Source organism: Enterobacter sp. Y17 (genome assembly GCF_019730495.1).
Lineage (GTDB): Bacteria > Pseudomonadota > Gammaproteobacteria > Enterobacterales > Enterobacteriaceae > Enterobacter > Enterobacter asburiae_B.
Genome location: NZ_JAASKP010000009.1, coordinates 1 through 100,592 on the forward strand (window position 1 = coordinate 1; position 100,592 = coordinate 100,592).

The 100,592-nt window shown below is 56.6% G+C and carries 96 protein-coding genes, 1 pseudogene and 1 other annotated feature; of the genes and pseudogenes, 39 read left to right on the forward strand and 58 right to left on the reverse strand.

The genetic code is table 11. The features are described from left to right. From HCH49_RS21045 to HCH49_RS21065, 5 genes and pseudogenes are all read right to left on the reverse strand, one after another. Window positions 1-245, reverse strand: a pseudogene (locus HCH49_RS21045) (ShlB/FhaC/HecB family hemolysin secretion/activation protein); the annotation flags it as partial. A gap of 285 nt (window positions 246-530) precedes the next feature. After that, complete coding sequence (locus tag HCH49_RS21050; RefSeq protein WP_087822875.1) at window positions 531-1,484, reverse strand: GlxA family transcriptional regulator; 954 nt, start codon at window positions 1,482-1,484, stop codon at window positions 531-533. 26 nt (window positions 1,485-1,510) lie between these two features. After that, on the reverse strand, window positions 1,511-2,290 hold the full coding sequence (locus HCH49_RS21055; protein ID WP_221703310.1) for an MBL fold metallo-hydrolase: 780 nt from the start codon (window positions 2,288-2,290) through the stop codon (window positions 1,511-1,513). 122 nt (window positions 2,291-2,412) lie between these two features. After that, entirely contained in the window at window positions 2,413-3,213 is an 801-nt protein-coding gene (gene nlpA / locus HCH49_RS21060; protein ID WP_048981417.1) for a lipoprotein NlpA, read from the reverse strand. Window positions 3,214-3,360: 147 nt separating this feature from the next. After that, a complete protein-coding gene (locus HCH49_RS21065) occupies window positions 3,361-3,780 on the reverse strand; it encodes a GNAT family N-acetyltransferase (protein WP_143346333.1) in 420 nt (139 codons plus the stop codon). Between the two features lie 186 nt (window positions 3,781-3,966). Between HCH49_RS21065 and HCH49_RS21070 the strand changes: the two genes are divergently transcribed. The 5 genes from HCH49_RS21070 to HCH49_RS21090 all read left to right on the forward strand — a co-directional run bounded on the left by HCH49_RS21070 (window position 3,967) and on the right by HCH49_RS21090 (window position 10,698). After that, on the forward strand, window positions 3,967-4,536 hold the full coding sequence (locus HCH49_RS21070; RefSeq protein ID WP_033144322.1) for a TetR/AcrR family transcriptional regulator: 570 nt from the start codon (window positions 3,967-3,969) through the stop codon (window positions 4,534-4,536). A gap of 148 nt (window positions 4,537-4,684) precedes the next feature. After that, on the forward strand, window positions 4,685-5,806 hold the full coding sequence (locus tag HCH49_RS21075) for an efflux RND transporter periplasmic adaptor subunit (RefSeq protein ID WP_221703311.1): 1,122 nt from the start codon (window positions 4,685-4,687) through the stop codon (window positions 5,804-5,806). After that, window positions 5,806-8,916, forward strand: coding sequence for an efflux RND transporter permease subunit (locus HCH49_RS21080; RefSeq protein WP_221703312.1), 3,111 nt, complete (start codon window positions 5,806-5,808; stop codon window positions 8,914-8,916). The genes HCH49_RS21075 and HCH49_RS21080 overlap by 1 nt, the downstream gene beginning before the upstream one ends. Continuing rightward, the gene (locus HCH49_RS21085; RefSeq protein ID WP_221703313.1) at window positions 8,916-10,280 is read left to right on the forward strand and encodes an efflux transporter outer membrane subunit; all 1,365 of its coding nucleotides are present in this window, start codon (window positions 8,916-8,918) and stop codon (window positions 10,278-10,280) included. The genes HCH49_RS21080 and HCH49_RS21085 overlap by 1 nt, the downstream gene beginning before the upstream one ends. A gap of 121 nt (window positions 10,281-10,401) precedes the next feature. Further along, a complete protein-coding gene (locus HCH49_RS21090; RefSeq protein WP_221703314.1) occupies window positions 10,402-10,698 on the forward strand; it encodes a YicS family protein in 297 nt (98 codons plus the stop codon). A 61-nt stretch (window positions 10,699-10,759) separates the two neighbouring features. On the opposite strand, the gene HCH49_RS21095 is transcribed toward HCH49_RS21090, so the two are convergent. Then, window positions 10,760-11,710 carry a LacI family DNA-binding transcriptional regulator gene (locus tag HCH49_RS21095; RefSeq protein WP_094935456.1) on the reverse strand — a complete coding sequence of 317 codons (951 nt, stop codon included), beginning with the start codon at window positions 11,708-11,710 and terminating at the stop codon, window positions 10,760-10,762. 293 nt (window positions 11,711-12,003) lie between these two features. Between HCH49_RS21095 and HCH49_RS21100 the strand changes: the two genes are divergently transcribed. The 6 genes from HCH49_RS21100 (at window position 12,004) to HCH49_RS21125 (ending at window position 17,929) form a co-directional block, all read left to right on the forward strand. Then, entirely contained in the window at window positions 12,004-12,318 is a 315-nt protein-coding gene (locus HCH49_RS21100; protein WP_023333974.1) for a PTS sugar transporter subunit IIB, read from the forward strand. 11 nt (window positions 12,319-12,329) lie between these two features. Further along, window positions 12,330-13,655: a PTS sugar transporter subunit IIC gene (locus HCH49_RS21105; RefSeq protein WP_023309840.1), complete on the forward strand. Its 1,326-nt coding sequence runs from the start codon at window positions 12,330-12,332 to the stop codon at window positions 13,653-13,655. Window positions 13,656-13,672: 17 nt separating this feature from the next. Beyond that, window positions 13,673-15,049: a glycoside hydrolase family 1 protein gene (locus HCH49_RS21110; RefSeq protein WP_033144327.1), complete on the forward strand. Its 1,377-nt coding sequence runs from the start codon at window positions 13,673-13,675 to the stop codon at window positions 15,047-15,049. Between the two features lie 5 nt (window positions 15,050-15,054). Next, window positions 15,055-15,357 carry a PTS lactose/cellobiose transporter subunit IIA gene (locus tag HCH49_RS21115; RefSeq protein ID WP_029741865.1) on the forward strand — a complete coding sequence of 101 codons (303 nt, stop codon included), beginning with the start codon at window positions 15,055-15,057 and terminating at the stop codon, window positions 15,355-15,357. 136 nt (window positions 15,358-15,493) lie between these two features. Beyond that, window positions 15,494-16,873, forward strand: a complete 1,380-nt coding sequence (locus HCH49_RS21120) for a carbohydrate porin (protein ID WP_221703315.1) — start codon at window positions 15,494-15,496, stop codon at window positions 16,871-16,873. 150 nt (window positions 16,874-17,023) lie between these two features. Next, on the forward strand, window positions 17,024-17,929 hold the full coding sequence (locus HCH49_RS21125; RefSeq protein WP_048981411.1) for a DMT family transporter: 906 nt from the start codon (window positions 17,024-17,026) through the stop codon (window positions 17,927-17,929). Between the two features lie 48 nt (window positions 17,930-17,977). On the opposite strand, the gene nepI is transcribed toward HCH49_RS21125, so the two are convergent. The 11 genes from nepI to HCH49_RS21180 all read right to left on the reverse strand — a co-directional run bounded on the left by nepI (window position 17,978) and on the right by HCH49_RS21180 (window position 28,553). Beyond that, window positions 17,978-19,168, reverse strand: coding sequence for a purine ribonucleoside efflux pump NepI (gene nepI, locus HCH49_RS21130; protein ID WP_039260374.1), 1,191 nt, complete (start codon window positions 19,166-19,168; stop codon window positions 17,978-17,980). A gap of 102 nt (window positions 19,169-19,270) precedes the next feature. Then, entirely contained in the window at window positions 19,271-19,723 is a 453-nt protein-coding gene (locus tag HCH49_RS21135; RefSeq protein WP_021242696.1) for a DUF1198 domain-containing protein, read from the reverse strand. A gap of 110 nt (window positions 19,724-19,833) precedes the next feature. Further along, a complete protein-coding gene (gene uhpT / locus HCH49_RS21140; RefSeq protein WP_023333957.1) occupies window positions 19,834-21,225 on the reverse strand; it encodes a hexose-6-phosphate:phosphate antiporter in 1,392 nt (463 codons plus the stop codon). Window positions 21,226-21,365: 140 nt separating this feature from the next. After that, window positions 21,366-22,685, reverse strand: coding sequence for an MFS transporter (locus tag HCH49_RS21145; protein ID WP_217071977.1), 1,320 nt, complete (start codon window positions 22,683-22,685; stop codon window positions 21,366-21,368). Further along, a complete protein-coding gene (uhpB, locus tag HCH49_RS21150; RefSeq protein WP_221703316.1) occupies window positions 22,678-24,183 on the reverse strand; it encodes a signal transduction histidine-protein kinase/phosphatase UhpB in 1,506 nt (501 codons plus the stop codon). The genes HCH49_RS21145 and uhpB overlap by 8 nt, the downstream gene beginning before the upstream one ends. Next, a complete protein-coding gene (uhpA, locus tag HCH49_RS21155) occupies window positions 24,180-24,773 on the reverse strand; it encodes a transcriptional regulator UhpA (RefSeq protein WP_032626676.1) in 594 nt (197 codons plus the stop codon). Before uhpA ends, uhpB begins: the two co-directional genes overlap by 4 nt. A gap of 98 nt (window positions 24,774-24,871) precedes the next feature. After that, window positions 24,872-25,159: an acetolactate synthase small subunit gene (gene ilvN / locus HCH49_RS21160; protein WP_033144334.1), complete on the reverse strand. Its 288-nt coding sequence runs from the start codon at window positions 25,157-25,159 to the stop codon at window positions 24,872-24,874. Between the two features lie 3 nt (window positions 25,160-25,162). After that, window positions 25,163-26,851: an acetolactate synthase large subunit gene (ilvB, locus tag HCH49_RS21165; protein ID WP_221703317.1), complete on the reverse strand. Its 1,689-nt coding sequence runs from the start codon at window positions 26,849-26,851 to the stop codon at window positions 25,163-25,165. 106 nt (window positions 26,852-26,957) lie between these two features. Beyond that, window positions 26,958-27,056 (reverse strand): ilvB operon leader peptide IvbL, encoded by a 99-nt coding sequence (gene ivbL, locus HCH49_RS21170; RefSeq protein ID WP_057979964.1) that lies wholly within the window; start codon window positions 27,054-27,056, stop codon window positions 26,958-26,960. Between the two features lie 107 nt (window positions 27,057-27,163). Continuing rightward, window positions 27,164-27,643 carry an Hcp family type VI secretion system effector gene (locus HCH49_RS21175; protein ID WP_064673034.1) on the reverse strand — a complete coding sequence of 160 codons (480 nt, stop codon included), beginning with the start codon at window positions 27,641-27,643 and terminating at the stop codon, window positions 27,164-27,166. A gap of 196 nt (window positions 27,644-27,839) precedes the next feature. Continuing rightward, on the reverse strand, window positions 27,840-28,553 hold the full coding sequence (locus HCH49_RS21180) for a hypothetical protein (RefSeq protein ID WP_221703318.1): 714 nt from the start codon (window positions 28,551-28,553) through the stop codon (window positions 27,840-27,842). A gap of 308 nt (window positions 28,554-28,861) precedes the next feature. Between HCH49_RS21180 and HCH49_RS21185 the strand changes: the two genes are divergently transcribed. From HCH49_RS21185 to emrD, 5 genes are all read left to right on the forward strand, one after another. After that, a complete protein-coding gene (locus HCH49_RS21185) occupies window positions 28,862-29,170 on the forward strand; it encodes a hypothetical protein (RefSeq protein WP_166670494.1) in 309 nt (102 codons plus the stop codon). Window positions 29,171-29,272: 102 nt separating this feature from the next. Beyond that, window positions 29,273-29,362, forward strand: coding sequence for a type I toxin-antitoxin system toxin TisB (gene tisB / locus HCH49_RS21190; RefSeq protein WP_023309830.1), 90 nt, complete (start codon window positions 29,273-29,275; stop codon window positions 29,360-29,362). Between the two features lie 64 nt (window positions 29,363-29,426). Beyond that, entirely contained in the window at window positions 29,427-29,873 is a 447-nt protein-coding gene (locus tag HCH49_RS21195) for a GNAT family N-acetyltransferase (RefSeq protein ID WP_214539129.1), read from the forward strand. A 62-nt stretch (window positions 29,874-29,935) separates the two neighbouring features. After that, window positions 29,936-30,769, forward strand: a complete 834-nt coding sequence (locus HCH49_RS21200) for an EamA family transporter (protein WP_221703319.1) — start codon at window positions 29,936-29,938, stop codon at window positions 30,767-30,769. Window positions 30,770-30,944: 175 nt separating this feature from the next. Continuing rightward, complete coding sequence (gene emrD, locus HCH49_RS21205; protein ID WP_033146466.1) at window positions 30,945-32,129, forward strand: multidrug efflux MFS transporter EmrD; 1,185 nt, start codon at window positions 30,945-30,947, stop codon at window positions 32,127-32,129. Here the strand turns inward: emrD and HCH49_RS21210 are convergent. Both HCH49_RS21210 and dsdC read right to left on the reverse strand, forming a co-directional pair. Beyond that, window positions 32,032-33,120: a cellulase family glycosylhydrolase gene (locus HCH49_RS21210; protein ID WP_033144341.1), complete on the reverse strand. Its 1,089-nt coding sequence runs from the start codon at window positions 33,118-33,120 to the stop codon at window positions 32,032-32,034. The two genes, emrD and HCH49_RS21210, sit on opposite strands and share 98 nt — an antisense overlap. A gap of 84 nt (window positions 33,121-33,204) precedes the next feature. Then, complete coding sequence (dsdC, locus tag HCH49_RS21215) at window positions 33,205-34,131, reverse strand: DNA-binding transcriptional regulator DsdC (protein ID WP_221703320.1); 927 nt, start codon at window positions 34,129-34,131, stop codon at window positions 33,205-33,207. A 204-nt stretch (window positions 34,132-34,335) separates the two neighbouring features. Here dsdC and dsdX point away from each other — a divergent pair, with 204 nt between their 5' ends. Together dsdX and dsdA are read left to right on the forward strand one after the other, a co-directional pair. Further along, on the forward strand, window positions 34,336-35,673 hold the full coding sequence (gene dsdX, locus HCH49_RS21220) for a D-serine transporter DsdX (protein ID WP_023309824.1): 1,338 nt from the start codon (window positions 34,336-34,338) through the stop codon (window positions 35,671-35,673). Window positions 35,674-35,690: 17 nt separating this feature from the next. Next, the gene (gene dsdA / locus HCH49_RS21225) at window positions 35,691-36,977 is read left to right on the forward strand and encodes a D-serine ammonia-lyase (RefSeq protein WP_064673029.1); all 1,287 of its coding nucleotides are present in this window, start codon (window positions 35,691-35,693) and stop codon (window positions 36,975-36,977) included. Window positions 36,978-37,011: 34 nt separating this feature from the next. Here dsdA and HCH49_RS21230 read toward each other — a convergent pair whose 3' ends face one another. The 4 genes from HCH49_RS21230 to HCH49_RS21245 all read right to left on the reverse strand — a co-directional run bounded on the left by HCH49_RS21230 (window position 37,012) and on the right by HCH49_RS21245 (window position 40,730). Then, window positions 37,012-37,359, reverse strand: coding sequence for a DUF202 domain-containing protein (locus tag HCH49_RS21230; protein WP_047059222.1), 348 nt, complete (start codon window positions 37,357-37,359; stop codon window positions 37,012-37,014). Continuing rightward, on the reverse strand, window positions 37,349-37,696 hold the full coding sequence (locus tag HCH49_RS21235) for a YidH family protein (RefSeq protein WP_023309821.1): 348 nt from the start codon (window positions 37,694-37,696) through the stop codon (window positions 37,349-37,351). Before HCH49_RS21235 ends, HCH49_RS21230 begins: the two co-directional genes overlap by 11 nt. Before the next feature lie 92 nt (window positions 37,697-37,788). Next, window positions 37,789-39,111, reverse strand: a complete 1,323-nt coding sequence (locus HCH49_RS21240) for a 6-phospho-alpha-glucosidase (protein ID WP_221703321.1) — start codon at window positions 39,109-39,111, stop codon at window positions 37,789-37,791. Next, complete coding sequence (locus tag HCH49_RS21245; RefSeq protein ID WP_033144347.1) at window positions 39,108-40,730, reverse strand: alpha-glucoside-specific PTS transporter subunit IIBC; 1,623 nt, start codon at window positions 40,728-40,730, stop codon at window positions 39,108-39,110. Before HCH49_RS21245 ends, HCH49_RS21240 begins: the two co-directional genes overlap by 4 nt. Before the next feature lie 221 nt (window positions 40,731-40,951). On the opposite strand from HCH49_RS21245, the gene HCH49_RS21250 reads away from it, so the two are divergent. Then, window positions 40,952-41,698 carry a GntR family transcriptional regulator gene (locus tag HCH49_RS21250; RefSeq protein WP_024907387.1) on the forward strand — a complete coding sequence of 249 codons (747 nt, stop codon included), beginning with the start codon at window positions 40,952-40,954 and terminating at the stop codon, window positions 41,696-41,698. On the opposite strand, the gene HCH49_RS21255 is transcribed toward HCH49_RS21250, so the two are convergent. The 3 genes from HCH49_RS21255 to ibpA all read right to left on the reverse strand — a co-directional run bounded on the left by HCH49_RS21255 (window position 41,666) and on the right by ibpA (window position 44,468). After that, entirely contained in the window at window positions 41,666-43,327 is a 1,662-nt protein-coding gene (locus tag HCH49_RS21255; protein WP_039260365.1) for a putative transporter, read from the reverse strand. The two genes, HCH49_RS21250 and HCH49_RS21255, sit on opposite strands and share 33 nt — an antisense overlap. 165 nt (window positions 43,328-43,492) lie before the next feature. Continuing rightward, entirely contained in the window at window positions 43,493-43,921 is a 429-nt protein-coding gene (ibpB, locus tag HCH49_RS21260; RefSeq protein WP_023309816.1) for a small heat shock chaperone IbpB, read from the reverse strand. Between the two features lie 136 nt (window positions 43,922-44,057). Beyond that, window positions 44,058-44,468, reverse strand: coding sequence for a small heat shock chaperone IbpA (ibpA, locus tag HCH49_RS21265; protein WP_008500162.1), 411 nt, complete (start codon window positions 44,466-44,468; stop codon window positions 44,058-44,060). Next, window positions 44,462-44,533 (reverse strand) — a sequence feature (ROSE (Repression Of Heat Shock gene Expression) occurs in the 5'-region of heat shock genes and acts as an RNA thermometer to modulate expression.). Its footprint overlaps the gene before it by 7 nt. Window positions 44,534-44,781: 248 nt before the next feature. Between ibpA and HCH49_RS21270 the strand changes: the two genes are divergently transcribed. Continuing rightward, a complete protein-coding gene (locus tag HCH49_RS21270) occupies window positions 44,782-45,114 on the forward strand; it encodes a YceK/YidQ family lipoprotein (protein WP_039260364.1) in 333 nt (110 codons plus the stop codon). Here HCH49_RS21270 and HCH49_RS21275 read toward each other — a convergent pair. The 3 genes from HCH49_RS21275 to HCH49_RS21285 all read right to left on the reverse strand — a co-directional run bounded on the left by HCH49_RS21275 (window position 45,111) and on the right by HCH49_RS21285 (window position 48,344). Continuing rightward, window positions 45,111-46,340, reverse strand: coding sequence for a DUF3748 domain-containing protein (locus tag HCH49_RS21275; RefSeq protein WP_221703322.1), 1,230 nt, complete (start codon window positions 46,338-46,340; stop codon window positions 45,111-45,113). The two genes, HCH49_RS21270 and HCH49_RS21275, sit on opposite strands and share 4 nt — an antisense overlap. Window positions 46,341-46,390: 50 nt before the next feature. Continuing rightward, window positions 46,391-47,203, reverse strand: coding sequence for a sugar-phosphatase (yidA, locus tag HCH49_RS21280; protein WP_033144353.1), 813 nt, complete (start codon window positions 47,201-47,203; stop codon window positions 46,391-46,393). A gap of 115 nt (window positions 47,204-47,318) precedes the next feature. Next, window positions 47,319-48,344 carry an NAD(P)-dependent alcohol dehydrogenase gene (locus tag HCH49_RS21285; RefSeq protein ID WP_058842023.1) on the reverse strand — a complete coding sequence of 342 codons (1,026 nt, stop codon included), beginning with the start codon at window positions 48,342-48,344 and terminating at the stop codon, window positions 47,319-47,321. 110 nt (window positions 48,345-48,454) lie between these two features. On the opposite strand from HCH49_RS21285, the gene HCH49_RS21290 reads away from it, so the two are divergent. Further along, entirely contained in the window at window positions 48,455-49,390 is a 936-nt protein-coding gene (locus HCH49_RS21290; protein WP_033144355.1) for a LysR family transcriptional regulator, read from the forward strand. A gap of 34 nt (window positions 49,391-49,424) precedes the next feature. On the opposite strand, the gene gyrB is transcribed toward HCH49_RS21290, so the two are convergent. Genes gyrB through dnaA form a run of 4 tightly spaced genes read right to left on the reverse strand, consistent with a single transcriptional unit; the run spans window position 49,425 to window position 55,437 of the window. Further along, entirely contained in the window at window positions 49,425-51,836 is a 2,412-nt protein-coding gene (gyrB, locus tag HCH49_RS21295) for a DNA topoisomerase (ATP-hydrolyzing) subunit B (protein WP_167819527.1), read from the reverse strand. Between the two features lie 28 nt (window positions 51,837-51,864). Next, on the reverse strand, window positions 51,865-52,938 hold the full coding sequence (recF, locus tag HCH49_RS21300; RefSeq protein WP_023309805.1) for a DNA replication/repair protein RecF: 1,074 nt from the start codon (window positions 52,936-52,938) through the stop codon (window positions 51,865-51,867). Further along, entirely contained in the window at window positions 52,938-54,038 is a 1,101-nt protein-coding gene (dnaN, locus tag HCH49_RS21305) for a DNA polymerase III subunit beta (protein WP_023309804.1), read from the reverse strand. The genes recF and dnaN overlap by 1 nt, the downstream gene beginning before the upstream one ends. A 4-nt stretch (window positions 54,039-54,042) precedes the next feature. Continuing rightward, window positions 54,043-55,437, reverse strand: a complete 1,395-nt coding sequence (gene dnaA / locus HCH49_RS21310; protein WP_010426558.1) for a chromosomal replication initiator protein DnaA — start codon at window positions 55,435-55,437, stop codon at window positions 54,043-54,045. A gap of 724 nt (window positions 55,438-56,161) precedes the next feature. Between dnaA and rpmH the strand changes: the two genes are divergently transcribed. The 9 genes from rpmH (at window position 56,162) to HCH49_RS21355 (ending at window position 63,679) form a co-directional block, all read left to right on the forward strand. Continuing rightward, window positions 56,162-56,302 (forward strand): 50S ribosomal protein L34, encoded by a 141-nt coding sequence (gene rpmH / locus HCH49_RS21315; RefSeq protein WP_000831330.1) that lies wholly within the window; start codon window positions 56,162-56,164, stop codon window positions 56,300-56,302. Window positions 56,303-56,318: 16 nt separating this feature from the next. Further along, on the forward strand, window positions 56,319-56,678 hold the full coding sequence (gene rnpA / locus HCH49_RS21320; protein ID WP_032640303.1) for a ribonuclease P protein component: 360 nt from the start codon (window positions 56,319-56,321) through the stop codon (window positions 56,676-56,678). Then, the gene (gene yidD / locus HCH49_RS21325) at window positions 56,642-56,899 is read left to right on the forward strand and encodes a membrane protein insertion efficiency factor YidD (RefSeq protein ID WP_001307474.1); all 258 of its coding nucleotides are present in this window, start codon (window positions 56,642-56,644) and stop codon (window positions 56,897-56,899) included. Before rnpA ends, yidD begins: the two co-directional genes overlap by 37 nt. A gap of 2 nt (window positions 56,900-56,901) precedes the next feature. After that, window positions 56,902-58,545, forward strand: coding sequence for a membrane protein insertase YidC (gene yidC / locus HCH49_RS21330; RefSeq protein WP_033144356.1), 1,644 nt, complete (start codon window positions 56,902-56,904; stop codon window positions 58,543-58,545). A 72-nt stretch (window positions 58,546-58,617) separates the two neighbouring features. Next, window positions 58,618-59,982: a tRNA uridine-5-carboxymethylaminomethyl(34) synthesis GTPase MnmE gene (gene mnmE, locus HCH49_RS21335; RefSeq protein ID WP_182931361.1), complete on the forward strand. Its 1,365-nt coding sequence runs from the start codon at window positions 58,618-58,620 to the stop codon at window positions 59,980-59,982. A gap of 109 nt (window positions 59,983-60,091) precedes the next feature. Then, window positions 60,092-61,267, forward strand: coding sequence for an MFS transporter (locus tag HCH49_RS21340; protein WP_221703323.1), 1,176 nt, complete (start codon window positions 60,092-60,094; stop codon window positions 61,265-61,267). Next, window positions 61,236-62,207 carry an HTH-type transcriptional regulator YidZ gene (gene yidZ / locus HCH49_RS21345; protein WP_029741480.1) on the forward strand — a complete coding sequence of 324 codons (972 nt, stop codon included), beginning with the start codon at window positions 61,236-61,238 and terminating at the stop codon, window positions 62,205-62,207. Before HCH49_RS21340 ends, yidZ begins: the two co-directional genes overlap by 32 nt. Before the next feature lie 122 nt (window positions 62,208-62,329). Next, complete coding sequence (locus HCH49_RS21350; protein WP_045888257.1) at window positions 62,330-63,076, forward strand: 4'-phosphopantetheinyl transferase family protein; 747 nt, start codon at window positions 62,330-62,332, stop codon at window positions 63,074-63,076. A 36-nt stretch (window positions 63,077-63,112) separates the two neighbouring features. Continuing rightward, window positions 63,113-63,679 carry an NADPH-dependent FMN reductase gene (locus HCH49_RS21355; protein ID WP_049015527.1) on the forward strand — a complete coding sequence of 189 codons (567 nt, stop codon included), beginning with the start codon at window positions 63,113-63,115 and terminating at the stop codon, window positions 63,677-63,679. 103 nt (window positions 63,680-63,782) lie between these two features. Here HCH49_RS21355 and adeP read toward each other — a convergent pair whose 3' ends face one another. Then, window positions 63,783-65,120, reverse strand: a complete 1,338-nt coding sequence (gene adeP / locus HCH49_RS21360; RefSeq protein ID WP_147429993.1) for an adenine permease AdeP — start codon at window positions 65,118-65,120, stop codon at window positions 63,783-63,785. Window positions 65,121-65,284: 164 nt separating this feature from the next. Here adeP and yieH point away from each other — a divergent pair, with 164 nt between their 5' ends. Then, window positions 65,285-65,950, forward strand: coding sequence for a 6-phosphogluconate phosphatase (gene yieH, locus HCH49_RS21365; RefSeq protein ID WP_211438807.1), 666 nt, complete (start codon window positions 65,285-65,287; stop codon window positions 65,948-65,950). 99 nt (window positions 65,951-66,049) lie between these two features. Here yieH and phoU read toward each other — a convergent pair whose 3' ends face one another. From phoU to asnC, 20 genes are all read right to left on the reverse strand, one after another. Beyond that, window positions 66,050-66,775 (reverse strand): phosphate signaling complex protein PhoU, encoded by a 726-nt coding sequence (phoU, locus tag HCH49_RS21370; protein ID WP_008500182.1) that lies wholly within the window; start codon window positions 66,773-66,775, stop codon window positions 66,050-66,052. A gap of 26 nt (window positions 66,776-66,801) precedes the next feature. Continuing rightward, complete coding sequence (gene pstB / locus HCH49_RS21375) at window positions 66,802-67,575, reverse strand: phosphate ABC transporter ATP-binding protein PstB (protein ID WP_010426574.1); 774 nt, start codon at window positions 67,573-67,575, stop codon at window positions 66,802-66,804. Window positions 67,576-67,622: 47 nt separating this feature from the next. Beyond that, window positions 67,623-68,513, reverse strand: a complete 891-nt coding sequence (gene pstA / locus HCH49_RS21380) for a phosphate ABC transporter permease PstA (RefSeq protein WP_023309794.1) — start codon at window positions 68,511-68,513, stop codon at window positions 67,623-67,625. Next, window positions 68,513-69,472, reverse strand: a complete 960-nt coding sequence (pstC, locus tag HCH49_RS21385) for a phosphate ABC transporter permease PstC (RefSeq protein ID WP_023309793.1) — start codon at window positions 69,470-69,472, stop codon at window positions 68,513-68,515. Before pstC ends, pstA begins: the two co-directional genes overlap by 1 nt. A 128-nt stretch (window positions 69,473-69,600) precedes the next feature. Further along, a complete protein-coding gene (gene pstS / locus HCH49_RS21390; protein WP_008500186.1) occupies window positions 69,601-70,641 on the reverse strand; it encodes a phosphate ABC transporter substrate-binding protein PstS in 1,041 nt (346 codons plus the stop codon). Between the two features lie 321 nt (window positions 70,642-70,962). Then, window positions 70,963-72,792: a glutamine--fructose-6-phosphate transaminase (isomerizing) gene (glmS, locus tag HCH49_RS21395; RefSeq protein WP_023309792.1), complete on the reverse strand. Its 1,830-nt coding sequence runs from the start codon at window positions 72,790-72,792 to the stop codon at window positions 70,963-70,965. Between the two features lie 225 nt (window positions 72,793-73,017). Continuing rightward, window positions 73,018-74,388, reverse strand: coding sequence for a bifunctional UDP-N-acetylglucosamine diphosphorylase/glucosamine-1-phosphate N-acetyltransferase GlmU (gene glmU, locus HCH49_RS21400; protein WP_048976513.1), 1,371 nt, complete (start codon window positions 74,386-74,388; stop codon window positions 73,018-73,020). 138 nt (window positions 74,389-74,526) lie between these two features. After that, window positions 74,527-74,946 carry a F0F1 ATP synthase subunit epsilon gene (locus HCH49_RS21405; RefSeq protein ID WP_006177560.1) on the reverse strand — a complete coding sequence of 140 codons (420 nt, stop codon included), beginning with the start codon at window positions 74,944-74,946 and terminating at the stop codon, window positions 74,527-74,529. Window positions 74,947-74,966: 20 nt separating this feature from the next. Further along, entirely contained in the window at window positions 74,967-76,349 is a 1,383-nt protein-coding gene (atpD, locus tag HCH49_RS21410) for a F0F1 ATP synthase subunit beta (RefSeq protein ID WP_006177559.1), read from the reverse strand. 31 nt (window positions 76,350-76,380) lie between these two features. Continuing rightward, entirely contained in the window at window positions 76,381-77,244 is an 864-nt protein-coding gene (gene atpG, locus HCH49_RS21415) for a F0F1 ATP synthase subunit gamma (protein WP_008500191.1), read from the reverse strand. A gap of 51 nt (window positions 77,245-77,295) precedes the next feature. Continuing rightward, entirely contained in the window at window positions 77,296-78,837 is a 1,542-nt protein-coding gene (gene atpA, locus HCH49_RS21420) for a F0F1 ATP synthase subunit alpha (RefSeq protein ID WP_006808751.1), read from the reverse strand. Between the two features lie 12 nt (window positions 78,838-78,849). Beyond that, entirely contained in the window at window positions 78,850-79,383 is a 534-nt protein-coding gene (atpH, locus tag HCH49_RS21425) for a F0F1 ATP synthase subunit delta (protein ID WP_023309790.1), read from the reverse strand. A gap of 14 nt (window positions 79,384-79,397) precedes the next feature. Beyond that, a complete protein-coding gene (atpF, locus tag HCH49_RS21430; protein WP_014072436.1) occupies window positions 79,398-79,868 on the reverse strand; it encodes a F0F1 ATP synthase subunit B in 471 nt (156 codons plus the stop codon). Between the two features lie 48 nt (window positions 79,869-79,916). Next, the gene (gene atpE, locus HCH49_RS21435; RefSeq protein WP_000429386.1) at window positions 79,917-80,156 is read right to left on the reverse strand and encodes a F0F1 ATP synthase subunit C; all 240 of its coding nucleotides are present in this window, start codon (window positions 80,154-80,156) and stop codon (window positions 79,917-79,919) included. Window positions 80,157-80,205: 49 nt separating this feature from the next. After that, the gene (gene atpB / locus HCH49_RS21440; RefSeq protein WP_023309789.1) at window positions 80,206-81,021 is read right to left on the reverse strand and encodes a F0F1 ATP synthase subunit A; all 816 of its coding nucleotides are present in this window, start codon (window positions 81,019-81,021) and stop codon (window positions 80,206-80,208) included. A gap of 8 nt (window positions 81,022-81,029) precedes the next feature. After that, window positions 81,030-81,410: a F0F1 ATP synthase subunit I gene (atpI, locus tag HCH49_RS21445; RefSeq protein ID WP_008500194.1), complete on the reverse strand. Its 381-nt coding sequence runs from the start codon at window positions 81,408-81,410 to the stop codon at window positions 81,030-81,032. 616 nt (window positions 81,411-82,026) lie between these two features. Next, entirely contained in the window at window positions 82,027-82,650 is a 624-nt protein-coding gene (rsmG, locus tag HCH49_RS21450) for a 16S rRNA (guanine(527)-N(7))-methyltransferase RsmG (RefSeq protein WP_023309787.1), read from the reverse strand. A 107-nt stretch (window positions 82,651-82,757) separates the two neighbouring features. After that, window positions 82,758-84,647: a tRNA uridine-5-carboxymethylaminomethyl(34) synthesis enzyme MnmG gene (gene mnmG, locus HCH49_RS21455; protein ID WP_014072433.1), complete on the reverse strand. Its 1,890-nt coding sequence runs from the start codon at window positions 84,645-84,647 to the stop codon at window positions 82,758-82,760. Window positions 84,648-85,021: 374 nt separating this feature from the next. After that, entirely contained in the window at window positions 85,022-85,471 is a 450-nt protein-coding gene (mioC, locus tag HCH49_RS21460) for an FMN-binding protein MioC (protein ID WP_069303442.1), read from the reverse strand. A gap of 90 nt (window positions 85,472-85,561) precedes the next feature. Continuing rightward, window positions 85,562-86,020, reverse strand: coding sequence for a transcriptional regulator AsnC (asnC, locus tag HCH49_RS21465; protein ID WP_023333916.1), 459 nt, complete (start codon window positions 86,018-86,020; stop codon window positions 85,562-85,564). 151 nt (window positions 86,021-86,171) lie between these two features. Here asnC and asnA point away from each other — a divergent pair, with 151 nt between their 5' ends. Then, the gene (asnA, locus tag HCH49_RS21470; RefSeq protein ID WP_033144365.1) at window positions 86,172-87,164 is read left to right on the forward strand and encodes an aspartate--ammonia ligase; all 993 of its coding nucleotides are present in this window, start codon (window positions 86,172-86,174) and stop codon (window positions 87,162-87,164) included. Here asnA and viaA read toward each other — a convergent pair whose 3' ends face one another. Together viaA and ravA are read right to left on the reverse strand one after the other, a co-directional pair. Next, window positions 87,165-88,616, reverse strand: a complete 1,452-nt coding sequence (gene viaA, locus HCH49_RS21475) for an ATPase RavA stimulator ViaA (RefSeq protein WP_064673014.1) — start codon at window positions 88,614-88,616, stop codon at window positions 87,165-87,167. It lies immediately after the preceding gene. Further along, window positions 88,610-90,106 (reverse strand): ATPase RavA, encoded by a 1,497-nt coding sequence (gene ravA, locus HCH49_RS21480; RefSeq protein WP_023309782.1) that lies wholly within the window; start codon window positions 90,104-90,106, stop codon window positions 88,610-88,612. The genes viaA and ravA overlap by 7 nt, the downstream gene beginning before the upstream one ends. A gap of 222 nt (window positions 90,107-90,328) precedes the next feature. On the opposite strand from ravA, the gene kup reads away from it, so the two are divergent. The 7 genes from kup to rbsR all read left to right on the forward strand — a co-directional run bounded on the left by kup (window position 90,329) and on the right by rbsR (window position 98,247). Further along, window positions 90,329-92,197, forward strand: a complete 1,869-nt coding sequence (gene kup, locus HCH49_RS21485; RefSeq protein WP_221703324.1) for a low affinity potassium transporter Kup — start codon at window positions 90,329-90,331, stop codon at window positions 92,195-92,197. Window positions 92,198-92,394: 197 nt separating this feature from the next. Next, window positions 92,395-92,814 carry a D-ribose pyranase gene (rbsD, locus tag HCH49_RS21490; RefSeq protein ID WP_003862392.1) on the forward strand — a complete coding sequence of 140 codons (420 nt, stop codon included), beginning with the start codon at window positions 92,395-92,397 and terminating at the stop codon, window positions 92,812-92,814. 7 nt (window positions 92,815-92,821) lie between these two features. Continuing rightward, window positions 92,822-94,327 (forward strand): ribose ABC transporter ATP-binding protein RbsA, encoded by a 1,506-nt coding sequence (rbsA, locus tag HCH49_RS21495; protein WP_023309779.1) that lies wholly within the window; start codon window positions 92,822-92,824, stop codon window positions 94,325-94,327. A gap of 4 nt (window positions 94,328-94,331) precedes the next feature. Continuing rightward, complete coding sequence (rbsC, locus tag HCH49_RS21500; RefSeq protein ID WP_006808742.1) at window positions 94,332-95,297, forward strand: ribose ABC transporter permease; 966 nt, start codon at window positions 94,332-94,334, stop codon at window positions 95,295-95,297. A gap of 27 nt (window positions 95,298-95,324) precedes the next feature. After that, the gene (gene rbsB / locus HCH49_RS21505; protein ID WP_010426610.1) at window positions 95,325-96,215 is read left to right on the forward strand and encodes a ribose ABC transporter substrate-binding protein RbsB; all 891 of its coding nucleotides are present in this window, start codon (window positions 95,325-95,327) and stop codon (window positions 96,213-96,215) included. Window positions 96,216-96,321: 106 nt separating this feature from the next. Then, window positions 96,322-97,251 (forward strand): ribokinase, encoded by a 930-nt coding sequence (rbsK, locus tag HCH49_RS21510; protein WP_045888276.1) that lies wholly within the window; start codon window positions 96,322-96,324, stop codon window positions 97,249-97,251. A gap of 3 nt (window positions 97,252-97,254) precedes the next feature. After that, complete coding sequence (gene rbsR, locus HCH49_RS21515; protein WP_214539125.1) at window positions 97,255-98,247, forward strand: ribose operon transcriptional repressor RbsR; 993 nt, start codon at window positions 97,255-97,257, stop codon at window positions 98,245-98,247. Here rbsR and mdtD read toward each other — a convergent pair. Both mdtD and HCH49_RS21525 read right to left on the reverse strand, forming a co-directional pair. Continuing rightward, the gene (gene mdtD / locus HCH49_RS21520) at window positions 98,213-99,646 is read right to left on the reverse strand and encodes a multidrug transporter subunit MdtD (RefSeq protein ID WP_221703325.1); all 1,434 of its coding nucleotides are present in this window, start codon (window positions 99,644-99,646) and stop codon (window positions 98,213-98,215) included. The genes rbsR and mdtD overlap by 35 nt on opposite strands. Further along, a complete protein-coding gene (locus tag HCH49_RS21525) occupies window positions 99,643-100,350 on the reverse strand; it encodes a FadR/GntR family transcriptional regulator (protein WP_023309775.1) in 708 nt (235 codons plus the stop codon). The genes mdtD and HCH49_RS21525 overlap by 4 nt, the downstream gene beginning before the upstream one ends. Window positions 100,351-100,592 lie beyond the last annotated feature (242 nt).

Here is a 100,592-nt window from a genome sequence, read left to right on the forward strand (position 1 = left end):
GCCATATCCAGACAGCGGCCCTGCCACGGCGCAACCAGGGCCTGCTGCGTTTTCGGGGAAATGAGGGTCGTGCCGGAAAGGGTAATGGTATCAATGGTGAAGCAGGGCCCGGCGCCGGCTGCAGGCAGAGGTCTGGCAGGCGCGGGACGAGGAATACTCCGCTCCAGCTCTTCACGCTGTTGCTGGTTCTGTAATAAAAGCTGCTGCTGTTGCTGCTGAATAGTATCGCGATCGGCTGGCGACAAGGGCGCAGCGTTAATGCTTGCTGAAAAAAGCGCACCCGATAAGATAAAAATAATATAATTTGCTAATGAAATTATTCTTCTTTCTATTTTATTGCTATTCATCCATGCCACAAAATTTATTCGCAATTAATATTTTCGAAATATAAGAGCATTCTTAATGCGAGTATATCTAATTTGCGTTAAGGCGAAGCAAATAAAATATTTTTTCAGAAAAATGAGAGGTGAATTAAGAAAAAATAAGAAGTGATTTAACTATCACTTAAATCTTGAGTTAGCCGTAATACACTAGCTGTGAAGACGGAATGTTTTTCTCCATTCCGCAGGGCTCACCCCAAAACGCGCCTTAAACTGCTGTCGCCAGGTGACGGCGGAATTAAATCCCACCAGTTCGGCCACACGCTCAATCGGCATATTTCCGGCTTCAAGCAGGAGCTGGCTGCGCCGCAGGCGTTCGGCGGTAAGCCAGTCGGCGACGCTCATCCCCGTGGCTTGAATAAAATGACGGGTCAGGGTGCGGCGGCTCATCGAAACCACCTCCGCCAGTGAGTCCAGGCTATGCGGTTCGGTGATGTGCCGCTGCAGGTAGTCGATCAGGCAGTTAATGCGTCCGTCGCGGGTATCTTTGGGTACCGGCTGGGCGATGAACTGCGCCTGACCGCCCTCGCGGTGGGGCGGAACAATCATCCGACGGGCAATCTGGTTGGCGACCACGCTGCCAAAGCGCTGACGAATGATATACAGGCAGCAGTCCAGCGCCGCCGCGGTTCCGGCGGAGGTGATGATATTGCCGTCATCCACGTAGAGCGCATTGATATCCAGCTGAACGTGCGGGAAAAGGGACTGGAACTGATGCTCGAACTCCCAGTGGGTGGCCGCACGTTTGCCGTCGAGGAGCCCCGCCCAGGCCAGCACAAACGACCCCAGACACAGCCCGACGATTTCCGCGCCGTTGTCTCTCGCCTGCACCAGGCTGTCGAGCAGCGTCTGGGGCGGTCGTTCAAGGACGTGCTGCCAGTAGGGAACGACGACAATATCGGCCTGACCAATGGCGGTGTAGTCCTGCGTGGCGTTGAGGGCAAATCCGTCTTTTGAGGTGAGAAAACCCGGCATTTCGGCGCAGATCGTCACGCTAAAGCGCTTTTCGCCGGAGACCGAATCGCCAAACAGAATGCAGGGAACGGAGTAGTGGAACGGGCTGAACCCGTCTACCGCGACAATCGCGACGTTGATTAGCGACATCAGTTCCTCCTTTCCCTTTAACGCACTCAGAATATAACGGTTTCGCCATCCTGGGGAATGCTCACTGCGTCACTCACCTGATTGGCTTCAACGTACTCACGCAGCGCGCTGCGGGTCAACAGGCAGTGGTTAATCGCCTCCATATGGATCGCCACAATGCTGGCCTGCGGCAGCAGGAAATGAACGTTGAGCACGTCCTCCTGCCCCATAATAATGGGCCCAAAACCAATGACGTGGGCATAGCCAGCGTTCAGTACCACCACGTCCGGCTGGTGCTTTTGCAGATCGGCCGCCACCTCGTCACGCCAGACGGTATCCCCGGCAAGATAAAGTGTCTTCTCATCGGGATGACGCAGCACCACGCCGCAGGCCTCCCCCAGACGCTCCGCCAGCTCGGGCACGGCGTAAGCGCGATCGGTGCCGTGCTGCCCGCCGTGGGTTTTCGTAATCTGAATATCGCCGAAGAAGGTCGCGTCGGTCATGACCGTCAGGTTGCTGAATCCCTGGCTGCGCAGCAGCGCGGCGTCACGATCGTTTTGCACGTAGATCGGTTTGTCTTTGGCGATCAGCTCCACCGCGGTGCGATCCCAGTGATCGTCATGGGTATGGGTGACGATCACCGCGTCGGCGTCCAGCAGCGTGTTGACGTCAACGGGGAGTTCGACCGTCGGGTTACGGCGTTCGGCATACGCCGTGCCGGGAAAGCCCGGATAAGCCCCCTTCGGGACCAGCATCGGGTCGATTAAAAGACGTTTTCCGGCGTAGGAAATCAGCTGGGTGGCGTTGCGAATGTGGGTAATGTTCATGGGCTATCCTCCGGTGGGTGTGATAAGGAGGATAGCCAGCCGTCGCACTTGCCGCAGTGGGTTAAAGGGCGATTACCGATGGAATCGGGCCAATTTAAGCAACCCGTTTTCCGTCAGATCGTTTACCAGCCCGGCACCGCCCCGCCGTTAAAGATCGTCTCCGCCGCTTTCGCTACCTCAGGCGACTGATACGACTGGATAAATTCCTTCACGTTCTCCGCGTCTTTGTTGTCTTCGCGCGTCACCACGATGTTCACGTACGGCGAGTTTTTGTCTTCAATAAAGACGCTGTCATGCACCGGCGACAGCCCGGTTTGCTGAATATAGGTAGTGCTGATGATGGCGACATCCACTTTCGGGTCGTCCAGCACGCGCGGCAGCTGCGCCCCTTCTAGCTCCATAATTTTCAGCTGTTTAGGGTTGGCGGTAATATCCAGCGCCGTCGGCAGCAGCCCGGTGCCCGGCTTCAGGGTAATGAGCTTCTCCTTTTGCAGCAGCAACAGCGCGCGGCCAAGATTGGTCGGGTCGTTTGGAATGGCAATCGTCGCCCCGTCCTTCAGGTCAGAGACGGATTTAATTTTGCGGGAATAGCCGGCCATCGGAAAAACAAAAGTGTTCGCCACGGCCACCAGCTTGTAGTTATGCGCCTTGTTATCCTCAGCGAGGAACGGGCGATGCTGGAAGACGTTGGCATCCAGTTCCCCCTGGTTGGTGGCATCGTTGGGCAACAGCGAGCCGCTGAAGCCGACCAGCTCCACGTCCAGGCCATATTTCTCTTTTGCCACCTTTTTGGCGACTTCCGCCACGTCCTGTTCAGCGCCGTTGATGACGCCCACTTTAATGTGTTTGGCATCGCTGCCACTTTGATCGCACCCTGCCAGCAGCAGGCCAGCAAGTACCAGAGCACCCAATCGACGTTTCACAAGACAGTTCCTTTTGCTAAATGTTGTAGTGACTATATCGACAACGAGGCGGTGAAATAAAAACCGAAAAAGAATCAATAAGAAGGATAAGTTATATGCGGGTTTTGCCGGGTGGCGCTGCGCTTACCCGGCCTACAGATCCGGGGCTTAAAGCGCTTTCGCGAGATAATGCCGCTGCATGCCCTCATACGGGTAATCCTGTAGCGACATCTGCAGCTGGTACCCCTGTTTTTCATAGAACGGGCGCGCCTGGAAGCTGGCGGTATCGACCAGCGCGTGCTTGCAGCCTTTGCGTCTGGCTTCCTCTTCGGCCGTTTTGATGAGCTGGCTGCCCACGCCGGATCCGCGCACGGTCTCGCTGACCCAGAGATAGTCGATATTCAGCCAGTCGCCTTTACGCACCCCAATTAGCCCGCCGAGCATGACGCCTTTATCGTCTCGTACGTAAACGCCAATGTCGCCGCTAAAGGTCGCCATATCCAAAAATTGCCCGTTATAGGCTCTTAACCCCACAAATAACTCTTCTTTTTCAGCGGGCGTTACATTATTTGTTATGCTCAGGTGCATTTTTCTCTCCTTATTTTCTATGCAATCTGAATATCTCATAGCTTAACCTCCACAAAAACTCCTCATTCCCTCCATTTTTTAAATACGGAAACATTCCCTCAATATCTAAATAAAAAAGGCCTTTCCAATACGCACCCAAAACGTATACTGAGAACGATCATTCTCACTTTTACACGGTAGCCGACGATGAGTACGAAACTGGAAGAACGACAAAAACAACGTCAGGACGAAATCATCACCGCCGCGCGTCGCTGCTTTCGCGCCAGCGGATTTCACGCCGCCAGCATGTCGCAGATAGCCAGCGAGGCGAAGCTCAGCGTCGGGCAAATTTACCGTTATTTCAGCAACAAAGACGCGATTATCGAAGAGATGATCCGCCGAATCATCGACTCGCGCATTGAGGAGATGCAGGGTAAAACCCTGGTGGAAGGGATGCCGCAGGCGCTCGCCTGGCGACAGACCCTCAACGAAGATGACGATGCGCTGATGCTGGAAATGTCCGCTGAGGCCACGCGTAATCCGCAGGTGGCGACGATGCTGATCGAAGCCGAATCGCGCATGTTCGCCAACGCCTGCGCGCACCTGAAAAAGCAGTTTCCCCACCTGAGCGACGAGCATATTCGCTGCTGCGTGGAGATTACCGCCGTGATGATTGAGGGGACGATTTATCGTCGATTAACCCCCTTAAAAGTCCCGTCAGAACAATTAGAACCCCTTTATCAGGATATTTTAAATATGCTTTTCTCTGCGAAGTAATCGCATATGAATAATTAGCGGGAATAAGTAATTCCCCTTTTTTACATTTCTGGCTCAGCCAGAGATGCGGTATCGCTGTGCCTTTAAATAGCCCTCCTCCCCGTTAAGCCATTAACGGGGCTGGTGTCGTTCACCCTGGAAAAAGATTATGAAAAACATAACAACCTCCATCGCGGCATTATTTCTCCTGACCGGGTGCGATAATGCGCAAACATCTGCTCCCCAGCGTCCTCTTCCGGATGTGGGGATTGTCACCCTCTTGAGCCAGCCGGTGTCCGTCGTCAGCGAGCTGACCGGCCGCACCGCCGCCGCCATGAGCGCCGAAGTGCGCCCGCAGGTGGGCGGCATTATCCAGAAGCGGCTGTTCACCGAAGGCGATACCGTGAAAGCCGGGCAGGCGCTGTATCAAATTGACCCTTCCAGCTACCGCGCGGCGTTTGATGAAGCCGCCGCGGCGCTGAAGCAGGCTCAGGCGCTGGTAGCGGCCGACTGCCAGAAGGCCCGGCGCTATGCGCAGCTGGTGAAAGACGACGGCGTGTCGCGCCAGGACGCAGAGGACGCACAGTCCACCTGCGCGCAGGACAAGGCCAGCGTCGAGTCAAAGAAGGCCGCGCAGGAGAGCGCGCGCATTAACCTCAACTGGACCACCGTTACCGCGCCGATTGCCGGACGCATCGGCATCTCCTCCGTCACGCCCGGCGCGCTGGTGACCGCGCAGCAGGATACCGCGCTCGCCACCGTTCGCGGACTGGACAGCATGTACGTCGATCTCACGCGTTCCAGCGCCGATCTGCTGCGTTTACGCAGGCAAACCCTCGCCACCAATAGCGATACGCTAAGCGTGTCGCTAATCCTTGAAGACGGCAGCACCTACGGCGAGAAAGGCCGTCTGGCGTTAACCGAAGTGGCGGTGGATGAATCAACCGGCTCGGTCACGCTGCGCGCCGTCTTCCCGAATTCGCAGCACCAGCTCCTGCCGGGGATGTTCGTTCGCGCCAGGGTAGATGAAGGCATCATGAACGACGCGATCCTCGCCCCGCAGCAGGGCATCACCCGCGACGCCAAAGGCACCGCCACCGCGCTGGTGGTGAATGCCAGCAATAAGGTCGAGCAGCGTCAGCTGGAGACGGGCGATACCTACGGCGACAAATGGCTGGTGCTGAGCGGCCTGAAGGCGGGCGACAGGCTGATTGTGGAAGGTACCGACAAAGTGACTCCCGGGCAGGAAGTGAAGGCCGAAGAGATGAAAGCTGCGGGAGGAAAAGCCTGATGTTTTCCCGCTTCTTCGTGCGTCGCCCGGTCTTTGCCTGGGTTATCGCCATTCTCATCATGCTCGCCGGGATGCTGGCGATCCGCACGCTGCCGGTCGCGCAGTACCCGGACGTCGCCCCGCCGTCGATCAAAATCTCTGCCACCTACACCGGTGCCTCCGCGCAGACGCTGGAAAACAGCGTGACGCAGGTGATCGAGCAGCAGCTGACCGGCCTGGATAACCTGCTCTACTTCACCTCCACCAGCAGCTCGGACGGGTCGGTGAGCATTACCGTCACCTTCGAGCAGGGAACCGACCCGGACACCGCCCAGGTGCAAGTGCAGAACAAAGTTCAGCAGGCGGAATCGCGCCTGCCGACCGAGGTGCAGCAGTCCGGCATTACCGTCGAGAAATCGCAGAGCAACTTCCTGCTGATCATGGGCGTGTACGACAAAACCGACGCCGCCAGCAGCTCGGATATCGCCGACTGGCTGGTCAGTAACATGCAGGACCCGCTGGCGCGCGTGGAGGGCGTCGGCAGCCTGCAGGTGTTTGGGGCGGAATACGCCATGCGCATCTGGCTTGACCCGGCGAAGCTGGCGTCCTACTCGCTGATGCCGTCCGATGTGCAGAGCGCGATTGAAGCGCAGAACGTGCAGGTTTCCGCCGGTAAAATCGGCGCGCTGCCCTCGTCGAACGCCCAGCAACTCACCGCCACCGTCCGCGCCCAGTCGCGCCTGCAAACGGTCGATCAGTTTAAAAACATCATCGTGAAGAGCCAGTCCAGCGGCGCTATCGTGCGCATCAGCGACGTCGCCCGCGTGGAGATGGGCAGCGAAGATTACACCGCCACCGCGAAGCTCAACGGCCACCCGGCGGCGGGTATGGCGGTCATGCTCTCACCGGGTGCGAACGCGCTCAACACGGCGACGGCGGTAAAAGACAAAATTGCCGAGTTCAAAAAGTCGATGCCGGAAGGCTACGACGTGGCCTACCCGAAAGACAGCACCGAGTTCATCAAGATCTCCGTTGAGGACGTGATTCAGACCCTGTTCGAAGCCATTATCCTCGTGGTGGTGGTGATGTACCTGTTCCTGCAAAACATCCGCGCGACGCTGATCCCGGCGCTGGCGGTACCCGTCGTTCTGCTGGGCACGTTTGGCGTGCTGGCGCTGTTCGGCTACTCCATCAATACCCTGACGCTGTTTGCGATGGTGCTGGCGATAGGGCTTTTGGTGGATGACGCCATCGTGGTGGTGGAAAACGTCGAGCGTATTATGCGCGACGAAGGCCTGCCCGCGCGGGAAGCCACCGAAAAATCGATGGGCGAAATCTCCGGCGCGCTGGTGGCCATTGCGCTGGTGCTCTCTGCCGTATTCCTGCCAATGGCCTTCTTCGGCGGCTCCACCGGTGTGATTTACCGTCAGTTCTCGGTCACCATCATTTCGGCGATGTTCCTCTCCGTGGTGGTGGCGTTGACCCTGACGCCCGCGCTCTGCGGCTCAATTCTGAGCCACACGGCGCCGCACAAAAAGGGCTTCCTCGGCGCGTTTAACCGCTTCTACAGCAGGACCGAGCGCGGCTATCAGAACAAGGTGCTGCGCGCCCTGCGCCGTTCCGGCGGCATGCTGGTTATCTATGCCCTGCTCTGCGGCGCGATGGGCTTCGCCATGCTTAAGCTGCCGGGCAGCTTCCTGCCAACGGAAGATCAGGGCGAAATCATGGTGCAGTACACCCTGCCCGCCGGCGCGACGACGGTACGTACCGCCGAAGTCAGCCGCCAGGTGCGCGAGTGGTTCCTCACGAAAGAAAAAGCCAATACCAACGTGATCTTCACCATTGAAGGCTTCAGCTTTAGCGGCAGCGGCCAGAACGCCGGGATGGCGTTTGTCTCCCTGAAAAACTGGTCCGAACGTAAAGGCGATGAGAATACCGCGCAGGCCATCGCCCTGCGCGCCACGCAGGAGCTGAGCACCATCCGCGATGCGACCATCTTTGCCATGACGCCGCCCGCGGTGGACGGCCTGGGCCAGAGCAACGGCTTTACCTTTGAGCTGATGGCAAGCGGCGGCACCGACCGCGACGCGCTGCTGAAGCTGCGTAACCAGCTGATTGGCGAGGCCAATCAGGACAGCTCGCTGCACGCCGTGCGCGCCAACGATCTGCCGCAGATGCCGCAGCTTCAGGTGGATATCGATAACAACAAGGCCGTGTCGCTGGGGCTGTCCCTGAGCGATGTTACCGACACCCTCTCCAGCGCCTGGGGCGGGACCTACGTGAACGATTTTATCGATCGCGGCCGCGTGAAAAAGGTCTACATCCAGGGCGACAGCGACACCCGCGCCGTGCCGTCGGATCTCAACAAATGGTTTGTGCGCGGCAGCGACAGCACCATGACCCCGTTCTCCGCCTTTGCCACCACCCGCTGGGAGTACGGCCCGGAAAGCCTGGTGCGCTACAACGGCTCGGCGGCGTATGAGATTCAGGGTGAAAACGCCAGCGGCGCCAGCTCCGGCACGGCGATGGGCAAAATGGAGCAGCTGGCAAACAGCCTACCGTCCGGCAGCACCTGGGCGTGGAGCGGTTTGTCGTTGCAGGAAAAACTGGCGAGCGGTCAGGCGATGAGCCTGTATGCCCTCTCCATCCTGGTGGTGTTCCTGTGCCTGGCAGCGCTGTATGAGAGCTGGTCGGTGCCGATTTCGGTCATCCTGGTGATCCCGCTTGGCGTGCTGGGCGCGGCCATGGCCGCCTCGCTGCGCGGGCTGAACAACGACGTCTATTTCCAGGTGGCGCTGCTCACCACCATCGGCCTGTCGTCGAAGAACGCGATCCTGATTGTCGAGTTTGCCGAAGCCAAAGTCGCTGAAGGGTACTCTCTGACGCGCGCCGCACTTCGTGCCGCCCAGACGCGTCTGCGGCCGATCATCATGACCTCGCTGGCGTTTATCGCAGGGGTTACGCCGTTGGCCGTGGCAACCGGTGCAGGCGCCAACAGCCGCGTGGCGATCGGTACCGGCATTATCGGCGGGACGCTGGCCGCGACGCTGCTGGCGATCTTCTTCGTCCCCTTATTCTTTGTACTGGTGAAACGACTGTTCTCCGGTAAACACGCGAACCGGAGGTCATAATGTTTCGTGTATCTATTTTAGCGTTAGCCCTGCTGAGCGCGGGCTGTGTGTCGTTAGATCCAACGTATCAACGCCCGGACGCGCCCGTCCCGGCAACCTTGCCCGGCGCGCACGGCGAAGCCACCGCCGTGGTGAGCCAGTGGCAGCAGGTAATGAACGATGCGCGGCTGAAAAGCGTGGTGACGATGGCGCTTAACAGCAACCGCGACGTGCAAAAAGCGATTGCGGATATCGACGCCGCCCGCGCCCAGTACGGTGAAACGCGCTCGTCCTTGTTCCCGACGGTGGACGCCGAGCTGAGCCACACCCGCAGCCGCACGCTGGCAAGCGGCGTCGCGACAAGCGATGAAGCCAACGGCGCGGTCTCCAGCTTCGAGCTGGATCTGTTTGGCCGCAACCAGAGCCTCTCCCGCGCCGCGCGTGAAACCTGGCTTGCCAGCGAGTTCACCGCGCAGAACACGCGCCTGACGATGGTCAGCGAGCTGACCACGGCCTGGGTGACGCTGGCGGCGGATAACAGCAACCTGGCGCTGGCAAAATCCACCATGGAGAGCGCGGCAAACTCGCTGAAGATTGTGAAGCGCCAGCAGGAAGTGGGCGTGGCGGCGGCGACGGACGTCAGCTCGGCAATAGCGGTGTACCAGCAGGCGCGCGCCAGCGTCGCAAGCTACCGGACGCTGGTGATGCAGGACAAAAATGCCCTTAATCTGCTGGCGGGCGATACGGTGCCGGACAACCTGCTTCCCGGCACGCTGGAGAGCCTGAGCGACAACGCCATCACGCTGATCCCGGCGGGCGTCAGCTCCAGCGCGCTGCTGCGCCGCCCGGATATTCAGGAGGCGGAACATAACCTGCTGAGCGCCAACGCCAACATCGGCGCGGCTCGCGCCAACTTCTTCCCGACGATTTCGCTGACCGCCAGCGCCGGCGTCGGCAGCGATTCGCTCTCCTCCCTGTTCAGCCACGGGATGAAGGTTTGGTCGTTCGCGCCGTCCATCACCCTGCCGCTGTTCAGCGGCGGGAACAATCTGGCGCAGCTGCGCTACGCGGAAGCGGAGAAGAAGGGGCTGATCGCCACCTATGAGAAAGCCATCCAGAGCGCGTTTAAGGACGTGGCCGACGCGCTGGCGCGGCGTGAAACCCTGAGCGAGCAGCTCGACGCCCAGCGCGAATACGTCGCGGCGGAGCAAAAAACGCTGGATGTGGCAACGCGCAGCTATAAGGCGGGCGCGGGAGATTATCTGACGGTACTGACCGCGCAGCGGTCGCTGTGGTCGGCGCAGGAATCGCTGATCGCGCTGCAGCAAACCGACCTGGAAAACCGCATCACGCTGTGGCAGTCGCTGGGGGGCGGTATTCAGTAGCGCTTGCCGGGAAGTTCATGACAGGCGGTGAAGAGAAAATTCATACTTTCGGCTGGCGTCGCTACACTGAATGTAACGATATATTTCATGGGAAGCATGTGACTTCTAAAGGGGGTTGTTGATGAAAGCTGCGCACCTGGTCTGCCTGCTGGTTTGTCTGCTCTTCGCCGCGTTTGTCCATGCTCAGGAAAAGGATGACCCCGCGAAAGAGGCGCAAATAAAGCAGCAGGTCCTTAAAGATATTAAGAAAACCTGTACGCCACAGAAAAAGCAGAGCGATAAAACCTGGCAGGAGATGATTTTGTCGTCCGAGGCCAATCAGCTGCTGATTAAAAATGCCATCACCGCCGTGAAGCGCGACAACCTGGATGCCTACTGGGGGGCGATTGGTCAGGTGGATTGTATGGAAGATTATTGAGAGCTGGAAACGTGCTTCTCGCCGGGTGGCGGCTGCGCCTTACCCGGCCTACACAACATGTTTAACGCTTACGCACGTCTGGAATGATCAAATCCCCGCGCAGAACATAGGACCCGAGCATCTGCGTTTTCTCCGTCAGCCAGCTCACAATGCGCGCCGCCATCGCGTCCATGGAATATTCAATCGCCGGGATCACCGGAATACCCGGCAGGTGCAGCGATCCGGCAAGGCTGAAGACCATAATGTCGTCCGGCACCGATTTATTAAACGCCTGCAGCTGCGGGATCACCCGCTGGGCTTCCTGCTCGTCCGCCACCAGCAGCGCGTTGAAGTTCAGGGTGCTGGCGTTGTTAAGCAGCTCCTGCAGCGCAACGGACGAAGAAGTCGCGTCCATAAAGACCAGGTTGCGATTAAAGGGCAGGAAATTTTTCTCCAGCGCGTGCTTGTAGCCAAGCAGCACCTGGTCGGCAAAACCGCTGCCGTGGGGGTGGATCAGCGCAATCTGGCGACGCCCCTGGCTGGTGAGGTAGTTACAGGCGGTTTCGGCGGCAAAGGCGTGATCGAACTGAATGCTGTTGGAATTATCAGACTCCATGCAGTCCACCAGAATGACGTTGTCCATCTCCACGTCCAGCGGGAAACGGGCGCCAATCACCAGGATATCATCGCAGAGCCCGCAGGAGAGTTCTTCAAGGGCGTGCATCACTTCCGCTTTGCTGTGCGCGAAGCGCAGCAGGAGGTGTTTTTGATGCTGGCTGAGCTGTTTTTCCAGTGCGTAGAGATAGCCGGTGGTCTGGTTAATGTTTTCCTGCGCGCAAATGACTCCAATGCAGCCCGTCGACTGGCTCAGCAGCGACTGGGCAATCACGTTGGGACGATAGTTCAGCTCATCCACCGCTTTCAGTACGGCCTGACGGCTGGCTTCCTTTACGCCACGCGACCCGCTCAACACTCGCGATACCGTGGCTTTAGACACCCCGGCAAGACGTGATACATCATTGATTGTCGACATCTCTTTCCCCTGGCAGGCTTACCTCGCGCCTGCAAATTCCATCACCGCTTCGGCTCACATTATAGCCAGAACGGAGTATATCCGTTTCCGTTTTCCATGGAAACCGATTTTCCGTTTCCACTCAAAATGATGTCAAAACAGCCAAATTATGTGACCCACATCCGGTTAATTAGCCTCATAAGTAAGGGATCTTGATGGTTGTCACACTTCTGTCTTTTATGAATGGAAACCGGTTTCCGTATAATGTCCAATCATCCTCGCAATAACTTTTTACATTTAGAGGATGGTTGTCGATGTTCAAGATTATGCTGTGCTGCTCTGCCGGGATGTCCACCAGCCTGTTGGTCAGCAAAATGGTCGATGTCGCGAAAGAACGTGGTTTGCCGGTGAAGATTGATGCGTACGGTGTTTCCGAATTTGATACGCAGTTTCCGCAATACCAGGTTGTCCTTCTCGGACCGCAAGTGAAATACATGTTACAGACACTCTCAGACAAGGCGGCGACGCAAGGCATTCCGGTGCAGCCCATCGATATGATGGACTACGGCATGCAGCGTGGCGATAAAGTACTGGACTATGCTCTGTCGCTCATCGAAGCGGCACACTAAAAGGTGTTCACATGAGTTCGTTATATCAATCCATGGTCGCGGTGATTGAGCAGTCAATTACCCCGCTGGCCGCCAAGCTGGGCCAGCAAAAGTATGTGATTGCCATCCGCGACGGCTTTACCGCCGCGCTGCCGTTTATGATCATCGGCTCGTTTATGCTGGTGTTCATCTTCCCGCCGTTCTCGGCGGATACCACTAACAGCTTCGCCCGCGGCTGGCTGGATTTCTCCCAGACCTATCGCGAACAGCTGATGCTGCCGTTTAACCTCAGCATGGGCGTGATGACCTTCTTCATTTCGGTGGGGATTGGGGCAAGCCTGGGGCGTCAGTTCAACCTCGACCCGGTGATGTCCGGCCTGCTGGCCTTTATGGCCTTCCTGCTGGTCGCCGCCCCCTATGCCGACGGCAAAATTTCGACCCAGTATCTCTCCGGCCAGGGCATCTTCACCGCCCTGATCACCGCCATTTACGCCACCCGCGTTTACGCGTGGCTGAAGCAGAACAACGTGACCATTCGCCTGCCGAAGGAAGTGCCAACCGGCGTGGCGCGCTCGTTTGAAATCCTGATCCCGGTGATGGTGGTGATCGGCACGCTGCACCCGCTAAACCTTTTCATCGAAGCGCAGACCGGGATGATTATCCCGCAGGCGATCATGCACCTGCTTGAGCCGCTGGTGTCCGCCTCTGACTCCCTGCCCGCCATTCTGCTCTCCGTGCTGCTGTGCCAGATCTTCTGGTTCGCCGGTATTCACGGCTCGCTGATCGTCACCGGCATCATGAACCCGTTCTGGATGGCAAACCTCTCCGCAAACCAGGCGGCGCTGGCGGCCGGCGCGGCGCTGCCGCACGTTTACCTCCAGGGCTTCTGGGATCACTACCTGCTGATTGGCGGCGTAGGCTCCACGCTGCCGCTGGCGTTCCTGCTGCTGCGCAGCCGCGTTACCCACCTGCGCACCATCGGCAAAATGGGCGTGGTGCCAAGCTTCTTCAACATCAACGAACCGATTCTGTTCGGCGCGCCGATCATCATGAACCCGATGCTGTTTATCCCGTTCGTGTTCGTTCCGCTGGTCAACGCCTGCCTGGCGTACGCGGCAACCAAACTCGGCTGGCTGGCGCAGGTCGTCTCGTTGACCCCGTGGACCACCCCTGCACCGATTGGCGCCTCGTGGGCGGCAAACTGGGCGCTGAGCCCGGTGGTGATGTGCCTGGTCTGTATGGTGATGTCCGCGCTGATGTACCTGCCGTTCCTGCGCGCCTATGAGCGTACGCTCATCAAAAACGAAGAGCAGAAGGCCCAGGCAACCGTCGGCGCCGCCGAGACCGCCAGCAATTAAGTCAAAGAGGAAGAGTCATGAAATACGCATTTCCCGATAACTTCTGGTGGGGCAGCGCAAGCTCCGCTCTCCAGACGGAAGGGGCAAGAGAGGGGGAAACCACGTGGGATTACTGGTTTGCCCGCGAGCCAAACCGTTTTCACAACGGCGTGGGGCCGCAGCAGACCTCCACGTTTTATCAGCACTGGAAAACGGATATTCAGCTGTTAAAGCAGCTGAACCACAACAGCTTTCGCACCTCGATTAGCTGGGCGCGCCTGATCCCTGACGGTATCGGTGAAGTGAACCCGGAAGCGGTCGATTTTTACAATCAGGTCATTGATGAGCTGAATGAACAGGGCATCACGCCGTTTATGACCCTGTTCCATTTCGACATGCCGATGGCGATGCAGGAGATCGGCGGCTGGGAAAACCGCGACGTGGTGGACGCCTACGCCCGCTATGCGCAGATTTGCTTTGAGCTGTTCGGCGATCGCGTGCTGCACTGGTTTACCTTCAACGAGCCGATCGTGCCGGTGGAAGGCGGTTATCTCTACGATTTCCACTACCCGAACGTGGTGGATTTTCGTCGGGCAGCCACCGTGGCGTATCACACCGTGCTGGCCCATGCGAAGGCGGTTCAGGCCTACCGCGCCGGGCATTACGCGGGGGAGATTGGCATCGTGCTGAACCTGACGCCGTCGTACCCGCGTTCGCAGAACCCGGCAGACGTGAAGGCGGCGCACATCGCGGATCTGATGTTTAACCGCAGCTTCCTTGACCCGGTCCTGCGCGGCGAATACCCGGCAGATCTCGTAGCGCTGCTGAAATCCTGCGATCAATTACCCGCCTGTAAACCGGAAGACGGCTTCCTGATTGCGGAAGGGAAAATCGACCTGCTCGGCGTGAATTACTATCAGCCGCGTCGCGTGAAGTGTCGCGACAGCGCGGTGAACCCGCAGGCGCCGTTTATGCCGGAGTGGTTCTTCGATAATTACGAGATGCCGGGCCGCAAGATGAACCCGTACCGCGGCTGGGAAATCTACGAGCCGGGTATTTACGATATTCTGGTTAACCTGCGCGACAATTACGGCAACCCACGCTGCTTTATTTCTGAAAACGGCATGGGCGTCGAAAACGAGCAGCGTTTTATTGAAAATGGCCAGATTAACGATCAATACCGCATCGAGTTTATTTCCGAACATTTAGCCTGGCTGCATAAGGGTATTAGCGAAGGGTGCAATTGTCTCGGCTACCATATGTGGACGTTTATTGATAACTGGTCGTGGTGCAACGCGTATAAAAATCGCTACGGATTTATCCAGCTCGATTTAGAGACGCAGAAACGCACCATTAAGAAAAGCGGAGAGTGGTTTGCCGCTACCGCGTTAAATAATAGTTTTGAAAAAGAGTAATGATGATGATCGCATTAGAAGAAGCCGTAATGGAAATTATCGTCAATGCCGGACAGTCCCGCAGCCTGTGCTTTGAAGCGCTGCACGCGGCGCGTCAGGGCAACATTGACGAAGCCAAAAGCCTGCTGCGCGAAGCCGACGGCTACGCGCGCCAGGCGCACAAGATGCAGACCAAACTGATCGAGCAGGATGCGGGCGAAGGCCGTCAGCCGATGACGTTAATTATGGTGCACGCGCAGGATCATTTAATGAACTCCTTATTAGCGCGTGAACTGTCCGAAGAAATTATTCATTTATATCAGAGATAGTCTATGGCGAAATAATTATTGTAATACCTCTGTACCCTAAATAGAGATCCACTTGTTCTGATGATAGCGACATACTCTGTCAGATCGGAGCGGGATGGTTATTGTCTGAATAAAATTAAACTATATTGAGATAACCATGAATACGATTAAAAAACTTCCATTAACCATGGCGGTTATCGCCGCGCTTTGCCCAATTTCCGTGCTCGCGCAGGAATTCACGCAGGAGCAAATCGACGCCATTGTGGCGAAAGCGGTGGATAAAGCCCTGGCCGAACGTCAGGCTAAAATGGATGCGGCGGTCGCGAAAAAAGCGGACGTGGTGACCGAGCCGCAAAGCGCGGCGCAATCTCCGGATATGGCGATCCCGTTCGGAATTAAATTTACCGGCTACGCCCGCTACGGCGCGCACTTCCAGGCCGCCGATCAGAAATACGTCGCGGTGGACGGTTCATACAACGGCGCGTCCGCCATTGGTCGTCTGGGCAACGAAGGCAACGGCGGGGAATTCCAGCTCTCCAAGGCCTTCAAGGGTGAAAACGGCGCCATCTGGGACGTTAACGTGATGATCGACCACTGGGGCGACGAAGTTAACCTGAAAAAAGCCTACGCGGGGGTGACCAACATTATGACCTCCAACCCGAACGCCTATTTCTGGGCAGGCCGTGACTTCCACCAGCGTCCGCAGCAGGGCATCAACGACTACTTCTGGATGAACCACGACGGCCAGGGCGCCGGGGTGAAGAACTTCGACATCGGCGGCGTGCAGTTCGACGTGGCCGCCGTGGCGGCGGTGGAATCCTGTAGCCCGGAAGTGATGGAAGATGAAGCCAACCCGTCGCGCATCACCTGTACCGGCGGTTCCGGCACGGGCGACAAAGGCAACTACGCCGCGACCTCAAAAATCCACGGCATGAAGCTTGGCCCGATCGACATGGAGCTGTACGCCAACTACGGCTTTGACTCCAAAGCGGTGGAGAGCGACGAGCGTCTGAACGCGTGGCAGGGCGGCGTGGTGTTGAGCCACACCAACGACAGCGGCGTGAACAAGGTGATCGCCCGCTACTCCGATAACGCGGACAACAGCGTGTTCAACAAAACCGAGGATCTGACCACGGTCTACGCCAGCTTCGAAGGGCTGTATAAATTCACCCAGGCCACGCAGGTGGAGTACATCCTCGCCTTCCACGACTACGACAACAGCCGCGATAAGACCGACAACCGCAAAAACTACAACGCCATCGTGCGACCGATGCACTGGTGGAACGACGTTCACTCCACCTGGCTGGAAGCGGGCTGGCAGCACGTGGATTACGACAACGGTGGCGACAACAAGGGCTGGAAGCTGACCCTGTCGCAGAACATGTCTATCGCCATGGGGCCGGAGTTCCGCCCGATGCTGCGCTTCTACGTGACCGGCGGCAAAGTGGATAACGAACGCACCGCGCGCGTGAACAACACCAAAGACGAAACGCTCGACGACTTCAACGTCGGCGCGATGTGGGAGGCGTGGTTCTAGGCAAGGTAGAAGCAAAACGGCAACGCAAGTTGCCGTTTTTAGTGTTTGCTCCCTCTCCCCGTGGGTGTACGGTCCGGGGTGAGGGCATCAGGCCGCACGCAACCATGCTATGCTGTTGACCGAATTAACGACAACATCGCAGGGGAGAACATGGGTTCCACACGTAAAGGGATGCTAAACGTCCTGATCGCCGCCGTTTTATGGGGCAGTTCCGGCGTTTGCGCGCAGTACATCATGGAGAAAAGCCACATTTCTTCGCCTTACCTGACCATGGTTCGCCTGCTGTTTACCGGCGTGATCCTGCTGACGCTCTCCTTCGTGCACGGCGATAAGATTTTCTCGGTCATCAAACATCGCAAAGACGCCCTCAGCCTGCTGATTTTCTCACTCGTCGGCGCGCTCACCGTGCAGCTCACCTTCCTGCTGACGATTGAGAAATCCAACGCAGCCACCGCTACCGTGCTGCAGTTCCTCTCGCCGACTATCATTGTGGCGTGGTTCGCCCTGGCGCGGAAAAAGCGTCCCGGCGTGTTTGTGCTGTCGGCCATCATGACGTCGCTTGTCGGTACGTTTCTGCTGGTCACCCACGGCGACCCAACCTCGCTCTCCATCTCGCCTGCCGCGCTGTTCTTCGGCATCGCATCGGCGTTTGCCGCCGCGTTTTACACGACGTATCCGTCAACGCTGATCGCCCGCTACGGCACGCTGCCGATTGTCGGCTGGAGCATGTTGATCGCCGGGCTAATGCTGACGCCGTTCTACGCCGGACGCGGGACCACCTTTGTGATTGACGGCAGCCTGCTGCTGGCGTTTTTCTATCTGGTGGTGATTGGCACGGCGCTAACGTTCAGCCTGTATCTGAAAGGTGCACAGATGATCGGCGGGCCGAAGGCGAGCATTCTGAGCTGCGCCGAGCCGCTGAGCAGCGCGCTGCTGTCGGTGGTGTTGCTGGGGGTGGCGTTTACCCTGCCGGACTGGCTGGGCACGCTATTGATCGTGTCGTCGGTGGTGTTGATTTCGATGGATTCGAGAAGACGGGTTCAGACATCGGCGTAGCCTGATGCCCTCACCCCAACCCTCTCCCACGGGAGAGGGAGAAAAACGCTACTTCGCCTTAACCTTCCCCGCCACCAGCAGCGCGGTCAGCAGCATCAGCGTGCCGGAGATCACCAGAGGTGACGTCAGCCCCAAATGGTCGAGCGCCACGCCGCCAATGGCCGCGCCGCAGGTGTTCGCCAGCTGGATCACCGCCACCTGAATCGACCCGGCTTTTTCCGCCTGATCGGCAAGCGAGCGGGTGATCCACGTCGACCAGCCCACCGGTACCAGCGCAAAGGCCAACCCCCAGATAATCGCGATGGCAGACGCCACCCACTTATCGCTGCCCCACAGCACCAGCACCGCCGCGCTCGCTGCCAGCACCAGCGGCGCACCCGCCAGCGCCACCTTCAGGGAGCGTTTCAGGAACTGGGAAGACAGCGAGGTGCCGACAAAGCTGGCGATACCAAAGCTCAGCAGCACCAGCGTCAGGCCGTCCACGTCAAAGCCCGCCATGGTCATAAACACCGGGCGGATATAGGTAAAGAAGGCAAACTGCCCGGCAAAGGACATAAAGATAGCGGTCATCCCCGCCAGCACGCCGGGGCGCTTCAGCAGCGCGAACATGTTCTGTTTGTGGTGCGCCGCTTCGCCCGGTAGCGACGGTAGCGCTTTCCACACCCAAATGATGCAGAGCAGGCCCATCACCGCCGCGGCGTTGAAGACGTTACGCCAGCCGATAATCCCGCCGAGGAAGCTGCCGAGCGGCGCGGCAATCACCAGCGCGATAGAGACCGCACCGAAGATAACGGAAAGCGCTTTTGGCACCGTCCGCGCGGGCACCAGTCGCATCGTGAGCGAGGCCGACATCGCCCAGAAACCGCCTAATCCCAGCCCCAGGCAGGCGCGCCCCAGCAGCAGCAGGGTGAAGCTTTCCGCGAAGGAGACCAGCAGGCAGGAGAGCGTCAGCAGCACGCTGAACAGAATGACCACCTTGCGGCGGTCGATGGTGCCAATCACCTGGGTGATAAACAGGCTGGCGAACATCGCCACGAAGGCGGTAACGGTGACGGACTGCCCCGCCACGCCCTCAGAAATGCCCAAATCCTGCGCCATCGGCGTCAGCAGGCTCACCGGCAGAAACTCAACGGTAATCAGGCAGGCGACGCAGAACGCCACGGCGAAAACGGCCGACCAGTTGGGGCGAGAAACCTCTTTGGTCTGCGGTCTGGTCGTGGGCTGGATATGTTCTGTCATGGCGTCACCTGAAGATAAAAACGTGCGGAAAAGTCGCGCAGTTTATCATCAAAAGTGTGACGGATTTAACGATTTGACAACTTTTGTCGTTTTTACAGGGGATCAGTGCAGGTAAAACACGCCCTCTTCCGGCAGGAAGAGCTGGTTATAGCGAAGCTGGAAAGCGTTTAGCTCCTGCGGATCGGGCTCCATCTCGCGCATGAAGCCAAGCGCCAGACGAATTTGCGCATCGGTAATCGGCGCGGCAAGGCGGGCTTTACGCAGCATGCGGTGCCAGGCGTGCAGGTTCTCCTCGCTGCCGTCGACAATGCAAACCTGCCAGATCAGCAGCACCTGCGCCGCGTTTTGCAGATGCGCCTCGTCGGGTCGCTCAAGGTAGCGGATAAACTCATTGCCGGGCGTTTTACCGAACTGGTCGATCATCGACTCGACCGGCATTGGGGTGATCCCCAGACGCTCGCTCAAACGTTTGATGGCGCGGCGGGAATCTGAGGTCAGGACGCGAAACCCAACCACAAACACCACGGCAAGCGTTGCCAGCATTATCCAGACCATGCGTTCTCCTATGAATTGCCGCTCATCATAGCGGGAAACACACGGCGTCGACAGCGACAGGCATAAAAAAGCCCGGCATCACACACCGGGCAAAGAAGTTACCTGCATACTCAGGCTGTTTTTAATTTCTGCGCGCGATTCTCACGGCGAATTTTACGTTCTTCCAGCACCGCTACCATCGCCATCAGGACGATACAGCCGATGGCCGCCGCATCCAGCGCCGCGAAGGTGCCCGCCCAGCCGGTGAGGCCGAAAATTGGCGTGCCGTCGGCGATCATCCCCAGACCCAGCTTGGCGAAGCTGTCGCCGATCAGGTAGGCGAAGGTGCCTTTAATCCCATCGGCGGCGCCGATCGCTTTTTTCGGTACGAAGCCGACTGCCGCCACGCCGATCAGCAGCTGTGGACCAAACACCAGGAAGCCGAGCGCGAACAGGGACGCCAGGTAAACGTACTGGTTGCTGGCATGCTGGTAGACGCCGAGCGTGGCGATAATCAACGCCAGCGCGACGCAGGCCACCAGCGCACGACGGCCGTTGGCGAGATCCGAGAGCCAGCCCCACAGCAGGGTGCCGACCAGGGCGCCCACTTCGAACAGAGTGAAGCCCTGAATCGCCACTTCTTTAGAGAGCTTCAGCTCCTGGAAGGCATATACGGTCGACCACTGGTCGATGCCAATACGCACCACGTAGAGGAAGATGTTTGAGAAGCACAGCAGCCAGATCACTTTGTTTTTCAGCACGTACTCAACAAAGATCTGCCATTTGGACATCTCGTTTTCTTCGGTCTCTTTGTCCTCTTCGCTGATCTCCTCGCCGAACAGCTCTTCGGCTTTGCCGAGGCCGTAAGATTCCGGGGAGTCGCTGCCGTAGCGCAGGCCGATAAAGCCGACAATCAGGGCGATAATCGACGGGAAGATAAACATGCCGATCACGTGGCCGTCGAACAGGTAGTTTGCGCCAAACAGCGCTACGCCAGCCGCCCCCGCCCCGCCGAGGTTGTGGGAGATGTTCCACATGCCGAGGTACGAACCACGCTTGCGGCGCGGGGTCCATTTGGTGATGGTGGAGTAGCTGCACGACCCGCCGGTACTCTGGAAGAAGCCGCTCAGGGCGTAGAAGGCGATCATCATGAACAGGCTGACGGAGCCCGCGCCCATGCTGGCGCTGAAGCCGAGCATACAGATGGCGGAGAGGATCAGCATAAACGGCAGGAACTGCTTGGTGTTTTTGCCGTCCGCATAGTAGGAAACGACGGTTTTACCCACGCCGTAGGTGATGGAGAAGCCCAGGCCAATCATCCCCAGCTGCGTCATGCTCAGCCCGTAGGTTGAGATCATGTCGTTCTGCGCGATGTTAAAGTTTTTGCGGATCAGGTACATGGTCAGGTAGCCGATGAAGACCACCAGATAGGACTGCATGAACGGTTTGAACCACATCTTGCGCCGCACGTCGAGCGGCAGATCCAGGGTCGGCTTGCGCACCTGGTTGAGGAAGGCCAGCATGGTTTGCTCCTGAGCTGATTTTTACCTGCGAATGGCAGGCATTGTAAAAATCAGCCGGGAGAGATGCCTGAGACAGCGTCCAGGTAAAACCGAGAAAATTTCCTGGTTTTGCGCCACTCGGGGCGAAAAGGTGAGACGCATCACGCTTCGCTCACCTCGCGCGGCGCCTGCGCATGCAGGAAGGGCAGCAGCAGCAGCGCGGAAATCCCCGCCGCGATGGCGATCACCGCAAAGAATCCGCTCCAGTGCCAGACGTCGATCACCCGCGCCAGCGGCCAGCCGGAGAGCGATGCGCCGAGGTAGGCAAACAGCCCGACAAAACCCGTCGCCGCGCCTGCCGCCTCTTTGTGGGAACACTCTGCCGCCGCCATGCCGATCAGCATCTGCGGGCCAAACACGAAGAAGCCGATGGTGAAGAAGCACGCCGCCTGCATCACGTAGCTGGCGAACGGCATCAGCCACAGCGAGCCGACGGAGAGCAAAATCCCGGCGGCGAAAATCAGGTTCATCGGACCACGGTTGCCGTTGAACAGCTTGTCCGAACCCCAGCCCGCCACCAGCGCGCCGATAAACCCGCCCAGTTCGAACATCGTCACCGCCGAGTTGGCGGTCACCAGATCCACGCCGAGCGTCTCGGACATGTACAGGTTGCCCCAGTCGTTGATCGCCGCGCGCACCACGTAGACCAGCACGTAGCAGAGCGACAGCAGCCAGATGTACGGGTTTTTCAGTACGTATTTGGTGAGGATCTCCCTGCGGGTCAGCCCCGCACCCTCCTGCTGCTGGGCAATCTCCATTTCGTCGTGCCGCCAGTCGCCCACCGCAGGCAGGCCGACGGTTTGCGGCCGGTCGCGCAGGCGCCAGCAGAGAAACAGCCCGGCAATTATCGCCAGGCCACCGGCAATCATCATCCCCGCGCGCCAGCCGTAGTGCAGCGCCGCCGCGCCCACCACCATCGGGATCAGCGCCCCGCCGACGTTATGCGCGGTGTTCCAGATTGCCCACCAGCCGCCGCGCTCGTTGCGCGAATACCAGGCGGTGAGCAGGCGGGCGCAGACCGGCGCGCCCCAGCCCTGGAAAAAGGCGTTCAGCGCCCACAGCAGGGCAAAGGCCCAAAGCGACGTCGAGAAGCCAAACAGGATATTCACCACCCCGGTGGCGATCAGCCCAACGCCCATGAAATAGCGCGCGTTGGAGCGGTCGCTGACGATGCCGGAGAAGAACTTCGACAGGCCGTAGGTGATGTAAAACAGCGTCGCCAGCAGGCCGATATCGGTGCGCGTCATCACGCCGCTGGCGAGGATTTCCGGCGCGGCGGCGTTGAAGCTTTTGCGGGTGAAGTAGAACAGCGCGTAGCCGAGCCAGATGGTCATCAGGATATGGCGACGCCAGTAGCGGTAGCGGGCGTCGATTTCCGCTTTATCGCCAATCGGCGCGGCGCTGGCAGGGGTTTTAAACATGGTAACTCCGTAGCGGCAGGCTGACGCTGACGCGCGTCCCGTGGGTGCAGGAGAGGTTCAGCGTGCCGCCCAGCGCCTTCACGCGCTCGCGCATGCCCGCCAGGCCAAAGCCCTGCTGGCCGGAACCCGGCGGCAGGCCGCAGCCGTCGTCTTCAATTATCAACTTCAGGCTGTCGTCCTGCTGCCAGCCCTGGATCGTGACCGCGCTGGCGCTGGCGTGCTTGACGATATTGTTCAGCCCTTCCTGACAGACGCGGAACAGCGTCACGCGCTGGCCTTCGCTGAGCGTAGATTCGTTAATGCGCCAGTCGAGATGGCTGACTATTCCGCGGCTTTCCAGCTCCATCTCGCGCATCAGGGAACGCACCGCCTGCTCAAGCGTAAGGTCGTCAAGCTGGCGCGGGCGCAGCCGTCCTAACAGGCGACGAACGGAGTCATAGACGCCAAGGGAAAGCTGTTCGATATGCGCCCCGCCCTGCTTCACGCTCGCGTTTTCTGCCGCCAGGCGCTGGACAATGCCCGCCTGGGTGCGGATAGCGGTGATGGTCTGGCCGATATCGTCGTGCAGCTCGCGGGCGACCTCCTGCCGCACGCTCTCTTCGGTTTCCAGCAGGCGCTCCGCCAGACGACGGTTGCGCGCCAGCTCGTTTTGCAGGGACTGGTTCAGCTCGCGCAGGCGCTGAATGCCCGCGCCGAGCAGCAGCCCGGTCAGGCTCTGGGCCAGCAGGGAGAGCAGTAAATCAACAGGATGATCGTGCCAGGTCTGGCTGGCGATCAGCGCGATGGCGTTCATCAGCGTGGCGATCAGCGCCCCCTGCCAGCCGTAGTGCCAGGCCAGGGCGATAATCGGCAGCGCCAGACAAAACGGCGTGAAGCGAGAAAGCTCGGCGGGCAGGCCAAGCTGTAGCCACAGGCTCACCACAAACAGCAGCAGATACCAGATGAGGTGCCGGGCGCGCCAGTTCACCGGCTGGGAAACCAGCGCCGGGCCGAGCGGCTGCCAGACGGTGCTGGTGAGGTAGTGCCAGATCACCAGACAGGTTGGCGCGAGCGTCAGGCCGCCGGTCAGGGTCAGCAGCAGGGCGTTGAGCATCTCCTTCTCGCCGATCCACGGAAGCGACTGCAGCAGCGCGGCGGCCATCAGCGCCGCCCCCTGCCGCAGCAGCGTGCGCCAGTCGCGCTGGTGGCGGTAGCGGGAAATGAGGGCAACCGGGAGAAGCGTGAGCAGGCTTCCGGTCATCAATAAGGGCAGGTGCGCGAGGGCAACCTCCTGCGCCAGCCAGACCAGCATCAGCCATTCAGCACCGAGCAAAACGGGCCAGTAGGCGCGCGGACACTGGAGCATTAACCCCAGACGCAGGCCGAAGGGAAACAGCAGCACCGCCAGCTCCGGGCGTTCCACCAGGTGCAGGCTGATGCTCCACAGGCAAAACCAGGCGGCGGAGAAGATAAAAAAGCTGGCGACAACGGCGATCAGCCGTGAAAAAGCGGAACTCATTGCCAGCTGTCAAACATGCGGCGCGCCAGCTCGACGTCGTTGCTGACGTTGAGTTTTTCCATCAGGTTGGCGCGGTGGACGTGCACGGTTTTCGGGGACAGTTCCAGCTCGGCGGCAATCTCTTTCACCGACATCCCCTGCGCGAGCTTCTCAGCCACCTGGCGCTCGCGCCGGGTGAGCGGATCCTGACGTCCGGCCGCCAGCTTGATGGCGATATCCGGCGTTAAATAGCAGCCGCCGGTGGAGACGGTGCGTACCGCGGCGATCAGTTCGTCGGGGCTACAGCGCTTGGAGAGAAAACCGCGCGCGCCCGCGTTGAGGGCCTGCTCGACCAGCGCCGGGCTGTCGTGGACCGACAGCATGATCGTCGCCATCCCTTTCGGCAGCTGGCTTAGCAGCTCCAGCCCGGAGAGATCCGGCATCGAGATGTCGCAGATACAGACCTGCACTCCGCGCCCCGGCAGGCCCGCCAGCGCCTCGCGACCGGAGCCAAACTCGGCCACGACCTGAAAATCCGGTTCGAGGTTTAAAAGCTGGGCAAAGCCGGAGCGGACGATAAGGTGGTCGTCGATGAGAGCGATGGTGGTCATGTGTCTTCCTGCGGTCTGAAAGCGCCGGATGGCGCTGCGCTTATCCGGCCTGCAAGCGCGACGCCTGCAGGCCGACCAGGGCGCTTACCTTAAGCGATTTATTCGAAAAACACCGCAATTTTGTTAAACATGGTGGGATCGGACTGGTTGCGCGCCACTCTGGTGACGTCTTCCAGCTTGTCGATCTGCGCCATCATCTGCTCCAGACGCTGGTCGTCGTTGACCAGCAGCCAGATGCGGCTGTGCTCGCTGCCCTGAATCGGCAGACAGAGAATGCCTTCCACGTTAAACGCCCGGCGGGCAAAGAGCCCGCAGACGTGGGTCATGACGCCAGGGTGGTTGCGGACGGTGAGTTCCAGAATGACGTTATCATGTTGTTTCTGCATGGCTTATTCTCCCACCATCTCAGTATTTGCCGCTCCCGGCGGCACCATCGGATACACTTTTTGTTCAGGGTCGATACGCACGTGGATCAGCGCCGGGCCGGGGCGAGAAATCGCCGCCTGCAGCGCCGCGTGGGCATCCTCTTCGGCGTTCAGATCGCAGGTGTGCAGGCCAAAGCCGGCGGCAATCTGCATAAAGTTAATCATCCCCGGGTAGGTCGCGGCAAACACGCCCTGCTTGTAGAACAGGCTCTGCTGCTGATGCACCAGCCCCAGCGCCTCGTTGTTCATCAGGATGATTTTCACGTCTAACTGATTTTCGGCCGCGGTCGCCATTTCCTGAATGTTCATCATCAGGCTACCGTCGCCGGAGAAGCAGATGACCTTGCGGTCCGGGTTGGCGAGCGCCGCACCCACGGCTGCGGGCAGGCCGAAGCCCATGGTTCCCAGACCGCCGGAGGTCAGCCACTGGCGCGGACGGTTCAGCGGGTAGGCCTGGGCGGTCCACATCTGATGCTGGCCCACGTCGGTGGTGATGATTGCGCTGTCGTCCACGCAGGCTGCCACGGCGTTGATCAGTCCGTAGTGGCTCAGCGGGTCGCCTTCGGTTGGGATGGCGCCCGGGAACTCGCGCTGCAGATCGGCCACCAGCTGGCGCCAGTCGGCGCGGTCGGCTGCGTCCGTCTGCGGGATCAGCTGCGCCAGAACCTCGGCCACGTCGCCCTGAATCGCCACGTGCGGCTGCTTGATTTTACCCAGCTCGGCGCGGTCAATATCCACGTGGATGATTTTGGCGTTCGGGCAGAACTGCTCGGTTTTGCCGATCGCCCGGTCATCAAAACGCGCGCCCATAACAATCAGCAAATCAGCCTCTTGCAGGATGTAGTTGGTGCTGCGCGCGCCGTGCATGCCCAGCATGCCGAGAGAGAGCGGGTGCGCTTTAGGCAGCATGCCCAGCGCCATCAGAGTCATGGTGGTCGGCAGGTTGGCTTTCTCTGCAAACTGGCGGATTTCATCCGCAGCGTTAATCGCTCCGCCGCCCAGATAGAGCACCGGGCGTTTGGCGGCGTTAATCATGTCGGCGGCATCGCGCACGCTCTCAGCGCTGAATTCCGGCGCGGGGGCACGCTCGCCCGGCTCCGGCAGGACGTCGATCTCGATCTCAGCGGTCTGGACATCCTTAGGAATGTCTATCCACACCGGGCCCGGGCGGCCAGACTGCGCAATGCGGAACGCATCGCTGATAACCTGAGGCAGCTCGCTGATGTCGCGAACTAAATAGTTATGTTTGGTGATGGGGATAGAGATGCCGTAGGTGTCCACTTCCTGGAACGCATCGGTGCCGATCATCGAGGACGGTACCTGGCCGGTAATGCAGATCAGCGGAATGGAGTCGAGACGCGCGTCGGCGATGGCGGTCACCAGGTTGGTTGCGCCCGGGCCGCTGCAGGCCATACAGACCGCCGGTTTGCCCTGCGTACGCGCCATGCCCTGAGCAATAAAGCCTGCCCCCTGCTCGTGGCGCGCCAGCACGTGGCGGATCTGCGTGCTTTGGCTTAACGCATCGTACAGCGGCAGCACCGTGCCGCCCGGGATACCCGCAACCGTGGTGATGCCCTGCCGTTCCAGCAGATGAACGATCAGCTGCGCGCCAGTAAAACGCGTCGTGGTGGATGTTGTGCCCGAACTTGCCATGCTCCAGTCCTTTTCTTCTGGGCCGACGTTCCGGGGAGGGTCCTAAACGAAAAACCCCGCCCGGTTTGCGCCGGCGGGGTTTTGGATTCGTGTGTTGATCCAGTCCCTACGGCGCATTGCCGACGACCACCACCACACGCACGACGACCACTGCGGCTGGTTGCGCAGTTTTTAGTAGGGTCGAAGTGAAGATGGATGAAGTCATTGGGGACCTGTGTTTGGAATCATTGATGGAATTTATACAAACACAGGTTTTCGGGTGTGACAATGGAAATATTTTCATCTGCGCAAAAATGCGTCAGGGATCACGTTTCAGTAAGTTGCTCGCTCATTCCAGGAGTCACTATAGATGACATTGCCGTCGCAATGCTTCCAGGTGATTTTCTCGTAGCGGATGAGAACCGTCTCAAGGTGTGTTCCGGTGTTTGCGCCTGGGTACAGGTCTGGTGTGATTGAGGTGATTTTCACATTCTCGAGGAGGATATTAAAATATTCCTGTTCTAAACCCGCCTCATTAATCTGGTACATCTTAATGGTGGCTGACTGGAGCGTTCTTCCTGTACTCAGCGCCCGAAATAAAATCGGGGTTACCCGATCAAATTCCTTCTGAAACATGACGGGCATGTGTATGCGCGTCCCCGTCAATTTTCCGGTATTCCCGTCGACTGGAATGTTAACATTATGAGTGAACGATTTGAGTTCAATTGCACCTTCACGCCCTGACACAAGGCAAGGTCCAACCATGGGAGAACCTTGTTCATCTGTTAGAAACAAATAAGCTGGGTTTGACATATAAAATCCTTTTTATAAAATTTAATCGTACTTATCAAAGCGGCCGAAAATTATCGGATGCACAATAATAAATACAACAATAGAAATGAATGTTAGTAATATCCAGTGGTCAGGCATCAACCACAGGAACAAAGAGGCGCACGCAAAAATATAAACGGGGAATAAAACATCCGAAAACAGAATTGATAGCAGACTCTTAAACATGCTCCTTGTCCTTTAAGTCGTCATAAATTGCATCGAAATCCTTATAGAATCCCATTTGCACCTTCTTAATGAGTTCAGACAGGAAAGGCTCAAAAAAGTAGTAAAGCATCTCCAGTTGTGCGGCATACAGGGTCGCGTAATACCTGGAGTCCAACGTTTTCAGGCGACGGGCAGCAAAAGCGCACTTCTGTTCCGTTCCAATCAATTGAAGCGCCATGACAACGTTAGGTACGCGGCGTGCAAGCCGTTCGACGACGATTTCAGAGAGCAGGCCAGATTCGGAAAGGGATTTGGCCAGCCCCAATGCTATCGCTAAACGCGCGGCCTTGTTTGTTGGTATGTTTTTAACAAGCCCGGTGACTTTTGAATCCATCTTACGAACGCGATTTTGTTCATTTCCATTTTCAGAATCGGTAATAACACGTTCAAAATAAAGATAGAGCATGTGTTCTATTACATCGCGATAACGGTAAAGCGAGAGAATTGAGAGATACATCCTCTTTTCTTCTGAGAGAAGCTCATCACACACATCGTGATAGCTGGGGATTAAGCATGATGAGTACCAGCTTACACGCTCGATTCCTGAGTAAATATCAGAACCGATCCCCTTTAATGCTCTCCATGTCCCTGCAACGCCTTGCTGTCCATAAATAGCCAACTGCCTGTCACTCTGGAACTTCATCTTTAAATAATCAGATGCTTGCATAATGTATCCATACAATATTTGCGACTCTGGAAATATACATTGGAAAGCGCTGAGTTTCAAATAAGTGAAATTATTTCAACTAAACATTCACGTAAAAAATAAATTGACTCACTTTTATTTATTATTGTTATACGCGAAGTAATTAAATTACTTGAGAGGTATTAGTAAGTTATATTAGTTTACACATTAAGTGGTGTTATCTTACAAAATGAATCTAATACCTCTCCATTAAACAGAGCGGCTTAAGCGATCCGGCTAGCCCACATCGAAGCCAAACAGCAGAACCCTCGCTCATCCAGCAGTTTTTTATGAGGCACATCAGAAAACAAAAAACCCCGCCGGAGCGAGGTTTTTATCAGGGTTTTGCGGTTGGTCGCCGCAGAACACACTGTGTTACGTCAACGCAAAAAGTATACGCGATCGAAGACGAACGCGCAATTCCGGCACGGATTTTGACGCTTTTGAGTATGGATCGCCTTCCTGATTTTGTCCAAAAAATACTGTTCATGCATACAGTATTTATCTATACTGAGGGTGTTCGCAGTGAGCGAGGGGGCCGCAGTTTTACCGGCGCAACGAAGTCCTGGCTGAAACGGGTGGTGCCGTCAGTGCCTTAACCCCTGAAGTGAGCACACTGTGTTACGTCAATCCAGGTGCTGGCAACAGGCGGCGGAAAGGTACGCCAGCATCGTGCTCCTTTTAACCAAAAGGAGACGCGTATGAGCGTAGTGGATATGGTGATACTTATCCTCAAACTCATTGTTGCTGTACTGCAACTGCTTGATGCTGTCCTGAAATTCCTTCGGTAATTCAGGTTCAAGTCGCACCTGAGAGGGGCGGGAAACCGCCCCTCTTTAATAACGAGGGAATGCTATGTCGCGTCTGTTAATTGAGCCCGTCACACCGGATGAACCGGGGTATATCGCCCTGAAGGCTGAAAGTATCGCACTGAATTTCAACATGCTCCGCAGGCTCGAAGAGAACTGGCAGCGCGGCGAGAACCGCTTTAACGCGCCAGGAGAAAAGCTGCTGGGCGCGTTTCTCAACGGCAGGCTGGTCGGCGTGTGCGGCCTCAACCGCGATCCGTTCAGCCAGCAGCCGCGCGCCGGACGTATTCGCCATCTCTACGTCAGCGAGAAGTGCCGCGGGCTGGGCATTGGCAAACAGCTTTTAACCGTGGTGATGGCCGATGCCAGCATATGGTTTGATTTTCTGAATACCCACGCGCCGGACACCGCGTATGGCTTCTATCGCCAGGCGGGTTTTACGCTGGTCTCGGACGAGCCGCGGGTGACGCACCGTCTTTTTTGTGCCCTGTAACCGGCTGGCAGCATCAGGGTGTGAATGTTACAGTTGAGTGACAATTCATCACCCGATACGCCATGACCACCACCGTTTTCTGCATTTTGCTCTTCGCCGCGCTGCTGCATGCCAGCTGGAACGCCATCGTTAAGGCCGGAACGGACAAGCTCTATTCCGCGATAAGCGTCAGCGGATCCGCCACGCTTATCGCTCTGGTCTTACTGCCGTTTTCCCCACAGCCATCTGCTGCAAGCTGGCCGTTTTTGATCGTCTCCTGCGCCTTACAGGTGGTGTACACCGTGCTGGTAGCGAAGACCTATCAGGTCTCCGATATGAGCCAGACCTATCCCCTGATGCGCGGCACCGCCCCGCTGCTGGTGGTGCTGATCGGCGTGCTGGCGCTCGGCGATCGTCTCTCCTGGCTCGCCTGGTCCGGCATCGGGGTAATTTGCCTTTCGATTCTGGCGATGGCGATGCATGGCCGCATGCAGTCACGCAAAGGGATCTGGCTGGCGCTGCTGAACGCCTGCTTCATTGCCGGGTATACGCTGGTGGACGGCACCGGCGTGCGGCTGTCGGACACCGCGCTGGGCTACACGCTGTGGACCTTCTTTATGAACGGCTTCTGCCTGCTGAGCTGGGCGATGGTGGCGCGTCGGCGCGAAGCGTCCGGCTACCTGCGCCTGCACTGGAAAAAGGGGTTACTCGGCGGGGTGGGAACCATGGGCTCTTACGGTCTGGCGCTTTGGGCCATGACGCAGGCACCGCTGGCGGTGGTCGCGGCGCTGCGTGAAACCTCGATTCTTTTCGGGGCGCTGATCGCGTTTGTCCTTTTAAAAGAGAAGGTTGCGGGACTGCGCATCGCGGCGGCGCTGGGTATTGCTGGCGGCGCCATTCTGCTGCGCCTGGCGTAAATCACTGGCAACATTAGTTGCCGTCCTTGTTTACAAATCCTGCCTTTCCCGGTTTTTTCATTCACCACGACAATGCTTAAATTGTCATCTCTCTGTGGTAGATTCCTCGCGCATTTATGGGAATGCGCAGTCACTTATTCTTCATTTTTCTCTTTTGGCAAAAGTATTCAGCGACATGAAAAAACAAAGGAACGTTAACTTATTGTTGATGCTGGTGTTACTGGTGGCCGTCGGTCAGATGGCGCAAACCATCTACATTCCGGCGATTGCCGACATGGCAAAGGAATTGAACGTCCGCGAGGGCGCGGTGCAGAGCGTGATGGCAGCCTACCTGCTGACCTATGGCGTTTCGCAGCTCTTCTACGGCCCGCTGTCTGACCGAATCGGGCGTCGCCCGGTGATCCTGGTGGGCATGAGCATTTTCATGGTGGCGACGGTGATTGCCATTACCACGCACAGCCTGACCGTACTGATTGCCGCCAGCGCCCTGCAGGGCGTCGGGACCGGCGTCGGTGGGGTGATGGCGCGAACCTTACCGCGCGATATGTATCAGGGCACCCAGCTCCGTCATGCCAACAGCTTGTTGAATATGGGTATTCTGGTCAGCCCCCTTCTCGCCCCGCTGATTGGCGGCCTGCTGGACACGATGTGGTCCTGGCGCGCCTGCTACGCCTTCTTGCTGGTGCTGTGCGTCATTGTCACCTTCAGCATGGCGCGCTGGATGCCGGAAACGCGCCCGCAGGACGCGCCGCGCACGAAGCTTATCACCAGCTATAAAACGCTGTTCGGCAACGGGTCGTTTACCTGCTACCTGCTGATGCTGATCGGCGGCCTGGCGGGCATTGCGGTGTTTGAAGCCTGTTCCGGCGTGCTGCTGGGCGCGGGTCTGGGCCTGAGCAGCATGGTAGTGAGTATTCTGTTTATTCTGCCGATCCCGGCGGCGTTCTTCGGCGCGTGGTTTGCCGGACGCCCGAACAAACGCTTCTCCACCCTGATGTGGCAGTCGGTGATCAGCTGTCTGCTGGCGGGTCTGATGATGTGGATACCGGGGCTGTTTGGCGTGATGACGGTCTGGACGCTGCTCATCCCGGCAGCGCTGTTCTTCTTCGGCGCGGGGATGCTGTTCCCGCTGGCGACCAGCGGCGCGATGGAGCCGTTCCCGTTCCTCGCTGGCACGGCTGGCGCGCTGGTAGGCGGTTTGCAGAATATCGGCTCCGGCGCGCTGGCCTGGCTCTCGGCCATGATGCCGCAGACCGGGCAGGCTAGTTTGGGCCTGCTGATGACGCTGATGGGGCTGCTGATTTTACTGTGCTGGCTGCCGCTGGCGTCGCGTGTTCCGCATCACGAGCAGCCGGTTTAACCGCATGATGGCCCGGCTTCTCGCCGGGCTTTTCACAAACGGGCGCAATCATCGCCTGCAACAACGGCTCCGGCGCGGGCCGCCAGGCCCCCTCTTCCCCGTCGTAAAACTGGAAATCCGCGTTCAGCGCATACGGGATTTTCGCCTTTTGCAGCTCGCAGGCCATAAAGGTGGAGAACGCCATTTGCGAAGCGGTTGGCGTAAGGTGGTTTGACTCTCCCACGCCCCAGCCCCCGACCCAGCTCACGTGTCCGGTTTTTTGCTGCCAGCGCAGCGCGGTATTGATGCGATTATGGATAGCCGCTTTCTCCGCCGCCGTGCCGGACGTCCACGGATATTTACCGCTATTTTTCAGCGGCCCCCACGGGAAAATATGCCACTCCGCCAGCAGGTAGTTTTGGCTGTGCGCGGGCAGCTTCAGGCTGGATAAATCCTCCGGCGCGGCGCGCAGGCGTGGCGCAATAAAGATCATCCGCTGCGGGTCCATGTCGTGGATCGCTTTAATGGTTTTTTCATATACCCGGTTTAGCGACGCGAGGTTGTGGTTAAGCTTGTCGGCCGGCTCATAAATGAGATCAAAACCCAGCAGCGGATAGCTCTGACCGAAATAGTGCGCCACGGCAATCCACCAGTTAATCGTCTCTTTCTCGTTATCGGCTTTCGGGTCGTTTTTATACTCATCAGCCTGATAAGCGATAATCGGGATCACGCCATACTGCTCGCAGGCTTCCACCAGCTTGCGCAGGTGAATTAGCCGCGCTTCCGTCGGCTCATCGGCGACGCGAATGCGCACGTGGGTAATGCCTTTTGCACGAAAATCGCGTACTACCAGCGGGTCGAATTCGCGTATGCCGCGCTCGGTGCGCGCCCAGTCCACATCCATCCCGACGCCCAGCTGCTGCGCATAACGGGCAGCCGTCAGCGGCGGCTCAGCGGCAATCGCCCAGCCGGAAGAGATCAGTAATGCACAGGCAATAAAAGGCTTTAACACGGTTTACCCTGGATAAATCGAAAGCATTACCTGTATTTAGCACGCTTTTTCACATTTCGTGTAGAGCGAAAGCGTAATAATTCTTCAACCTGCCAGTTCTCTCAGCCAGCCGATAAAGGCGTCTATTTTCGGCCACTGTCGGCCAGAGAGCGTCGAGATATAGTAGTGCTGATGGCATTTCAGGGTCTTTTCACCAAACGGGGCGATAAGCTCGCCCCGTTCGAGCCGTTTCTGCACCAGCCGCTTTCTGCCCATCGCGACGCCGACGTGGTTGATGGCCGCAATAATCGCTAAATCGGAACGATCGAAACCAATACCCGACGATGGCGGCATATTCACCGCAAAATGTTGCGCCCAGCTCAGCCACTCATCCGTACCGGAATCGTAGCTCCAGGCCTGACGGTCGTGCAGCAGCGTGCAGTGGCTGAGGTTATCGGGGTTTTTCAGCAGCTCATGCTCGCGGGCATACTTCGGCGAGCAGACGGGCAAAATCTCCTCGTCCATCAGGAAGTGATGAGAGAGGTGGTTTGGCGGCGTATCGTCGAAATAGAGCGCCAGATCGACGCCCGTTCGCTGCATATTGACGTAATCATTGCCGGTCAGGATGGTGAGTGAAATCGACGGATAGCGGCGGGTAAAGTCCCCCAGCATGGGCACCAGCCAGCACTGAGCGATCGACGGCCGGGAGTAGACCGTCAGCGTGCCGGACAGCGCCTGGTTTTTGATGTCCAGGATCTCCTGATTCAGGGTGTCGAGGGACGACTTAAGCGTCCAGTAAACACGCTTTCCCTCCTGCGTCAGCTCAACTTTACGGTGCGAGCGGACGAACAGCTGAATGCCCAGCTCCTCTTCCAGCAGGTTGATGCGGTGGCTCACCGCGCTTGGGCTGAGCGACAGTTCCTCCGCCGCCAGGGCGAAGGACTCATGCCGGGCGGCCACTTCAAAGGTGTACATTTTCGACAGCTGCCAGCCGTTTAACAGGCGGTTTCTGGCTTCATTCGCATCGGTCATCACAATTCTCACGCGGGTTTTCTGCGCTCAGCATACCGCTCAAGGGTGAATTTATGTGAACCTAATACGAATTAAGTGCACTTTTTAGACCGCAGTCACTCAGTTGATCCAATCTGGCTCATCTGAACGCCAATTTATATCGTTTGTCAGCCCACGCCGTTTTTTCGTCCAATACCCACAGATGACATAAGGGTGAGGTGAGATATGGGATCTCAGGTCTGGGTTGTGGCAACGCTGCTGGTCAGCATTGTGTTGATTGTTTTAACCATCGTTAAGCTGAAGTTTCACCCGTTCCTCGCGCTGCTGCTGGCGAGCTTTTTCGTCGGCGCGATGATGGGGATGAGCCCGCTGGATATGGTGAATGCCATTGAGAGCGGAATTGGCGGTACGCTGGGCTTCCTGGCGGCGGTGATTGGTCTGGGCACCATTCTCGGCAAGATGATGGAAGTCTCCGGCGCGGCAGAGCGCATCGGGATCGCGTTGCAGCGCTGCCGCTGGCTGTCGGCGGACGTGATTATGGTGCTGGTGGGCCTTATCTGCGGGATCACGCTGTTCGTGGAAGTGGGTGTGGTACTGCTGATCCCGCTGGCGTTTTCCATCGCCAAAAAGACCAACACGTCGCTGCTCAAGCTGGCCATTCCGCTCTGTACCGCGCTGATGGCGGTGCACTGCGTGGTGCCGCCGCATCCGGCCGCGCTGTTTGTGACCAATAAATTAGGCGCGGACGTCGGAACGGTCATTGTCTACGGTTTGATGGTGGGCCTGATGGCCTCGCTGGTCGGCGGCCCGCTGTTCCTGAAACTGCTCGGCAACCGTCTGCCGTTTAAACCGGTTCCGGCGGAATTTTCAGACCTGAAGGTGCGGGAAGAACACACCCTGCCGTCGCTGGGCGCCACGCTGTTCACGGTGCTGCTGCCGATTGCCCTGATGCTGGTGAAAACCATTGCCGAGCTGAATATGGCAAAAGAAGGCACGCTGTATACGCTGCTGGAGTTTATCGGCAACCCAATCACCGCGATGTTTATCGCCGTGTTTGTCGCCTACTACCTGCTGGGGATCCGCCAGCATATGGGCATGGGCACGATGCTGACGCATACCGAGCACGGCTTCGGCTCTATTGCCAACATTTTGCTGATTATCGGCGCGGGCGGCGCGTTTAACGCCATCCTGAAAACCAGCGGGCTGGCAGACTCGCTGGCGCATATTCTCTCGAACCTGCACATGCACCCTATCCTGCTCGCCTGGCTGGTGGCGCTGGTGCTGCATGCCGCCGTAGGCTCCGCGACGGTGGCGATGATGGGCGCGACGGCGATCGTCGCGCCGATGCTGCCGCTCTATCCAAACGTGAGCCCGGAAATCATCACCATTGCCATCGGTTCCGGCGCCATTGGCTGCACGATCGTGACCGATTCCCTCTTCTGGCTGGTGAAGCAATACTGCGGCGCGACCCTGAATGAGACCTTCAAATACTATACGACGGCGACGTTTATCGCCTCGGTGCTTGCACTTGGCGGCACATTCCTGCTTTCCTTCATTATCTGAGCGCGAAGAGACGTATTATGGAAAACGCAACTATCACTACTTTAACCGCACAGTTTCCTCTGGTTGAGGATCTGATCGCCCTGAAAGAAACCACCTGGCTTAACCCGCGCACCACGACGCTTGCAGAAGGGTTGCCGTACGTCGGGCTGACCAAAGCCGACGTGGACGACGCGCACGCGCGCCTCAACCGCTTCGCGCCGTACCTGGCGAAAGCCTTCCCGGAAACGGCAGCAACGGGCGGGATTATCGAATCCGAACTGGTTGCAATCCCGGCGATGCAAAAGCGGCTGGAGAGAGAATCTGGTAAGCCTATTCCCGGCACGCTGCTGCTGAAAAAAGACAGCCATCTGCCGATTTCCGGCTCGATTAAAGCGCGCGGCGGCATCTATGAGGTGCTGACCCATGCGGAAAAACTGGCGCTGGAAGCCGGGTTGCTGAGCGTTGAAGACGACTACAGCATTCTGCTGGAGCCGCGCTTTAAGGACTTCTTCAGCCAGTACAGCATTGCGGTAGGCTCAACCGGCAACCTTGGGATGTCCATCGGCATTATGAGCGCCCGCATCGGCTTTAAGGTGACGGTGCATATGTCCGCCGACGCCCGCGAGTGGAAGAAAGCCAAACTGCGCAGCCACGGCGTCATCGTCGTGGAATATGAGCAGGATTACGGCGTGGCGGTGGAGCAGGGACGAAAAGCGGCGGAAAGCGATCCGAACTGTTTCTTCATTGACGATGAAAATTCCCGCACCTTGTTCCTGGGCTATGCCGTTGCAGGCGAGCGGCTGAAGGCGCAGTTTGCCGAACAGGGCCGCGTGGTGGATGCGGACCATCCTCTGTACGTCTACCTGCCGTGCGGCGTTGGCGGCGGCCCCGGCGGCGTGGCGTTTGGCCTGAAACTGGCCTTTGGCGATAACGTCCACTGCTTCTTCGCGGAGCCAACGCACTCCCCGTGCATGCTGCTCGGCGTCTACACCGGCCTGCACGATGAGATCGCGGTGCAGGATCTGGGCATTGATAACGTCACGGCGGCAGACGGTCTGGCGGTAGGACGCGCCTCCGGCTTCGTGGGCCGCGCGATGGAGCGCCTGCTCGACGGGTTCTACACCCTTTCCGACCAGAGCATGTACGACATGCTCGGCTGGCTGGCGCAGGAGGAAGGTATCCGCCTGGAGCCGTCGGCGCTGGCGGGCATGGCCGGGCCGGTGCGCGTTCATTCGCATACCAACGTTACCCACCTGGTGTGGGCAACCGGCGGCGGAATGGTGCCGGAAGACGAGATGGCGAAGTATTTAGCAAAAGGCCGTTAATCGTAGGCCCGGTAAGGCGTAGCCGCCACCGGGCTTACAGGCTCAAAATTTGCTGAATATGGGTTACCGCAAACAGCAGCGACAGCGAGAGAACAGCGAGCGCGATCAGGAACTTATCCCGCACCGCTTTCGGCTGTACAAAATCGTTCTGCGCCACGTCCATCAGGTTACGGCTGCGGGTATAGCGCCATAAAATAATGGCCACCAGCGCCAGCACGACAATAGAAATCCAGAAGGGCACCCCGGTGCGGTGCCAGTTGTGCTTGATCGCCAGGGCAATCAAAGCGCCATACCCCAGCAGCGTGCGCAGCCAGGCCAGCGACGTCCGCTCCGGCTGCAGGCCGGGGTCCGCCTCGCGCCGCGCTTTGCGGCTATCCGCCATAGAACACCAGCACCATCACCACGCCCGCCACCGTCAGCAGAATCGTGCTGATAATCAGCAGCCCGCGCGTATAGGGCAGATCCTGCTTCAGACGCATCGCCTTCTCATTGCGCAGCCAGCGCAGGTAGCCGTAAATCGCCAGCACGCCCGCAAACAGGCACAGCAGCAGCGCCAGCACTTCGCGAATCAGCGGCGTGGCGAAATCGGGCGCGAGCTGATCGAGACCCACCCCTGCCGCCAGAAAGCCCAGCGCGGTGCGGATCCACGCTAAAAAAGTGCGTTCATTAGCCAGAGAGAAGCGGTAGTCCGGCGCTTCGCCGAGGCGGGAAATTTTCATGAGGGTTCCTTGTCGTACTACGGGCAGGCTTCAGCATAGCGTAAATCGACAAGGACAAGGAGACCGGCATCGGGCGATGCCGGTCAGGACGATTAGTGCAGCGCTGGCCAGAAGTCCTTATTGGCCTCGATCAGGTCATCCAGAATCGCTTTCGCGACGGACGCGCTCGGCACGGTTTTCGACAGGGTGATCGCCTGCCAGAGTTTCTGGTACGAGCGCTGCTCCCAGGCATCCACCACCAGTTTTTCCACCGCCACCTGCTGGCTCATCAGCCCTTTCTGGAAGTGTGGAATATCGCCCACCGTAAGCGGCTCTGGGCCGTTATGGCCTACCAGGCACGGGATCTCCACCATCGCGTCGGCATCAAAGTTATGGATGGCCCCGTTGTTAGGCACAATCAGCAGCATCCGCTCCTGGGTGTTGAAGGCAATCGCCGTCGCCAGATCGACGATGTACGACGCATGTTCGTCGATTTCCAGCTCACCGGCGGCGGAGTGACCGGCTTCAATAATTGCCCGGCAGGCGCTGAACACGTGCTTCTCACGGTGATCCATGACCTCATTGGCGCGGGTGCGTTCCGGGTTGGAGTGCGCGACCACGTAGTCCGGGAACAGATAATACTTCAGGTAGGTGTTCGGCATGGTATCAGGATCCAGCGCCTGTACGTCTCTGGCTTTGGCAAAGGTATCGTTCCAGCTCGCTTCGGTATGCGCATCTTCCGAAGGCGGCACATAGCCGTTTTTCGCCACGTATTCGCGCAGTTTCGGCATCAGATCGTTGCCGTTGAGATCTTCAATCGACGTCCACCAGCCGAAGTGGTTCAGGCCGTAGTAGCGCACGCGCATCTCTTTGCGGTTATTCAGGCCGACAATCTGCGCCATGCGCCCTTCAATGCCGATCGGCATATCGCAGATGTTGAGGATTTTGGCGTTCGGACGCAGGCGGCGCGTGGCTTCCGCGACAATCGCCGCCGGGTTGGAATAGTTCAGCATCCACGCGTTCGGGGAGTACTGCTGCATATAATCCACCAGCTCCAGCACGCCGCCGATAGAGCGCATGCCGTAGGAGATGCCGCCCGGCCCGCAGGTTTCCTGGCCCAGCACGCCGTGGCGCAGCGGGATTTTTTCATCTTTTTCACGCATCGGGTATTTGCCCACGCGGATATGCGCCATCACAAAATCCACATCGGTAAACGCCGCTTTAGGGTCGGTGGTGTAGCTGAATTCAATCTCCGGTGCCTGCTCCCTGAGGATGATTTTGCACGCTTCGGCGATGGTTTCCTGACGTGCGCCGTCGTTGTCATAGAACTTCAGCGCGCGCAGCGGGAAACGGTCGCGGTTGGCTAACAGCATCAGGACGATACCAGGCGTAAAGGTGCTGCCGCCGCCTGCAATAACAACTGAGAATTTTTTCATGATATAGCCTCTGTCAGGGTGGTTTGTTCATTCGTTAAAGGGGTTTTCATCAGCGATTCCAGCTGGTCGCGCACCTGAGGAACGTGCAGGCCGACAATCACCTGAATGCCGTTGCCGCGTCGAACCACGCCGTGGGCGCCGAGGGCTTTGAAGACGTCATCGCTTTGGGTTTTCGCCATATCCACCAGCGCAATGCGCAAGCGGGTGGCGCAGTTGTTGATGCTTTCGATGTTGGCCGCGCCGCCGAGCGCCTGCAGGAATCCGGCGGCCTGCCCTACCTGCTGGCTGGCCGCCGCCGGGGCGGTGGTTTGCCCGCGCGCCGCCTTATAGTCGGCCTTGCTGTAGAGTTTGATTTCGCTCTCTTCCCGGCCCGGGGTTTTCAGGTTCAGACGTTCGATCAGCGTTTTGAAGACCACGAAGTAAATCCCTGTGAAGCAGACGCCAATGCCGATCTGGGTGAATACCGTCGAGGCGTGGTTGTGGAACATTGGGATCCAGTTTTGCGGCAGGAACTGGTCCAGCAGGCCGCCGCCCATGTTCCCGACCACGCCAAAGGCGTACATCACCGTTGCCATAGTCGCCGCCAGCACGGCGTGCACGGCAAACAGCAGCGGCGAGATAAACAGGAAGGTGAACTCAAGCGGTTCAGTGATGCCCACCAGCACGGCGGTGAGCGTGGCCGGGACCAGCAGCCCCGCCACCTTGACGCGGTTTTCCGGCGACGCGGTATACCAGATCGCCAGCGCAATCCCGACCGAGCCAAACACTTTTGAGTTGCCGTGCAGCGCGAATCCGCCTTCCGGGAAGAGGGTTTTCAGCGGCAGGGTGCTCTGGCTGAATTCCTGCAGGTGCTGTGCCCAGTAGACCTGAATGCCGCCTTCTACCGCCGCCGGGCCGAAGATGAACGGACCGTAGACGAAGTGGTGCAATCCGGTTGGGATCAGAATGCGTTCCAGGAAGGTATACACCCACACGCCCAGCGCACCGGCGGAGCGCAGAAACGCCTGCAGGGACTCAATGCCCATCTGCACTTTCGGCCAGCCCAGCAGCGTCAGCCAGGCGCAGGGGATCATGACGAAGAACGCGAGGATAACGACAAACGAGCTGCCCTGGAAAATCCCCAGAAACACCGGCAGCGGCTTGTCGAAGTAGCGGTTGTGGATGGCGGTGACGATGCCTGAGATCACAATGGCACCGATGATGCTGGTATCGAGCGTTTTGATACCGGCAATCATCGCCAGCCCGCTTCCGGCCGTCGGTTCGGCGGAGAAGTCGACGCCGAAGAAGTGGCCCCAGGTCATCCCCATCGCGTTAATAAAGTAGTTCCAGGTCAGGAAGCTAATCAGCACCGCAAGACAGGCGCGGCCCTGCGCCTGCTTCGCCAGGCCAATCGGTAAGCCAACGGCAAAAATCAGCGGCATATTGCGAAACACCGCCCAGCCGCCCTCTTCAATGATGTGAACAATCTGCGCGAAAAGATGATCGGGGGCCGTTAAGGCTTCGCCGACAAACAGCGGGTTGCGAAGCATGATGGCGATTCCCACCACGATCCCGGCGAACGGAAACAGCAACACCGGGGTAAACATGGCACCGCCAAAACGTTGTATTTGACTGAGCATTTTTAAATCCTCATGAAACAACCTGTAGGGGTAGAGGCCTTTATGGTTTTTTGCTGGCCTGAGGTGAGCATAAGAAGTTACTGATGCGCGAACATGGCGTGCCGCTGCGATTCGTGATCGCATTCATGGTTTTATTTTGACCAATCAGGTCTACTTTTTGCGGTAAAAATGGACATGTCAGAACGCAATCCACGTCCTGATAACGGCAGAGAGGTCTACTGGTGATCTACAAATCCATTGCTGACAGATTGCGGCTGCGGCTGAATTCGTCGGACTACAACATCGGCAGCCCGCTGCCCGGCGAAAAAGCGCTGGCGCAGGAGTTCGGCGTGGCGCGAATGACCATCCGCAAGGCGCTGGATCTGCTGGTGAGCTGGGGGCTGGTTGAGCGTCGACACGGCAGCGGAACCTTTGTCTCACGCAAAGACGTTCACCACGAAACCACCAACCTGACCGGGCTGGTGGAGGTGCTGCGTCAGCAGGGAAAAGAGGTGCAGAGTAAGGTCTTACAGTTTGAAGTGATGCCCGCCCCGCCCGCCATCGCCAGCCAGCTGCGGATTCAGGTGGATGAGCGGATCTACTTTTCCCGACGGGTGCGCTACGTGGACGGGAAGCCGCTGATGCTGGAGGACAGCTTTATGCCGGTGAAGCTGTTCCGCAATCTGTCGCTGGCGCATCTTGAGGGGTCTAAGTTTGATTACATCGAGAAGGAGTGCGGGATCACCATCAGCGGCAACTACGAGAGCCTGACGCCGGTGCTGGCAGATAAAACGCTGGCCGGTTATATGAACCTGCCGGAACAGACGCCGCTGCTGCGAATTACCTCTCTCTCCTACAGCGACAGCGGCGAGTTCCTCAATTATTCCGTGATGTTCCGAAATACCAGTGATTACCAGGTGGACTACCATCTGCGGCGCATCCACCCGGATGACCTGCTAGCTCATCCCCCAGAACAGCACCGCCAGTAGCTGCGGGGTGATGATGCGCAGGAACATCACCAGCGGATAGACGGTGGCATAGGAGAGCGCGGCCGCACCGCTGGTGGCGTGCAGGTTGTTGGCAAAAGCCAGCGCGGGCGGATCGGTCATGGAGCCCGCCAGCATCCCGCACAGCGTCAGGTAGTTCATTTTGGCGAACATCCGCGCCAGTATTCCCACCGTCAACAGCGGGATCGCCGTGATAAAGATGCCGTAGCCTACCCAGCTCATCCCTTCGCCCTTGACCAGGGTATCGACAAAATCACCGCCGGATTTCAGGCCGACCACCGCCAGGAACAGCACGATGCCCAGCTCGCGCAGCGCCAGGTTGGCGCTCGGCGGCATAAACCAGTAGAGCTTGCCGATACAGCCGATACGCCCGAGGATCAGCGCCATAATCAGCGGCCCGCCCGCCAGGCCCAGCTTGAGCGCCACCGGGAAGCCCGGCACGTACACAGGAATAGAACCGAGCAGCACGCCGAGCCCGATACCGATAAACACCGGCAGCATCTGCACCTGCTGCAGTTTTTGCTGGGCGTTACCCACCATATCCGCCACGGCGTCGATGGACGACGGGCGCCCGACCAGGTTGAGGATATCCCCGAACTGCAGGCTGGCCTCCGGGCTGGCGACCAGTTCAACACCCGCACGGTTAAGGCGAGAGATCACCACGTCATAGCGCTCTTTTACCTGCAGATCGCGTATTTTCTTGCCAAGAACGTGTTCGTTAGTCACCACAACGCGTTCCACGCGCATATCGGTGCCGCGGGTTGAGAGTGAAGTATCCACTTCCTGGCCAATCACCAGCCGCGCGTTGTTTAAATCCCCGGGCTGCCCGACCAGGTGCAGCAGATCGCCCTGCCGAATGACGGTGCCGGGCGCGGGCACCATCAGCATATCGTCACGCTTGAGGCGGGAGCAGATGATATTGGCGCTGTTGAGGATCGGCACGTCCTGAATCGCCATATTGTTCAGGTTGGGGTTATCGACCCGAATGTTGATGGTTTTGATCGGCATATGGCCGTTGGTGAGCGTGGTTTCGTGGTCCTTCGCCTCTTTGTCGACGTTAATGCGAAACAGGACGCGTACCAGCCACATGGAAAGCAGAATGCCGCAAATCCCAAACGGGTAGGCCATGGCGTAGCTCATCCCCATCTGGTCGACGATGCCGGGTTCGATACCCAAATCGCGCAGGATTTGCTGCCCGGCGCCGAGCGCAGGCGTGTTGGTAACCGCCCCGGAGAAAATGCCCAGCACCACGGGGAGCGGGATATCGAAGATTTTGTGCAGAATTGCGGTGACCAGCCCGCCCATCACCACAATGCCGAGGGCAAACAGGTTGAGCCGTAATCCGGAGACCCGAAGTGAGGCGAAAAAGCCCGGTCCCACCTGAATACCGATGGTATAAACGAAGAGGATCAGGCCGAACTCCTGGGTAAAGTGGAGCATTTCGGCGCTGAGGACCAGCCCGAGCTTGTCGGCGAAGTGCCCGACAAAAATGCCGCCAAACAGTACCCCGCCTATCCCAAACCCGACGCCACGGATTTTGATATTACCTATCCACAGGCCAACAACAGCGACCAGGGCCAACACGCTGACGGTTAACGCGATATCACTCATGACCCACTTCCTTAGCATAACCTTAGTTATGCTAAGGATTCTCTCAGAGCCGGAGGCGGTTGTATGGGTGATGGCGCACAAAAAAGCCCTGCCGGGGCAGGGCTTTATCTTGTCACCCTCTCCCTACAGGAGAGGGCCGGGGTGATGGCATCAGCCCGCACGCTATTAGCTATTCAACGCAGGCCGCTCGCTAATGGCGATACGCTGCGGCGCGATGGCTTCCGGCACGTTGCGGATCAGGTCGATATGCAGCAGCCCGTTGGTAAACGTTGCGCCGGACACTTCCATATGGTCTGCCAGGGTAAAGCTCAGGCTAAAAGGCTGATTAACCAGCCCCTGATGCAGCCATTTGGTCTCGGTCTCTTGTTTTTCCGGTGACCCCTTCACGGTCAGGCGAGTGCCTTCAAGCTGGATGTCCAGATCGTCCTGGCGGAAACCGGCCAGCGCAAGGGTAATGCGATAGTGGTTATCGTCGCTTTTTTCGATGTTGTACGGCGGAAACGTCTGTTGCTCGGTGGTGCTTTGCAGGGCGTTAGCCAGTTTGTCAAAACCAATCCACTGACGCAGCAGAGGGGATAAATCATAGTTACGCATACTAAATCTCCTTCTGAGAAGCGAGTTCGGCACAGTCTAATTTTGTGCGCAGTTGTTCCTGCAAATCCTGATGGATTCGCATATGCTCCCGTTACGGCAAGCAAGTCTGGATGGGCCGCTTACGCGACCCGCGTAATTAGTTAATTTCGATACGACGCGGTTTTTTCTCTTCCGGAATCACACGTTCCAGTTCGATAAACAGCAGGCCGTTAACCAGGTTCGCGCCTTTAACATGAATGTTCTCGGCTAACTGGAACTTGCGTTCAAAGTTGCGCTCGGCGATGCCCTGATAAAGATAGGTACGTTCTTTCTGCTCGGCCGTATGGGAACCTTTCACCACCAGCAGGTTGTCCTGCGCGGTGATCTCCAGTTCGTTTTCTGCAAAACCGGCGACGGCAATAGCGATGCGGTAGTGATTTTCGTCAACCAGCTCAACATTGTATGGAGGGTAGCCGTTGCTCTGGCTTTGGTTATTTTCTAAATGGTTAAACAGGCGGTCAAAACCAATTGCAGAACGGTATAGCGGAGAAAGATCGAAGTTACGCATAAATAAAACTCCTGAAATCAGCGAGAAATTGTAGCCTTCCACCATGGACAGGCCTTTGCGCCCCCGAACACCCATCAGGCGAGTTCGTTATCGGGCCACATTCTTAAAATGGGTCTGCAATCGGGCTTTTCAAGAACGACAGCTGCACTTTTTTTTGCACTTTCCTGCATCTCGCTTAGACTGGGACAACAGCACAAAGGGTTAAATTGCGATGGCTGCCACAGTGCGGGGTTATCGGGCTATCCATTTTGGATAAGGCTCGCTATAACCCTGAGTTGCAGGTCTATGCAGTGCCATTAACGATGACTGAGTGATGATGAAAAATGTTCTGATAAAGCTGACGACGTTCAGCGGGGTAGTTTTACTTTGCGGGTGTTCGAGCGTGATGTCTCACACCGGCGGTAAAGAAGGAACATATCCGGGGACGCGCGCCAGCGCGGCGATGCTCTCCGATGACGATACAAACTGGGGCACCAAATCCCTGGTTATCCTGGATATGCCGTTTACGGCCGTGGCGGATACGCTTCTGCTGCCGTGGGATATGTTTCGTAAGGACAACTCCGTACGCTCGCGGGTAGAGAAAAGCGAGCAGGAAAATCTGGCAACAAACGCCGTCATTCCGCCCGCTGACATGCCTCCACGCTAGTACTGCGCGGTTTCCGTTACCCAAAGCTGACGGAAACCGGCTGTCTCCTCCATCCACGCAATAACGCGCCCGTCCGGGGAAAACACGACCGCATCAGCAGACGGTGGGTTGCCATGATCGGACGTCAAAAACGTCACCTCTCCAGTCAGGGCGTCGCAGCAGGCGATCCGATTTTCGAGCACAAACCCCAGACTGCCGCCCGCAGGATGCCAGTTAAATGCTGACTGAATATCGCTCCCGGTACGCGTCAACTGGCGCGGCTCGCCGCCCGCAGGAGAGATCAGCCACAGCTGCACAATGCCGTTATCATCCCGCATCAGAAACGCAATCTGCGTCCCCTGCGGGTTGCTGCGAACCCAGTGACGCGGCACGTTCACCAGGCCCGGGTACGCCCTCTGATGCGTAAAGGTCAAACGACGCTGGTTCACACCCGCAGGCGGCGCTGGCAGGGTCTCCGTCGTGCCCTGTAGCGGCGCATCGCCCGCACGCTTCCAGCCCTGCTCGTCTTTCGGCAGGTCGACGATAAACAGTTCGGGGACTTTTTCGCCCTGCGCGGAGAGGGTATCGCCGATAAACGCCAGCCTGTCGTTGCCCACCCAACCCTCTTCGTAAGCGCGGTTGATTTCATCGCTGCCCGGCCGTGGGTTAGGCGTCGTGCGGCTAACCAGCACGCTCCAGAAGGTTCCCGAATATTCACGGGGATGGTTCCCCTGCGGGTTCACCGGGCCGTAAGGCGCAGCCACGCCGACGTTGCGTAAATCGAGTTTAGGATCGCGCTCGTGCAGGACATGGTCGTTATAGGTAAAGCTGACGAGCTGCCCGTTCGGGCTGAAGACATGGACGTGGCTACCCCCGCGCAGCGCGCCTGCGGTGTAAGGCGCGGTGATATCCATCGCGTCCAGGTTGCTCACCTGACCGTTTTGCGCAATCACTCCCTGGCGATGATGAAAATCGTAGCGCCAGTCGGCATCCGGGTTTTTCGGGCCGTGGATAAAGACATATTTATCTTCTGCAGGATGAACGGTCACCACGCCGACATGCGCGCCGTCAGTGGCGCGATAAACCACCTCTACCTCACCCGTCGCGACATTGACCCGCTCGATGGTTTCACCGGTGAACGACGCACCGGACGGGCGCACGTCGTAGACCAGCCACTGGCTGTCCGGCGTCCAGGTATTGATGTTGGTCAGCTGGTGGTTGCGGGAAGCGAAGGTGATTTGTTTCATGAGGATACCCTGATGCGCAGTTATCGCATCAGGGTATCGCAAGCGGGTTTTTAGTTCAGCACAAACTTCTCGATGGCATAAGCCACGCCGTCTTCGAGGTTGGATTTGGTCACGAAGTTAGCCACTTCTTTCACCGATGGGATCGCGTTATCCATCGCCACGCCCATACCGGCGAATTCAATCATCGCGATGTCATTTTCCTGGTCGCCCAGCGCCATGATCTCGTCCTGTTTAATGCCCAGCGCATCGGCCAGTGATTTGACACCGGTGCCTTTATTGACGCGTTTATCGAGGATTTCGAGGAAGTACGGTGCACTTTTCAGCACGGTGTACTTCTCTTTTACCTCCGCCGGAATGCGCGCAATCGCTTTATCCAGGATCTCCGGCTCGTCGATCATCATCACTTTCAGGAACTGCGTCGCCGGGTCCATTTTCTCCGCTTCACAGAACACCAGCGGAATGGTCGCAACGTAGGATTCATGTACCGTGTAGTAGCTGATATCGCGGTTGGCGGTATAGAGCGTATTGCGATCGAGCGCGTGGAAGTGGGAACCCACTTCACGGGACAGTTTTTCCAGGAACAGATAGTCATCGTAGCTCAGCGCGGTTTGCGCAACCGTACTGCCATCTGCGGCTTTCTGCACCAGCGCGCCGTTATAGGTGATGCAGTAGTCGCCCGGCTGATTCATGTGCAGCTCTTTCAGGTAGCTGTGTACACCCGCATACGGACGCCCCGTGGTCAGGACCACATTCACGCCCTTAGCGCGCGCCGCGGCGATCGCGTTTTTAACGGCTGGAGAGATGGTGTGGTCTGGCAGCAGCAGCGTGCCGTCCATGTCGATTGCAATGAGTTTGATAGCCATGAGTTCCCCGGAATAAATGAGTGCTGCCTCATGCTAACGCGATTAAGCACACAAAAATAGAGCTATATTGCGCAACAGGAATGCCCCTTTTACGCTTATTCCGGGGAACAAAGGCTTACTCGCGGGTGAGCACAATTTTACCGAACGCGCCGCGATCCAGATGTTCAAACGCCTGTTCAAGCTCGTTAAAACGGTAGCGATGCTCAATCACCGGCTTCAGCCCCGTGACGTCAACAGCGCGGACAAAATCTTCCAGCGCCCGGCGGTGCCCCACGCCAATCCCCTGAATGACGGGGGATTTCAGCAAAAGTTCGCCAGCAGAGAGGGTAATCTCCGTCCCGGCCAGCACGCCAATGACGGAGATACGTCCGTGAACGGCAACGGCGCGCAGGGAATGCTTCAGATTCTCTCCACCGACGGTTTCAATAATATGGTCGATACCGCGATCCTGCGTGAGCGCCAGCGTATTTTCAGCCCAGTCGCCTTTCAGCCGGTTGATGCCGTGGCTGGCCCCCAGCGTTTTGGCCAGCGCCAGTTTCTCATCGCTCCCCGAGGTGACAAACACCTCCGCGCCGTGCGCTTTTGCAATCTGAAGGGCGAATATCGCCACGCCGCCCGTGCCCTGCACCAGCACCGATTGCCCGGCGCGCAGCTGGCCGCGTTCCACCAGCGCAAACCAGGCGGTAAGCCCTGCGCAGGGTAAGGTGCTGGCCTCGGCGTCATCCAGGGTCTCCGGAGAGGCCACCAGCGCGTCTTCCTTCACAATCACATACTCGGACAGCATGCCCTGGAAGTATCCACCGGACGTTTTATAGGGCAGATTGCGCGCGTCCGCCTGCGGCTTACCGTCGATCCACTCCGGGAAGAAGGTTGAGATGACGCGCGCGCCGGGCTGGAAACGCGTAACGCCTTCACCAATGCTGTCCACCACGCCCGCCATGTCAGACGCCGGGGTAAACGGGAAGGAAAGCGGGATCGGCATTGTGCCTTCAACAACCATTTTATCGCGATAGTTGAGCGCAACGGCATTCACCCTTACGCGCACTTCACCCGGGCCTGGCTGTGGAACGGGCGCCTGAGTCAACTTGAGGTTCTCGCGCCCGAGGGCATCCATGGACCAGCGTTGCATTGTCTCTGTCATTTTATTTCTCCTGCCATCAGATAAGCTTTAGTCCTGACAGTCTACCGTTGACTAAAGGTCGCCAGTGGCGATAAGTTTTCTCTTTATTGACGCCATAACAGATACAATCCATGACCGATACGCTGAAGGATATTCCTGTTTTCGTGGCCGCCGTTGAGGCGGGAAGTTTCGCGCAGGCCGCGATTCGCCTGCATTTGTCACGTTCGGCGGTCGGAAAAAGCATCGCTCGCCTCGAACAGCGGCTTGGGGTACGTCTTTTTCAGCGCACCACCCGCAGCCAGAGTCTGACCGATAACGGCGCCCTTTTTTATGAACGCTGTCTGCGCGCGCTGGAGGAGATTCGGGGTGCGGAATCGCTGCTTGAAACGGGGAAACAGCAGGTCAGCGGCCGCCTGCGCGTTTCCATGCCGGTGCTGTTTGGTCGCCAGTGCGTCGCCCCCTTGCTGATAGCGCTGGCGCAGGAACACCCCGGGCTTGAACTGGAAATGTCATTCAGCGACCGCGTGGTGGATCTGGTTGAGGAGGGGTTTGATATGGCGGTGCGTAACGGCACGCTTCAGGACAGCAGCGTGCTGGTCGCCAGAAAGCTGGGAGAACACCGCATGGTGCTGTGCGCCGCGCCGGAGTATCTGCTGAAGAAAGGCCAGCCACAAAGCGTTAATGATTTATCCCAGCATACGGCCATTAACTATTTGAGCGCAGGCAGAGTGTTGTCCTGGCAGCTGATGGATAACGAAGGAACGTCGCACACCTTTACACCCCGATCGTCGCTCAATATGGATGATTTGCAGGCGATCTGCGACGCCGCGCTGGCCGGACACGGCATTGCATGGCTGCCCTGCTGGATGGTCGTCAAAGATATTCACCAGGGTAAACTCGTCCCGCTCCTGAAGCAGGCACCGGATGTGCATTTCAACGTTCATGCGGTGTGGCAGCAGACGCCGCATCTGCCGCTGAGGGTAAGAATAGCGATAGATACGCTGGCGAGCCGTTTACCGGCAGCGATGTCACTGGACCTTCCAGCGCCCATAAAAAAGCCGCGCTAAAAGCGCGGCCAGTTATCGTGCGGTATAACGACGATTAAATATCGATATTTGCCGCTTTCAGGGCGTTCTCTTCGATGAAGGCACGACGTGGTTCAACAGCATCGCCCATCAGGGTCGTGAACAGCTGGTCCGCAGCAATCGCGTCTTTAACGGTGACGCGCAGCATGCGGCGGCTTTCCGGATCCATGGTGGTTTCCCACAGCTGGTCCGGGTTCATTTCGCCCAGACCTTTATAGCGCTGGATCGCAAGACCACGACGAGACTCTTTCACCAGCCAGTCCAGCGCCTGCTCGAAGCTGGTTACCGGCTGACGACGTTCGCCACGCTCGATGAACGCATCGTCTTCGATCAGGCCGCGCAGCGTCTCGCCGAGCGTGCAGATACGACGGTATTCCGGACCGGTCACAAACTCGTGCTCCAGCGGATAGTCGGTGTCAACGCCGTGGGTACGCACGCGAATAATAGGCTCGAACTGCTTATCGGCGTTCTGCTGGATATCGCATTTCCACATGCTGCCGTGCTGCTCTTTCTCGTTGAGATCGGTCACCAGGGCATTCACCCAGCGGGTCACGGTCTGCTCGTCGCTCAGATCGGCTTCGGTCAGGGTTGGCTGATAAACCAGCTCCTTCAGAAGCGTTTTCGGATAGCGGCGTTCCATACGCGTAATCATTTTCTGCGTGGCGTTGAACTCGGACACCAGACGCTCCAGCGGCTCGCCGGCCAGTGCAGGGGCGTGCGAGTTCGCGTGCAGGGTTGCGCCATCAAGGGCGATCGCGATTTGGTACTGATCCATCGCTTCGTCGTCTTTAATGTACTGTTCCTGCTTGCCTTTCTTCACCTTGTACAGCGGCGGCTGTGCAATGTAGACGTGACCACGCTCAACGATTTCAGGCATCTGACGATAGAAGAAGGTCAACAGCAGCGTACGAATGTGCGAGCCGTCGACGTCCGCATCGGTCATGATGATGATGCTGTGATAGCGCAGTTTGTCCGGGTTGTACTCATCACGGCCGATGCCGCAGCCCAGCGCGGTAATGAGCGTCGCCACTTCCTGAGAAGAGAGCATCTTGTCGAAACGGGCCTTCTCAACGTTGAGGATTTTACCCTTCAGCGGCAGGATAGCCTGGTTCTTACGGTTACGGCCCTGCTTCGCAGAACCGCCCGCGGAGTCCCCTTCCACGAGGTACAGTTCGGACAGCGCCGGGTCACGTTCCTGGCAGTCAGCCAGTTTGCCCGGCAGGCCTGCTAAGTCCAGCGCGCCTTTACGACGGGTCATTTCACGGGCTTTACGCGCCGCTTCACGGGCACGCGCCGCATCGATAATTTTACCCACAACGATTTTCGCGTCGGACGGGTTTTCCAGCAGGTATTCGCTCAGCAGTTCGTTCATCTGCTGTTCAACCGCCGATTTCACCTCGGAAGAGACCAGCTTGTCTTTGGTCTGTGAGGAGAACTTCGGATCCGGCACCTTCACGGAGACAACGGCAATCAGGCCTTCACGGGCATCGTCACCGGTGGCGCTGACTTTTGCTTTCTTGCTGTAGCCTTCTTTGTCCATGTAGGCGTTCAGGGTACGGGTCATCGCCGCACGGAAGCCTGCAAGGTGCGTACCGCCGTCACGCTGTGGAATGTTGTTGGTGAAGCAGTAGATGTTTTCCTGGAAACCGTCGTTCCACTGCAGCGCCACTTCCACGCCGATACCGTCTTTTTCGGTGGAGAAATAGAAGATATTCGGGTGAATAGGCGTTTTGTTCTTGTTCAGATACTCAACGAACGCTTTGATACCACCTTCGTAATGGAAGTGGTCTTCTTTACCGTCACGCTTGTCTTTAAGGCGGATAGAGACGCCGGAGTTCAGGAACGACAGTTCGCGCAGGCGTTTCGCCAGGATGTCGTACTCGAATTCGGTGACGTTGGTGAAGGTTTCATGGCTCGGCCAGAAACGCACCATGGTACCGGTTTTGTCGGTATCGCCGGTAACGGCCAGCGGTGCCTGCGGCACGCCGTGCGTATAGAGCTGACGGTGAATTTTGCCTTCTCGCTGGATAACCAGCTCCAGCTTCTGCGACAGGGCGTTAACCACGGAGACGCCTACGCCGTGCAGGCCGCCGGAAACTTTATAGGAGTTATCGTCAAACTTACCGCCTGCGTGCAGCACGGTCATGATCACTTCCGCGGCAGAGACGCCCTCTTCCGGGTGAATACCGGTTGGGATGCCACGACCATCATCGGTGACGGAGACGGAGTTGTCCGCATGGATGGTGACCACGATGTCTTTACAGTGACCCGCGAGCGCTTCGTCGATAGCGTTATCTACCACCTCGAATACCATGTGGTGCAGACCGGTGCCGTCATCCGTGTCGCCGATATACATACCCGGGCGCTTACGCACCGCATCCAGCCCTTTCAGGACTTTGATACTGGAGGAGTCATAAGAATTCGACATCAACGTTTCTCGCTCATTTCAACTTGGGTTAATCCGTTATTTTACCCTTTTCCACGGTAAACATCTTCGAATTTTCGTCCGACATGTCTATAACGTGTTCAGCGCTAATGGCGCTGACGAAAACCTGCGACTGAGTGGCTTTTAAGCGGCTGGCAAGCAGCCCGCGCCGCGCGTCGTCAAGTTCCGAGGCAAAATCATCTATCAGGTACAGGCAGCGTCTTCCGCTCTCGCGTGTGAGAAACTCTCCCTGTGCCAGGCGCAGCGCACACATCAGGAGCTTGAGCTGCCCGCGCGACAGCGTGTCTTCCACCGGTGCACCGTCGGCACGAATGCGGAAATCCGCCTTGTGCGGGCCGTGCGCGGTATAGGTCAACATGCGGTCGCGCTCGAAGCTTCTCTCTAACACCTCGGCATAATCCGTCTCTTTCTCCCAGCCGCGCTGGAAAGAGAAGGTGAGAGAGAACTCGGGTAAAAACTGTTTGCAGGTGTCGGCCATGTCTTCGGCGATACCTGCGCTGTATTCGGCACGCCAGTTGCTGATTTGTTCCGCGAGAGGGATTAACTCCATGTCCCACGGACGCAGCTGGGCGTAACGGGTAACCTGGCGCAGTGCAGCGTTACGCTGCTTGAGCAGACGCTTCAGGTTGCTCCAGGCGTTAAAGAAACCGGCTTCGTTGTGAAAGCATCCCCAGTCGAGGAACGCTCTTCTGTATTTGGGGCCGCCGTTGAGTAAAGTAAACCCCTCCGGCGTAATCAGCTGCATTGGCATCAGCAGCGCCAGCTCCGCCACTTTATGGCCGTCGGTGCCGTCGATGCGCACCTTGCTGTCGCCCTGCTTGTCTTTGGTCAGGCCGATAGCGGTTTCCCGCTCCGCCCCCTGCAAACGCCCGTGCAGAACAAAGGATTCCTGCTCGTGGCGAATGACGCGACCAATCTGCAAACTGCGAAACGCCCGACCGTGGCCGAGCGTATAGATGGCCTCAAGCACGCTGGTTTTGCCGCTGCCGTTTGCGCCAACCAGGAAGTTAAAGCCAGGGGATAAAGCGAGATCCGCGCTTTCAATATTGCGAAAGTCGCGGATCAACAGACGGGTGAGCGACATTACAGTCTCATTGGCATAACAACATAGGCAGCCGACTGTGATGCGGCATCTTCAATCTGTACGCTTGAAACGGAGTCGGTCAGCAGAATGCGCACGTTTTCGCATTTCAGCGCATTCAGCACATCCAGTACGTAGCTGACGTTAAAGCCGATTTCCATCTCGGTTCCGGCGTAGGTGACGTCCAGAATCTCTTCTGCCTCTTCCTGCTCCGGGTTGTTAGCGGTGATTTTGATCTGGTTTTCACTCACGTACAGGCGCACGCCGCGGAATTTCTCGTTGGAGAGAATGGCTGCACGGGCAAAGGCCTGCTTGAGGCTATCGCAGCCCGCTTCCAGCGTTTTGTCCGGATTCTTCGGCAATACGCGGCGATAATCCGGGAAACGACCGTCAACCAGCTTCGAAGTGAAAACAAAATCGCCCACGTGTGCGCGGATGTTGTTGCTGCCGATCTGCACGCGCAGCGGCGTGTCGCCGCCGTCGAGCATACGCATCAGCTCAATCACCCCTTTACGCGGCACGATCACCGAATGGTTTGGCAGCGCGTCGCCAATCGGCATAGAACAGACCGCCAGACGGTGGCCGTCGGTGGCTACGGTACGCAGCTCTTCACCTTCGGTTTCGAACAGCATGCCGTTTAAGTAGTAACGGACGTCCTGATGCGCCATGGAGAACTGCGTGGCTTCAATCAGACGCTTCATCGTCGCCTGCGGCAGGGTGAATTCAACTTCGCTCTGCCAGTCGTCCAGGTTCGGGAAGTCCGCAGCAGGCAGCGTGGAGAGCGAGAAACGGCTGCGGCCAGAGCGCACCAGCATACGGTCGCCTTCCAGCTGCACGGCGATTTCAGCGCCTTCCGGCAGCCCGCGGCAGATATCAAAGAATTTACGTGCCGGAACCGTGGTCGCGCCCGCGTCGTGCGGCTGCGTCAGCGTAACGCGCGCGATCATTTCCATTTCCAGATCTGTACCGGTCAGCGACAGCGTACCGTCCGCGACCTGAAGCAGCAGGTTTCCGAGAATAGGCAGCGTTGGGCGGCCACCTAATGGGCCACTCACCTGTTGCAGCGGTTTTAATAAATGTTCACGTTCAACGGTAAATTTCATAGCGTCACGATGATAATGTTCTGATTAAATTGGAAAAATCTTCTTTTATGTCGTGGCTTTCTTCGCGTAACTGCTCAATCTTACGACAAGCGTGCAGCACGGTCGTATGGTCACGGCCACCAAACGCATCCCCGATTTCCGGCAGACTGTGGTTGGTTAACTCCTTTGCCAGCGCCATCGCCATCTGACGCGGACGCGCCACCGAGCGGGAACGACGTTTAGACAGTAAATCTGCCACTTTGATCTTGTAGTACTCAGCCACCGTCTTTTGAATATTGTCGATAGTGACCAGTTTTTCCTGCAATGCCAGCAAATCGCGCAGCGCTTCACGCACAAAATCGATGGTGATCGCACGACCGGTAAAGTTGGCATTGGCGATAACGCGGTTCAGCGCCCCTTCCAGCTCACGCACGTTGGAGCGCAGACGCTTGGCAATGAAGAACGCCACTTCGCCCGGCAGGCGAATGTCGTTTTCATCGGCTTTCTTCATCAGGATCGCGACGCGGGTTTCCAGCTCCGGTGGCTCGATCGCCACGGTCAGGCCCCAGCCGAAGCGGGATTTCAGACGATCTTCAACGCCGTTGATCTCTTTTGGATAACGATCCGAGGTCAAAATGATCTGCTGATTGCCTTCCAGCAGGGCATTGAAGGTGTGGAAAAACTCTTCCTGCGATCGTTCTTTATTCGCAAAGAACTGGATGTCATCGATGAGCAGCGCGTCAACGGAACGATAGTAGCGTTTAAACTCTTCGATCGCATTGTTTTGCAGGGCTTTTACCATGTCCTGAACGAAGCGCTCGGAGTGCATATACACCACTTTGGCATTGGGCTTGCGCGCCATAATGCCGTTACCCACCGCATGCAGCAGGTGCGTTTTACCCAGACCCGTGCCGCCGTAAAGGAACAGCGGGTTGTAGGCCCCACCGGGATTATCAGCAACCTGACGAGCCGCCGCGCGCGCCAGCTGGTTCGACTTACCTTCAACGAAGTTATCGAACGTGTGTTTCACGTTAACGTTAGAGCGGTAGGTTGGCTCAGCCGGTGCAGGGACATTATCCCAGCCCTGACGAGCGGGTGCGACGCGAGGGGCCGGAGCAGGCGCGGCCTGAGCGGGCGCTGCTACGTTCACGGTTTCACGGACGGTTTGGGTGACCGGCTTTGTGCCCACTTCAAAGCGCAGCTGCGGGGCATCTGACCCGCAGAAATCGTTCAGCAGTCCATTAATGTTATTAAGGTACTTGTCCCTTACCCAATCGAGCACAAAACGGTTTGGCGCATACAAAGCCAGCGTGTTATCGCTCAGTTCCGCCTGCAATGGGCGGATCCACATACTGAATTCTGTGGCTGGTAACTCATCCTGCAATCGGGCAAGACACTGCTGCCAAAGCGAAAGTGACACGGCGGACTCCACTCGAACAATAAAAGAAAACTATTGAATATTCATGATTGTTGGCGCACATCGACATGACCCTGTGCAAAAGGGTGATGTGCGAACCGCTATCTGCGGTTATACACTTCATCGTTCAAGCCGTCTCTGCGTTGGCTGCACTCGCTCGCCCCAGTCACGTACTTGTGTACGCTCCAGAGGACTCGCTCCTTTGCCGCCTTGATACAGCGTGAACGATTTTGTGTCATACCCGGCCAGGATCGCTGGATCCCGATCGGGACCGCGGATCATAGCCTAAACTGAGCCAGAGATCTTCTGTTTCTCACAGATTCTTCCCGATTTATCCACAGGAAGATCCGGAACCGGATAAGTGTAAACGATCCTGGCGCCAGTGCCCCACGATTTAGTCCGCATATTGGAAAAATTAATGAGCACAGACAATTTATTGCTTAAATGATCTAACGAAGATCCGGGACGATCCTTGCGCTTTGTTGGCGAGGCCGTATAATCCTCGACCCGGCGCGTGATGCTCATCTTCCTGCGTCGTCCGTTGCTCATTTTCCACGCGAAAACGTGCGGAAATACGCGGGAAATAAGGAAAGAGAATTGACTCCGGAGTGTACAATTATTACAATCCGGCCTCTTTAATCACCCACGCTGAGGCGTTAGTCGTTCGAAACTCGTTCGGGTATACGCAAAAGTCAGTGAATTTATTCAAGTTTAGGTAGAAATCGCCATGAAACGCACTTTTCAACCGTCTGTACTGAAGCGCAACCGTTCTCACGGCTTCCGTGCTCGTATGGCTACTAAAAATGGTCGTCAGGTTCTGGCACGTCGTCGTGCTAAAGGCCGCGCTCGTCTGACCGTTTCCAAGTAATAAAGCTAACCCCTGAGTGGTTAAGCTAGCATTTCCCAGGGAGTTACGTTTGTTAACTCCCGCTCATTTCACTTTCGTCTTCCAGCAGCCACTACGGGCTGGCACGCCGCAAATCACCATCCTCGGCCGCCAAAATTCGCTGGGGCATCCCCGCATCGGTCTCACAGTCGCCAAGAAAAATGTTAAGCGTGCGCATGAACGCAATCGGATTAAACGTCTGACGCGTGAAAGCTTCCGTTTACGTCAGCACGAACTGCCTTCAATGGATTTCGTGGTGGTGGCTAAAAAAGGGGTTGCCGACCTCGATAACCGTGCTCTCTCGGAAGCGTTGGAAAAATTATGGCGCCGCCACTGTCGCCTGGCTCACGGGTCCTGATAGCCCTCATTCGGGTCTATCAACGCCTGATTAGTCCGCTACTCGGGCCGCACTGCCGTTTCACACCAACATGCTCAAGCTACGGAATTGAGGCATTGCGCAGGTTTGGAGTGATAAAAGGCAGTTGGTTGACGGTGAAACGCGTATTAAAATGCCACCCTTTACACCCCGGTGGAGACGACCCCGTCCCCCCAGGACCCTTTGATACCAGAGAACACTAACGATGGATTCGCAACGCAATCTTCTTATCATCGCTTTGTTGTTCGTGTCTTTCATGATCTGGCAGGCATGGGAGCAGGATAAAAATCCTCAACCCCAGCAGCAGACCACGCAGACTACGACCACCGCAGCGGGTAGCGCCGCCGACCAGGGCGTACCGGCCAGTGGCCAGGGGAAACAGATTACGGTTAAGACCGATGTGCTTGAGCTGACAATCAACACCCGTGGTGGTGATGTTGAGCAGGCGCTGCTGTTGACCTACCCGAAAGAGCTGAAGTCTAACGAACCGTTCCAGTTACTGGAAACCACGCCTGAGTTTATCTACCAGGCGCAGAGCGGCCTGACCGGTCGTGATGGCCCGGATAACCCGGCTAACGGTGCGCGTCCACTGTATAACGTCGAGAGCGACACCTTTGTGCTGGCTGATGGCCAGAACGAACTCGCGATCCCGATGACGTACACCGACGCCGCAGGCAACACCTTCACTAAAACCTTCACCCTGAAGCGCGGTGAATATGCGGTGAACGTGGGCTACAGCGTACAGAACGCCAGTGCGAAACCACTGGAGCTGTCGACCTTTGGCCAGCTGAAGCAGTCCATCAATCTGCCGTCTCACCGTGACACCGGAAGCAGCAACTTTGCGCTGCATACCTTCCGTGGCGCGGCGTACTCCACGCCAGACGCGAAGTATGAGAAATACAAATTCGACACCATTGCGGATAACGAAAACCTGAACGTTAGTTCCAAAGGCGGTTGGGTTGCGATGCTGCAACAGTATTTCGCAACGGCCTGGATCCCAAACAACGACGGTACGAATAACTTCTATACCGCGAACCTGGGCAACGGTCTTGCAGCCATCGGCTACAAATCTCAGCCGGTTCTGGTTCAGCCGGGTCAAACCGGTAAGATGGCAAGCACCCTGTGGGTCGGCCCGGAAATTCAGGACAAAATGGCCGCTGTTGCGCCGCACCTGGATCTGACCGTTGATTACGGCTGGTTGTGGTTCATCTCTCAGCCGCTGTTTAAGCTGCTGAAGTTCATCCACAGCTTCCTGGGTAACTGGGGCTTCTCCATCATCGTTATTACCTTCATCGTTCGTGGCATCATGTACCCGCTGACTAAAGCGCAGTACACCTCCATGGCGAAGATGCGTATGCTGCAGCCGAAAATCGCGGCGATGCGTGAGCGTCTGGGCGATGACAAACAGCGTCAGAGCCAGGAAATGATGGCCCTGTATAAAGCAGAGAAAGTAAACCCACTGGGTGGTTGCTTCCCGCTGCTGATTCAGATGCCAATCTTCCTTGCGCTGTACTACATGCTGATGGGTTCCGTTGAGCTGCGCCACGCGCCGTTCGCACTGTGGATCCATGACCTGTCCGCACAGGACCCGTACTACATCCTGCCGATCCTGATGGGCGTGACGATGTTCTTCATCCAGAAGATGTCGCCGACCACCGTGACCGACCCGATGCAGCAGAAGATCATGACCTTTATGCCGGTCATCTTCACCGTGTTCTTCCTGTGGTTCCCGTCAGGTCTGGTGCTGTACTATATCGTCAGCAACCTGGTGACCATCATCCAGCAGCAGCTGATTTACCGTGGTCTGGAAAAACGTGGCCTGCATAGCCGCGAAAAGAAAAAGTCCTGATTCGGTAAGTTAACGCTAAAATAAGGGCGGTCGATTGACCGCCTTTTTTATTTGTATTGAACGAGACCAACCATGAGCCATAACGACACTATCGTCGCCCAGGCAACCCCACCGGGACGCGGTGGTGTAGGCATTCTGCGTATCTCCGGCCTGAAGGCGCGCGAGGTGGCCGAAGCGGTGCTGGGTAAACTGCCAAAGCCGCGCTACGCTGATTACCTGCCGTTTAAAGATACCGACGGCACGCCGCTGGACCAGGGCATTGCGCTGTGGTTCCCTGGCCCGAACTCCTTTACCGGCGAAGACGTGCTGGAGCTGCAGGGCCACGGCGGCCCAGTTATCCTCGACCTGCTGTTAAAACGTATCCTGACCCTGCCTGGCCTGCGCATTGCGAAGCCGGGCGAGTTCTCCGAGCGTGCCTTCCTCAACGACAAGCTCGACCTGGCGCAGGCAGAAGCGATTGCAGACCTGATCGACGCCAGTTCTGAACAGGCGGCCCGCTCCGCCCTGAACTCGCTGCAGGGGGCATTCTCCGCCCGCGTAAATCACCTTGTGGAAGCACTTACTCACCTGCGGATCTACGTGGAAGCGGCTATCGACTTCCCGGATGAGGAGATCGACTTCCTCTCTGACGGTAAAATCGAAGCCCAGCTCAACCAGGTAATGAACGATCTCGACGCCGTGCGCGCCGAAGCGCGCCAGGGCAGCCTGCTGCGCGAAGGGATGAAGGTTGTCATTGCCGGACGTCCTAATGCCGGGAAATCGAGCCTGCTGAACGCCCTGGCGGGCCGTGAAGCGGCAATCGTCACCGACATTGCCGGCACCACCCGCGACGTGCTGCGCGAGCATATCCACATCGACGGGATGCCGCTGCATATCATTGATACCGCCGGCCTGCGCGATGCCAGCGACGAGGTTGAACGCATCGGTATCGAACGCGCCTGGCAGGAGATCGAGCAGGCAGACCGCGTGCTGTTTATGGTGGACGGCACCACGACCGACGCCGTTGACCCGGCAGAAATCTGGCCAGACTTTATCGCCCGTCTGCCGGCGAAACTGCCCATCACCGTGGTACGCAACAAAGCGGACGTCACCGGCGAAACGCTGGGCATCAGCGATGTGAATGGTCACTCACTGATTCGCCTGTCGGCGCGTACCGGTGAAGGCGTTGAAGACCTGCGCAACCATCTCAAGCAGAGCATGGGCTTTGACACCAGCATGGAAGGCGGCTTCCTCGCGCGTCGTCGTCACCTGCAGGCGCTGGAAGAGGCGGCAAACCACCTTGTTCAGGGTAAAGCGCAGCTTATCGGCGCGTGGGCGGGCGAACTGCTGGCGGAAGAGCTGCGTCTGGCGCAGCAGAATCTGAGCGAAATCACCGGGGAGTTTACGTCGGACGATCTGCTGGGACGAATTTTCTCAAGCTTCTGTATCGGTAAGTAAGGCCCGCTTTGATGGTGATTTCCTCCCGGGAAATCACCATTGTCCAAATGGCAACTCGCCTAATCTCTTTTCACCCCCTATCCTGCATGCCTGCAACTATGGGGGGTTTATGGCGCGTTTTCTGTTTTGTAGTTTCGCATTAGTTCTGCTTTATCCGTCCGGCATTGATATGTATCTGGTGGGATTGCCGCACATCGCCCGCGATCTGGGCGCCAGCGAAGCGCAGCTCCACATCGCGTTTTCGGCCTACCTAGCGGGGATGGCGTCGTCGATGGTGTTTGCCGGGAAGATTGCGGATAAGGCAGGCCGTCAGCCCGTCGCGATAACCGGCGCCATCATTTTTGCCCTGGCCTCTCTTCTCTGCTCACAGGCGCAAAACAGCCCCTTGTTCCTGGCCGGACGGTTTATTCAGGGCATTGGAGCCGGTGGCTGCTACGTCGTCGCGTTTGCCATTTTGCGCGACACCTTAAGCGCCCAGCGTCGCGCCAAAGTGCTTTCGATGCTGAACGGTATTACCTGCATCATCCCGGTGCTGGCCCCGGTCGTGGGATATCTGATCATGCTGAAATTCCCGTGGCAGAGCCTGTTCTGGACCATGGCGGCGATGGGCGCGCTGGTGTTTATCCTGTCCATCGCCGTGCTGAAAGAGACCCACCCGGGCTCGCAGAATACCGGTCATACCGCAGCCATTCACCCAGCCGAGAAGCTGCTTAACCGCTTTTTCCTCAGTCGTCTGGCCGTGACCACGTTAAGCATGGCGGTGATCCTGACCTATGTAAACGTTTCCCCGGTTTTACTGATGGAAACCATGGGCTTCGATCGGGGTGAGTATTCAACGGTGATGGCATTAACCGCCATGGTCAGTATGGCAGTGTCGTTTTCTACCCCCTTTGCGCTAAATGTTTTTAGCCAGCGTACGTTGATGCTGACCTCACAGGTTTTATTCCTCACGGCAGGCGCGATCCTGGCAGCCTCCAGCTCGCATGCGGTGATGCTGGCCGGCATTACCCTCATTTGCGCCGGGTTCTCGGTTGGCTTTGGCGTGGCGATGAGTCAGGCGCTTGGCCCCTTCTCGCTGCGGGCAGGCGTGGCAAGCTCTGTGCTGGGGATTGCGCAGGTCTGCGGCTCGTCGCTGTGGATTTGGCTGGCGGCGGTCATCGGGCTTAACGCGCTGAATATGCTGATCGGGGTTCTGATTGGCTGTAGCATACTGTGCATCACCTTACTTATGGTCATCCAGCCCGCGGCGCATTATGAAGAAGCCCATCAGCAGTCTCGATCTTAACCTGTTGCTGTGCCTGCAGCTTTTGCTGCAGGAGCGCAGCGTCACCAAAGCGGCGAAACGGATGAACGTGACGCCGTCTGCGGTGAGTAAATCGCTGGCCAAGCTGCGCGACTGGTTTGACGACCCGCTGTTTGTCAAAACGCCGCTGGGGCTGCTGCCGACCCCGCTGACGGTAAGCCTGGAGCAGGATCTGGCTGACTGGATGCAAATCGGCAACCAGATCCTCGATAAATTCCACCATGACTCCCCGGGCGGGCTAACGTTCGTGCTGGCCGCCGAAACGCCGTTGATGCTGATCCGCTTTAACGCCCTGCTGGAGCAGGTGAACCAGCGCTATCCGCAGGCTACGGTGAAGATGCGTCACTGGGATTACGACTCGCTGGACGCCATTACGCGTGGAGAGGTGGATCTGGGATTCACCGGACGCGAAACGCACCCGCGCTCGCGTGAATTGCTGAAGCTAATGCCGTGGTTCATCGACTATGAGATCCTGTTCAGCGACCGTCCGTGCGTGTATCTGCGTGAGGATCATCCCGCGCTACAGGACGAATGGAACCTCGAGACCTTCCTGCGCTACCCGCACATCAGCATCTTCTGGGAACGCAGCGACACCTGGGCACTGGACGAAGTGCTAAAGGAGATGGGTCGGGAGAGAAACATTGCCATGAGCGTGCCGGGCTTTGAGCAGTCGATGTTTATGGCGGCGCAGCCCGGCCATAACTATATCGCCACGGCTCCGCACTACTGCCATCACTACAATCAACTCCACCAGCGGAAGCTGATCGCGCTTCCTATTCCCATTGATGAAGCGCAGGCTGAAAAGCTTACCGTTCCCTTCACGCTGATCTGGCATAAACGGAACAGCCATAATCCGAAAATCCTCTGGCTGCGGGAGACCATCAAGGCGCTGTACGGTGCCAGCGATCCAATTTTTGCCTAAGAAAATGTAAAGTTCGGTCCTGAGGCTTCTCTTACTCCCATTTACTGATTAAAACAGGAGTCAAGTTAAGCGATAATCATGTAACCGTTTAACCGATTACGACCATTATCAAGGAGCGAAAAATGGCTACGCACTTTGCAAGAGGGATACTTACGGAAGGACGTCTCGTATCGGCAAGAATTTCTTCAGCCTGTCACAGTGAAGCACTCACTCTCCCGGAACACCGCAGAACGCGGTTTTTAGCTTCCCGGGCGCTTCTCGCAGAACTGCTGTTTATGCTGTACGGTACCAGCGAGCTGCCGGACATCATTACCCAGCCCGAAGGTCGCCCGGTCTTTGCCGACCCGGATCTCCCTCGTTTTTCGATTGCCTACGCGGGCAATATCATTGGCGTCGCGCTGACCACCGAAGGGGATTGTGGGCTGGATATGGAACTTCAGCGCGCGACACGTAGCTTCCATGGCGGTAATGCGCATGAAGACTATCCGCTCTCCAGCAATGAGAAGCTGTGGGTACGCAACCAGAACGATCCTGTCGAAGCCCGAGCCCAGCTCATTACCTTGCGCCAGAGCATCCGCAAGCTCTGTGGATGCGCCTCAGACGACGCCAGCCTGCTGCAGCTGCTGCCAGGCTCCGGACGTCTGCGTGCCGCCCAGGCCACGCTGGTAGAGGCGCTCAGTGACGCAGAGGATGTGCTCATTTGGTCCATTGCGGTTACCCCCGCCATCGAACGCATGAAAATCTGGGAATTTGACAGCCAACAGGGATGGCGTAGCCTTCCTGATGTGCCCGAGCGTGCCAACGAGCCCGCCGCACGCCTGATGCGTTTAACCAGTTTACCGGCAGAAAAAGCATTCACCCTTAGCTGATCCAATCAGGGTCATCATGATGAAACAGGAGTAATCATGTCTGATACGTTGAAAGTAGTTACGTTACTGGGAAGCCTGCGCAAAGGTTCATTTAACGGGATGGTTGCCCGCACGCTGCCACAGCTGGCACCGGCAGGAATGGACATTAGCGCCCTGCCGTCTATTGGCGATATTCCGCTGTATGACGCTGACGTACAGCAGGAAGAGGGTTTTCCGCAGAGCGTTGAGGCGCTGGCAGAGCAGATCCGCCAGGCCGACGGCGTGGTCATCGTGACGCCAGAGTACAACTATTCGGTTCCGGGTGGCCTGAAGAATGCCATCGACTGGCTGTCCCGTTTACCTGAGCAGCCGCTGGCAGGCAAACCGGTGCTGATCCAGACCAGTTCAATGGGCGCGATTGGCGGCGCGCGCTGCCAGTATCATCTGCGCCAGATCCTGGTGTTCCTGGATGCGATGGTCATGAACAAGCCGGAATTTATGGGTGGTGTGATTCAGAACAAGGTCGACCCGCAAACGGGTGAAGTGGTGGATCAGAGCACGCGCGATCATCTGTCTGGCCAGCTGACGGCGTTTGGGGATTATATTAAGCGGGTGAAGGCGTAAGCTTATTGCGGCCTGATGCCCTCACCCTAACCCTCTCCCACAGGGAGAGGGAACTTTGCCCGTAGGTCAGGTAAGCGAAGCGCCACCTGACACCACCAGCATCTTAGTGTGCATCAATAAACACAATCTTCAGCACAAACAGCAGCGCCACAACGATGACGCACGGGCTGAGGTCGCGGAAGCGGCCGGTACCGATCTTCATTACGCAGTAAGAGATAAAGCCCAGCGCGATACCTTCGGTAATCGAGAAGCTGAACGGCATCATCACGGCGGTAATAAACGCCGGCACCGCTTCGGTTAAATCATCCCACTTCACGCGTGACAGGCTGGAGGTCATCAGCACACCCACATAGATCAGCGCGCCGGCTGCCGCATACGGAGGAACCATACCCGCCAGCGGAGAGAGGAAGATCACCAGCAGGAACAGAATACCCACAACCACCGCCGTCAGGCCGGTACGGCCGCCCACGGACACGCCGGAAGACGATTCAATGTACGCGGTAACGGACGAGGTTCCGATAAAAGCACCGGTCACAGAGGAGACGCTGTCCACAAACAGCGCTTGCTTCATGCGCGGGAATTTCCCTTTTTCATCCGCCAGGCCCGCTTTGTCGGTCACGCCAATCAGCGTGCCGGAGGAGTCAAACAGGTTGACCAGCATGAAGGAGAAAATCACGCCCGCCAGGCCCAGGTTCAGGGAACCCGCCAGATCGACGTGACCAATCACGGTAGAGACGCTCGGTGGCGCGGAGACGATACCGTTATAGTGAACATCGCCCAGCATCCAGCCCAGCAGGGTGGTGACAACGATGGACACCAGCACCGCCGCGTGAATATTACGGGAAGCCAGGATCGCGATGATAAAGAAGCCCAGCACGCCCAGCAGCACGTTATGAGAGGTCAGGTGACCGATGCTCACCAGCGTGTCCGGGTTCGCCACGATAACGCCGGCGTTTTTCAGCCCCATCATACCGATGAACAGACCGATACCGCTGGTGATGCCCACGCGCAGGCTCACGGGAATGTTCGCAATCATCCAGTAACGCACGCGGAAAATGGTCAGCAGCAGCAGGCCAACCGCGCCCCAGAAGATGGCGCCCATGCCAACCTGCCACGGCAGCCCCATCGCCTGAACCACCACGAACGCGAAGAACGCATTCAGGCCCATTGCCGGTGCCAGCGCAACAGGCAGGTTAGCGAACACACCCATCAGGATGCTGCCAAGAGCCGCGATCAGACAGGTTGTCACGAAGACGGCGCTGGTATCCATGCCAGCGACGCCCAGAATTTGAGGGTTCACAAAAACGATATAGACCATCGTCAGGAAGGTGGTGAAACCAGCGATCACTTCGGTGCGTGCCGTTGTGCCGTGCTCGCGCAGTTTAAAAACGCGCTCAAGCAGACCCTGACCAGATGTCTGGGTAGTGTGTTGTTGACTCATCATCAATTCCGAACAAGGAGGGAAAATTCGTCGCTATCCTATACCAAAATGCGACAATAGTGGCGGTTACGTGATACTTTTTTCATTGATTTTGCTTATACGGCAACGATTGCGTGCCGGCGAACTGCCGTACGTAAACGTTAAACTTGTTAAAAGGGAAAGGCATGTCCGGAATTGAAGCGGTATTTTTCGACTGCGACGGTACGCTGGTCGACAGTGAGGTCATTTGTTCCCGCGCGTATGTCACCATGTTCCAGGAATTTGGCATTACGCTGGAACTCGAAGAGGTGTTTAAACGCTTTAAGGGCGTAAAGCTCTACGAGATCATCGACATCATTAACGAAGAACACGGTGTGAATCTGGCGAAAGCCGATCTGGAACCGGTGTACCGCGCCGAGGTCGCACGCCTGTTCGACTCCGAGCTGGAGGTTATCTCCGGAGCTAACGCGTTGCTGGATGCGATGACGGTGCCAGTCTGCGTCGTCTCTAACGGCCCGGTCAGCAAAATGCAGCACTCGCTGGGCAAGCTTGAGATGTTGCACCATTTCCCGGAAAAACTGTTCAGCGGCTACGATATCCAGCGCTGGAAGCCAGACCCGGCGCTGATGTTCCATGCGGCAAAAGCGATGAACGTCAATGTAGAGAACTGCATTCTGGTGGATGACTCGTCTGCGGGCGCGCAGTCGGGGATTGATGCGGGGATGGAGGTGTTTTACTTCTGCGCCGACCCGCACAACAAGCCGATCGATCATCCCAATGTCACGACCTTTACCGATCTGGCGCAGCTGCCAGCGCTGTGGAAGGCGCGCGGGTGGGATATTACTCGCTGAGTTTTCCCCTCACCCCGACCCTCTCCCCTGGGGAGAGGGAGAAAACCGAATTGTCCCCTCTCCCTGTGGGAGAGGGTTAGGGTTAGGGTGAGGGTAAAATCACTCTTTCGGATCTTTACCCGCCAGCAGCTTGTCCAGCTCGTCGCCGCCCACGTGACGGAAGTCCTGACCTTTCACGAAGTAGAAGATGTATTCGCAAATGTTCTGGCAGCGGTCGCCGATACGCTCAATAGAGCGCGCGCAGAACAGGGCGGTCAGTACGCTTGGGATCGTACGTGAATCTTCCATCATGTAGGTCATCAGCTGACGCACGATGCCTTCATACTCCTGGTCGACCTTCTTGTCTTCACGGTAGATACGCACCGCTTCGTCCAGGTCCATACGCGCAAAAGCATCCAGCACGTCGTGCAGCATCTGCACGGTGTGGCGGCCCAGCGACTCCAGGCTCACCAGCAGCGGCTGGTGCTGCTGAGAAAACTTCTCCAGCGCGGTACGGCAGATTTTATCCGCAACGTCACCAATACGCTCCAGCTCGGCGATGGTTTTGATGATCGCCATCACCAGACGCAGGTCGCTCGCCGTCGGCTGACGTTTCGCGATAATGCGCACGCAGGCCTCGTCGATAGCGACTTCCATCATGTTGACGTTTTTATCGCCTTCAATGACGCGCTTCGCCAGCTCGCTGTCCTGGTTGTGCATTGCCGTAATCGCATCAGAAAGCTGCTGCTCGACCATGCCGCCCATGGTCATTACCTGGGTGCGAATGCTTTCCAGCTCTGCGTTGAACTGGCCGGAAATGTGTTTATTAAGATTGAGGTTGTCCATGGTTTCTCCACATGCACTAAGGCAAATCAACCGTAGCGGCCAGTAATATAATCTTCGGTTTGTTTCTTCGCGGGCCTGGTGAACAGCGCGTCCGTATCGCTGAACTCAATCAACTCGCCCAGGTACATAAACGCCGTGTGATCGGAACAACGTGCAGCCTGCTGCATGTTATGGGTCACGATAACCACGGTGTAATCCTGCTTCAGCTCGGTGATCAGCTCTTCAATACGGCCGGTTGAGATCGGGTCCAGCGCTGAACACGGCTCATCCAGCAGCAACACTTCCGGGCGAATAGCAATACCGCGCGCAATGCACAGACGCTGCTGCTGACCACCGGAGAGAGAGTAACCGCTCTGGTGTAACTTATCTTTGGTTTCGTTCCATAATGCGGCCTTGGTCAAAGCCCACTGCACGCGCTCGTCCATATCGGCACGGGAGAGTTTTTCAAACAGACGCACGCCAAACGCGATGTTGTCATAAATCGACATCGGGAAAGGCGTTGGTTTCTGGAACACCATCCCCACTTTGGCGCGCAGCAGGGCGATATCCTGAGCCTGGGTCAGAATGTTTTCACCGTCCAGGATGATTTCACCCTCAGCGCGCTGCTCCGGATAGAGCGAATACATTTTGTTAAAGGTGCGCAGCAGCGTGGATTTCCCACAGCCGGACGGACCGATAAATGCCGTGACCTGGTTCTTCGCGATATCCAGGTTGATGTTCTTCAGGGCATGGAATTTGCCGTAGTAGAAGTTCAAATCACGAACCTGAATCTTACCCGGGGCAGTATCAACCATACTCATTGACTCATTTCCTCATTCGGCGCCGCGAGCTGCCGCGCCGTAAAAAATTAACCGTGTTTCTTCTTCGCGAAAATGACGCGCGCCAGAATGTTCAGCAACAGTACGCAAAGGGTAATGATCAGCACCCCGGCCCAGGCCAGCTGCTGCCATTCCGCGAATGGGCTCATCGCAAATTTAAAGATCGTCACCGGCAGGTTGGCGATCGGCTGCATCATGTCCGTGCTCCAGAACTGGTTGGAGAGAGACGTAAACAGCAGCGGCGCCGTTTCACCCGCGATACGCGCAACCGCCAGCAGGATACCGGTCATGATCCCGGAAACAGACGCCTTCAGCGTAATTGCAGAGATCATCTTCCATTTCGGCGTACCCAGCGCATAGGCCGCTTCGCGCAGGCTGTCCGGCACCAGTTTCAGCATGTTCTCGGTGGTACGAATAACAATCGGCACCTGCAGCAGCGCCAGGGCAATCACACCCGCCCAGCCGGAGAAGTGTTCCATCTGCGCCACCACCACGGTGTAAACAAACAGACCCACAACGATAGAAGGTGCAGACAGCAGAATGTCGTTGATGAAGCGAATGACTTCGGCCAGCCAGGATTTACGCCCGTATTCTGCCAGGTAGATGCCCGCCATGATGCCCAGCGGCGTGCCGAAGACCGTCGCCCAGAGGATCAGCAAGCCGCTGCCCGCCAGAGCATTCGCCAGGCCACCACCCGCCGTGTTCGGCGGCGGCGTCATTTCGGTGAAAAGCGACAGTGACATCCCGTCAATCCCGCGAACGACCGTCGAGAAGAGGATCCAGACCAGCCAGAACAGGCCGAACGCCATTGTCGCCATAGAGAGCGACAGGGCAATACGGTTTTTCATGCGGCGTCTGGCCTGCATTTTGCGGCGGGATTCCGCCAGTTCAGCGGTAGCTTGCATTTCGAGAGTTGCCATTAGCGTGCCCCCTCATTTTTAGCGAGGCGCATAATCATCAGCTTGGAAATCGCCAGAACAATGAAGGTGATAACGAACAGAATCAGACCCAGCTCCATCAGCGCCGCCACGTGCAGCCCGGATTCCGCTTCCGCAAATTCATTCGCCAGCGCCGAGGTAATACTGTTACCCGGCATGTAGAGCGACGCGCTGTCGAGCTGGTAGGTGTTACCGATGATAAAGGTGACCGCCATGGTTTCACCCAGTGCACGACCTAAGCCCAGCATCACGCCCCCGATCACCCCATTTTTGGTGAACGGAAGGACAATGCGCCAGATAACTTCCCAGGTGGTGCAGCCGATACCGTAGGCCGACTCTTTCATCATCACCGGCGTTTGTTCGAAGACATCGCGCATAACCGCCGCAATGTAAGGAATAATCATGATGGCGAGGATCACACCTGCCGCCAGAATGCCGATACCGAAAGCCGGGCCAGAGAAAAGGGCCCCCACAAACGGAATGGCGGAAAGCACGTTACCGACCGGTTCCTGGAAATACGTGGCGAACAGCGGAGCAAAGATGAACAAGCCCCACATGCCGTAAACGATACTTGGAATGGCCGCCAGCAGTTCGATGGCAATACCCAGCGGGCGTCGCAGCCAGCCCGGCGCCAGCTCCGTCAGGAACAGGGCAATACCAAAGCTCACCGGAACCGCAATCAGCAGGGCGATGAACGAGGTCACCAGCGTGCCGTAAATCGGTACCAGGGCACCGTAGATATCGTTCGGCGCGTCCCACTCTTTGGTCCACAGGAAGGAAAAACCGAATTTCTGGATGCTCGGCCATGAGGAGAAAATCAGAGACACGATAATGCCGCCCAGCAGCAATAGCACAATCAGCGCAGCCAGTTTCACCAGCGCGCTGAAAATCATGTCACCTTTTTTACCCGGAGGGTTAAATGCAGGCTTGGTTGCAGCCATAAATTACTCTTCTGTTTGAGACGTTTTTACGAATATGCCCGGTGGCGCTGACGCTTACCGGGCCTACAGCTTAAACCGTAGGGCGGGTAAGCATAGCGCCACCCGCCATCTTCGTTAAATATATCCTGTTAGTACAGCGCTTTACCGCTGCTGTCTTTCACGTTGGTTTTCCATGCAGCGCGAATCTGCTCAACCACGTTGTCCGGCAGGGTGGCGTAATCCAGGGCGTTAGCCTGTTTGCCGCCGTTTTTGTACGCCCAGTCGAAGAACTTCAGCACTTCGGCGCCCTGCTCAGGTTTTTTCTGCTCTTTGTGAACCAGGATGAAGGTGGTAGAGGTGATTGGCCATGCACCTTCGCCTTTCTGGTTAGTCAGATCCTGCGCGAAGGATTTGCTCCAGTCAGCGCCTTTCGCCGCGTTAGCAAAGTTCTCTTCGGTCGGGCTAACCGGTTTGCCGTCGGCTGAAACCAGTTTGGTGTAGGACAGGTTGTTCTGCTTAGCGTACGCATACTCTACGTAACCAATTGAGCCAGGCAGACGCTGTACGAACGCGGCGATACCGTCGTTACCCTTACCGCCCAGACCGGTTGGCCAGTTAACGGTAGAGCCGGAGCCGACTTTAGATTTCCACTCTTCGTTCACTTTTGCCAGGTAGCTGGTGAACACGAAAGAGGTACCGGAACCATCCGCGCGGCGAACCACGGCGATGTTCTGAGAAGGCAGCTTCAGGCCTGGGTTGAGTTTAGCGATCGCTTCGTCATCCCATTTTTTGATTTTGCCCAGGTAGATGTCACCCAGCGTTTTGCCGTCCAGCACCAGCTCACCCGACTTCACGCCCGGCAGGTTGATAGCCAGAACCACACCACCGATCACGGTAGGGAACTGGAACAGGCCTTCCTGAGCCAGCTTGTCATCAGACAGCGGAGCGTCTGATGCGCCGAAATCAACAGTGTTCGCGGTAATTTGTTTAACGCCACCGGAGGAGCCGATACCCTGATAGTTAACCTTGTTACCGGTTTCTTTCTGGTAGGTATCCGCCCATTTGGCATACACCGGCGCAGGGAAGGTTGCACCAGCGCCAGTCAGGCTTGCTTCTGCAAATACAGAGAACGCGCTCAGAGATAAGGTCGCGGCGACAACAGTTGCGACAGTGGTACGCATAACTTTCATAATGTCTCCTGCAAGATTTTCGTAAATCGTTGTTTAGTGGCTACGATGAGCAAAATAGGACAAACAGGTGACAGATAAATGTACGAATTATGACAGTTTTATGACAACGAAAATTTCACTTAAAAACAAGCAAAAGAAAGCTTATTTTTCATCGCGTTAGCCGCTTTTATGACAAGGCGTTTTCAGAAATATTTTCTTTATGTGACACTGAAAAAAGTAGCTGAAGATGACAAATTGTCATTATTAAAAACGAGAAAGGATTGATTAAAAACAAGCCGGGCAGGATAAAAAAGCTCCACCCGAAGGTGGAGCCTGAAGGGATTATTCTACGGTAACCGATTTCGCCAGGTTACGCGGCTGGTCAACGTCGGTACCTTTGATTAGCGCAACGTGATAGGCCAGCAGCTGCAGCGGAACGGTGTAGAAGATTGGTGCAATCACCTCTTCCACATGCGGCATCTCGATGATATGCATGTTGTCGTTGCTGACAAAACCGGCATCTTTGTCGGCGAAGACGTACAGAACACCGCCGCGGGCGCGCACTTCTTCGATGTTAGACTTCAGTTTTTCCAGCAGTTCGTTGTTTGGTGCCACAACGATGACCGGCATATCCGCGTCAATCAGCGCCAGCGGGCCGTGCTTCAGCTCGCCAGCCGCATAGGCTTCAGCGTGAATGTAGGAGATCTCTTTCAGCTTCAGCGCGCCTTCCAGCGCAATCGGATACTGATCGCCACGACCCAGGAACAGGGCGTGATGTTTGTCAGAGAAATCTTCCGCCAGCGCTTCAATGCGTTTGTCCTGAGACAGCATCTGCTCAATACGGCTCGGCAGCGCCTGCAGGCCGTGAACGATGTCGTGCTCAACGGACGCATCTTCACCTTTCAGACGCGCAAGCTTCGCCACCAGCATCAGCAGAACGGTCAGCTGAGTGGTAAACGCTTTGGTGGAGGCCACACCGATTTCTGTGCCCGCTTTGGTCATCAGCGCCAGATCGGACTCACGCACCAGCGATGAGCCAGGAACGTTACAGATAGCCAGCGAGCCCAGGTAACCCAGCTCTTTAGACAGACGCAGCGCTGCCAGCGTATCCGCCGTTTCGCCGGACTGGGAAAGGGTGATCATCAGGCTGTTACGACGCACCGCGGATTTGCGATAGCGGAATTCAGACGCGATTTCCACATCGCACGGCACGCCCGCCAGGGATTCAAACCAGTAGCGAGAAACCATACCGGAGTTGTAGGAGGTGCCGCAGGCCACGATCTGAATATGCTCGACCTTGCCGAGCAGTTCGTTCGCGTTTGCTCCCAGCTCGCTCAGATCCACTTCACCGTGGCTGATACGCCCGGTCAGCGTGTTTTTGATGGCGTTTGGCTGCTCGTAAATCTCTTTCTGCATGTAGTGACGGTAAGCGCCTTTGTCGCCCGCGTCGTACTGCAGATTCGATTCGATCTCCTGACGTTTCACCTGCTCGCCTTTGGTATCGAAGACGGTCACGCTGCGACGGGTCACTTCCGCGATATCACCCTCTTCGAGGAAGATAAAGCGACGGGTGACCGGCAGGAGCGCCAGCTGGTCAGAAGCGATGAAGTTTTCGCCCATTCCCAGACCGATAACCATCGGGCTACCGGAACGCGCGGCCAGCAATGTGGACGGATCGCGGGAATCCATGATCACCGTACCGTACGCACCGCGCAGCTGAGGGATAGCACGCAGCACCGCATCACGCAGTGTACCGCCCTGCTCCAGCTCCCAGTGCACCAGGTGAGCAATCACTTCGGTGTCAGTTTCAGAGACGAAGGTGTAGCCGCGCGCTTTCAGTTCTTCGCGCAGCGGTTCGTGGTTTTCGATAATGCCGTTGTGCACGACCACGATGTGTTCAGACACATGCGGGTGCGCGTTACCTTCAGACGGTTCGCCGTGCGTCGCCCAGCGGGTGTGCGCAATACCGGTACCACCGTGCAGCGGATGTTCTTCCGCGGCCTGGGCCAGCATCTGCACTTTACCGAGACGACGCAGACGGGTCATATGACCTTCTGCATCGACGACAGCCAGACCGGCAGAGTCGTAACCACGGTATTCCAGACGACGTAAACCTTCGAGAAGGATTTCAGCAATATCACGCTGCGCAACTGCGCCAACAATTCCACACATAATTTTAGATTCCGAATTTAGGCATTATGCCTGCGTTGTCGCTGACCTGTATTTACCCTTTCCGGGCACCCCGAGCCTTGTAGAGAGTGGGGTTATTTTTATGGGTACTGCTTGTGGGGGGAGATATATATTTACCCCCTCTCCCGGGTTTGCCTGATGACGGCTACGCCTTATCAGGCCTACTCAATCGTAGGGCGGGTAAGCGTAGCGCCACCCGCCTTGTTGTTACTTTTTCTTAACCGGGCGTTTCCAGCCCTGCTTGCTGACCTGCGGCACGCGGCTTAACACCAGCTCGTTCTCGGCCACATCGCGCGTAACGGTTGTTCCGGCGGCGATAGTCACTCCGTTACCCACGGTAACAGGCGCCACCAGCTGCGTATCGGAGCCAACGAACACGTCGTCACCGATGATGGTTTTAAACTTATTCGCACCGTCATAGTTACAGGTAATAGTCCCTGCACCAATATTCACGTTATTGCCAATTTCCGCGTCGCCCAGATAGGTCAGATGACCGGCTTTCGAGCCTTTACCCAGACGCGCTTTTTTCATTTCCACGAAGTTACCCACGTGAGCGCCTTCCAGCAGCTCAGCGCCCGGGCGCAGACGCGCAAACGGGCCGATGGTACAGGCCGCATCCAGACGAGCATCTTCTACCACGCTGTACGGGCTGATTTCGCAATCGTCGCCGATGACGCTGTTTTTAATCACGCAGCCGGCGCCAATTTTAACGCGATTGCCCAGCGTGACGTGACCTTCGAGGATAACGTTCGTATCAATTTCAACGTCACGACCGTGAGATAACGAACCACGCAGATCGAAACGCGCCGGATCGCGCAGCATCACGCCCGCCAGCAGCAGTTTTTCGGCCTGCTCGGACTGATAAACGCGCTCCAGGCGGGAAAGCTGAAGACGGTTATTCACCCCTTCGGTTTCGCTGATGCGCGCCGGATGAACCGCCGCAATCTCACGTCCTTCCTGGTACGCCATCGCAATGATGTCGGTGATGTAGAATTCACCCTGCGCGTTGTTGTTGTTGAGCTGAGACAGCCAGCGCTTCATGTCCGCGCCATTGGCAATCAGAATACCGGTGTTGATCTCCTGAATCTGGCGCTGTTCGTCGCTGGCATCTTTATGCTCAACAATACCCGTGACGTTGCCGTTTTCACGGGTGATGCGGCCATAACCGCTTGGATCGTCCAGCACGACGGTCAACAAACCGATACCGCCCTGCGGTTTGGCTTCACGAAGGCGAGTCAGGGTTTCAACGGAGATCAGCGGGACATCGCCGTAGAGCATCAAAATGTCTTCGTCATCCGCAAAGAAAGGCGCAGCCTGCTGCATCGCATGGCCTGTGCCCAGCTGTTCGGCCTGAAGCACCCAGTTGAGCTTGTCATCGCTCAGCGTCTTTTTAAGCAGATCGCCGCCGTGGCCGTAGACCAGGTGGACCTGACCGGCACCCAGTTCGTTCGCTGCATCGATGACATGCTGCACCATTGGCTTTCCTGCAAGCGTGTGGAGCACCTTAGGCAGATCGGAATACATGCGGGTCCCTTTGCCAGCGGCAAGGATCACCACGCTCATCGCACTGTTTGACATACGCATCCTGACGGTAGTTTGAGTGTGAAGTAAAAACGTTTGATGCTTAAAATTCTACATCTTTTTCATCATGAATTAAGGCCGAAAAAAAAAGCCAGCCTGGTATCCAGACTGGCTTTTGTGCTTTTCAAGCCGGTGTTACATCGCTTTTTTGGTCAACTCGATAACGCGCAGTTTCGCGATCGCTTTGGCCAGCTCCGCAGACGCCTGAGCGTAATCCACGTCACCATGAGAGCTGCTAATGTGCTCTTCAGCCTTACGCTTCGATTCCAGGGCTCGCGCTTCGTCGAGATCCTGTCCACGGATAGCGGTATCGGCCAGAACGGTCACACTGCCAGGCTGCACTTCAAGAATGCCGCCGGAGAGATAGATAAACTCTTCGTGACCGAACTGTTTAACGATGCGGATCATACCAGGCTTAATGGCGGTGAGCAGCGGTGCGTGACCCGGGAAAATACCCAGTTCACCTTCACTACCCGTTACCTGGATTTTCTCGACCAGACCAGAGAACATTTGTTGCTCTGCGCTGACGACGTCCAGGTGGTAAGTCATTGCCATATCACCCTCCGATTAAGGCGTTAAAGTTTTTTGGCTTTTTCCACGGCTTCGTCGATGGAACCAACCATGTAGAACGCCTGCTCCGGCAGGTGATCGTATTCGCCTTCCATGATGCCTTTAAAGCCACGGATGGTGTCTTTCAGGGAAACGTATTTACCCGGAGAACCGGTGAATACTTCCGCAACGAAGAACGGCTGGGACAGGAAGCGCTGGATCTTACGCGCACGTGCTACCACCAGTTTGTCTTCTTCAGACAGTTCATCCATACCCAGGATGGCGATGATGTCTTTCAGTTCCTGGTAACGCTGCAGCAGGGACTGTACGCCACGCGCGGTGTCGTAGTGTTCCTGACCAACAACCAGTGGATCCAGCTGACGGCTGGTGGAGTCCAGCGGGTCAACGGCCGGGTAGATACCCAGAGACGCGATCTGACGGCTCAGTACCACGGTTGCATCTAAGTGCGCAAAGGTGGTTGCTGGAGATGGGTCAGTCAAGTCATCCGCAGGTACGTATACCGCCTGAACGGAGGTGATAGAACCGGTTTTGGTAGAGGTGATACGTTCCTGAAGAACACCCATCTCTTCCGCCAGCGTAGGCTGATAACCTACCGCTGAAGGCATACGACCCAGCAGTGCAGATACTTCCGTACCGGCCAGGGTGTAACGGTAGATGTTATCAACGAACAGCAGAACGTCACGGCCTTCATCACGGAACTTCTCAGCCATCGTCAGACCGGTCAGCGCAACGCGCAAACGGTTTCCAGGTGGCTCGTTCATCTGGCCGTAAACCAGGGATACTTTGTCCAGAACGTTGGAGTCGGTCATTTCGTGGTAGAAATCGTTACCCTCACGAGTACGTTCACCTACGCCCGCAAACACGGAGTAACCGGAGTGCTCGATCGCGATGTTACGGATCAGCTCCATCATGTTTACGGTTTTACCAACACCCGCACCACCGAACAGACCGACTTTACCGCCCTTCGCGAACGGACACATCAGGTCGATAACTTTGATACCGGTTTCCAGCAGTTCCTGAGAGCTGGACAGCTCTTCGTAGGAAGGTGCCGCGCGGTGGATAGCCCAACGCTCTTCTTCACCGATGTCGCCTTTCATGTCGATTGGCTGACCCAATACGTTCATGATACGACCCAGTGTTGCTTTACCTACCGGGACTTCGATCGGGTGCTCAAGGTCTTTTACTTCCAGACCACGACGCAGACCGTCGGAAGAACCCATAGCGATGGTACGCACGATACCGCCGCCGAGCTGCTGCTGAACTTCCAGCACCAGGCTCTCGTTACCATTCTGTACCTCAAGCGCGTCGTACACGCGTGGTACGGCGTCCTGAGGGAACTCGACGTCCACCACGGCGCCGATTACCTGGACAATCTTTCCAGTAGCCATCTTGAATCCTCTACGTAATTCGTAAACCTGGTTAAACCGCGGCGGCCCCCGAGACGATCTCGGTGAGTTCCTGAGTAATGCTGGCCTGACGAGCTTTGTTGTAAACCAACTGCAGCTCTTTAATCAGGCTGCCGCCATTATCGGTCGCGGCTTTCATCGCCACCATTCGTGCGGCCTGCTCGCTGGCCAGGTTTTCTACAACGCCCTGATAAACCTGAGATTCAACGTAACGACGCAGCAGGGTATCCAGCAGCGGTTTCGGATCGGGTTCATACAGGTAATCCCAGGCTTTTTGCTTCAGCTCGTCATCTTCTGATGCCGGTAACGGCAGCATCTGAGTGAGCGTTGGAACCTGAGACATGGTGTTAATGAATTTGTTGCTGACAACGTACAGTCTGTCCAGACGGCCTTCATCATAGGCCTGCAACATCACTTTAACCGGGCCGATCAGTTCGGACAGGGACGGGTTATCACCCATACCGGTCACCTGAGCGACAATGTTGCCACCAACGGAGTTAAAGAAAGAGACGCCTTTAGAGCCGATCATTGCGATATCGCACTGAACGCCTTTTTCAGACCATGCTTTCATATCCGCCAGCAGTTTTTTGAACAGGTTAATGTTCAAGCCGCCACACAGACCACGGTCGGTCGACACCACCAGGTAGCCCACGCGCTTAACGTCGCGTTCTTCCAGGTAAGGGTGCTTATATTCCAGATTACCGTTTGCAAGGTGACCAATCACTTTGCGCATGGTTTCTGCATAAGGACGGCTGGCCGCCATGCGATCCTGCGATTTACGCATTTTGGAAGCGGCGACCATCTCCATCGCTTTAGTGATCTTTTGCGTGTTCTGGACGCTTGCGATCTTACTACGTATCTCTTTTGCGCCGGCCATGAGCTTCTCCTCAATGCCAGGCGGCTTGTCCTGAGACAAGCCGCCGGACGATTACCAGGATTGGGTTGCTTTGAAGGAATCGAGGATAGCTTTCAGCTTGCCTTCGATTTCGTCGTTATAGCCACCGGTCTGGTTGATCTCTTGCATCAGCGGAGCGTGATCACGGTCGACGTAAGCCAGCAGAGCGGCTTCGAAGCTACCGATTTTCGCCAGTTCCACATCTTCGAGGTAACCGCGTTCAGCCGCGAACAGTACCAAGCCCTGCTGAGCAACAGACATTGGTGCGTACTGTTTCTGCTTCAGCAGCTCAGTCACTTTCTGACCGTGGCTCAGCTGTTTACGGGTTGCTTCGTCCAGATCGGATGCGAACTGAGAGAACGCAGCCAGTTCACGATACTGTGCCAGCGCGGTACGGATACCACCGGACAGTTTCTTGATGATCTTGGTCTGAGCAGCACCACCAACACGGGATACGGAGATACCCGGGTTAACCGCCGGACGAATACCGGAGTTAAACAGGTTGGTTTCCAGGAAGATCTGACCATCGGTAATGGAGATTACGTTGGTCGGAACGAACGCAGAAACGTCGCCCGCCTGGGTTTCAATGATCGGCAGAGCGGTCAGAGAGCCCGTTTTACCCTTCACTTCACCTTTGGTGAAGTTCTCGACGTATTCCGCGTTAACGCGGGAAGCACGCTCCAGCAGACGAGAGTGGAGGTAGAATACGTCGCCAGGGAACGCTTCACGTCCAGGTGGACGACGGAGCAGCAGGGAAACCTGACGATAAGCAACAGCCTGTTTAGACAGGTCATCGTATACGATCAGCGCATCTTCACCGCGGTCACGGAAGTATTCGCCCATTGCGCAACCGGCGTATGGCGCCAGGTATTGCAGTGCAGCGGATTCAGACGCGGTTGCTACCACAACGATGGTGTTAGACAGTGCACCGTGCTCTTCCAGTTTACGAACCACGTTGGAAATGGTGGACGCTTTCTGGCCGATGGCCACGTACACGCATTTGATACCGGAGTCACGCTGGTTGATGATGGCGTCGATAGCCATCGCGGTTTTACCGGTCTGACGGTCACCGATGATCAGTTCACGCTGACCACGACCGATTGGGATCATGGCATCAACGGACTTATAACCTGTCTGAACAGGCTGATCTACGGACTGACGGTCGATAACGCCTGGTGCGATAACTTCGATTGGGGAGAAGCCATCGTGCTCAACCGGACCTTTACCGTCGATTGGCGCACCCAGGGTGTTAACAACGCGACCCAGCAGGCCACGGCCAACCGGCACTTCCAGAATACGGCCAGTACACTTAACCTTCATGCCTTCGGCGAGGTCAGCGTATGGACCCATCACAACTGCACCTACGGAGTCGCGCTCCAGGTTCAGTGCGATAGCGTAACGGTTACCCGGCAGGGAAATCATCTCACCCTGCATACAATCGGCCAGGCCGTGGATGCGGATAACACCGTCACTTACAGAAACAATAGTACCTTCGTTGTGAGCTTCACTCACAACACTGAACTGAGCAATGCGCTGCTTGATCAGTTCGCTGATTTCGGTGGAATTCAGTTGCATGCTCCAGTCCCCTTAAGACTGCAAGACGTCTGCAAGGCGTTCAAGACGGCCGCGTACGCTGCCATCAATGACCATATCACCCGAACGGATGATTACGCCTGCCATTACAGACTTATCGATTTTGCAATTCAGCTTAACTTTGCGTGACAGACGTTTTTCCATCGCGGCGGTGATTTTCGCAAGCTGTTCATTACTCAGTTCAGTCGCAGAAGTCACTTCGACTTCAGCGGTTGCTTCACTAAGGGCACGTAAGTGCTCAAACTGCTCGAGAACATCCGGGAGCACACGGAGACGACCATTTTCTGCCATCACCTTAATCAGGTTCTGGCCGTTGGCATCCAGTTGCTCTCCGCACACGGCGATAAACGACGCGGCGAGAGTTTCAGGTGCTAACGCACCGGAAAGCAACTCAGCCATTTGTTCGTTTTTCGTCACCTCAGCGGCAAACGCCAGCATATCCTGCCAGCGATCGACATTTTGGTGTTCGACAGCAAAGTCAAAAGCTGCTTTGGCGTAGGGGCGAGCTACCGTAACAAATTCAGACATCAGCCCCTCCCTCCTTACAGTTCAGCGACAAGTTTGTCCACGATGTCGCTGTTAGCAGCTTCATCCACGGAACGTTCGATGATCTTCTCGGCGCCAGCAACAGCCAGAATCGCAACCTGCTTACGCAGTTCTTCACGAGCACGTTTACGCTCAGCATCAATTTCTGCCTGAGCCTGTGTCACGATCTTAGTACGTTCCTGTTCTGCTTCAGCTTTGGCTTCGTCCAGGATCTGAGAACGGCGTTTGTTAGCCTGTTCAATGATTACCTGAGCTTCAGCTTTCGCTTTTTTCAGCTGGTCTGTCGCGTTGGCCTGTGCAAGGTCCAAATCTTTCTTAGCGCGTTCTGCGGAAGCCAGACCGTCAGCAATTTCTTTCTGACGTTTTTCGATGGCAGCCATTAAAGGCGGCCATACATACTTCATGCAGAACCAGACAAAGAGAATAAACGCGATGGCCTGGCCGAGGATTGTTGCGTTCATGTTCACAGCACAATACCTCTTTAATTTCTGTGGCTTAGGGTTTTAAAACTACTACTACGCGACAGCAAACATCACGTACAGACCCAGACCTACAGCGATCATTGGGATAGCATCCACCAGACCCATAACGATAAAGAACTGAGTACGCAGCAGAGGAATCAGATCAGGTTGACGCGCTGCGCCTTCCAGGAATTTGCCCCCGAGGATGCCGATACCGATCGCAGCACCGATAGCCGCCAGACCCATCATCACAGCGGCAGCCATGTACAGCAGATCCATATTCAGGTTTTCCATGACAGTCTCCAGTTTGTTTCAATTAAAACGTAGTAGTGTTGGTAAAAAATCAGTGCTCTTCAGACGCCATCGACAGATAGACGATCGTCAGAACCATGAAGATAAAGGCTTGCAGCGTTATGATCAGGATGTGGAAAATGGCCCATGGCACATTCAGAATCCACTGTGACCACCACGGCAGAAGACCCGCGATCAGAATGAAAATCAGCTCACCCGCATACATGTTGCCGAACAGTCGCAGACCCAGTGAAACAGGTTTGGACAGCAGGCTAACGCCTTCCAGGATCAGGTTGACCGGAATAAACGCCCAGTGGTTGAACGGCTGCAAGGTAAGCTCTTTCACAAAGCCGCTTACGCCTTTCATTTTGATGCTGTAGAAAAGAATCAGGATAAATACGCCCAGCGCCATCGACAGGGTGATGTTCACGTCCGCAGACGGTACAACACGCAGCGCAGGCAGGCCGAAGATGTGCTCACCGATGAACGGCAGCAGATCGATTGGCAGCAGGTCCATCAGGTTCATCAGGAAGACCCAAACGAACACGGTCAGGGCCAGCGGAGCAATCAGCTTGCTCTTGCCATGGTACATGTCTTTGACGCTGCCATGGACGAAGCCGATGATCATTTCGATGAAAGTCTGGAATTTCCCTGGTACACCGCTGGTCGCTCGTTTAGCAACACCGCGGAACATGGCCAGGAACAGAAGACCCAAAACCACCGAGAAGAACATGGAGTCGATGTTGATCGTCCAGAAGGTGGCCGGGGGGTTATGTGGATCCACCAGCGAGAATGTACGCAGGTCCAGCTGAAGGTTATTCAGATGGTGACCTATGTAATCCTGCGGCGTCATATTTTCTGAAGCCATGATGCCTTTTACCCTTTGTTATTGATTACAGCTGGAGCCAGAACTTGTACCACCAGCACCAAAACCCACGTTGCTATCAGCGGCATGAAGACCACTTTCAAAACCGCCAGCGCCATCACCAGTAGAGCAAAGGTCAGCAACACCTTACACACTTCGCCGAGGGCGAAGGACCAGGCCACGCGGCCTTTGGCAGGTGTATGCGCCTGATGACGCCAGGCAAAAATCATAAACAACACGTTTGGCAGCACAACCGCCAAACCCCCGCACACGGCGGAGATGCCCCAGAAGGGGTCTTTGAGGCTAAACAGCAGTCCACTTGCTATCACAGCCAGAAACTGAATGAACAGAAGCTTACGAGCAACGTTTCTACTCAAGAGCGACACAGACATCACGTTTTTACTCCTGCTCCCTTCGAGGTATGCCGCGTGTCGTATAAAACGTCCTTTAAGGCTCAGAGTCAAGCATCAAAAAGCGGTCAAATTATACGGTGCGCACCCGTGATTTCAAACATTAAGTAGCGAAAAGGTGAATAAATGTTTAAATATTTTTCCCCACCGCTATTTTTTAACTTTCGCTGAAAGCGTCAACCTTCGACCAAAACTGCAAACAGCGCGAAAACGTTGGCGATAAAGCGTGCACGAGATCACAAAACACACATTTGCGATAAGGTTGTATTTATCAAAGGCGCAAATCGCGCAAATTTATCTTTATGAAATTAAACGCAAAATACCGTAACTATTTTCAAAACAGCCCAGTACACAATAAAAACGTTTTATTGACATTCTTAATAAATAATTAACATTGCGTTCTGGTTACTGCCTTCCACTTTTAGCAGACTTATATTTTCACAGATGACTATCTTCGCGGTGAATAAAAGTCGCCAGGTTAACCATAAGAAAAACCTTAGTGAAAAAGAGGTTAAAAGCCCGACGGTAAATCCTCTGTCTTTGTGCTGTTTTTTAACATGCTAAGAACAGCACAAATTCCACATTTTTTATTAATTTTTTAAAAATTGTTTGGCTTAATTATCACCAGATGACGCTCCCCATCGAGCTGAGGAATGTGTAATTTCTCGATGGATTCAACAGCAAAACCGTCCGGGAGCTGTTCAATTTCATCGCCTGGCAACTGCCCTTTCAGCGCATAAAAGCGGCCATTCTCTGCAGGCAAGTGCTTACACCAGCTCACCATGTCATTGAGTGAAGCAAACGCGCGGCTGATAACCCCGTCAAACGGCGGCTCTGCCGGGAACTCCTCTACCCTGCTCTGCACGGGCGTGATGTTCTCAAGCTTCAGCTCATGCTGTACCTGACGTAAAAAGCGCACGCGCTTGCCGAGGCTGTCCAGTAGCGTGAAGTGGCTCTCAGGGCGAACAATCGACAGCGGAACGCCCGGTAAACCTGGTCCCGTCCCCACGTCGATGAAACGCTCACCTTTCAGCCACGGGGCAACCACGATGCTATCGAGAATATGGCGTACCAGCATCTCGTTGGGGTCACGTACTGAAGTCAGGTTGTACGCTTTGTTCCATTTGTTCAGCATATCGACATAGGCCACCAGCTGATTTTTCTGGTGATCGGTGAGCGAAATACCTGCCTGATCCAGCAGACGAGAGAGTTTGTTGAGCACGGTGAATACCTGTTGGAAAACTTAGATGGCGGGTGGCGCTTCGCTTACCCGCCCTACGGGTTCATCAGGCCCGGTAAGCGCAGCGCCACCGGGCAATGTTCTGGGCATTACGCGCTGCGGCGCAGCATGCCCTGCTTTTTCAGCCAGACCAGCAGAATGGAAATCGCCGCAGGCGTGACGCCGGAGATACGGGATGCCTGGCCGATCGATACCGGTTTGTGATCGTTCAGCTTGGCGATCACTTCGTTGGAAAGGCCCGTCACCTGGCGGTAGTCCAGCATTTCCGGCAGCAGCGTGTTTTCGTTACGCTGCTGTTTTTCGATCTCATCCTGCTGACGCGCGATGTAACCTTCGTACTTCACCTGGATCTCAACCTGCTCTGCCGCTTCAGCGTCTTCCAGGCCCGGCGCAAACGCGGTCAGTTTGACCAGGTTCTCGTAGGTGACTTCAGGACGGCGCAGCAGATCTTCCCCGCTGGCTTCGCGCGACAGCGGCGCTGTTAAGTGAGCGTTTACTTCGGCAGCGGTTTCCGCCTGCGGATTCACCCAGGTGGTTTTCAGGCGCTGGCGTTCCTGTTCAATGCGCTCCAGCTTTTCGTTGAAGCGCGCCCAGCGCTCGTCATCGACCAGACCCAGCTCGCGGCCCATTTCGGTCAGACGCAGGTCGGCGTTATCTTCACGCAGCATCAGGCGATATTCCGCGCGAGAGGTAAACATACGGTACGGCTCTTTGGTACCCAGCGTGCAGAGATCGTCAACCAGCACGCCCAGATACGCCTGAGAACGGCCTGGTGCCCAGCCCTCTTTCTCAGCAGAGAAGCGTGCGGCGTTCAGACCGGCAAGCAGGCCCTGTGCAGCCGCTTCTTCGTAGCCGGTAGTGCCGTTAATCTGCCCCGCGAAGAACAGACCGTGGATGAATTTGCTTTCCAGGGTTGGCTTCAGGTCGCGTGGATCGAAGAAATCGTACTCAATAGCGTAGCCGGGACGAACGATTTTCGCATTCTCCATCCCCTGCATTGAGCGAACAATTTGCATCTGCACATCGAACGGCAGGCTGGTGGAGATGCCGTTCGGGTAAATTTCGTTTGAGGTCAGCCCTTCCGGCTCCAGGAAGATCTGGTGCTGGTTACGATCGGCAAAGCGCATCACTTTGTCTTCGATCGACGGACAGTAGCGTGGGCCGATCCCTTCGATCACGCCGGCATACATGGGGCTGCGATCGAGGTTATTGCGGATCACGTCATGGGTTTTCTCGTTGGTATGCGTGATATAGCACGGTACCTGCTGAGGATGCTGTGCCGCATTGCCCATGAACGAGAAAACCGGCATGGGGTTATCACCGTGCTGTTGTGCCAGCACGCTGAAATCAATGGTGCGCGCATCAATACGCGGCGGCGTGCCGGTTTTCAGGCGGCTGACGCGCAGCGGCAGTTCACGCAGACGGCGAGACAGTGGAATAGACGGGGGATCGCCGGCACGGCCACCGCTGTAGTTATCCAGACCGATATGAATTTTACCGTCCAGGAAGGTGCCCACGGTCAGCACCACGGCTTTCGCACGGAATTTGAGACCCATCTGGGTCACGGCGCCCACGACGCGATCGTTCTCAACGATAAGATCTTCAACCGCCTGCTGGAAGATCATCAGGTTCGGCTGGTTCTCCAGGGCGGTACGCACAGCCTGACGGTAAAGCACGCGGTCTGCCTGGGCACGGGTCGCACGCACAGCGGGACCTTTACTCGCGTTTAGTATCCTAAACTGGATGCCAGCATGATCGATCGCTTTCGCCATCAGGCCGCCAAGTGCATCCACTTCTTTTACCAGGTGTCCTTTCCCAATGCCGCCAATCGCCGGATTACAGGACATTTGTCCCAGCGTGTCGATATTGTGTGTCAAAAGCAGGGTCTGCTGACCCATACGCGCTGCGGCCATTGCGGCCTCAGTGCCTGCATGACCCCCGCCAATGATGATGACGTCAAAAGGATCCTGATAAAACATGGTGGTCTGCCTCGCGTAAAGCGGTATGAAAATGGATTGAAGCCCGGGCCGTGGATTCTACTCAACTTTAGTCTTTCGAGAAAGCATTGGGATCCTGGGCTATTAAAAAGAAGATCTTTTTATTTAGAGATCTGTTCTATTGTGATCTCTTATTAGGATCGTGAACCTGTGTGGATAAGTCCGATCTCACAAAGAAGATCATGCAGTTAGAAAGGATCGTTTGCTGTGAATGATCGGTGATCCTGGGCAGTATAAGCTGGGATCAGATCGCGATTTTATGCACAGGTCAAAAACAACACAACAGTTGTTCTTTGGATAACTACGGGTTAATACGAGCTTTTAACCAGAGTTATCCACATCTGTTCGCGCGATCTTTACTCGTTTTTGAGTAAATTTTTCCATTCCGCGAGCCAGATCTCGGCTGGATCCTCCGGAATGTCATGATCGAGGATGTTGATCTTGAGCGTTTCACCCAGCTGTTTTGCTCCACAAGAGGTAACAGCGGCTTCAACTTTCTCTATTGCCCCGCAAAAGGTGTCATATTCACGACTGCCGATCCCCACCGCGCCAAAACGGACGTTTGACAGGTCGGGCTGCTGTTCCAGCAGTTCGTCATATAAAGGTTGCAGGTTATCCGGCAGATCGCCCGCGCCGTGCGTGGAGGTGATCAGCAGCCAGACCCCGTCAGTCGGGAGATCTTCAAGCAACGGACCGTGCAGGGTTTCTGTAGAAAAGCCCGCATCTTCCAGCTTTTCAGCCAGGTGTTCCGCTACGTATTCCGCACCACCAAGGGTGCTGCCGCTGATAAGGGTAATGTCCGCCATTGATCGCTCGCCCAGATAAAGAGACGGCCATTGTACGCTGTGAACGAGCTGGGATCTACCTGTGGAAAATGTGGGAATGAATTTGCCCGATCACGGGCGGATGGTACGCATGATCGGGTTTTGCAGGGAGATCAGCGTCTCGGTGGACTGAATTTCATCGATTGTTTGGATCTTGTTGATAAGTACTTGCTGGAGGGCGTCGATGGATCGGCACATGACTTTAATAAAGATGCTGTAATGCCCGGTGGTGTAATACGCCTCGGTGACTTCATCCAGCGCGTTCAGCTTCGCCAGAGCGGAAGGGTAGTCTTTGGCGCTTTTAAGAATGATGCCGATGAAGCAGCAGACGTCGTAACCGAGATGTTTAGGACTGACGTCAATGCGTGCGCCGGTAATGATCCCCGCCTGCTTCATCTTCTCTACGCGGACGTGAATGGTTCCCGGGCTGACGCCAAACTGTTTCGCCAGCTCGGCGTAGGCGGTACGGGCATTGGCCATTAACGCCTCCAGAATGCCGCGGTCGAGATTGTCGATCTGATAATTTTCCATAGCTTTTTCTTATGAAGATTAATGAATCACTCTATTCTAGCGTTTAAATTTATCGAATCAAAAGTGAAGGTGGCTTTTTGTTGATGAGTTATTGAATATGATGCCATTTCTGTTGCTTAATCAATATCAACAGGACGCAGGAGTATAAATAATGAAAACCGCTTACATCGCAAAACAACGCCAGATCAGTTTCGTAAAATCCCATTTTTCCCGCCAGCTGGAAGAGAAGCTTGGCCTTATTGAAGTTCAGGCGCCGATTCTGAGCCGCGTGGGTGACGGGACGCAGGATAACCTCTCTGGATGCGAAAAAGCGGTACAGGTAAAAGTGAAAACACTGCCAGACGCTCAGTTCGAAGTGGTTCATTCACTGGCGAAGTGGAAGCGTCAAACCCTGGGACAGCACGACTTCAGCGCGGGCGAAGGGCTTTACACGCACATGAAAGCCCTTCGTCCCGATGAAGACCGCCTTTCACCGATTCATTCCGTTTACGTTGACCAGTGGGACTGGGAGCGCGTAATGGGTGATGGTGAACGTCACGTCGGCACGCTGAAATCTACCGTTGAAGCGATCTACGCAGGGATCAAAGCGACCGAAGCGGCCGTGAGCAAAGAGTTTGGTCTGGCACCGTTCCTGCCGGATACGATCCACTTTGTTCACAGTCAGGAATTGCTGAGCCGCTTTCCGGATCTCGATGCTAAAGGCCGGGAGCGTGCGATCGCAAAAGAATTAGGTGCAGTATTCCTGATCGGTATCGGCGGCAAGCTGTCTGATGGCAAACGCCACGACGTTCGCGCGCCGGATTATGATGACTGGAGCACTGCGGGTGAGGGCGAATTTGCCGGGCTGAACGGCGATATTCTGGTGTGGAACCCGGTACTGGAAGACGCATTCGAGCTCTCTTCTATGGGGATCCGCGTGGATGCTGACGCGCTGAAGCGCCAGCTGGCGGTCACCGGCGATGAAGATCGTCTCAAACTCGAGTGGCACCAGGCGCTGCTGCGCGGTGAAATGCCTCAGACGATCGGCGGCGGTATCGGCCAGTCCCGTCTGACCATGCTGCTGCTGCAATTACCCCATATCGGTCAGGTTCAGTGTGGCGTCTGGCCGCAGCAGGTACGTGAAAGCGTCTGTTCTCTTCTGTAATTAACGCTGCCAGCGTCTGAGCAGGCGGCTACGCAGCCCGGTATCAAAGCGCCAGATATGATCGAAGATGCGCATGATGCCGGGTTTTCCATGGGCTGACATCGCCACCGCATGAAATCGGTGCTGGTGTACCCGCTGTAACTCCTTTACCTTATTCACTACGTCATCCGGCAGCCGCTGGGCAATAAAATCGGAAATCACCACCGCGTCAGCGTCGTACCAGTCGCCTCCCTGCATACGCTCCACAATGCTGCGAAAGCAGCTGGCCAGATCCGTGCCGCCGCGAAAGCGCTGGCTCAGGAAGCGGATTGCCTGCTCGATACCCTGCTGATTCGTCAGCTCATAGCCCACCACCTCGCTGGAGAAGAGCATGATGAAGCAGCGACGACGATCGGCCAGCGCCACGCGCATCAGTGCCAGACAGAACGCCTTCGCGCACTGCTCGTTAAACCCGCCCATCGAACCGGACGTATCCACGCAAACAATGAATGGCCCGCGCGGCTGTTCATCAAAATCCTGATGGACGACCGGCCGTTGGCTGACTTTCTCGCGCCAGGCTTCGCCGTGCAGTCGGTAGGTGAGAAGCTGTTTTTCCACCAGCCGACGATAGAACTCATACTCCAGCTCGGTCATCCCCAGCGTGCTCAGTTCCGTGGGCAGCAGGCGTAAAATGTCATCGCTCTGCTGGAGCCCGTCGACCTGCTCCGGCACGGTAGCCGGTTCGCGCACCAGGGTGCGGAAGGTTTCCATCGGGGCATCTTTCTTTGGGACCGACTTTGCCTCCCTTGAGCGACCCAGCTGTTCTGCAAGCTTCATCAGCTCGGGCTGCTGCGCCAGAAAATCGCCGTATTTGACGATCAGCTGATAATCCCCGCGCCGGAGCTGGCCGGCGCTCATATCCCACAGACGCCCTGCGGCGTTTTCATTCTCCACCAGCACCTGTTCTAGCTGGCCGCTCAGCGTCATCCGTTCCTGAACTTCACTGAGCAGTTGTTCACGCTCTTCATCCAGCAGCTGCTGGTTCAGCGTTGTGGCCTGAACCACCAGGCTGAGACGCCAGCGCTGTAAGAAAAGGGTATGTAGTGCGGGGGTAAAGGTGGCGTTATCCGTGACCAGCGCCCGGGCCTGGCTGGCAAACGGAGAGTGGACGTTATCGAGCAACGTCAGGGTTTGCGGGAGCTGGACGATAAACTGCGACGTGGAGAGCCGCTGGCACTGCTGATAGCAGGACACCTCTTCCGTTAACTCAGGGGGAACTTCGGTCTCCCTGAACCGCTGACGCAAATTTTCCCGCCAGCGCGGAAGATCGTCCGTCATCGCCTTTTTAAGCTTTGGAAATTTTTCAAAAAACGCCGCCAGCTGCGGCGACGCCAGAAGGGTAATGACCACTTCTTCGATCAACCCCTCCTCGCTGACGGCCAGCATGACGTTAAGCGTATCCAGCGTTAGCATTGACGCGCCTGTTTGATCTGCGCGCTGACGTCCTGCAGGCTGGCTTCGATGCGGCCTAACCAGTCGCTATGAATAAAGAGGCATTTTTGCTGCTCGCTAAAGCGGGTGTGCTGCTGATGCCATTCGGTATCCAGCGCTTCCAGCTGCTGCTTAATCTCTTCGGGGACGCTGTCAGAGGCGGTTCCCGGCAGCGCAAGACGCGATCCCTGGAGGCTGACGTCGCGGATCACCAGGTGCTGGCTGCTGTCCACTTCCATATTCAGCGGCTGCGCGAAACCAATGCCGTTGAGTTTTCCTCGGATCTCTCCGCCCTTATCCAGCCACTGCGCCAGCGCCTCGCGCTCAATCGTAATGTGCACCACCTGCATATCATGCAGTTTAAGCGGCTGCTGGAGCAGCAGCGTTAGCGTTGCGCCGGTCAGATCCGCGGGAAGCTCGTAGTGCGGTTTGCGGGCGAACATGCCCCCAAGGCGATTCACTTTCAGCGCGGTTTTATCGCTTTGCTGCTGCTGGAGCTGGATGCGCCGCTGGGCAATCGCCCCCAGCTGGTTGAGCATTGCCTGCTGTCCCCAGGCGTGTCCGGTCATCAAAACGTCAAGCTGCTGCTGCATCAGGTTCATGCCCTCTGCATCGTGCCAGAGGCAGTCTTTCAGCAGGATCAGATCGATTGGCGCAACGGCATCACGCCCGCTGAACAGGGCGCTGGCCTGCAGCAGGCGGATTGCTTTTTTCCACCGGCGATCGGAGACATAGGGCGCTGAAGGAATGAGATCAAGCTGCTGGCGCAGGAGATAGATCAGCTCGAAGACGGCGTCTGGCAGTTTGATTTTGCCGATATCCTGCTGCCACTGGTGATACTCCTCATCCGTTACCTGCAGCGAAGCGGATACCGGGTTTTCACTTTCATCCTGCTGGCTGACCAGCATGGAGCGGAAGTTGGATTTATCCTGCACTTTGTCCAGCCACAGGCGGATAAGCATACGGTCATACAGCGCTTCCAGACTGCTGTCGGCTTCAGGCAGTTCGTTAGAGGCGGCCACCAGCAGGCGCATCGGGATTTTCTCTTCACTGGCGCCGTTACGGAACCGACGTTCGTTTATCGCCGTGAGCAGGGTGTTCAGAATAGCCGGCCCCGCTTTCCAGATCTCATCGAGAAAAACAATCTCAGCCTCCGGAAGATACCCTTCCGTCAGACGCTGATAGCGCCCCTCATCTTTCAATGCCTGAATGGAGAGCGGACCAAAAACTTCTTCTGGGGTGGAAAACCGGGTCATGAGATATTCGAAGGCGCGGGCGTTCTGAAAAGCAAATTTCAGCCTGCGGGCAATCAGGCTTTTGGCAATGCCCGGCGGTCCCAGCAAAAACACGCTTTCACCGCTCAACGCCGCCAGTAAACAGAGGCGGATGGCGTGGCTACGCTCGAAAAGGCCTTTCTCCAGCGCGCTGCTGAGGCGGGAAATTCTTTCTGCTAATAAATGTGAGTGAGCCATAATAGTTTTGCATCCTTTCGCCGTCGTGGCGGCCAATTGAAGCGAGTATAGACGTTTCAGTCAGGGCTGGTAATAGACTGAAGTGCGGCGCAATTTTCTTTGCGCTACATTAATGCGGTTGCATTTAGGGGTACGATTTTGCAATGAATCGTGCATACTGTGCGCTTTTTGTGGGCCAAGGGACCGGGAACACATTTGTTATTTAAACGAAAAGACTAGTCTATGAGCACTGATAATAAGCAATCATTACCCGCAATAACGCTTGCGGCGATCGGGGTTGTCTACGGTGATATCGGCACCAGCCCGCTTTATACGCTTCGTGAATGTCTGTCCGGCCAGTTTGGTTTTGGTGTTGAACGCGATGCCGTGTTTGGCTTCCTGTCCCTCATTTTCTGGCTGCTGATTCTGGTGGTTTCCGTTAAATACCTCTCCTTCGTTATGCGTGCAGATAACGCAGGTGAAGGTGGGATCCTGACCCTGATGTCCCTTGCCGGGCGCAATACCTCGGCCAGTATGACCTCAGTGCTGGTCATTATCGGCCTGATTGGCGGCAGTTTCTTCTACGGGGAAGTGGTGATAACGCCGGCTATCTCGGTGCTGTCGGCGATTGAGGGGCTGGAGATTATCGCTCCGCAGCTCGATTCATGGGTGGTTCCGCTGGCCATTATTGTCCTGACGCTGCTGTTCATGATCCAGAAGCACGGTACAGGGCTGGTGGGCAAACTGTTCGCGCCGATTATGCTGGCCTGGTTCCTGATCCTGGCGGCGCTTGGCTTGCGCAGCATTATTGCGAACCCTGAAGTGCTGCATGCGCTGAACCCTTACTGGGCGGTGCATTTCTTCCTCGAATACAAAGTGGTTTCCTTCGTGGCGCTGGGGGCCGTCGTGCTCTCCATCACCGGTGTGGAAGCGCTGTATGCTGACATGGGCCACTTCGGGAAACTGCCTATCCGCGTGGCATGGTTTATTGTGGTGCTGCCGTCGCTGGTGCTGAACTATTTCGGTCAGGGCGCGCTGTTGCTTAAAAACCCGGAAGCGATCAAGAACCCGTTCTTCCTGCTGGCGCCCGACTGGGCGCTGGTGCCGATGCTGATCCTGGCGACGCTGGCGACCGTCATTGCCTCCCAGGCGGTGATTTCCGGCGTGTTTTCTCTGACGCGCCAGGCCGTGCGTCTGGGGTATCTCTCGCCAATGCGCATCATTCATACTTCAGAGATGGAGTCGGGCCAGATCTACATCCCGTTCGTTAACTGGCTCCTCTATTTCGCTGTTGTTATTGTTATCGTCAGCTTCGAGCACTCCAGTAACCTGGCGGCGGCGTACGGTATTGCGGTAACCGGTACGATGGTGCTGACATCGCTTCTCTCCACCACGGTGGCGTACCGAAACTGGCACTGGAATAAATTCCTCGTGGCGATGATTCTGGTGGGCTTCCTGTGTATCGACGTACCGCTGTTCTCAGCGAACCTCGATAAAATTGTCTCCGGTGGCTGGCTGCCGCTGACGCTGGGTCTGGTGATGTTCATCGTCATGACCACATGGAAAAGCGAGCGTTTCCGCCTGCTGCGCCGCATGCACGAGCACGGCAATTCTCTGGAGGCGATGATCGCTTCTCTGGAGAAATCCCCGCCGGTCCGCGTGCCGGGTACTGCGGTATATATGTCACGCGCGCTGAACGTCATTCCGTTCGCGCTGATGCATAACCTCAAGCACAACAAGGTGCTGCACGAGCGGGTGATCCTGCTGACGCTGCGCACGGAAGATGCGCCGTATGTTCATAACGTCCGTCGCGTGCAGATTGAGCAGCTGTCGCCGACCTTCTGGCGCGTGGTGGCAAGCTACGGCTGGCGCGAAACGCCAAACGTGGAAGAGGTGTTCCACCGCTGCGGCCTGGAAGGACTGAGCTGCCGGATGATGGAGACGTCGTTCTTTATGTCGCACGAGTCGCTAATCATCGGCAAGCGTCCGTGGTATCTGCGCCTGCGCGGCAAGCTGTACCTCATCCTGCAGCGTAACGCCCTGCGCGCGCCTGACCAGTTTGAAATCCCGCCTAACCGCGTGATTGAGCTGGGGACGCAGGTCGAGATCTAATCCCTTCTGAAAATGCCGGGTGGCGCTTCGCTTACCCGGCCTACCAAACCCCTCGCCAACCCACAATAATTGTCTCTGCATTTCACTTAGCGAAACGTTTCGACGTCGATCACAAATCTGTTACGTCATGATGGTTTTCTGAACATTCTTGAGATTAAACTGATGTCAGCGAAACGTTTCGCTAGTGGAGCAAGAAAATGAAGAAAGGCACGGTACTCAACTCAGAAATCTCATCGGTTATTTCCCGTCTTGGGCATACCGATACGCTGGTGGTTTGCGATGCAGGCTTACCGGTTCCGCGCAGCACAACCCGTATCGATATGGCGTTAACGCAGGGTGTACCCTCGTTTATGCAGGTACTGGAAGTTGTGACGGCGGAGATGCAGGTTGAGGCAGCCATTCTCGCGGCGGAAATCAAACAACATAATCCGCAACTCCACGAAACGTTGCTCAGCCATATTGAGCAACTGCAACAACACCAGGGAAACACCATAGAAATTCGTTACACGACGCACGAACAGTTCAAACAACAAACCGCAGACAGTCAGGCGGTGATTCGCAGCGGGGAGTGTTCCCCGTATGCGAATATCATTCTCTGTGCTGGCGTCACCTTCTGAGGCCATCATGGACGCATTACTGCAACTCAAAGGGATCGATAAGTCGTTCCCGGGCGTAAAAGCCCTCTCCGGCGCGGCGCTGAACGTCTACCCCGGGCGCGTGATGGCGCTGGTGGGCGAAAACGGTGCCGGCAAATCCACCATGATGAAAGTGCTGACCGGTATCTATCAACGCGATGCCGGTTCACTCGTCTGGCTGGGTAAAGAGACTACCTTCAATGGCCCAAAATCTTCTCAGGAAGCGGGTATCGGTATTATTCACCAGGAGCTGAACCTGATCCCGCAGCTCACCATTGCGGAAAACATCTTCCTCGGCCGCGAGTTTGTTAACCGGTTCGGCAAAATCGACTGGAAAACCATGTATGCCGAAGCGGACAAGCTGCTGGCGAAGCTGAACCTGCGCTTTAAGAGTGACCGCCTGGTCGGCGATCTGTCCATTGGCGATCAGCAGATGGTGGAAATCGCGAAGGTGCTGAGCTTTGAGTCGAAGGTCATCATTATGGATGAACCGACCGACGCCCTGACCGATACCGAAACGGAATCCCTGTTCCGCGTGATCCGCGAGCTGAAGTCGCAGGGGCGCGGGATTGTCTATATCTCTCACCGCATGAAAGAGATCTTCGAAATCTGCGATGACGTTACCGTCTTCCGCGACGGGCAGTTTATTGCCGAGCGCGAAGTCGCCACGCTGACCGAAGATACGCTCATCGAAATGATGGTGGGACGCAAGCTCGAAGATCAGTATCCGCATCTGGAGAAAGCGCCGGGTGAGATCCGCCTGAAGGTGGACAACCTCTGCGGTCCGGGTGTGAACGACGTGACCTTTACCCTGCGCCAGGGCGAGATCCTGGGCGTGGCGGGCCTGATGGGGGCCGGACGTACCGAGCTGATGAAAGTGTTGTACGGCGCACTGCCGCGCACCAGCGGTTATGTCACCCTCGACGGTCATGAAGTGGTCACCCGCTCTCCGCAGGATGGTCTGGCTAACGGCATCGTTTATATCTCCGAAGACCGCAAACGCGACGGCCTGGTGCTGGGGATGTCGGTTAAAGAGAACATGTCCCTGACGGCGCTGCGCTATTTCAGCCATAGCGGCGGTAGCCTGAAGCATAAAGATGAGCAGCAGGCGGTCAGCGATTTTATCCGTCTCTTTAACGTCAAAACCCCGTCGATGGAGCAGGCGATTGGCCTGTTGTCCGGCGGTAATCAGCAGAAAGTGGCGATTGCGCGCGGGCTGATGACGCGCCCGAAAGTGCTGATCCTCGATGAGCCAACCCGCGGCGTAGACGTGGGCGCGAAGAAAGAGATCTACCAGCTGATTAACCAGTTCAAGGCCGACGGTCTGAGCATCATTCTGGTCTCTTCCGAGATGCCAGAAGTATTAGGCATGAGCGATCGCATTATCGTCATGCATGAAGGGCATCTCGGCGGTGAATTCACTCGCGAGCAGGCCACCCAGGAAGTTCTGATGGCTGCCGCTGTGGGCAAGCTTAATCGCGTGAATCAGGAGTAAGAAGATGACTACCCAGGCTGTTTCTGGTCGCCGCTATTTCACAAAGGCATGGCTGATGGAACAAAAATCGCTGATTGCCCTGCTGGTGCTGATCGCGATTGTGTCGACCATGAGCCCGAACTTTTTCACCGTTAATAACCTGTTCAACATTCTGCAGCAAACATCGGTGAACGCCATTATGGCGGTCGGCATGACGCTGGTGATTTTGACCTCAGGTATCGATCTGTCCGTCGGTTCCCTGCTGGCGCTCACCGGCGCGATCGCCGCTTCGATTGTCGGCATTGAAGTCAACGCGCTGGTGGCCGTGGCCGCTGCCCTGGCGGCAGGCGCGGCGATTGGCGCCGTAACAGGCGTGATTGTGGCAAAAGGCCGCGTTCAGGCGTTTATCGCCACGCTGGTGATGATGCTGCTGCTGCGCGGTGTGACCATGGTATACACCAACGGTAGCCCGGTTAATACCGGCTTTACCGATAACGCGGATCTGTTTGGCTGGTTCGGTATCGGTCGCCCGCTGGGTGTTCCGACCCCGGTCTGGATCATGGCTATCGTCTTCCTGGCGGCGTGGTACATGCTGCACCACACCCGTCTGGGCCGTTATATTTACGCGCTGGGCGGTAACGAAGCGGCAACGCGCCTGTCCGGGATCAGCGTTAATAAAGTCAAAATTATCGTTTACTCCCTGTGCGGTCTGCTGGCATCGCTGGCAGGTATCATCGAAGTGGCGCGCCTCTCTTCTGCGCAGCCGACGGCGGGTACGGGGTATGAGCTGGATGCTATCGCAGCAGTGGTTCTGGGCGGTACGAGTCTTGCGGGCGGTAAAGGTCGCATTGTTGGGACATTGATCGGCGCACTGATTCTCGGTTTCCTGAATAATGGTTTGAATTTGTTAGGTGTTTCCTCCTATTACCAGATGATCGTTAAGGCAGTGGTGATTTTGCTGGCGGTACTGGTAGACAACAAAAAACAGTAACTGACGACACTACAGGACATCTTAGATATGAACATGAAAAAACTGGCTACCCTGGTTTCTGCTGTCGCGCTGAGCGCAACCGTAAGTGCTAACGCCATGGCGAAAGATACCATCGCGCTGGTTGTCTCTACCCTGAACAACCCGTTCTTCGTCTCCCTGAAGGACGGTGCGCAGAAAGAAGCGGACAAACTGGGCTACAACCTGGTGGTACTGGATTCACAGAACAACCCGGCGAAAGAGCTGGCTAACGTTCAGGACTTAACCGTTCGCGGCACCAAAATTCTGCTGATCAACCCAACCGATTCTGACGCCGTAGGTAACGCAGTTAAAATGGCAAACCAGGCGAAAATTCCGGTGATTACTCTGGACCGCCAGGCAACGAAAGGCGAAGTTGTTAGCCACATTGCGTCTGATAACGTGCTGGGCGGCAAAATCGCGGGTGATTACATCGCGAAGAAAGCCGGTGAAGGCGCGAAGGTTATCGAACTGCAGGGGATTGCCGGAACTTCCGCAGCTCGCGAGCGTGGTGAAGGCTTCCAGCAGGCTGTGGCTGCACACAAATTCAACGTGCTGGCCAGCCAGCCGGCAGACTTCGACCGTACTAAAGGTCTGAACGTTATGCAGAACCTGCTGACCGCACACCCTGACGTGCAGGCCGTGTTCGCGCAGAATGACGAAATGGCGCTCGGCGCGCTGCGTGCCCTGCAGACCGCAGGTAAATCTGATGTGATGGTTGTCGGATTTGACGGTACGCCGGATGGTGAAAAAGCAGTAAACGATGGCAAACTGGCTGCGACCATCGCTCAGCTGCCTGAGCAGATTGGCGCCACTGGCGTTGAAACTGCCGACAAAGTGCTGAAGGGCGAAAAAGTTCAGGCTAAATACCCAGTTGACCTGAAGCTGGTCATCAAGCAGTAAAAGGCGAATCAGGCAGTCGCTGGCTGCCTGAGGGACACCAATAAAGAAAAGTGTGGCATACGCCACCGGGTAACACCGGTGGCGCTCTCAGATGGACAACCCAACCATGAAAACCGCAGGCAACCTCGTCGTCCTTGGCAGTATCAATGCCGATCACATTCTTAACCTTGAATCGTTCCCTGCACCGGGCGAAACCGTCACGGGTAACCAGTATCAGGTGGCATTTGGCGGTAAAGGTGCCAACCAGGCCGTCGCTGCCGGTCGCAGCGGGGCGAATATTGCGTTTATCGCCTGCACGGGGGATGACGATACCGGTGAGCGCGTACGCAAACAGCTGGCGAGCGACAACATTAACGTCGCACCGGTCAGCGTTGTTGCAGGGGAATCGACCGGCGTGGCGCTGATTTTCGTCAACGCTGAAGGTGAGAATGTCATCGGTATTCATGCGGGTGCTAACGCTGCGCTGACGACGGAGCGCGTAGAAGCGCAACGTGCCATCATCGCCGGAGCGGAAGCCCTGCTCATGCAACTGGAGTCACCGGTTGAAAGCGTGCTGGCTGCCGCGAAAATTGCGCATGAAAATCATACCACTGTCGTACTTAACCCGGCCCCGGCCCGTGTATTATCAGACGAGCTGCTGGCGCTGGTGGACATCATTACGCCGAACGAAACCGAAGCCGAAAAGCTGACGGGCATTCGCGTAGAAAATGATGACGATGCCGCGCGAGCCGCGCGTGCGCTGCATGATAAGGGCATCGGTACCGTGATTATCACCCTTGGTAGCCGTGGGGTGTGGGCAAGCGTTAATGGCGAAGGCCGTCGCGTGCCGGGCTTTAAGGTCAAAGCGATTGATACCATCGCAGCGGGAGATACCTTCAACGGTGCACTGGTCACCGCGCTGCTGGAAGGCAAGAGAATGGATGACGCAATTCGCTTCGCACACGCTGCTGCCGCGATTGCGGTGACGCGCAAAGGCGCCCAGCCTTCCGTTCCGTGGCGTAAAGAGATCGATGAATTCTTAAGTCAGCAGGGGTAACGCTTGGCCACAATGAAAGATGTCGCCCGCATGGCGGGCGTTTCTACCTCGACGGTCTCCCACGTTATAAACAACGATCGCTTCGTCAGCGAGGCGATTCGGGAGAAAGTCGAAGCTGCGGTAAAAGAACTCAACTATGCGCCGTCTGCGCTGGCGCGCAGTCTTAAGCTCAACCAGACGCGCACCATCGGTATGCTGATCACCGCCAGTACCAACCCCTTTTATTCAGAACTGGTTCGCGGCGTGGAGCGCAGCTGCTTCGAGCGTGGCTACAGCCTGGTGCTGTGCAATACCGAGGGTGACGAGCAGCGCATGAATCGTAACCTGGAAACGCTGATGCAAAAACGCGTCGACGGGCTACTGCTGCTCTGCACCGAAACGCACCAGCCCTCGAAAGAGATCATCCAGCGTTATCCTTCGATTCCCACCGTGATGATGGACTGGGCGCCGTTCGACGGAACCAGCGATCTCATTCAGGATAACTCCCTGCTGGGCGGCGATATGGCGACTCAGTACCTGATTGATAAAGGACACACTCGCATTGCCTGTATTACGGGGCCGCTGGATAAAACTCCGGCGCGTTTGCGTCTGGAAGGGTATCTCTCCGCCATGGAGCGAGCGGGGCTTGCCATTCCTGATGGTTACCGGATCACCGGCGACTTTGAATTTAACGGCGGCTTCGAGGCGATGCAGAAACTGCTGGCGCAAGCGCAGCTCCCGCAGGCGGTCTTTATTGGTAACGACGCGATGGCGTTTGGTGCCTACCAGGCGTTGTATCAGGCGGGGCTACGCGTGCCGGATGATATGGCGGTGATTGGCTATGACGATATCGAACTGGCCAGCTACATGACGCCGCCGCTGACCACTATTCATCAGCCGAAGGATGAACTGGGCGAGCTGGCCATCGATGTGTTGATCCACCGTATGGCGCAGCCCACGCTGCAGCAGCAACGGCTGCAGCTTACTCCTGTTCTGATGGAACGCGGTTCGGTTTAGCTTTCTCTTTGTGACGCTCTTTAATCAGGTTTCGGCCGTCTTTTGGTTTTAACAGCATAAAGACCAGCGCCGATACCACGGTAAGTGCGCCCATGGTGATAAAGGTATAGTGGAACTGCTCAACGGTATTCGCGCTGTCAAAATCCTCATAAAACCTCAGCACCGCTGCACTCACGGCAACCCCTAAACTGATCGACAGCTGTTGCGTTACCGCCAGCACGCTGTTGCCGCTGCTGGCGTTCTCGTCAGTCAGGTCGGCGAGGGTGATGGTGTTCATCGACGTGAACTGCGTCGACATCGCCATGCCCAACACAAACAGCGGCAGGATCAGCATCCAGACGGGTAACGCGGCGGATTGCAGCGAGAACTGCGCAATCATCAGACCGATAAAGACCGTCACGCCAACCAGCGTCTTACGATAGCCAAACCAGCGCAGCACCTGTGTCACGGTTGATTTTGCCAGAATCGAGCCCATCGCCGTGGGCGCCATCATGCAGCCAGCAATCAGTGCCGGGTAGCCAAAACCCACCTGCAGCATCAATGGCATCAGGAACGGCACACAGCCCGTCCCCAGACGAGACGCAATGTTCCCTGCAATCCCAACGGAAAACGTTCTGGTGTTAAAGAGCCCCAGGGAGATTAACGGCGTCGGGTGACGGCGCGCGTGACGTATATAAAGAAGGAATAACAGAATACCGCCGAGGATAACGGAGAGCGCTAACCACGTCGCGACGATCTTCTCGCCAAACAGCTCCATCCCGCTGGAGAATAACACCAGGCTCAGGCCAAACAGGAAAAAGCCGCCCATATCGAAGCTGCGCCTTGGCGTGGTGAAGTTCGGCATATATTTGCGGGCATACAGCAGCCCCGCAACGCCAATTGGAATATTAATCAGGAAGATCCAGTGCCAGCTTGCCCAGGTGACAAACACGCCACCGAGTACCGGGCCAAGAATCGGGCCGACCAGGCCCGGCATGGTGACGAAGTTGAGTACGGGAAGCAGTTCGCTCCTGGGGTAGGCCCGCAGCAAAGCAAGGCGCGCCACCGGCATCATCATCGCGCCGCCAATGCCCTGCAATACGCGGAAGATAACCAGCTCCGTTAAGGATGAGGAGAGCGCACAGGCCAGCGAACCGAGCGTAAAGAGCGTTACGGCCAGCATGAAAACTCTGCGGGTGCCAAAGCGGTCGGCCAGCCAGCCGCTGACCGGAATTAACATTGCGACCGTCAGGGTGTAGCTGATGATGGCGGACTGCATCGCCAGCGGGGAGCGGTTAAGGCTTTGCGCTATAGCGGGAAGCGCTGTGTTGAGGATGGTGGCATCCAGTGCCTGCATAAAAAACGCCATGGCTGCAATCCACGGCAATCCGGCCATGCTGCGCGCTTTTTTCGTTGTCATTTATTTACCTGCTGGTGGGTTGGCGCGGCCAGCAATGCCTGGCACGCACTCAGGGCTCGCTGCCCGTCGCTTTCCTGGATGGCATCAACTATCGCCTGGTGCAAATCCAGTTTTACCACTTCGTTTTGTGTAATAGAGGTAAAGTAAGTGTGATACACCGAATGAAATAAAGAGGCAAAAGAGGTGAGGAACGGATTGGCGCTCATCATATAGATGTGTTCATGCCAGGCCATATCGACCTCAACCCAGCGTTCGCGGTTGAAGTGTTTTTTCAGGAACACCATCTCTTCCATCAATGCGTTAAGCTGCGCTTTCTGCTCTGCTGTTCCTAGCGTGGCGGCAAGCAGGCATGCCTGAGGTTCAAGGCTGCTGCGCATCACCAGAAAGTGATCGACGACCTGATGAAAGTTATCTTCCGTCATCCACCAGGAGAGCAGCTCCTGATCGAGAAAATTCCAGTTACTCTGTGGCATCACGCGTGTGCCAATGCGAGGGCGTGGAAGCACCATACCTTTTGCCGTTAGGGTTTTCACCGCTTCGCGCACGGCGGTACGGCTCACCCCAAACTGCTCACCCAGCTCCATCTCACCCGGCAGGATGCTACCTGGGGCATATTTACCCGCTAAAATCCGCTGAGCCAGCTTTTCTGCCAGCACGTACGACAGGTTTTTTTGGGCGGCCAGCTGTTGTGCGCTTAATGGCATCGCTTTTATTCCTTAAAGATTCATGCTGATAATTATGCCACCTCGAATGTGATTGTGGTTGCAGATACATCAAATAGAACAATTTGTAGCTTGATTTCATCTCTGTTGGTGAAAAAAAACGCGGATGGAAACTTTTTTTAAATTTCCTCTTGTCACGTCGGAATAACTCCCTATAATGCGCCTCCACTGACACGGAACAACGGCACACACGCCGCCGGGTCAGCAGAGAAAAGCGAAATTAA

Bases quoted from the DNA above. Each gene is read 5' to 3' on its own strand.
- gyrB (WP_167819527.1), bottom strand. From the start codon at position 51,836: ATGTCGAATTCTTATGACTCCTCCAGTATCAAAGTCCTGAAAGGGCTG.
- HCH49_RS21185 (WP_166670494.1), top strand. From the start codon at position 28,862: ATGAGGCACATCAGAAAACAAAAAACCCCGCCGGAGCGAGGTTTTTAT.
- emrD (WP_033146466.1), top strand. From the start codon at position 30,945: ATGAAAAAACAAAGGAACGTTAACTTATTGTTGATGCTGGTGTTACTG.
- rpmH (WP_000831330.1), top strand. From the start codon at position 56,162: ATGAAACGCACTTTTCAACCGTCTGTACTGAAGCGCAACCGTTCTCAC.
- uhpT (WP_023333957.1), bottom strand. From the start codon at position 21,225: ATGCTGGCCTTCCTCAACCAGGTGCGCAAGCCGACCCTGGATCTGCCG.
- ibpB (WP_023309816.1), bottom strand. From the start codon at position 43,921: ATGCGTAACTATGATTTATCCCCTCTGCTGCGTCAGTGGATTGGTTTT.
- mioC (WP_069303442.1), bottom strand. From the start codon at position 85,471: ATGGCGGACATTACCCTTATCAGCGGCAGCACCCTTGGTGGTGCGGAA.
- HCH49_RS21255 (WP_039260365.1), bottom strand. From the start codon at position 43,327: ATGAGTGATATCGCGTTAACCGTCAGCGTGTTGGCCCTGGTCGCTGTT.
- HCH49_RS21340 (WP_221703323.1), top strand. From the start codon at position 60,092: ATGGCGCGTTTTCTGTTTTGTAGTTTCGCATTAGTTCTGCTTTATCCG.
- viaA (WP_064673014.1), bottom strand. From the start codon at position 88,616: ATGCTAACGCTGGATACGCTTAACGTCATGCTGGCCGTCAGCGAGGAG.
- HCH49_RS21290 (WP_033144355.1), top strand. From the start codon at position 48,455: ATGACCGATACGCTGAAGGATATTCCTGTTTTCGTGGCCGCCGTTGAG.
- HCH49_RS21245 (WP_033144347.1), bottom strand. From the start codon at position 40,730: ATGCTCAGTCAAATACAACGTTTTGGCGGTGCCATGTTTACCCCGGTG.
- mnmG (WP_014072433.1), bottom strand. From the start codon at position 84,647: ATGTTTTATCAGGATCCTTTTGACGTCATCATCATTGGCGGGGGTCAT.
- HCH49_RS21110 (WP_033144327.1), top strand. From the start codon at position 13,673: ATGAAATACGCATTTCCCGATAACTTCTGGTGGGGCAGCGCAAGCTCC.
- HCH49_RS21145 (WP_217071977.1), bottom strand. From the start codon at position 22,685: ATGTTTAAAACCCCTGCCAGCGCCGCGCCGATTGGCGATAAAGCGGAA.
- HCH49_RS21115 (WP_029741865.1), top strand. From the start codon at position 15,055: ATGATCGCATTAGAAGAAGCCGTAATGGAAATTATCGTCAATGCCGGA.
- HCH49_RS21350 (WP_045888257.1), top strand. From the start codon at position 62,330: ATGGCTACGCACTTTGCAAGAGGGATACTTACGGAAGGACGTCTCGTA.
- HCH49_RS21195 (WP_214539129.1), top strand. From the start codon at position 29,427: ATGTCGCGTCTGTTAATTGAGCCCGTCACACCGGATGAACCGGGGTAT.
- mdtD (WP_221703325.1), bottom strand. From the start codon at position 99,646: ATGACAACGAAAAAAGCGCGCAGCATGGCCGGATTGCCGTGGATTGCA.
- atpG (WP_008500191.1), bottom strand. From the start codon at position 77,244: ATGGCCGGCGCAAAAGAGATACGTAGTAAGATCGCAAGCGTCCAGAAC.
- dsdA (WP_064673029.1), top strand. From the start codon at position 35,691: ATGGAAAACGCAACTATCACTACTTTAACCGCACAGTTTCCTCTGGTT.
- rbsA (WP_023309779.1), top strand. From the start codon at position 92,822: ATGGACGCATTACTGCAACTCAAAGGGATCGATAAGTCGTTCCCGGGC.
- HCH49_RS21405 (WP_006177560.1), bottom strand. From the start codon at position 74,946: ATGGCAATGACTTACCACCTGGACGTCGTCAGCGCAGAGCAACAAATG.
- HCH49_RS21070 (WP_033144322.1), top strand. From the start codon at position 3,967: ATGAGTACGAAACTGGAAGAACGACAAAAACAACGTCAGGACGAAATC.
- atpD (WP_006177559.1), bottom strand. From the start codon at position 76,349: ATGGCTACTGGAAAGATTGTCCAGGTAATCGGCGCCGTGGTGGACGTC.
- mnmE (WP_182931361.1), top strand. From the start codon at position 58,618: ATGAGCCATAACGACACTATCGTCGCCCAGGCAACCCCACCGGGACGC.
- yidD (WP_001307474.1), top strand. From the start codon at position 56,642: ATGGCGCCGCCACTGTCGCCTGGCTCACGGGTCCTGATAGCCCTCATT.
- HCH49_RS21105 (WP_023309840.1), top strand. From the start codon at position 12,330: ATGAGTTCGTTATATCAATCCATGGTCGCGGTGATTGAGCAGTCAATT.
- HCH49_RS21275 (WP_221703322.1), bottom strand. From the start codon at position 46,340: ATGAAACAAATCACCTTCGCTTCCCGCAACCACCAGCTGACCAACATC.
- HCH49_RS21125 (WP_048981411.1), top strand. From the start codon at position 17,024: ATGGGTTCCACACGTAAAGGGATGCTAAACGTCCTGATCGCCGCCGTT.
- kup (WP_221703324.1), top strand. From the start codon at position 90,329: ATGAGCACTGATAATAAGCAATCATTACCCGCAATAACGCTTGCGGCG.
- rbsD (WP_003862392.1), top strand. From the start codon at position 92,395: ATGAAGAAAGGCACGGTACTCAACTCAGAAATCTCATCGGTTATTTCC.
- HCH49_RS21055 (WP_221703310.1), bottom strand. From the start codon at position 2,290: ATGAACATTACCCACATTCGCAACGCCACCCAGCTGATTTCCTACGCC.
- HCH49_RS21270 (WP_039260364.1), top strand. From the start codon at position 44,782: ATGATGAAAAATGTTCTGATAAAGCTGACGACGTTCAGCGGGGTAGTT.
- yieH (WP_211438807.1), top strand. From the start codon at position 65,285: ATGTCCGGAATTGAAGCGGTATTTTTCGACTGCGACGGTACGCTGGTC.
- phoU (WP_008500182.1), bottom strand. From the start codon at position 66,775: ATGGACAACCTCAATCTTAATAAACACATTTCCGGCCAGTTCAACGCA.
- HCH49_RS21355 (WP_049015527.1), top strand. From the start codon at position 63,113: ATGTCTGATACGTTGAAAGTAGTTACGTTACTGGGAAGCCTGCGCAAA.
- rbsB (WP_010426610.1), top strand. From the start codon at position 95,325: ATGAACATGAAAAAACTGGCTACCCTGGTTTCTGCTGTCGCGCTGAGC.
- ivbL (WP_057979964.1), bottom strand. From the start codon at position 27,056: ATGACTTCATCCATCTTCACTTCGACCCTACTAAAAACTGCGCAACCA.
- yidA (WP_033144353.1), bottom strand. From the start codon at position 47,203: ATGGCTATCAAACTCATTGCAATCGACATGGACGGCACGCTGCTGCTG.
- HCH49_RS21180 (WP_221703318.1), bottom strand. From the start codon at position 28,553: ATGCAAGCATCTGATTATTTAAAGATGAAGTTCCAGAGTGACAGGCAG.
- rbsC (WP_006808742.1), top strand. From the start codon at position 94,332: ATGACTACCCAGGCTGTTTCTGGTCGCCGCTATTTCACAAAGGCATGG.
- tisB (WP_023309830.1), top strand. From the start codon at position 29,273: ATGAGCGTAGTGGATATGGTGATACTTATCCTCAAACTCATTGTTGCT.
- HCH49_RS21065 (WP_143346333.1), bottom strand. From the start codon at position 3,780: ATGCACCTGAGCATAACAAATAATGTAACGCCCGCTGAAAAAGAAGAG.
- ibpA (WP_008500162.1), bottom strand. From the start codon at position 44,468: ATGCGTAACTTCGATCTTTCTCCGCTATACCGTTCTGCAATTGGTTTT.
- HCH49_RS21080 (WP_221703312.1), top strand. From the start codon at position 5,806: ATGTTTTCCCGCTTCTTCGTGCGTCGCCCGGTCTTTGCCTGGGTTATC.
- HCH49_RS21525 (WP_023309775.1), bottom strand. From the start codon at position 100,350: ATGCCATTAAGCGCACAACAGCTGGCCGCCCAAAAAAACCTGTCGTAC.
- dnaN (WP_023309804.1), bottom strand. From the start codon at position 54,038: ATGAAATTTACCGTTGAACGTGAACATTTATTAAAACCGCTGCAACAG.
- pstS (WP_008500186.1), bottom strand. From the start codon at position 70,641: ATGAAAGTTATGCGTACCACTGTCGCAACTGTTGTCGCCGCGACCTTA.
- HCH49_RS21075 (WP_221703311.1), top strand. From the start codon at position 4,685: ATGAAAAACATAACAACCTCCATCGCGGCATTATTTCTCCTGACCGGG.
- HCH49_RS21085 (WP_221703313.1), top strand. From the start codon at position 8,916: ATGTTTCGTGTATCTATTTTAGCGTTAGCCCTGCTGAGCGCGGGCTGT.
- pstC (WP_023309793.1), bottom strand. From the start codon at position 69,472: ATGGCTGCAACCAAGCCTGCATTTAACCCTCCGGGTAAAAAAGGTGAC.
- HCH49_RS21095 (WP_094935456.1), bottom strand. From the start codon at position 11,710: ATGTCGACAATCAATGATGTATCACGTCTTGCCGGGGTGTCTAAAGCC.
- pstB (WP_010426574.1), bottom strand. From the start codon at position 67,575: ATGAGTATGGTTGATACTGCCCCGGGTAAGATTCAGGTTCGTGATTTG.
- HCH49_RS21120 (WP_221703315.1), top strand. From the start codon at position 15,494: ATGAATACGATTAAAAAACTTCCATTAACCATGGCGGTTATCGCCGCG.
- yidC (WP_033144356.1), top strand. From the start codon at position 56,902: ATGGATTCGCAACGCAATCTTCTTATCATCGCTTTGTTGTTCGTGTCT.
- recF (WP_023309805.1), bottom strand. From the start codon at position 52,938: ATGTCGCTCACCCGTCTGTTGATCCGCGACTTTCGCAATATTGAAAGC.
- ilvB (WP_221703317.1), bottom strand. From the start codon at position 26,851: ATGGCAAGTTCGGGCACAACATCCACCACGACGCGTTTTACTGGCGCG.
- atpB (WP_023309789.1), bottom strand. From the start codon at position 81,021: ATGGCTTCAGAAAATATGACGCCGCAGGATTACATAGGTCACCATCTG.
- yidZ (WP_029741480.1), top strand. From the start codon at position 61,236: ATGAAGAAGCCCATCAGCAGTCTCGATCTTAACCTGTTGCTGTGCCTG.
- HCH49_RS21200 (WP_221703319.1), top strand. From the start codon at position 29,936: ATGACCACCACCGTTTTCTGCATTTTGCTCTTCGCCGCGCTGCTGCAT.
- HCH49_RS21230 (WP_047059222.1), bottom strand. From the start codon at position 37,359: ATGGCGGATAGCCGCAAAGCGCGGCGCGAGGCGGACCCCGGCCTGCAG.
- asnA (WP_033144365.1), top strand. From the start codon at position 86,172: ATGAAAACCGCTTACATCGCAAAACAACGCCAGATCAGTTTCGTAAAA.
- pstA (WP_023309794.1), bottom strand. From the start codon at position 68,513: ATGGCAACTCTCGAAATGCAAGCTACCGCTGAACTGGCGGAATCCCGC.
- atpE (WP_000429386.1), bottom strand. From the start codon at position 80,156: ATGGAAAACCTGAATATGGATCTGCTGTACATGGCTGCCGCTGTGATG.
- glmU (WP_048976513.1), bottom strand. From the start codon at position 74,388: ATGTCAAACAGTGCGATGAGCGTGGTGATCCTTGCCGCTGGCAAAGGG.
- atpH (WP_023309790.1), bottom strand. From the start codon at position 79,383: ATGTCTGAATTTGTTACGGTAGCTCGCCCCTACGCCAAAGCAGCTTTT.
- atpI (WP_008500194.1), bottom strand. From the start codon at position 81,410: ATGTCTGTGTCGCTCTTGAGTAGAAACGTTGCTCGTAAGCTTCTGTTC.
- rbsK (WP_045888276.1), top strand. From the start codon at position 96,322: ATGAAAACCGCAGGCAACCTCGTCGTCCTTGGCAGTATCAATGCCGAT.
- ravA (WP_023309782.1), bottom strand. From the start codon at position 90,106: ATGGCTCACTCACATTTATTAGCAGAAAGAATTTCCCGCCTCAGCAGC.
- HCH49_RS21100 (WP_023333974.1), top strand. From the start codon at position 12,004: ATGTTCAAGATTATGCTGTGCTGCTCTGCCGGGATGTCCACCAGCCTG.
- uhpA (WP_032626676.1), bottom strand. From the start codon at position 24,773: ATGACCACCATCGCTCTCATCGACGACCACCTTATCGTCCGCTCCGGC.
- asnC (WP_023333916.1), bottom strand. From the start codon at position 86,020: ATGGAAAATTATCAGATCGACAATCTCGACCGCGGCATTCTGGAGGCG.
- HCH49_RS21090 (WP_221703314.1), top strand. From the start codon at position 10,402: ATGAAAGCTGCGCACCTGGTCTGCCTGCTGGTTTGTCTGCTCTTCGCC.
- HCH49_RS21135 (WP_021242696.1), bottom strand. From the start codon at position 19,723: ATGGTCTGGATAATGCTGGCAACGCTTGCCGTGGTGTTTGTGGTTGGG.
- HCH49_RS21235 (WP_023309821.1), bottom strand. From the start codon at position 37,696: ATGAAAATTTCCCGCCTCGGCGAAGCGCCGGACTACCGCTTCTCTCTG.
- dsdX (WP_023309824.1), top strand. From the start codon at position 34,336: ATGGGATCTCAGGTCTGGGTTGTGGCAACGCTGCTGGTCAGCATTGTG.
- HCH49_RS21240 (WP_221703321.1), bottom strand. From the start codon at position 39,111: ATGAAAAAATTCTCAGTTGTTATTGCAGGCGGCGGCAGCACCTTTACG.
- HCH49_RS21175 (WP_064673034.1), bottom strand. From the start codon at position 27,643: ATGTCAAACCCAGCTTATTTGTTTCTAACAGATGAACAAGGTTCTCCC.
- atpA (WP_006808751.1), bottom strand. From the start codon at position 78,837: ATGCAACTGAATTCCACCGAAATCAGCGAACTGATCAAGCAGCGCATT.
- ilvN (WP_033144334.1), bottom strand. From the start codon at position 25,159: ATGCAGAAACAACATGATAACGTCATTCTGGAACTCACCGTCCGCAAC.
- HCH49_RS21050 (WP_087822875.1), bottom strand. From the start codon at position 1,484: ATGTCGCTAATCAACGTCGCGATTGTCGCGGTAGACGGGTTCAGCCCG.
- adeP (WP_147429993.1), bottom strand. From the start codon at position 65,120: ATGAGTCAACAACACACTACCCAGACATCTGGTCAGGGTCTGCTTGAG.
- glmS (WP_023309792.1), bottom strand. From the start codon at position 72,792: ATGTGTGGAATTGTTGGCGCAGTTGCGCAGCGTGATATTGCTGAAATC.
- uhpB (WP_221703316.1), bottom strand. From the start codon at position 24,183: ATGAGTTCCGCTTTTTCACGGCTGATCGCCGTTGTCGCCAGCTTTTTT.
- nepI (WP_039260374.1), bottom strand. From the start codon at position 19,168: ATGACAGAACATATCCAGCCCACGACCAGACCGCAGACCAAAGAGGTT.
- HCH49_RS21285 (WP_058842023.1), bottom strand. From the start codon at position 48,344: ATGACAGAGACAATGCAACGCTGGTCCATGGATGCCCTCGGGCGCGAG.
- dsdC (WP_221703320.1), bottom strand. From the start codon at position 34,131: ATGACCGATGCGAATGAAGCCAGAAACCGCCTGTTAAACGGCTGGCAG.